Annotated in this window: 121 protein-coding genes (2 of these 121 running past the window's edge); 22 read left to right on the forward strand and 99 right to left on the reverse strand. The window is 69.0% G+C overall.

Translation table 11 applies throughout. The features are described from left to right. From secF to EPN29_03305, 15 genes are all read right to left on the reverse strand, one after another. On the reverse strand, positions 1–207 hold the 5' portion of the coding sequence (gene secF, locus EPN29_03235; protein ID TAN34391.1) for a protein translocase subunit SecF. 798 nt of this gene lie to the left of the window's left edge; the window shows 207 of its 1,005 coding nt (coding positions 1–207); it begins with the start codon at positions 205–207; its stop codon lies off the left edge, out of view. Next, positions 191–1,696, reverse strand: a complete 1,506-nt coding sequence (gene secD, locus EPN29_03240; protein TAN34392.1) for a protein translocase subunit SecD — start codon at positions 1,694–1,696, stop codon at positions 191–193. The genes secF and secD overlap by 17 nt, the downstream gene beginning before the upstream one ends. Positions 1,697–1,806: 110 nt before the next feature. Further along, positions 1,807–1,995 (reverse strand): DUF2905 domain-containing protein, encoded by a 189-nt coding sequence (locus tag EPN29_03245; GenBank protein TAN34523.1) that lies wholly within the window; start codon positions 1,993–1,995, stop codon positions 1,807–1,809. A 25-nt stretch (positions 1,996–2,020) separates the two neighbouring features. Beyond that, positions 2,021–3,049, reverse strand: coding sequence for a Holliday junction branch migration DNA helicase RuvB (ruvB, locus tag EPN29_03250; GenBank protein ID TAN34524.1), 1,029 nt, complete (start codon positions 3,047–3,049; stop codon positions 2,021–2,023). Positions 3,050–3,063: 14 nt separating this feature from the next. Beyond that, positions 3,064–3,735, reverse strand: coding sequence for a Holliday junction branch migration protein RuvA (gene ruvA / locus EPN29_03255; GenBank protein TAN34393.1), 672 nt, complete (start codon positions 3,733–3,735; stop codon positions 3,064–3,066). Continuing rightward, the gene (locus EPN29_03260) at positions 3,663–4,310 is read right to left on the reverse strand and encodes a crossover junction endodeoxyribonuclease RuvC (protein ID TAN34394.1); all 648 of its coding nucleotides are present in this window, start codon (positions 4,308–4,310) and stop codon (positions 3,663–3,665) included. Before EPN29_03260 ends, ruvA begins: the two co-directional genes overlap by 73 nt. Further along, on the reverse strand, positions 4,311–5,066 hold the full coding sequence (locus EPN29_03265; GenBank protein ID TAN34395.1) for a YebC/PmpR family DNA-binding transcriptional regulator: 756 nt from the start codon (positions 5,064–5,066) through the stop codon (positions 4,311–4,313). A 34-nt stretch (positions 5,067–5,100) separates the two neighbouring features. Beyond that, a complete protein-coding gene (locus tag EPN29_03270; protein TAN34396.1) occupies positions 5,101–6,261 on the reverse strand; it encodes a tyrosine--tRNA ligase in 1,161 nt (386 codons plus the stop codon). Positions 6,262–6,265: 4 nt separating this feature from the next. Continuing rightward, entirely contained in the window at positions 6,266–6,820 is a 555-nt protein-coding gene (locus EPN29_03275; protein ID TAN34397.1) for a CvpA family protein, read from the reverse strand. Continuing rightward, positions 6,817–9,315 (reverse strand): phenylalanine--tRNA ligase subunit beta, encoded by a 2,499-nt coding sequence (locus tag EPN29_03280; GenBank protein TAN34398.1) that lies wholly within the window; start codon positions 9,313–9,315, stop codon positions 6,817–6,819. Before EPN29_03280 ends, EPN29_03275 begins: the two co-directional genes overlap by 4 nt. Then, positions 9,201–10,223: a phenylalanine--tRNA ligase subunit alpha gene (locus EPN29_03285; protein TAN34399.1), complete on the reverse strand. Its 1,023-nt coding sequence runs from the start codon at positions 10,221–10,223 to the stop codon at positions 9,201–9,203. The genes EPN29_03280 and EPN29_03285 overlap by 115 nt, the downstream gene beginning before the upstream one ends. Next, positions 10,220–11,143, reverse strand: coding sequence for a hypothetical protein (locus EPN29_03290; protein TAN34400.1), 924 nt, complete (start codon positions 11,141–11,143; stop codon positions 10,220–10,222). Before EPN29_03290 ends, EPN29_03285 begins: the two co-directional genes overlap by 4 nt. Next, positions 10,953–11,306 (reverse strand): 50S ribosomal protein L20, encoded by a 354-nt coding sequence (locus EPN29_03295; protein TAN34401.1) that lies wholly within the window; start codon positions 11,304–11,306, stop codon positions 10,953–10,955. The genes EPN29_03290 and EPN29_03295 overlap by 191 nt, the downstream gene beginning before the upstream one ends. 2 nt (positions 11,307–11,308) lie before the next feature. Next, positions 11,309–11,503 (reverse strand): 50S ribosomal protein L35, encoded by a 195-nt coding sequence (locus EPN29_03300; protein TAN34402.1) that lies wholly within the window; start codon positions 11,501–11,503, stop codon positions 11,309–11,311. Next, a complete protein-coding gene (locus tag EPN29_03305; GenBank protein ID TAN34403.1) occupies positions 11,496–12,041 on the reverse strand; it encodes a translation initiation factor IF-3 in 546 nt (181 codons plus the stop codon). Before EPN29_03305 ends, EPN29_03300 begins: the two co-directional genes overlap by 8 nt. A 422-nt stretch (positions 12,042–12,463) precedes the next feature. Between EPN29_03305 and EPN29_03310 the strand changes: the two genes are divergently transcribed. Further along, the gene (locus EPN29_03310; GenBank protein ID TAN34404.1) at positions 12,464–13,405 is read left to right on the forward strand and encodes a hypothetical protein; all 942 of its coding nucleotides are present in this window, start codon (positions 12,464–12,466) and stop codon (positions 13,403–13,405) included. 31 nt (positions 13,406–13,436) lie between these two features. On the opposite strand, the gene thrS is transcribed toward EPN29_03310, so the two are convergent. Next, on the reverse strand, positions 13,437–15,200 hold the full coding sequence (gene thrS, locus EPN29_03315) for a threonine--tRNA ligase (GenBank protein TAN34405.1): 1,764 nt from the start codon (positions 15,198–15,200) through the stop codon (positions 13,437–13,439). A 53-nt stretch (positions 15,201–15,253) separates the two neighbouring features. Here thrS and EPN29_03320 point away from each other — a divergent pair, with 53 nt between their 5' ends. After that, positions 15,254–15,883, forward strand: coding sequence for a DedA family protein (locus tag EPN29_03320; protein TAN34406.1), 630 nt, complete (start codon positions 15,254–15,256; stop codon positions 15,881–15,883). On the opposite strand, the gene EPN29_03325 is transcribed toward EPN29_03320, so the two are convergent. Genes EPN29_03325 through EPN29_03350 form a run of 6 tightly spaced genes read right to left on the reverse strand, consistent with a single transcriptional unit; the run spans position 15,834 to position 23,933 of the window. Then, positions 15,834–17,162, reverse strand: a complete 1,329-nt coding sequence (locus EPN29_03325; GenBank protein ID TAN34407.1) for an MFS transporter — start codon at positions 17,160–17,162, stop codon at positions 15,834–15,836. The two genes, EPN29_03320 and EPN29_03325, sit on opposite strands and share 50 nt — an antisense overlap. Before the next feature lie 6 nt (positions 17,163–17,168). Continuing rightward, positions 17,169–18,002 carry a ribosomal RNA small subunit methyltransferase A gene (rsmA, locus tag EPN29_03330; GenBank protein TAN34408.1) on the reverse strand — a complete coding sequence of 278 codons (834 nt, stop codon included), beginning with the start codon at positions 18,000–18,002 and terminating at the stop codon, positions 17,169–17,171. Between the two features lie 22 nt (positions 18,003–18,024). Beyond that, a complete protein-coding gene (locus tag EPN29_03335) occupies positions 18,025–19,134 on the reverse strand; it encodes a TatD family deoxyribonuclease (protein ID TAN34409.1) in 1,110 nt (369 codons plus the stop codon). Next, a complete protein-coding gene (gene metG, locus EPN29_03340) occupies positions 18,780–20,528 on the reverse strand; it encodes a methionine--tRNA ligase (GenBank protein ID TAN34410.1) in 1,749 nt (582 codons plus the stop codon). Before metG ends, EPN29_03335 begins: the two co-directional genes overlap by 355 nt. After that, a complete protein-coding gene (gene rsmI / locus EPN29_03345) occupies positions 20,521–21,375 on the reverse strand; it encodes a 16S rRNA (cytidine(1402)-2'-O)-methyltransferase (protein ID TAN34411.1) in 855 nt (284 codons plus the stop codon). Before rsmI ends, metG begins: the two co-directional genes overlap by 8 nt. After that, complete coding sequence (locus EPN29_03350) at positions 21,198–23,933, reverse strand: hypothetical protein (protein TAN34412.1); 2,736 nt, start codon at positions 23,931–23,933, stop codon at positions 21,198–21,200. The genes rsmI and EPN29_03350 overlap by 178 nt, the downstream gene beginning before the upstream one ends. Positions 23,934–24,009: 76 nt before the next feature. Here EPN29_03350 and EPN29_03355 point away from each other — a divergent pair, with 76 nt between their 5' ends. Next, positions 24,010–25,320, forward strand: a complete 1,311-nt coding sequence (locus EPN29_03355; protein ID TAN34413.1) for an ATP-binding protein — start codon at positions 24,010–24,012, stop codon at positions 25,318–25,320. A 33-nt stretch (positions 25,321–25,353) separates the two neighbouring features. On the opposite strand, the gene EPN29_03360 is transcribed toward EPN29_03355, so the two are convergent. From EPN29_03360 to EPN29_03525, 34 genes are all read right to left on the reverse strand, one after another. Further along, positions 25,354–26,064: a 1-acyl-sn-glycerol-3-phosphate acyltransferase gene (locus EPN29_03360; protein ID TAN34414.1), complete on the reverse strand. Its 711-nt coding sequence runs from the start codon at positions 26,062–26,064 to the stop codon at positions 25,354–25,356. Then, a complete protein-coding gene (cmk, locus tag EPN29_03365; protein TAN34415.1) occupies positions 26,061–26,720 on the reverse strand; it encodes a (d)CMP kinase in 660 nt (219 codons plus the stop codon). The genes EPN29_03360 and cmk overlap by 4 nt, the downstream gene beginning before the upstream one ends. Then, positions 26,711–27,493 carry an rRNA pseudouridine synthase gene (locus EPN29_03370; protein TAN34416.1) on the reverse strand — a complete coding sequence of 261 codons (783 nt, stop codon included), beginning with the start codon at positions 27,491–27,493 and terminating at the stop codon, positions 26,711–26,713. Before EPN29_03370 ends, cmk begins: the two co-directional genes overlap by 10 nt. Beyond that, positions 27,494–28,000 (reverse strand): SMC-Scp complex subunit ScpB, encoded by a 507-nt coding sequence (gene scpB / locus EPN29_03375; GenBank protein TAN34417.1) that lies wholly within the window; start codon positions 27,998–28,000, stop codon positions 27,494–27,496. Then, the gene (locus EPN29_03380) at positions 27,993–28,721 is read right to left on the reverse strand and encodes a hypothetical protein (GenBank protein TAN34418.1); all 729 of its coding nucleotides are present in this window, start codon (positions 28,719–28,721) and stop codon (positions 27,993–27,995) included. Before EPN29_03380 ends, scpB begins: the two co-directional genes overlap by 8 nt. Before the next feature lie 42 nt (positions 28,722–28,763). Then, positions 28,764–29,447 carry a PIG-L family deacetylase gene (locus EPN29_03385; protein TAN34419.1) on the reverse strand — a complete coding sequence of 228 codons (684 nt, stop codon included), beginning with the start codon at positions 29,445–29,447 and terminating at the stop codon, positions 28,764–28,766. Further along, positions 29,444–31,231, reverse strand: coding sequence for a DNA repair protein RecN (locus EPN29_03390; protein ID TAN34420.1), 1,788 nt, complete (start codon positions 31,229–31,231; stop codon positions 29,444–29,446). The genes EPN29_03385 and EPN29_03390 overlap by 4 nt, the downstream gene beginning before the upstream one ends. Then, a complete protein-coding gene (locus EPN29_03395) occupies positions 31,087–31,968 on the reverse strand; it encodes an NAD(+)/NADH kinase (GenBank protein ID TAN34421.1) in 882 nt (293 codons plus the stop codon). Before EPN29_03395 ends, EPN29_03390 begins: the two co-directional genes overlap by 145 nt. After that, positions 31,965–32,684: a TlyA family RNA methyltransferase gene (locus EPN29_03400; GenBank protein ID TAN34422.1), complete on the reverse strand. Its 720-nt coding sequence runs from the start codon at positions 32,682–32,684 to the stop codon at positions 31,965–31,967. Before EPN29_03400 ends, EPN29_03395 begins: the two co-directional genes overlap by 4 nt. Positions 32,685–32,694: 10 nt before the next feature. Next, a complete protein-coding gene (locus tag EPN29_03405; GenBank protein TAN34423.1) occupies positions 32,695–33,108 on the reverse strand; it encodes a divergent PAP2 family protein in 414 nt (137 codons plus the stop codon). Next, on the reverse strand, positions 33,105–33,365 hold the full coding sequence (xseB, locus tag EPN29_03410; protein ID TAN34424.1) for an exodeoxyribonuclease VII small subunit: 261 nt from the start codon (positions 33,363–33,365) through the stop codon (positions 33,105–33,107). Before xseB ends, EPN29_03405 begins: the two co-directional genes overlap by 4 nt. Next, on the reverse strand, positions 33,311–33,715 hold the full coding sequence (gene nusB, locus EPN29_03415) for a transcription antitermination factor NusB (GenBank protein TAN34425.1): 405 nt from the start codon (positions 33,713–33,715) through the stop codon (positions 33,311–33,313). Before nusB ends, xseB begins: the two co-directional genes overlap by 55 nt. 13 nt (positions 33,716–33,728) lie before the next feature. Further along, positions 33,729–34,079, reverse strand: a complete 351-nt coding sequence (locus EPN29_03420; protein TAN34426.1) for an Asp23/Gls24 family envelope stress response protein — start codon at positions 34,077–34,079, stop codon at positions 33,729–33,731. Between the two features lie 27 nt (positions 34,080–34,106). Further along, positions 34,107–34,664, reverse strand: coding sequence for an elongation factor P (gene efp / locus EPN29_03425; protein TAN34427.1), 558 nt, complete (start codon positions 34,662–34,664; stop codon positions 34,107–34,109). After that, the gene (aroQ, locus tag EPN29_03430) at positions 34,648–35,172 is read right to left on the reverse strand and encodes a type II 3-dehydroquinate dehydratase (GenBank protein ID TAN34428.1); all 525 of its coding nucleotides are present in this window, start codon (positions 35,170–35,172) and stop codon (positions 34,648–34,650) included. Before aroQ ends, efp begins: the two co-directional genes overlap by 17 nt. Further along, complete coding sequence (gene aroB, locus EPN29_03435) at positions 35,079–36,155, reverse strand: 3-dehydroquinate synthase (protein TAN34429.1); 1,077 nt, start codon at positions 36,153–36,155, stop codon at positions 35,079–35,081. Before aroB ends, aroQ begins: the two co-directional genes overlap by 94 nt. Further along, positions 36,143–36,676, reverse strand: coding sequence for a hypothetical protein (locus EPN29_03440; GenBank protein TAN34430.1), 534 nt, complete (start codon positions 36,674–36,676; stop codon positions 36,143–36,145). Before EPN29_03440 ends, aroB begins: the two co-directional genes overlap by 13 nt. Positions 36,677–36,691: 15 nt before the next feature. Further along, positions 36,692–37,210, reverse strand: a complete 519-nt coding sequence (locus tag EPN29_03445; protein TAN34431.1) for a PH domain-containing protein — start codon at positions 37,208–37,210, stop codon at positions 36,692–36,694. A 6-nt stretch (positions 37,211–37,216) separates the two neighbouring features. Then, positions 37,217–37,861, reverse strand: coding sequence for a prepilin peptidase (locus tag EPN29_03450; protein ID TAN34432.1), 645 nt, complete (start codon positions 37,859–37,861; stop codon positions 37,217–37,219). A 10-nt stretch (positions 37,862–37,871) separates the two neighbouring features. Further along, positions 37,872–38,594: a shikimate dehydrogenase gene (locus tag EPN29_03455; GenBank protein TAN34433.1), complete on the reverse strand. Its 723-nt coding sequence runs from the start codon at positions 38,592–38,594 to the stop codon at positions 37,872–37,874. Positions 38,595–38,641: 47 nt separating this feature from the next. Continuing rightward, positions 38,642–39,700: an endolytic transglycosylase MltG gene (gene mltG, locus EPN29_03460; GenBank protein ID TAN34434.1), complete on the reverse strand. Its 1,059-nt coding sequence runs from the start codon at positions 39,698–39,700 to the stop codon at positions 38,642–38,644. Continuing rightward, on the reverse strand, positions 39,697–39,933 hold the full coding sequence (locus EPN29_03465) for a DUF1292 domain-containing protein (GenBank protein ID TAN34435.1): 237 nt from the start codon (positions 39,931–39,933) through the stop codon (positions 39,697–39,699). The genes mltG and EPN29_03465 overlap by 4 nt, the downstream gene beginning before the upstream one ends. Beyond that, positions 39,923–40,561 carry a Holliday junction resolvase RuvX gene (gene ruvX / locus EPN29_03470; protein TAN34436.1) on the reverse strand — a complete coding sequence of 213 codons (639 nt, stop codon included), beginning with the start codon at positions 40,559–40,561 and terminating at the stop codon, positions 39,923–39,925. Before ruvX ends, EPN29_03465 begins: the two co-directional genes overlap by 11 nt. Continuing rightward, complete coding sequence (locus tag EPN29_03475; protein ID TAN34437.1) at positions 40,339–41,937, reverse strand: hypothetical protein; 1,599 nt, start codon at positions 41,935–41,937, stop codon at positions 40,339–40,341. Before EPN29_03475 ends, ruvX begins: the two co-directional genes overlap by 223 nt. A gap of 28 nt (positions 41,938–41,965) precedes the next feature. Further along, positions 41,966–43,225 (reverse strand): hypothetical protein, encoded by a 1,260-nt coding sequence (locus EPN29_03480; protein TAN34438.1) that lies wholly within the window; start codon positions 43,223–43,225, stop codon positions 41,966–41,968. Beyond that, a complete protein-coding gene (gene alaS / locus EPN29_03485) occupies positions 43,222–45,801 on the reverse strand; it encodes an alanine--tRNA ligase (protein TAN34439.1) in 2,580 nt (859 codons plus the stop codon). The genes EPN29_03480 and alaS overlap by 4 nt, the downstream gene beginning before the upstream one ends. A gap of 14 nt (positions 45,802–45,815) precedes the next feature. Then, positions 45,816–46,412, reverse strand: a complete 597-nt coding sequence (pdxH, locus tag EPN29_03490; GenBank protein ID TAN34440.1) for a pyridoxamine 5'-phosphate oxidase — start codon at positions 46,410–46,412, stop codon at positions 45,816–45,818. Between the two features lie 7 nt (positions 46,413–46,419). Further along, positions 46,420–47,199 (reverse strand): SigB/SigF/SigG family RNA polymerase sigma factor, encoded by a 780-nt coding sequence (locus EPN29_03495; protein ID TAN34441.1) that lies wholly within the window; start codon positions 47,197–47,199, stop codon positions 46,420–46,422. Between the two features lie 139 nt (positions 47,200–47,338). After that, the gene (locus EPN29_03500; GenBank protein TAN34442.1) at positions 47,339–47,761 is read right to left on the reverse strand and encodes a hypothetical protein; all 423 of its coding nucleotides are present in this window, start codon (positions 47,759–47,761) and stop codon (positions 47,339–47,341) included. A 16-nt stretch (positions 47,762–47,777) separates the two neighbouring features. After that, positions 47,778–48,113, reverse strand: a complete 336-nt coding sequence (locus tag EPN29_03505; GenBank protein ID TAN34443.1) for a hypothetical protein — start codon at positions 48,111–48,113, stop codon at positions 47,778–47,780. A gap of 2 nt (positions 48,114–48,115) precedes the next feature. Beyond that, positions 48,116–48,439 carry a DUF948 domain-containing protein gene (locus tag EPN29_03510; protein TAN34444.1) on the reverse strand — a complete coding sequence of 108 codons (324 nt, stop codon included), beginning with the start codon at positions 48,437–48,439 and terminating at the stop codon, positions 48,116–48,118. Between the two features lie 120 nt (positions 48,440–48,559). After that, positions 48,560–48,874 carry a hypothetical protein gene (locus EPN29_03515; GenBank protein TAN34445.1) on the reverse strand — a complete coding sequence of 105 codons (315 nt, stop codon included), beginning with the start codon at positions 48,872–48,874 and terminating at the stop codon, positions 48,560–48,562. 180 nt (positions 48,875–49,054) lie between these two features. Next, on the reverse strand, positions 49,055–50,815 hold the full coding sequence (aspS, locus tag EPN29_03520; protein TAN34446.1) for an aspartate--tRNA ligase: 1,761 nt from the start codon (positions 50,813–50,815) through the stop codon (positions 49,055–49,057). Next, the gene (locus EPN29_03525) at positions 50,812–52,068 is read right to left on the reverse strand and encodes a histidine--tRNA ligase (GenBank protein TAN34447.1); all 1,257 of its coding nucleotides are present in this window, start codon (positions 52,066–52,068) and stop codon (positions 50,812–50,814) included. Before EPN29_03525 ends, aspS begins: the two co-directional genes overlap by 4 nt. A gap of 73 nt (positions 52,069–52,141) precedes the next feature. On the opposite strand from EPN29_03525, the gene EPN29_03530 reads away from it, so the two are divergent. Next, positions 52,142–52,477 (forward strand): hypothetical protein, encoded by a 336-nt coding sequence (locus tag EPN29_03530; protein TAN34448.1) that lies wholly within the window; start codon positions 52,142–52,144, stop codon positions 52,475–52,477. Here EPN29_03530 and EPN29_03535 read toward each other — a convergent pair. The 3 genes from EPN29_03535 to EPN29_03545 all read right to left on the reverse strand — a co-directional run bounded on the left by EPN29_03535 (position 52,467) and on the right by EPN29_03545 (position 56,475). Beyond that, a complete protein-coding gene (locus tag EPN29_03535) occupies positions 52,467–54,089 on the reverse strand; it encodes a response regulator (protein TAN34449.1) in 1,623 nt (540 codons plus the stop codon). The two genes, EPN29_03530 and EPN29_03535, sit on opposite strands and share 11 nt — an antisense overlap. A gap of 2 nt (positions 54,090–54,091) precedes the next feature. Next, a complete protein-coding gene (locus EPN29_03540; GenBank protein TAN34525.1) occupies positions 54,092–55,279 on the reverse strand; it encodes a CpaF family protein in 1,188 nt (395 codons plus the stop codon). A 302-nt stretch (positions 55,280–55,581) separates the two neighbouring features. Next, positions 55,582–56,475, reverse strand: a complete 894-nt coding sequence (locus tag EPN29_03545; protein ID TAN34450.1) for a hypothetical protein — start codon at positions 56,473–56,475, stop codon at positions 55,582–55,584. Positions 56,476–56,542: 67 nt separating this feature from the next. On the opposite strand from EPN29_03545, the gene EPN29_03550 reads away from it, so the two are divergent. Genes EPN29_03550 through EPN29_03580 form a run of 7 tightly spaced genes read left to right on the forward strand, consistent with a single transcriptional unit; the run spans position 56,543 to position 63,339 of the window. Beyond that, a complete protein-coding gene (locus tag EPN29_03550) occupies positions 56,543–57,781 on the forward strand; it encodes a hypothetical protein (protein ID TAN34451.1) in 1,239 nt (412 codons plus the stop codon). Continuing rightward, positions 57,669–58,292, forward strand: a complete 624-nt coding sequence (locus EPN29_03555; protein ID TAN34452.1) for a pilus assembly protein — start codon at positions 57,669–57,671, stop codon at positions 58,290–58,292. The genes EPN29_03550 and EPN29_03555 overlap by 113 nt, the downstream gene beginning before the upstream one ends. Beyond that, the gene (locus EPN29_03560; protein ID TAN34453.1) at positions 58,004–58,912 is read left to right on the forward strand and encodes a pilus assembly protein; all 909 of its coding nucleotides are present in this window, start codon (positions 58,004–58,006) and stop codon (positions 58,910–58,912) included. The genes EPN29_03555 and EPN29_03560 overlap by 289 nt, the downstream gene beginning before the upstream one ends. Positions 58,913–58,918: 6 nt before the next feature. Further along, complete coding sequence (locus tag EPN29_03565; GenBank protein ID TAN34454.1) at positions 58,919–60,622, forward strand: hypothetical protein; 1,704 nt, start codon at positions 58,919–58,921, stop codon at positions 60,620–60,622. Between the two features lie 45 nt (positions 60,623–60,667). Next, positions 60,668–61,462: a hypothetical protein gene (locus tag EPN29_03570; protein TAN34455.1), complete on the forward strand. Its 795-nt coding sequence runs from the start codon at positions 60,668–60,670 to the stop codon at positions 61,460–61,462. Between the two features lie 3 nt (positions 61,463–61,465). Next, positions 61,466–62,416 (forward strand): hypothetical protein, encoded by a 951-nt coding sequence (locus EPN29_03575; protein ID TAN34456.1) that lies wholly within the window; start codon positions 61,466–61,468, stop codon positions 62,414–62,416. After that, complete coding sequence (locus tag EPN29_03580; protein TAN34457.1) at positions 62,413–63,339, forward strand: type II secretion system F family protein; 927 nt, start codon at positions 62,413–62,415, stop codon at positions 63,337–63,339. Before EPN29_03575 ends, EPN29_03580 begins: the two co-directional genes overlap by 4 nt. Before the next feature lie 230 nt (positions 63,340–63,569). Here EPN29_03580 and EPN29_03585 read toward each other — a convergent pair whose 3' ends face one another. Next, entirely contained in the window at positions 63,570–64,187 is a 618-nt protein-coding gene (locus EPN29_03585; GenBank protein ID TAN34526.1) for an MBL fold metallo-hydrolase, read from the reverse strand. A 2-nt stretch (positions 64,188–64,189) separates the two neighbouring features. After that, on the reverse strand, positions 64,190–66,316 hold the full coding sequence (locus EPN29_03590; protein TAN34458.1) for a bifunctional (p)ppGpp synthetase/guanosine-3',5'-bis(diphosphate) 3'-pyrophosphohydrolase: 2,127 nt from the start codon (positions 66,314–66,316) through the stop codon (positions 64,190–64,192). A 76-nt stretch (positions 66,317–66,392) separates the two neighbouring features. On the opposite strand from EPN29_03590, the gene EPN29_03595 reads away from it, so the two are divergent. Continuing rightward, the gene (locus tag EPN29_03595) at positions 66,393–69,374 is read left to right on the forward strand and encodes a GAF domain-containing protein (GenBank protein TAN34459.1); all 2,982 of its coding nucleotides are present in this window, start codon (positions 66,393–66,395) and stop codon (positions 69,372–69,374) included. 19 nt (positions 69,375–69,393) lie between these two features. Here EPN29_03595 and EPN29_03600 read toward each other — a convergent pair whose 3' ends face one another. The 15 genes from EPN29_03600 to EPN29_03670 form a co-directional block, all read right to left on the reverse strand. Further along, a complete protein-coding gene (locus EPN29_03600; GenBank protein TAN34460.1) occupies positions 69,394–70,860 on the reverse strand; it encodes a proline--tRNA ligase in 1,467 nt (488 codons plus the stop codon). A 72-nt stretch (positions 70,861–70,932) separates the two neighbouring features. Next, complete coding sequence (locus tag EPN29_03605; protein TAN34461.1) at positions 70,933–72,069, reverse strand: flavodoxin-dependent (E)-4-hydroxy-3-methylbut-2-enyl-diphosphate synthase; 1,137 nt, start codon at positions 72,067–72,069, stop codon at positions 70,933–70,935. Beyond that, positions 72,070–73,140 carry an RIP metalloprotease gene (locus EPN29_03610; protein ID TAN34462.1) on the reverse strand — a complete coding sequence of 357 codons (1,071 nt, stop codon included), beginning with the start codon at positions 73,138–73,140 and terminating at the stop codon, positions 72,070–72,072. Beyond that, positions 73,137–74,231: a 1-deoxy-D-xylulose-5-phosphate reductoisomerase gene (locus tag EPN29_03615; GenBank protein TAN34463.1), complete on the reverse strand. Its 1,095-nt coding sequence runs from the start codon at positions 74,229–74,231 to the stop codon at positions 73,137–73,139. The genes EPN29_03610 and EPN29_03615 overlap by 4 nt, the downstream gene beginning before the upstream one ends. After that, a complete protein-coding gene (locus tag EPN29_03620; GenBank protein TAN34464.1) occupies positions 74,228–75,109 on the reverse strand; it encodes a hypothetical protein in 882 nt (293 codons plus the stop codon). Before EPN29_03620 ends, EPN29_03615 begins: the two co-directional genes overlap by 4 nt. Further along, entirely contained in the window at positions 75,070–75,822 is a 753-nt protein-coding gene (gene uppS / locus EPN29_03625) for a di-trans,poly-cis-decaprenylcistransferase (protein TAN34527.1), read from the reverse strand. The genes EPN29_03620 and uppS overlap by 40 nt, the downstream gene beginning before the upstream one ends. Before the next feature lie 153 nt (positions 75,823–75,975). Beyond that, on the reverse strand, positions 75,976–76,530 hold the full coding sequence (locus tag EPN29_03630) for a ribosome recycling factor (protein TAN34528.1): 555 nt from the start codon (positions 76,528–76,530) through the stop codon (positions 75,976–75,978). Continuing rightward, complete coding sequence (locus EPN29_03635; protein TAN34465.1) at positions 76,530–77,273, reverse strand: UMP kinase; 744 nt, start codon at positions 77,271–77,273, stop codon at positions 76,530–76,532. The genes EPN29_03630 and EPN29_03635 overlap by 1 nt, the downstream gene beginning before the upstream one ends. A gap of 91 nt (positions 77,274–77,364) precedes the next feature. Further along, positions 77,365–77,964: a translation elongation factor Ts gene (gene tsf / locus EPN29_03640; protein ID TAN34529.1), complete on the reverse strand. Its 600-nt coding sequence runs from the start codon at positions 77,962–77,964 to the stop codon at positions 77,365–77,367. 14 nt (positions 77,965–77,978) lie between these two features. Continuing rightward, entirely contained in the window at positions 77,979–78,827 is an 849-nt protein-coding gene (rpsB, locus tag EPN29_03645) for a 30S ribosomal protein S2 (GenBank protein ID TAN34466.1), read from the reverse strand. Positions 78,828–78,949: 122 nt separating this feature from the next. Next, positions 78,950–80,035, reverse strand: a complete 1,086-nt coding sequence (locus EPN29_03650) for a hypothetical protein (GenBank protein ID TAN34467.1) — start codon at positions 80,033–80,035, stop codon at positions 78,950–78,952. Between the two features lie 49 nt (positions 80,036–80,084). Continuing rightward, positions 80,085–82,355 carry a type I DNA topoisomerase gene (gene topA / locus EPN29_03655; protein TAN34468.1) on the reverse strand — a complete coding sequence of 757 codons (2,271 nt, stop codon included), beginning with the start codon at positions 82,353–82,355 and terminating at the stop codon, positions 80,085–80,087. 117 nt (positions 82,356–82,472) lie between these two features. Continuing rightward, positions 82,473–83,318, reverse strand: a complete 846-nt coding sequence (gene dprA, locus EPN29_03660; GenBank protein ID TAN34469.1) for a DNA-protecting protein DprA — start codon at positions 83,316–83,318, stop codon at positions 82,473–82,475. After that, on the reverse strand, positions 83,308–84,819 hold the full coding sequence (locus tag EPN29_03665; protein ID TAN34470.1) for an ATP-binding protein: 1,512 nt from the start codon (positions 84,817–84,819) through the stop codon (positions 83,308–83,310). Before EPN29_03665 ends, dprA begins: the two co-directional genes overlap by 11 nt. Before the next feature lie 60 nt (positions 84,820–84,879). Continuing rightward, positions 84,880–85,725 carry an MBL fold metallo-hydrolase gene (locus EPN29_03670; GenBank protein TAN34471.1) on the reverse strand — a complete coding sequence of 282 codons (846 nt, stop codon included), beginning with the start codon at positions 85,723–85,725 and terminating at the stop codon, positions 84,880–84,882. Positions 85,726–85,735: 10 nt separating this feature from the next. On the opposite strand from EPN29_03670, the gene EPN29_03675 reads away from it, so the two are divergent. From EPN29_03675 to EPN29_03705, 7 genes are all read left to right on the forward strand, one after another. After that, a complete protein-coding gene (locus EPN29_03675) occupies positions 85,736–86,665 on the forward strand; it encodes an ABC transporter ATP-binding protein (protein TAN34472.1) in 930 nt (309 codons plus the stop codon). Further along, positions 86,662–88,284 carry a hypothetical protein gene (locus EPN29_03680; protein TAN34473.1) on the forward strand — a complete coding sequence of 541 codons (1,623 nt, stop codon included), beginning with the start codon at positions 86,662–86,664 and terminating at the stop codon, positions 88,282–88,284. Before EPN29_03675 ends, EPN29_03680 begins: the two co-directional genes overlap by 4 nt. Positions 88,285–88,333: 49 nt before the next feature. After that, positions 88,334–89,173 (forward strand): Ku protein, encoded by an 840-nt coding sequence (locus tag EPN29_03685; GenBank protein ID TAN34474.1) that lies wholly within the window; start codon positions 88,334–88,336, stop codon positions 89,171–89,173. Positions 89,174–89,256: 83 nt separating this feature from the next. After that, positions 89,257–90,288: a hypothetical protein gene (locus EPN29_03690; GenBank protein ID TAN34475.1), complete on the forward strand. Its 1,032-nt coding sequence runs from the start codon at positions 89,257–89,259 to the stop codon at positions 90,286–90,288. Beyond that, positions 90,288–91,202, forward strand: coding sequence for an NAD-dependent epimerase/dehydratase family protein (locus tag EPN29_03695; GenBank protein TAN34476.1), 915 nt, complete (start codon positions 90,288–90,290; stop codon positions 91,200–91,202). The genes EPN29_03690 and EPN29_03695 overlap by 1 nt, the downstream gene beginning before the upstream one ends. A gap of 24 nt (positions 91,203–91,226) precedes the next feature. Continuing rightward, positions 91,227–92,027 carry an ABC transporter ATP-binding protein gene (locus tag EPN29_03700; protein TAN34477.1) on the forward strand — a complete coding sequence of 267 codons (801 nt, stop codon included), beginning with the start codon at positions 91,227–91,229 and terminating at the stop codon, positions 92,025–92,027. 62 nt (positions 92,028–92,089) lie between these two features. Continuing rightward, positions 92,090–93,685: a hypothetical protein gene (locus tag EPN29_03705; GenBank protein ID TAN34478.1), complete on the forward strand. Its 1,596-nt coding sequence runs from the start codon at positions 92,090–92,092 to the stop codon at positions 93,683–93,685. Between the two features lie 3 nt (positions 93,686–93,688). Here EPN29_03705 and EPN29_03710 read toward each other — a convergent pair whose 3' ends face one another. The 9 genes from EPN29_03710 to EPN29_03750 are packed head-to-tail and all read right to left on the reverse strand — an operon-like array spanning position 93,689 to position 98,660. Further along, entirely contained in the window at positions 93,689–94,123 is a 435-nt protein-coding gene (locus EPN29_03710; protein TAN34479.1) for a hypothetical protein, read from the reverse strand. Beyond that, a complete protein-coding gene (locus tag EPN29_03715) occupies positions 94,087–94,707 on the reverse strand; it encodes a ribonuclease HII (GenBank protein TAN34480.1) in 621 nt (206 codons plus the stop codon). Before EPN29_03715 ends, EPN29_03710 begins: the two co-directional genes overlap by 37 nt. Positions 94,708–94,767: 60 nt before the next feature. After that, a complete protein-coding gene (locus EPN29_03720; GenBank protein ID TAN34481.1) occupies positions 94,768–95,175 on the reverse strand; it encodes a 50S ribosomal protein L19 in 408 nt (135 codons plus the stop codon). Then, a complete protein-coding gene (trmD, locus tag EPN29_03725) occupies positions 95,172–95,846 on the reverse strand; it encodes a tRNA (guanosine(37)-N1)-methyltransferase TrmD (protein ID TAN34482.1) in 675 nt (224 codons plus the stop codon). The genes EPN29_03720 and trmD overlap by 4 nt, the downstream gene beginning before the upstream one ends. Beyond that, complete coding sequence (rimM, locus tag EPN29_03730; GenBank protein TAN34483.1) at positions 95,843–96,334, reverse strand: 16S rRNA processing protein RimM; 492 nt, start codon at positions 96,332–96,334, stop codon at positions 95,843–95,845. The genes trmD and rimM overlap by 4 nt, the downstream gene beginning before the upstream one ends. Continuing rightward, positions 96,331–96,735, reverse strand: coding sequence for a KH domain-containing protein (locus EPN29_03735; GenBank protein ID TAN34484.1), 405 nt, complete (start codon positions 96,733–96,735; stop codon positions 96,331–96,333). Before EPN29_03735 ends, rimM begins: the two co-directional genes overlap by 4 nt. Continuing rightward, positions 96,698–96,970 carry a 30S ribosomal protein S16 gene (locus EPN29_03740; protein TAN34485.1) on the reverse strand — a complete coding sequence of 91 codons (273 nt, stop codon included), beginning with the start codon at positions 96,968–96,970 and terminating at the stop codon, positions 96,698–96,700. The genes EPN29_03735 and EPN29_03740 overlap by 38 nt, the downstream gene beginning before the upstream one ends. Next, a complete protein-coding gene (locus EPN29_03745) occupies positions 96,964–98,337 on the reverse strand; it encodes a signal recognition particle protein (GenBank protein ID TAN34486.1) in 1,374 nt (457 codons plus the stop codon). The genes EPN29_03740 and EPN29_03745 overlap by 7 nt, the downstream gene beginning before the upstream one ends. Further along, positions 98,337–98,660, reverse strand: coding sequence for a hypothetical protein (locus tag EPN29_03750; protein ID TAN34487.1), 324 nt, complete (start codon positions 98,658–98,660; stop codon positions 98,337–98,339). Before EPN29_03750 ends, EPN29_03745 begins: the two co-directional genes overlap by 1 nt. Before the next feature lie 41 nt (positions 98,661–98,701). On the opposite strand from EPN29_03750, the gene EPN29_03755 reads away from it, so the two are divergent. Both EPN29_03755 and EPN29_03760 read left to right on the forward strand, forming a co-directional pair. Beyond that, positions 98,702–98,992, forward strand: coding sequence for an Lrp/AsnC family transcriptional regulator (locus EPN29_03755; GenBank protein TAN34488.1), 291 nt, complete (start codon positions 98,702–98,704; stop codon positions 98,990–98,992). After that, positions 98,989–99,759, forward strand: coding sequence for an inositol monophosphatase (locus tag EPN29_03760; protein TAN34489.1), 771 nt, complete (start codon positions 98,989–98,991; stop codon positions 99,757–99,759). Before EPN29_03755 ends, EPN29_03760 begins: the two co-directional genes overlap by 4 nt. A gap of 27 nt (positions 99,760–99,786) precedes the next feature. Here EPN29_03760 and EPN29_03765 read toward each other — a convergent pair whose 3' ends face one another. The 14 genes from EPN29_03765 to EPN29_03830 all read right to left on the reverse strand — a co-directional run bounded on the left by EPN29_03765 (position 99,787) and on the right by EPN29_03830 (position 113,780). Then, on the reverse strand, positions 99,787–100,491 hold the full coding sequence (locus tag EPN29_03765; protein TAN34490.1) for a PHP domain-containing protein: 705 nt from the start codon (positions 100,489–100,491) through the stop codon (positions 99,787–99,789). 5 nt (positions 100,492–100,496) lie between these two features. Then, positions 100,497–101,510, reverse strand: a complete 1,014-nt coding sequence (gene ftsY / locus EPN29_03770; protein TAN34491.1) for a signal recognition particle-docking protein FtsY — start codon at positions 101,508–101,510, stop codon at positions 100,497–100,499. Further along, positions 101,389–104,811 (reverse strand): hypothetical protein, encoded by a 3,423-nt coding sequence (locus EPN29_03775; GenBank protein TAN34492.1) that lies wholly within the window; start codon positions 104,809–104,811, stop codon positions 101,389–101,391. Before EPN29_03775 ends, ftsY begins: the two co-directional genes overlap by 122 nt. Next, positions 104,663–105,658, reverse strand: coding sequence for a ribonuclease III (rnc, locus tag EPN29_03780; GenBank protein ID TAN34493.1), 996 nt, complete (start codon positions 105,656–105,658; stop codon positions 104,663–104,665). Before rnc ends, EPN29_03775 begins: the two co-directional genes overlap by 149 nt. Then, positions 105,625–105,873, reverse strand: a complete 249-nt coding sequence (locus tag EPN29_03785; GenBank protein ID TAN34494.1) for an acyl carrier protein — start codon at positions 105,871–105,873, stop codon at positions 105,625–105,627. Before EPN29_03785 ends, rnc begins: the two co-directional genes overlap by 34 nt. 71 nt (positions 105,874–105,944) lie before the next feature. Further along, positions 105,945–106,682 carry a DUF4440 domain-containing protein gene (locus EPN29_03790; protein TAN34495.1) on the reverse strand — a complete coding sequence of 246 codons (738 nt, stop codon included), beginning with the start codon at positions 106,680–106,682 and terminating at the stop codon, positions 105,945–105,947. Positions 106,683–106,903: 221 nt separating this feature from the next. Further along, positions 106,904–107,770: an ACP S-malonyltransferase gene (locus EPN29_03795; GenBank protein TAN34496.1), complete on the reverse strand. Its 867-nt coding sequence runs from the start codon at positions 107,768–107,770 to the stop codon at positions 106,904–106,906. A gap of 50 nt (positions 107,771–107,820) precedes the next feature. After that, positions 107,821–107,997: a 50S ribosomal protein L32 gene (locus EPN29_03800; GenBank protein TAN34497.1), complete on the reverse strand. Its 177-nt coding sequence runs from the start codon at positions 107,995–107,997 to the stop codon at positions 107,821–107,823. A gap of 23 nt (positions 107,998–108,020) precedes the next feature. Next, on the reverse strand, positions 108,021–108,428 hold the full coding sequence (locus tag EPN29_03805; protein TAN34498.1) for an ATPase: 408 nt from the start codon (positions 108,426–108,428) through the stop codon (positions 108,021–108,023). Between the two features lie 74 nt (positions 108,429–108,502). After that, on the reverse strand, positions 108,503–109,060 hold the full coding sequence (locus EPN29_03810) for a pantetheine-phosphate adenylyltransferase (protein TAN34499.1): 558 nt from the start codon (positions 109,058–109,060) through the stop codon (positions 108,503–108,505). Beyond that, a complete protein-coding gene (rsmD, locus tag EPN29_03815) occupies positions 109,005–109,556 on the reverse strand; it encodes a 16S rRNA (guanine(966)-N(2))-methyltransferase RsmD (GenBank protein ID TAN34530.1) in 552 nt (183 codons plus the stop codon). Before rsmD ends, EPN29_03810 begins: the two co-directional genes overlap by 56 nt. A 17-nt stretch (positions 109,557–109,573) precedes the next feature. Further along, positions 109,574–110,557: a selenide, water dikinase SelD gene (gene selD, locus EPN29_03820; GenBank protein ID TAN34500.1), complete on the reverse strand. Its 984-nt coding sequence runs from the start codon at positions 110,555–110,557 to the stop codon at positions 109,574–109,576. Positions 110,558–110,716: 159 nt separating this feature from the next. Next, entirely contained in the window at positions 110,717–113,008 is a 2,292-nt protein-coding gene (recG, locus tag EPN29_03825) for an ATP-dependent DNA helicase RecG (protein TAN34501.1), read from the reverse strand. A 49-nt stretch (positions 113,009–113,057) separates the two neighbouring features. After that, positions 113,058–113,780, reverse strand: coding sequence for a hypothetical protein (locus EPN29_03830; GenBank protein ID TAN34502.1), 723 nt, complete (start codon positions 113,778–113,780; stop codon positions 113,058–113,060). A gap of 11 nt (positions 113,781–113,791) precedes the next feature. On the opposite strand from EPN29_03830, the gene EPN29_03835 reads away from it, so the two are divergent. Further along, a protein-coding gene (locus EPN29_03835) for a DUF2236 domain-containing protein (protein TAN34503.1) crosses the window boundary here: on the forward strand, positions 113,792–113,850 show its start. Its footprint extends 748 nt past the window's final position; 59 of the gene's 807 nt are visible here — the first part of the coding sequence; the start codon lies at positions 113,792–113,794; the stop codon falls past the right edge of the window.

Below are 113,850 nucleotides of genomic sequence, written 5' to 3' on the forward strand. Positions count from 1 at the left end.
TCCGAGGCGGAAGTGCAGCGTCGCCATGGAGAGGATGCCGGGGACGATGAGGAGCAGCGAGAAGGCGAAGAACCAGTTCCGGCGGCCGATGATGTTGAGCTTGCGCACGCGAGCCTCGCGTTTCGGCTCTTCCGTGATCTCCCCGGCGTCGACCTCTTCGGCAGCCGCCGCTCGTGGCGGCGCCAGGTCCTCAGACAGCTCGGACACGGTCCACCCCCAGCAAGGCGGGCTTGCGCAGTCCGCTCGAGGTGAGCACGATCGCGAGCAGGTTGTGGGTGACGACGATCGAGGAGATCAGGCTGGCGACGACGCCGATGCCGAGCGTGATCGCAAAGCCCTTGACCTGAGGCGGCCCGACGAAGCCAAGGATGAGGCAGGTGATGAACGTCGACGTGTTGGAGTCGCGGATCGCCGGCCACGCGCGGCGAACCGCGGCGTCGACGGCGGCCGGGATGGTGCGGCCGGCCCGGACCTCCTCTTTGAATCGCTCGAAGATCAGGACGTTGGCGTCCACCGCCATGCCCACCGAGAGGATGAACCCGGTGATGCCGGCCAGCGTCAAGGTCACCGGCACCACCTTGAACACCGCGAGGACGGCGGCCGCGTAGAAGAGCAGCGCGAGGCTCGCCAAGAGGCCCGGCACACGGTAGTAGACGATCATGAAGATGACGACGATCGAAAGGCCGAGAAGGCCCGCCGCCAGGCTGAGCTTCACCGACTCGGCGCCCAGGGTCGAGCCGACCTGGGTGACGTCGAGCACCTTGAGGTCGACGGGCAGCGAGCCCGAGTTGATGCCGGTGGCCAGGTCGGTCGCGCTCTGCTGGGTGAAGTTGCCGCTGATGGTGGCGTTGCCGCCGTCGATCTCCTGGATCGTGACCGGGTCGGTCAGGAACTTCCCGCAGACCGTGGTCGGCGTCGCGGTCGCAAGACACCCGGTGTCATAGGGCTGCGAGGCCTTGGCGACGTAGGCGGGGTCCTCCCAGTTGTCGATGTCCTTCTGAGTGAGATCGAGCCAGATCGCCAGGTGCCGTTGCGCACAGTTGGCGGCGGCGCTCGTGCTCACATCGCCCGGGCACGCGGCAACGTTGTTGCGGGTGAGGGTCGCGAAGGTATCCGCACCCCGTGAGGTGAAGCTGACGTTGACGACCCAGCTGACGCCGTTCTGGTCGATGGCGGCCGTGGCGCTCGTGATGTCGTCACCGGTCAGGCCGGAGAATTCCGGCCTGAAACCGGGTGCGGGTCCGCCCGTGACCTTGGGATCCGGCACCCACTTGGTGTAGACCAGCTTGGAGACTGCACCGATCGTTTTCTGCGCCTGGTCCGCGGTGACTCCGGCGAGATCGACCGTGATGCGGTCGTTGTTCGAACCGGCGCCTCGGATCTCGGGCTCGCTCACGTTGAGGGCGTTGACACGCTTGTTGATGACCTGGATGGTCCGCTGCTGGACGGCGGCGCGAGACTGCCCCGGCGGAAAGTTCGACAGCTGGTAGTCGATGTGAGTCCCGCCGGCCAGGTCCAGGCCGCGGTGGATGTAGAGCTGCCAGCCGCCGAAGTTGGGCGGCAGCCCCGCCACGTCGCCGGTCATCGGGTAGTGGTTGGCGATGCGGTAGATGTAGCCCGCGCCGTCGACGAAGATCGAAAACGCCAGGACAGCCACGATGAACAGGCGAACTGGCCAGCTGAGGACTAACTGCACGGCCGATCAGTCTACGGTGTGAAGGATGGCGCACGCCTTGCCGGCCCATGGCGCGTCACGGAGTACATGCGCAAGCCGGGAAAGCAAGCGGCCGCCTGGCAGTCGGCCGGCTAGCGGTGCCGGAAGAGGACGTTCAGCACCAGAGTCAGGAGCACTGAGAGGATGAGGCTGGTCGCGATCGGGATGTAGACGGTCGCGCCACCCCGGCGGATGACGATGTCGCCGGGCAGATGCAGGCGCCCAAAGAGCATGAGCGCGCCGCCCACAAGGATGAGGAGCACGCCGAACAGCAGGACGATCCGGCCGGCGTCTTGCACCTTCCTCTCAGAGTAGTCGCGTCTGCTGCGGTCCCGGATCGGGCGGGGTGATGCCGAGATGGCGGTAGGCGAGCTCGGTCGCGACGCGGCCGCGCGCCGTCCGGGCCAGGAACCCGACCTGGATGAGGTACGGCTCGTGCACGTCTTCGATCGTCTCCGGCTCCTCGGAGAGCGAGGTGGCGATGGTGTCGAGGCCCACCGGCCCGCCCTTGAACTTGGTGATCACCGTTTCGAGCAGTTGGCGATCGAGCGGCTCCAGCCCGATCTCGTCGATGTCGAGCATCGTCAGCGCCTGCCTGGTCGCGTCAGCGGTCGCCCGTCCGTCGCCCCGGACCTGCGCGAAATCGCGCACGCGGCGCAGCAGCCGGTTGGCGATGCGCGGTGTGCCCCGCGCGCGGCGCGCGATCTCGGCCACGGCGGCTTCGTGGATCTCGATGTCGAGGATTCGGGCGGACCGGCGCACGATGCTCTCCAGCTCGGCCTGGGTGTAAAAGTCCAGCCGGTACACGGCGCCAAACCGATCGCGGAGGGGGCCGCTCAGCAACCCCTGGCGGGTCGTCGCGCCGACGCACGTGAAATGCGGGAGCGGGAGGGTGGCCGCGCTGGCCCCCACGCCCTTGCCGAGCACGGCGTCAAAACGAAAATCCTCAAGCGCCGGATACAGGGATTCCTCGACCACGTTGTTGAGGCGGTGGATCTCGTCGATGAAGAAGACGTCGCGGGTGGAGAGGTTCAGGAGGATGGAGCCGAGCGCGCCCTGATGGTCGATGGCGGGACCGGAGCTCACCTTGATGGCGACTCCCAGCTCGTTGGCGATGATGTGGGCGAGCGTCGTCTTGCCGAGGCCCGGCGGTCCGCACAGCAGGACGTGCTCCACCGGCTCGCCTCGCCGCCGGGCCGCTTCCAGGAGGATGCTGAGGTTTTCGCGCACCTGCTGCTGGCCCACGTACTCGGACAGCAATCGGGGGCGGAGGGTGAGGTCGAACTGATCGTCGTCGGCGCGAGCGTCGAGTACGGGCTCGTCCTTGGGCGGCACGCCGGCTTTTCCCGTCACTTGCGTCCCAGCGCCTTGAGCGCGACCGCGAGCGCCTCTTGCGTGGATGGTGCCGTCTTCCAGTCCACCGACTCGAGGCCGGCCCGCGACTCCTGGGCTGAGAAGCCCAGGTTCCGGAGCGCGGACTCGACCGCCTTCGGCACCGCGCCATCGCCTGCCGCCGCGGCCGCTCGCGGCACGGCGTCCATCTCCGCCACGGCGTCGAGCCGCGGCTTGAGCTCGATGATCACCTTCGCCGCGGTGCGAGGCCCGACGCCGCTGGCGCGCCGGATCGGGGTGGGATCCTCGCTGACGATCGCACGCTTCAGGACCTCCAGGCTCGCCGCGCTCAGGATGTTGAGCCCGACGCGCGGGCCGACCCCGTCGACCTGGATGAGCAGCTCGAAGAGATCCAGCTCCTCGACCGTCGCGAAGCCGTAGAGGGCGAGCTGGTCCTCCCGGACCTGGGTGTGGATGTGGAGCCCGACCTCGCCGCCTGGCGGGGGCAGCGACTGGCGTGTCCCGGCCGCAACGCTCACCAGGTAGCCGACGCCGCCGACGTCCAGGACGACCAAGTCCGCGCCGACCCGGAGCACCGCTCCCCGGAGGTGCGCGATCACGAGGCGCCGGCCCGGCGCGCGTCCGGCGCGACGCTGGCCCCTGAGAAACGGCGGCTGCGCGCGTGACAGAGCGCGATCGCGATGGCGTCCCGCGCGTGGTCGTCGATCCGTCCCTCCGGCACGTTGACCTGGGCGCTGAGCATGCGCTTGATCTGAGCCTTGTCCGCATTGCCGTAACCGGTGAGGATCACCTTCACCTGGCTCGGCTTGTACTCGAAGACCGGGACGCCGCGCTCCTCGAGCACGGCGAGGATCGCGCCGCGCGCCTGTGCGACCCCGATCGCGCTCGTGGTATTGCGGCCCATGAACAGCTCCTCGAGCGAGGCTGCCGCGGGCGGGTGCTCGTCGAGCAGGCCGCGGAGGTGGCGGGTGATCGTCAGCAGGCGCGCGCCGTCGCGGCCGGGGCGGGTGACCACCGTGCTGCAGGCGAGCACCAGGTTGGGTTCGGATAGCAGCGCGAAGCCGGTGCCGGCGAGCCCGGGGTCGATTCCCAGGATCAAACGCCTGGAGGCGAACCGCGTTCCTGCTCCGCGGGCCCCTGCCTGGGGCTTCTCATCGCCGCGACCGGGAGTCGCCGGGAACCGCTCGCTGGGGGGACGGCCGGAGTCGATCCGGTCTGGTTGCGGCCCTTCACCTGATTTCATTCATACCTGAGCGGAAACCCGTTCCAGGACGTCGACTGAGATGTCGAAGTTGGCGTAAACCTGCTGGACGTCGTCGTCTTCTTCCAGTGACTCCATCAGCCTGAGCACCGCGACGGCCCTGTCCTCACCGACGGGCACCGTCTGCTTGGCCTGCATGGTGATCTCCGCGTTGTCGATCGAGACTCCGAGCGCCTCGATCGCCGCTTTGACCTTTTCGAAGGCCGCGGGCGGCGTGGTGACCTCGATCGACCCGCCGTCGACCTGCACGTCGTCAGCGCCAGCTTCGATGGCGGCCAGGCCGACCTCTTCCGCGTCGTTCTTGCCGGCGCCCGCCGTGATCACTCCCTTGCGCTCGAACATCCAGCCCACCGAGTTCGTCTCTCCGAGGTTGCCGCCGTGCTTGGCGAACCGGTGCCGGATGGAAGCGGACGTGCGGTTGCGGTTGTCCGTGAAGGCGTCGACCATGATGGCCACGCCGGCCGGGCCGTAGCCCTCATAGCGGACCTCCTCCAGCCTCTCGCCCGCGAGCTCCCCCGTCCCCCGCTTGATCGCGTTCTGAATGCGGTCGGCCGGCATGTTGATCTCGCGCGCCTTCTGGATGGCGAGGCGCAACCGGAAGTTGCCGTCAGGGTTGCCGCCCCCCTCCTTGGCCGCGATCGTGACCTCGCGGCTCGCGCGGGTGAACGCCTGGCCTCGCTTGGCGTCGACGATGGCCTTCTTGTGCTTGATGCCGGCCCATTTCGAATGCCCTGACATCGATCAGTTCCCTCCGAACATGCTTTCGATGATTTTATCGCAGCCGAATTCGAACGAAATTTCTCTTTCCGGCCTGGAGCGCATCGCCGTCCCGCAGCCCCGCGCCGGCAGCGGCCTTCTCGCCGTTGATCCGCACGCCTCCCTGATCGATCAGGCGCCGCGCGTCGCCGCGGCTCTTCGCGAAGCCGACCTCGACCAGCGTCGAGACCAGGTCGTCGGGCGCGTTCACGACCCGCTCGTCCATCTCCTCCGGCGCCTCGCGCTTGCGGAACCTGACCTCGAAGTCATCCTCGGCGCGCGCCGCGGCCTCCTCTCCATACAGCCGGCTCACGAGGCGCCGCGCCAGCGCCGCCTTGGCGTCCCGCGGCTTCATCGCCAGCACGTCAGCCTGCTGGCGGGTCGCCCAGCCGGAGACGAGCCGGACGTACTTCTCGGTCAGCCGGTCGGGGATCGACATCGTCTTGCCGTAGATCTGCTCCGGAAGCTCCGTCAGGCCGATGTAGTTGCCGAGCGACTTTCCCATCTTGAGCGCGCCATCGAGCCCTTCGAGCAGGGGGAAGACGGCGACGTCCTGCGGTTCCTGGCCGTAGGCCTTCTGGATCTCACGCCCGAAGAGCAGATTGAACAGCTGGTCGGTGCCACCGATCTCGATGTCGGCGCGCACCGCGACCGAGTCGTATGCCTGGTTGAAGGGGTACAGGATCTCGTGGGCGCCGATGGCCACGCCGGCCTTGAGCCGATCGGCGAAGTCCTCCCGCTGCAGCACCTGCTGCAGGGTCGCCTTGCCGAGCAGGCGCAGCACGTCGGCGGCGGCCATCTCCCCCAGCCATTCGGCGTTGCCATGCACCTCGGTGGTCTCGCGATCCAGGACCAGGAAGATCTGGTCGAAGTAGGTGCGCGCGTTGGCGTCGACCTGCTCGCGAGTCAGCATCGGGCGGGTTTCAGAGCGTCCGCTCGGGTCCCCGATCATCGCCGTGTAGTCGCCGACGATCAGGACGACGGTGTGCCCGTCGTCCTGGAACGCGCGCAGCGTGTCGAGGACGACGAGGTGGCCGACGTGAAGGTCGGGCGCGGTCGGGTCGAGGCCGAGCTTGACGCGCAACTTCTCGCCACGGGCGAGCCGCTGGCTCAGGTGCTCCTCGATATGGATCTCCACCGCCCGCTCACGCAGGCGCTGGAAGAGCTCAGTCGTCAAGCGGTTACGGGTTGACCGGGCCGGGCCCGAAGTAGATCTGCGGGTCTCCCGGCAGGACCGGCTGGAAGAGGCTGATCACCGGCTTGTCGATCTTGTTGACGGCGGTCACGGCGAAGCGTGACTCGTTGACCGTGTCGCGGATCCGCTGCTGTGTCTGATCGAGCTGCGCGCCGCCGAACGGATTGGCGGCCGCCTCGAGCTCGTACACGGCCAGGACGGAAAGGAAAACCGCGGTGAGCACACCGATGATGACTCCAAGCGTGCGGTTCAGGACGAGGGCTGGAATCTGAATCTGGCTGTGGGCGAGCTGGGTCGCGCCCTCGACGATGACCAGGACCGCGACCACAATGCCGAAGAAGCCGAAGATCCGGGCGTCGGGAGTCTCGAGGTTCGACGACTGCTGCAGGATCCCACCCGCCTGCAGGCCCATGTTGGTCGCCCCAAGAAACGCCAGGTACAGGACGACGAGCCCGATGGCCCGCCGAACCACGCCGGAAAAGAAGCCACCGACCCCGTAGCCGACGATGAGGACGATGGGCAGCAGGTCGAGCCAGTTCACTCTCTGAACCTTGCCCGGTGCCGTTTCTCCAGTCCGAACCTGATCTCCGCCATCACCTTGTCCACTTCGGCGTCCGTCAGGGTGCGCTCGGGGCTGCGGAAAGTCAAGGTGAAGGCGATGCTCTTGTGCCCCTCCGGAACCTGCGCGCCGTGATACTCGTCGAACGCGCGGGCCGCCTCCAGGAGGTCGCCCCCGGCTGCCTCGACGGCCGCCAGAAGAGCGCCCGCGTGGACGTGCCCCTCAACCACGACAGCCAGGTCGCGCTCCACCCCCGGGAAGCGGGGCAGCGGCCGCGCCCGCGGGATGCGCGACGCCGTGAGGACCGGTTCGACGTCGATCTCGAAGGCCACGAACCGGCCTTCGACCTTGGCGCCGGCGCCCACGGTCGGATGCAATTCCCCGAGGTAGCCGAGCAGGCGACCGTCGATGACGATGGCGGCGCACCGGCCGGGATGAAAGAGCTCCGCCGCGGCGCGATCGTAGGTGCAGGCGGGGGCGCCAAGCGAGCTGAGGCACGCATCGAGCACCGACTTCAAGGCGTAGAAGGCATCGCGTCCGGAATCAGACGTCGCGCCCGCGCTCGCCACCGCCGCGAGCCGGAGCGGCTCTTCGGGTTGGGTGTTCTTCTCGCCGACCCGCGCGAGGAAGGCGGTCGCCATCTCATACACGCGGACGCCGGCGCGGCCGCGGTCGCGATTCAGCGCCACCGCATTCACCAGCGATGGGAGGAGCGTCGTACGCAGCGTGTCCATGTCATCGCTGAGCGCGTTGGAGATGCGCAGGGCGTAGGCGGCAACGCGCAGGCGCTCCAGCTCGCGGCCCGAGACGAGCGCGGGATTCCAGGTCTCGGTGAACCCGGCGCCCGCCAGGACCTCTCGTGCCGGGTCGAGACGCCGGTCGACGCTCGGCACGGATGGAGTCCAGCTCTCGTGCCTGCGGCCGGGCAGCGTCGGCGGCACCCGGTCGTAACCGTAAACGCGGCCCACCTCCTCCACCAGGTCCTCAGGGATGCTCACGTCGAGCCGGAAGACCGGCGGCAGGACGTCCCATCGGCCGTCGCCGAGCACGCGCACGTGAAAGTGGAGGCGGTTGAGGATGGCCTCGGCTTCCTCGAGCGGCACGTGCACGCCCAGGACCTCATCGATGAGGGCGGGCCGCAGATTGATGCGCACCGGCTCCTGCGGTCTTGGATAGACGTCGGCCCATTCGCGATGCACGCTGCCACCCGCGAGCTCCGCGACGAGAGAGGCGGCGCGCCGGGCGCCGGCCAGCGCGAGCTCGGGCGGCAGGCCCTTCTCGAAGCGGGCCGAGGCCTCGGTGCGAAGCCCGACCGTCCGCGCGGTCTGCCGGACGCTGGGCCCGCTGAAAGTGGCCGACTCGACCAGCACGTCCGTCGTCGCCAGCGTCACCGCGGTCTCCTGGCCGCCGATGACGCCGGCGATGGCGACCGGCCTCTCGGCGTCGGCGATGACCAGCATGTCGGCGGTCAGGTCCCGGACGACGCCGTCGAGGCACAGGAGCTTTTCCCCGGGCTGGGCGTGGCGCACGTGAATCTCGGGCCCCGCCAGCTTCGCCAGGTCGAAAGCGTGCAGCGGCTGCCCGTACTCGAGCAGCACGTAGTTGGTGATGTCGACGATGTTGTTGATCGGTCGCACGCCACAGGCCCGCAAACGGCGCTGCAGCCAGTCCGGGCTCGGCCCCACCCTGACTCCCGTGACGACGCCGCCGATGTAGCGGCTGCACCGGTCAGGGTCGTCGATGCCGACCTTGACCAGGTCGCGGCCCGGCGGCTGGGCGGTGCCCGTGAACGCCGGCATGAAGTCACGCTTCAGCCGCCGGTCGAGGCCGGCGGCGAGCTCCCGCGCCACCCCGAGGTGACCCATGCAGTCGGGACGGTTGGAGGTGACCTCCGCTTCCAGGATCGCCTGGTTGGGGATCACCGACGTGAGCGAATCGCCGGGCGTGCCGCGCTCGAGGATGAGGATGCCGGAGTGATCGTCGCCGAGGAGCAGCTCGGCGGCCGAGCAGAGCATGCCGCTCGCTCTGTAGCCCGCGATGCTCATGTCCTTGACGAGCGTCCCGTTCGGCACCGTGGTCCCAGGCAGCGCCACCGGCACCAGCGAGCCCGCGACCGCGTTGGGCGCGCCGGCGATGATCTGCTCGACGCGGCCGCCCAGGTCGACCTGGTGCACCCACAGCGGATGACGCGACTTCGGGTGCGGGATCTGCTCCAGGATCCTCCCCACCACGATCTGGGACAGGTCGGTGACCGTGAGCGACTCGACCTCGACGCCCAGGCGCGTGAGCACCTCGGCCGCCTCCTTGGGCGTGATGCCTTCGAGGTCGACGAAGTCGCTCAGCCATTCGTAGCTGATCCTCACTAGAACTGCTCCAGGAAGCGGAGGTCGGATTCGTAGAAGAGGCGGATGTCGTCGACGTCGTGCTTGAGCATCGCCATACGCTCGATGCCGAAGCCCCACGCGTAGCCGTTCCAATGCTCGGGGTCGACGCCGCCGTTGCGCAGCACCTGCGGGTGCACCATGCCGCAGCCGCCGACCTCGAGCCAGCCCTTGTGGCGGCAGCTCCTGCAGCCCATGCCGCCGCAGATGCCGCACGACACGTCGAACTCGAAGCTCGGCTCGGTGAAGGGGAAGTAACTCGGCCGCACGCGCACCTTGCGCTCCTGGCCGTACAGCGACTGGATCATGAACAGCAGCGTGCCCTTCATGTCGCCGACCGTCAGGCCCCTGTCGACCGCGAGGCCTTCGACCTGGCTGAAGTACGGCAGCCGCGTCGCCTCGGGCGCGTCGCGGCGGTAGCACCTGCCCGGCGTGATGATGTAGATCGGCGGCTCCTTGATGCGCTGCATCGCCCGGATCTGCACCGGCGACGTGTGGGCGCGCAGGAGCAGTTCAGGGCTGAAATAAAACGAATCCCAGTTCTCACGCGCCGGGTGGCCGGCGGAGATGTTGAGGGCTTCGAAGTTGAACCACTCGGTCTCCACCTCGGGACCCTGCTCGACCTGGTAGCCAAGGCTCTCGAGGACGGTCTCGATCTGCCGCCGCACCTGGGTGAGGACGTGGATGTGGCCGCGGCCAAGAGGCGGCCCTGGGAATGTGACATCGACCGCCTCGGTCTCGGCGAGGTCCGCCAGGCGGCCGGCTTCCAGCTCCGCCCGCCTCGCCGCCAGCCCGGCTTCGATCGCACGTTTGGCCTCGTTGGCCGCCTGGCCGAGAGCGGCGCGCTCGGCCGGCGCCAGCTTGCCGATGCCGGACAGCAAGCCGCTGAGCCGCCCGCCCTTGCGCCCCAGATACTCGACCGCGATGGCCTCCAGCTCGGCATCAGTCTCCGCTTTCGCGATCGCCGTGAGCGCTGCGCCGCCGAGCGCTGCCGGATCGTTCATGCGACGCGCCGCCGCCGCACTTCGAAGAGGATGAGGGCCGCCGCCGCCGCCACGTTGAGCGACTCGACGCCTTCGCTCAGGTGCACCGTGACCAGCTTGAGATCGGACCGCGACAGCCCATGCGTCTCGCTGCCGAGCACGATCATGCCCGCATTCTCGATCGGCGTCTCGGCCAGCGGTGCTCCTCCGGAGGCGGCGGCCCCGTAGCCGTCCAGGCCCGCCAGGTCGCTCCAGGACGCATGCGCCACCGCCAGCCGGAACACGTTGCCCGCCGAGGCGCGGACCGCCTTGGCGCCGTAGGGGTCGGCCGAGCCCTCGAGCACCGCCAGCGCCGGCGCGCCCGCGGCGGCCGCCGTGCGGCAGATGGCGCCGACATTGCCCGGGTCCTGCACCCGGTCGAGGACCACCAGCGGCCAGCGCCGCTCACGGGCCGCGGCGATGGCCTCGCTCGGCTTCGACTCACGCACCCTCGCGATCGCAATCACGCCCTGCGGCGTGACCGTCTGGCTGAGGTCGCGAAAGAGCCCGCGGCTCAGCGTCACCCGCTTCGCGGCGGCGGCACGGCATTCATCGCCCTCCCGCACCACGAGCAGCTCCAGCGTCAGTCCGGCCGCTTCGGCCTCCGCGACCACGCGCGGACCTTCCAGGAGGGCGATGCCTGGCTCGCGCCGGCGGGCGAGCCGCCGCAACCTGCGCACGATCTCGTTCTCCGGGCTGAAGATCAGCTGCTCAGAGGGAGTTTTTCGCAACCTCCACCAGCCGAGCAAAGGAACCGCTGTCGCGCACGGCCAGGTCAGCCAGCACCTTGCGGTCGATCTCCACTCCGGCCTGGCGAAGGCCGTGCATGAGCTTGTTGTAAGGCAGCCCCGACTGTCGCGAGGCGGCGTTGATGCGCGCGATCCAGAGCTGCCGCATCTCACGCTTGCGGCGCCTCCGGTCCCGATACGCGTAGGCGAGGGCGTGCAGGACCGCCTCGTTGGCCGGGCGGAACAGCAGCTTCTTCGAGAGGCGGAAGCCCTTGGCGCGATCGAGGATCGCCTTGTGGCGTCTGTGGGCCGGGACTCCGCGCTTGATTCGTGCCATGTCTAAACTCCGAGCGCGCGGCGGACGGTCTTGCGGTCCGCCTTGGCCACCGGTTGATCGTTCTCGTAATTGCGCTTGCGCTTGGCCGACTTGTGCTGGAGGAGGTGGCTCTTCCACGCGCTGGCGCGCACGAGCTTGCCGTTCCGAGTCACCCGGATCCGCTTGGCGAGGCCCTTCTGGGTCTTGATCTTAGGCACTGGCGACCGGCTCCTTGGCGACGCCCTGCCGGCTTGGCGCCAGGATCATGAACAGGTTCTTGCCCTCGAGCAAAGGCTGGCGCTCGACGACCGCGAATGCGCGCGCGTCGTCGGCCACCCGGTCGAGAATCCTCCTCCCGATGTCCTGATGGACCATCTCGCGACCTCTGAACATGATCGTCACCTTCACCTTCTCACCGGCTTCGAGGAACTGCTTCAAACCCTTGAACTTGGTCTGGAAATCGTGCTCCGCCACCTTGGGGCGCAGCTTCATCTCCTTCAGCTTGATGACGTTCTGCTTGCGGCGCTGGTCCTTCTCTCGCTTGATGGTCTCGAACTTGTAGCGTCCGTAGTCCATCAGACGGCAGACGGGCGGGCTCGCTTGCGGCGCCACCTCGACGAGGTCGAGTCCTTTCTCGCTTGCGATGCGCAGAGCGGCGTCGAGGGAGAGCACTCCCAGCTGGTTATTCTGGTCATCGATCAGCCGCACTTCGGAGCTGCGGATCTGATCGTTGACCCTTAGCTCCTTAAACGAGATGAGACGTTACCTCGGCCAAACTCAGGGTCGTGCTATTCCTCCAAACCGCTAAATAAAACCAGGCGCTCAGGGCGCCCCTCAAACAAAAAACGGACAGCAGATGCGGTCCGTCTCTCACGTGCGCGATGCGCGTACCCCTTCGGCTGCCCTGGGGGTGAGGGTCGGCGCCCTGCTTCAGATGGAGGATGGTACCGGAAACGTAACCTGCTGCGCAAAGTGCCGTTGCAAATGTCGTGATCTCGTCTCACCGGACCTCTCCCCGGGGGGAGAGGGCATGGCTCGCCGGGCTGGCGCTCGCATCCATTTGCCTCGGCGCCTGCGGCGGCCGCCCGGGCGGGGCGGGGGATGCGGCGGCCGTGACCTCAGCCTCCCCGCAGGGCTCGCCGTCTCCCGCCCAATCAGGCTCCGGCTCGCCCGCGCCCGTGACCGCGGCGTTCGGTGTGCTCGTGAGCCCGGCCGACGGGCAGGACCTCTACACGGTCAGCCTGGTCGGCGTCGACGGCAAGGTCGTGGCCAGCGCCCAGGCGAGCAGCCCCGCCACCGTCAGCTGCGGCGACGCGGCCGCCGCGGTCCTGCCTTTGCCGGTCAGCACCAGCAACTCCCGCGCGTACTTCCTGGACGCCCAGGGTGCCGTGCGCTTCCTCGCCCCCGGCGGCGACACCGGCCGCGCCACCACGGTGCCCGCGGGCGCCGCCCGTCGAAGCATGTTCGCCGTCAGCCCGAATGACTCGCGCATCGCGGTGGTGGTGAACGACTACACGTCGAGCGGCGCGTCGACCAGGCTCTACGTCGAAGACCTGAGGGGTGGCGGCCATCACGTCGACATCTTCAGCGAGTCCGGTGTGTACACCCTGTGGCCGGCTGGCTGGCACGGCACCAACAACCTCGTGGTCGCCAAGGTCCCGGCCTGCACCCAGGGCGGCGGCCCGTTCTGCTGTGGGCCGCAGGAGCTGCACGTGATCGATCCCGCGACCGCCGTGCGCCGCTTCACCCTGGGCAGCCCGACCTGCAAGATCGCCGGACCGCCGTCGGCGGCCGGCGCCGTCTGCGAGACCGACGCCCAGGCCGACGTCGTCAACTGGACCGCGACCACCACACGCGCCTTCGCGATTCCAGGGCCGGCCTTCGCGTACATCTCCCCGAACGGCGACCAGGTGGCGCTGGTCGGTGGCGCAGACACGACCATCCAGGAGTCGAATCGGACCCTGGCCGGGCTCCAGGCCTGCGGCTGGATCGACGACACGCACGTCTTCTCGGGCGGCGACGCACAGCACCAGCCTCGTGTGGGCAACGTCACCACCGGCGGGGTGGTGCCCGTGGCCGCGCAGGGCCAGTGCGGCGGCCGCCTCCCGGGCGGACTCTAGCTCTCCGACCGACGCGCCCTTCGCTCGCCCGCTAGCGCCTGCGCTCGGCCACCTCGGTGGCGACCATGCCGGCAAAGGAGTCCAGTGACGAGTCGACCTGGTGGCCAGAGCGGTCGCGGATGTTGACGTGCCGGGTCTCCGCCTCTCGGGCGCCGACGATCGCCATGTAAGGCACCTTGCGCGCCTGCGCGTCGCGGATCTTGCGCTGCATGCGCTCCGATCGATCGTCGACCTCGACGCGGAGCCGCAGCGATCGCAGGCGAGCCGCCACGTCCTCCGCGTAATCACGCTGTGCGTCAGTGATGGGGATGATGATCACCTGGACCGGGTGCAGCCAGGTCGGGAAGGCCCCGGCGTACTGCTCGATCAGGTACGCGGTCATGCGCTCGAACGCGCCGAACGCACCGCGGTGGATCATCACCGGCCGCTGGCGCGAGCCGTCCTCGGCGACGTACTCCAGGCCGAACTTCTTGGGCAGCTGGTAGTCCACCTGCACGGTGTTGTTGGTGAATTCCCGGCGCATCGCGTCCTGGACCTGGAAGTCGATCTTCGGTCCGTAGAACGCCGCCTCGCCGACCCCAACCTTGTAGGGGAGGTTCAGGCTCTCGAGCGCCTCCCTCAACATCGCCTCCGCGCTCTCCCACTCGACGTCGCTGCCCGCCCACTTCGTCTTGACGTTGTCACGCAGCGAGAGCCGGTACCAGTAGTTCTCGACGCCGAGCACGCCCATGAAGTGGTTGGCGAGCTGGATGGCCCCGCGCACCTCCTCGACGACCTGGTCGGGAGTGCAGAAGATGTGCGCGTCGTTGAGGTTGAAGGAGCGCACCCGTACCATGCCCATCAGCTCGCCCGACTTCTCCAGCCGGTAGTTCTGTCCCAGCTCGGCGATGCGGAGCGGCAGGTCGCGATAGCTGTGGAGGTCGTGGCCGTACACCAGGATGTGATGCGGGCAGTTCATGGGCCGGAGCTCGAGCTCCTCTCCGTCCTCGAACCGCATCGGCGGAAACATGGTGTCGTGGAACAGTTCCCAGTGCCCGCTGGTGCGGTAAAGATCCAGCTTGGCGACGTGGGGTGTGATCACGTGCCGGTAGCCCCGCCTCAGCTCCTCGTCGACGATCCAGCGCTCAAGCTCCCGCCGGATGGTGGCGCCGTCGGGCAGCCAGATCACCTGGCCGGCGCCCACCCGCTCGTCGAGGGCGAAGAGCTTCAACTCCCGGCCCAGCTTCTTGTGGTCCCGCTTCTCCGCCTCCTCGAGGAACTTGAGGTAGTCGTCGAGCTCCTTCTGGGTCGGCCAGGCGGTGCCGTAGATGCGGGTCAGTTGCGGCTTCTTCTCGTCGCCGCGCCAGTAGGCGCCGGCGACCCGCAGCAGCTTGAACGCCTTCAGATCTCGGGTCGAGCTGACGTGCGGACCGCGGCAGAGGTCGACAAAGTCGCCCGTGCGATACACGCTGACGGCGTCCCCCGCGACCTTGTCCTCGATCAGCTCGAGCTTGTAGCCCTGGCCTCGCTTGCGGAACACCTCCATCGCCTGCTCACGCGACCACGTCTCCTGGACGAACGGCTGGTCCGCCTGGGCGATGCGCCGCATGCGCGATTCGATTGCCTTCAGCTCTGACTCGGAGATCGGCGTGCCGAAATCGAAGTCGTAGTAGAAACCATCCTGCACCGGTGGTCCGATGCCGTACTTGACATCCGGGTGCAGCTCCACCACCGCGGCGGCGAGCAGGTGCGCGGCCGAGTGCCGCAGCACGTGCAGCGGATCTTCGCTCGACTCGTGGTCGCCATACTCGGCCATAGGGTCGTCCAGTATATGGACGACTGTGAGCCAACCTAGATCCCCCCAACCCAGTGCCCCGCCCTACCCTCGCCTGCCGGCCGGTCGGTGAGGCCATGAATCCCACCGCCATCGTGGACGCGATCGGCTATCCCGCCGCCGGGCTCGGCATCCTCATCGAGAGCGCCGGCGTACCGTTCCCGGGCGAGGCGCTCCTGCTGGCAGCCGCCGCCTGGGCCGCCGCACGCCACCACTCGCTCGTCCTCGTCATCCTCTTCGCCTTTGCCGGCGCGACCGCCGGCGCCGATCTCGGTTACTACCTCGGCTATCGGGGCGGCAGGCCGTTCGTGGAACGTTTCGGCCGCATCTTTCGCATCCGCCCGGAGCACATCGCGCAGTCCGAGCAGTTCTTTGCGCGGCATGGCGACAGGGCGATCATCGCGGCCCGATTCGTGCTCGGGCTGCGGACCTGGGGGTCGATGCTCGCCGGCATGGCGCGCATGCCGTTCTGGCGATTTCAGCTCTTCAGCGCGTTGGGCGGGCTGGGCTGGGCCACCGTCATCGGCATCGCCGGTTACGCGCTCGGCAGCAACCTCGGCCTGCTCGAGGCGATCGTCCGCGACCTCGGCATCGGCGGCCTGGTCCTGGCCGTCCTCATTGCGGCGATCGTGCTTGTGGCTCGACGCCGCGCCGCCAGGCAATGACGATCGCCAGCCCCCCCGCGACCAGCAGCCCTCCCATGCCGCCGATGACGTGCGCGGTGCCGATGGTGTCCGAGAGCGCGGCGGCGACCAGCACCGGCAGCGCGGTCACGCCGTTGATGACCATGTAGAGGAGCGCGAAGACGCGGCCTCGGATCTCATCGCTGGTGGATTCCATCAGGTAGGTGACCGCGGGGATCATGATCGCGCCGAACTCGACGCCGAGGAGGAAGCTGAAGGCGGCGCCGGTGATCCGGCGGTGCACCTGCAGGTCGGGGAACTGGGTCATCGCCTGGGGTACCGCGGCCAGCGCGAGCATCGTCAACCCGTTGGCGACCAGCGACCCGGCCAGCAGCCGCGATCGGTCGAAGTGCCGGACGAACTGGCCGAGCAGCACCGCGCTGAGGATCGCCCCCGCCGTGGCCGGGCCGAGGATCACGTACGTGTCCTGGGCCGCGATGCCGATGACCCTGCTGACGTAGGCCGGCGCCAGCGTGAACAGCATGAAGAGCACCAGGACCGCGATGCTCACCTGGCCGAACGCCAGGAGCAGGCCGCGGGACGCGCGCAGGGCATCGACGCCCTCTTTGAGGTCGATGAGCATGTGGTGGAAGCGGCTTCGACTCGCCGACACCGGGGGCTCGGTGGTCCGCTGCAGCGGCGGGATGTCGGACGCGAAGATCAGCGTCCCGGCGATGACCAGGAGAACGACCGCGAACCAGTAGGGCGCATAGAGATCGATCCTGGACAGGATCGGCGCCAGCGCACCGCCGACGACCAGCGTCAGCACCATGGTCAGCAGCGCCATCGAGTTGGCGGTGATGAGCGCCGAGCGCGGCAGGATGGTCGGGATCACCGCCGCCTCGGCGGGACCGAACAGCTGGCCGACCGCGGAGAAGACAAGCGTGATCAGCAGCAGATGCAGGAAGTCGCCCCGCAGGCCCGGCACGAGCGCGGCCAGCGGGATCAGGGCCACCGCCGCGGCGCGGCCGAGGTTGCACCACAGCATGATCTGCTTGCGGTTCAACCGGTCGGCGATGACGCCCGCGGGCGGCGCGAACAGGACGGCCGGCACCGTGTAGGCGAGGAGCGTCACGGCCACGGGCGTGCTGCCGCCGGAGATGTGGTACGCAAGGATGATCAGCGAGAAGAGCAGGAACTTGTCGGCGAGCTGCGCGGCCAGCTGCGCGAACCAGATGTTTCGAAACGCGGTGTGACGCAACACCGCCCGAAAGCCGCCTGGACCTTCGACATCGAACCGGAACGGGACTTCCACGGACACTGAAGATTAGCCGCCGAACACGCGGTTGATCCCTTCCCACTCGCCCAGGCTGAGCGTCTGCGGCCGGCGTTGGGGATCGATGCCCAGCTCGTGAAGACGCCTGCCGGCTTCGGTGCTGCCGAGACCGCTCGTTCTTCCGAGCGCCCCTCCGAGCTGCTTCCGCCGGAACTGGAAGACGGCTTCGACGAGACGGAAGAAGGCGTCAAGGTCGGGCACGTCGACAGCGGGCCGGTCGCGCACTTCGAGAACGGCCAGGGCTGAATCGACGCGCGGCGGTGGATCGAAGGCCGACGCCGGGATCGTGAAGGCGATCCGCGGCTCCGCGAAGACCTGGACGGCGACGGTGGCGAGGCTGGCGCCGCCAGCCGCGGTCCACCGCTCCGCCACCTCCTTCTGGACGACCAGCGAGAGCCGGCGCGGTCGCGGCGCGCGGTCGAGCAGCTTGCGGATCAAAGCGCCGGTGATGTTGTACGGAATGTTTCCGGCGACGACCTCTCCCCCGTCCGGGAAGCTCGCGCGCGCATCGAACTTGAGGATGTCGGCCTGCGCGACCTCGACGTTGGCGTGCGTCGCGACGACCTCGCGCAGCGCCGGCAACAGCCGCCGGTCGAGCTCGACCGCCAGCAGGCGGCGGCATCGCGGTGCGAGCGCCAGGGTCAGCGTCCCGACCCCCGCACCGACTTCGAGCACGTCATCCTCCGATGTGATGCGCGCCGCCTCCGCGACCGCGTCACGCACCGCGGCATCGACCAGGAAGTTCTGACCGAAGCTGTGCTTGCGATCGATTCGATGACGCTGGAGCAGCCGCGTCAGCTGGCCGGGGTCCGCCGGGTCGATCACCGGCTAGCCCGCGGCGGCGGGCTCACCGCATCCTGCGGAACAGCGCGAGCGCGTTCGCGCTCTCCTGGTCCGCGAGCTGCGCCAGGGTGACCCCGCGCAGCTCGGCCACGAGCTCGGCGGTGTCGATCAGATACGCCGGCCGGTTGGGCACCCCCATGCGCTTTTGCGCGTTGCCGAAAGGCGAGTCGGTCTCGAGGAGGAGACGGTCGGCCGGACACCGCTTGGCTACGTCGCGCAGGGCGTGACGGCTGGGCCGGGTCACGAGGCCGGCGAATGAGAGAGCAAAGCCGAGGGCCAGGAAGCGCTCGGCCCACTCCCATCCGAGCGCGAAGTAGTGCATGGCACCGCGAAGGCCTGGGTGAGCGGTCATCGCCTGCAGGAGCTCGGTGTTGGCGCCGCGGTTGTGGATCGAAACCGGAAGGTCGAGCTCCACCGCCAGCGCGAACAGCTGATGCAGGCGAGCCACCTGGACTTCGTGCGGAGGGCCGTCCGCCGCTTCGAAATCCAGGCCCACCTCCCCGATGACCACGACGCGCTCGTCCGACGCCAGCTCGCGCAGGGCGTCCAGGTCCGGGTCGCAGGCTTCCGTCGGATAGTGCCCGACCCCGGCCCAAACCTCCGGATGCCGGCGCGCCAGCGCGACCGCCGCGCGGCTTCGGTCGAGGTCCACGCCCATGGCGATCAGCCGCGTCACGCCGGCGGCGCCGGCCTGCTCCACCACCTCCCGCGACTCTCCAAGCTCCTCGAGGTGGAGGTGCGTATCGACGAAGTGAAGGGCTACGTGGAAGCTCCTTCCATCCGCGCCAGCTCTTCGTCGACGACCTTCTCGTCCAGCTTCTTGTAGAGCGCCTGCGGGGTGCGGAGCTTCTGGCCGGCCGCCAAGCCGGTCGGCTTCCAGGCCGCTTCGTGCGCATACTCGCCCGCGAGCACCGAGTGTGATCGACCGTCCTCCACGTACTCGCGGACCTCGGGTTGCGGCGCGATGACCCCGTCGTGGCCGAGCATCTCGTGCAGGCGCTGCGAGGTGAACGGCAGCACCGGTGTGAAGAGCACCTTCAGATTGTCGACGCAGCGCAGCGCGACGTGAAGCACCGTCCCGGCACGCTCCCGGTCCGTCTTGATCGTGTGCCACGGCTGCTCCTCGCCGAGGTACTGGTTGACCAGGGCCGCCAGGCGCATAGCCTCGGTCACGCCGGCTTTGAAGCGCGCCCCATCGAAGAGCTCGCCGACGGAGTCGAATCCCGACTCGACCGCCGCCAGCACCTCGCGGTCCCGCGGCGTGAGGTCGCCGGCCGGTGGCACCTCGCCGAAGTTCCGATGGGCGTTGACCAGCGTCCGGTGGACGAGGTTGCCCCACGTGCCGACCAGCTCGTCGTTGTTGCGGCGCACGAACTCCGACCAGGTGAAGTCGGTGTCCTGCGTCTCCGGTCCCGCGATCGCGAGGTAGTAGCGAAGCGGGTCCGGGTCGTAGCGCGAAAGAAAGTCGCCGACCCAGATCCCGACCCGCCGGCTGCGGCTGAACTTGTTGCCCTCCATGTTGAGGTTCTCGGTCGCGACGATGTCGTAGGGCAGGTTGAGGTCGCCCGCGCCCAGCAGCATCGCCGGCCAGATGATGGTGTGGAAGATGATGTTGTCCTTGCCCATGAAGTAGTAGTGGCGAGCGCCGGCGTCCTTCCACCACCGCTTCCAGGCGTCGGGATCGTCGTGGACCGACGCCCACTCGACGCTGGCGGACAGATAACCCACCACCGCGTCGAACCACACGTACAGGCGCTTCATGTCGAGGTCCTTCCAGCGCGGCAGCGGGATCGGCACGCCCCAGTCGATGTCGCGGGTGATGGCTCGCGGCTTGAGCTCCGAGACGAAGTTGGCGGCGAACGCCCGCACGTTGGGCCGCCATTGGTCCTGCTTGGCGATCCAATCCCGCAGCTCGTCGGCGAACGCCGGCAGCTCGAGGTACAGGTGCTCGGTCTCGCGGAACTCGGGCACCTCGCCGTTGACCTTCGAGCGGGGATCGATGAGATCCACGGCATCCAGCTGGTTGCCGCAGTTCTCGCACTGGTCGCCACGTGCGTCCTTGAAGCCGCAGATGGGACAGGTGCCCTCGAGATAGCGGTCGGGCAGGGTGCGCCCGGTGCTCGGTGAGATGGCGCCGATGCTCATCCGCGCGACGATGTAGCCCTTTTCGTAGAGCGTCGAGAACAGGCCCTGGACGACGCGGTGGTGGTTGGCGGTGGACGTCTGCGTGAAGAGGTCGTGGGTCACGCCGAGGTTTTTCAGGTCGCCGACGATGACGTCGTGGTAGCGCCTGACCACCTCCGCCGGGGAGATGCCTTCGCGGTCCGCCTCGGTCGTGATCGGCGTGCCGTGGTCATCGGTGCCGCTGACCATCAGCACCTCGTTGCCGCGCAGGCGGTGATAGCGCGCAAAGATGTCCGGCGGCACGCCGATGCTGGACACATGTCCGAGGTGTCGCGGGCCGCTCGCGTACGGCCAGGCGACGGCGATGAGGATTTTTTCAGGCACGCGGGGTTCGGGCTTTGCCACTGATGACCAGGGTAATTTCACCACGCACGTTGTCGCCGAGCGCGGCGCCCACCTCGGCGGCCGTGCCGCGCAGCAGCTGTTCGTGCAGTTTGGTGAGCTCTCGCGCGAGGGTGAGCTGACGGTCGGGCAGGACCTCGGCGAGCAGCGCCAGCGACTTACGCGCGCGGTACGGGGATTCGAACGCGACCGCGGGTCGCGGATCGTCGATCAACGTGGCGAGCAGGCGGCGCATCTCCCCCGGCTTGCGTGGCAGGTAGCCGAGGAAGCTGAACCCGGGTCCGCCATAACCGGCAATCGAAAGCGCCGCGGTGACGGAGCTCGGTCCCGGGATCGGCACGACGGTGTGACCCGCCTCCCAGGCGGCGGTGACCAGCACTTGGCCCGGGTCCGACACGCTCGGCGTGCCGGCGTCGCTGACCAGCGCGACGTCGTGCTCGTCGAGGGCGGCCAGCACGCGGGGCAGTCCGCGCCGTTCGACCGGGGCGCGATAGCTGATCAGTGGCTTGCGGATGCCGTGGCGGCCGAGCAGCCGTGCCGTGACGCGCGTGTCCTCGGCCGCGATGGCGCCCACCTCGGCCAGGACTCGCAGCGCGCGAGCCGAGACGTCTTCGAGGTTGCCGATTGGAGTGGCCACGACGAACAGGCGGCTCACGCGCGGTCGAGCCAGCGGCCGACCCGGTCCGCGATCTCGCCGGCGGGCCCGACGAAGCGCGACGCCGGCGGCAGGACGTCGAGGAAGGCCTTGCCGTAGTCGCGGCCGAGGATCCGGTGGTCGAGGATGACCACCGCTCCACGATCCGTGGAACGGCGGATCAGGCGGCCGAATCCCTGCTTGAGCTTCAACGCGGCCTGGGGCAGAGCCAGCTGGGTGAACGGCTCGCGCACCTGCTCCGCGCGTGCGGCGTAGACCGGCTCGGTCGGGACCGGAAACGGCAGCCGCACCATGATCACGCAGCTCAGCCGCTCACCCGGCACGTCTATGCCTTCCCAGAAGGTCGCCGTGCCGAGCAGCAGCGGTCGCTCGGCCTCCTCGAAAGTCTTGAGCAGCTGGCGCCGCTGGCCGTCGATTCCCTGGCCGAGGATGAGGACCTCGTCGAGGTCGACCCGATGCTTGAGGGCCGCGTGCACGTCGCGAAGCTGACGATGCGAGGTGAAGAGCACGAGCGTGCGGCCGCCGACCCGTCGTGCCACCGCGGCGACGACCTCTTCGACCCGGCGGTCGAAGCCTTCGTGCTCGGGAAACGGGAAGTCGGTGGGCAGGCAGACGAGCGCCTGGTGGAGGAAGTCGAACGGGGACGGCAGGATCAGCTCCTCGATCTCGGTGTCGAGGCCGACCCGCGAACGGAAGTAGCTGAAGCTGCCGCCGACGGCAAGGGTGGCCGACGTGAACACGGTCGATCGCCGCTCCGCGTAAACCCGCTCACGAAGCAAGGAGCCGACGTTGACGGGGGCCGCGCGCAGCACCAGGTTCTCGGTGCGCGCGATCAGGGTGAACCAGTGGACGCGATTGGGGTCCGGTGTCAGCAGCGCCTCGTCGAGCAGCGCCGTCGCTCCCTGCAGGCGGCCCCTGATGATCTCCAGCTCGCGCACGCCCTGGTCCGGTTCGGCGCCCCCCAGCCACTCACGCGAGGCGCCGACGGCACGCCGCAGAGCGCCGTCCAGGGCGGCCAGGGCGGTCACCGCGTTCTCGCCGGCGAGCCGGATCGGCAGCCAGCCTTCGTCCTCGCGTAGCACGGGCGTGAGGCGCAGCGAGTCGTCCCTGCGCTCGGAGTCGCCGAGCCGCGCCCCGATCCAGCCCGCCGCCGAGGCGAACAGCTCACGGACGCGCGCGCCCGCCGACAGGCTGAGCGGTACCGCCTGGCCGAGGGCGTCCTCCGACGCGCCGAGGTGCGGCTGCCGCCGCAGCTCCTCGAGCAGGCCGCCGCCACGCTCGGCCGCGCCGGCGCCCGCCAGCCGGTCGATGAGCGCGAGCAGCCCGGGGCCGTCCACCTCCTGGCGCAGGCCGCGCGTCGCCGCCTCTTCGAGATGGTGGGCCTCGTCGACGACCAGGTGGTCGAACTCCGGCAGCAGCCCGCCCCCCACCTCGGCGTCGGCCAGCAGCAGGGCGTGGTTGACCACCACCAGGTCCGCCGCCTCCGCCTCGGCGCGGGCGCGGTGCACGTAGCAGTCCTCCTTCGTGCAGTGGATGCCGACGCAGTCGAGCGGATCGGAGGCGATGCGGGCCCACAGGACCTCCTCGCGACCGTGGAGCCGCAGCTCGGAACGATCGCCGCTTTCGGTCGTGTGCAGCCAGATCAGGATCTTGAGCTTGAACCGCAGCTCCTCGGGGTCCGGGCACGGTTCGGCGAGATAGCGGCGCCAGCGGCGCAGCGAGACATAGTTGGACCTGCCTTTGAGAAGGCACGCCTTGAAGTCCCACGGCAGCCATTCGCGCAGCCCCGGCAGGTCCTTGCCCATGAGCTGCTCCTGGAGCGTGTGCGTGTTGGTGGAGACGACCGCCCGCTCGCCGTGACGCACGGCGCGCGCGATCGAGGGCAGCAGGTAGGCGAGGCTCTTGCCGGTGCCCGTGCCGGCCTCGACGACAAGAGTGCCGCCGCGCGCCTGGATCTGGGCGACCGCCAAGAGCATCTGCAGTTGGGATTCGCGGTGCTCGTAATCGGGAAGGACGCCCGCCAGCGGGCCCTCGGGTCCGAGCAACGCGGCCACCAGCTCCGGGTCGTCGGGGGGTAGATCGGCGGGTTCTCGACGGCCGGCGGAATCCGCGCGTTCGGCCGGCGCGGGCACGGGATCCGGGTTCGGCGCCGTGAGCGCGTCGGCGAAGAAGCGCGCGATCGACCAGCCGTATGGGGCGACGAGCGCGAGCATCGATTCCTTGAGCGCCTCATCGAGCGCCGCCGCCTCTTCACGCAACCGCAGCAGCAGCTGGCGGGTGGCGTCGGCGTCGTCCAGCGCACGGTGCGGCCTCGGCTGCGTGAAACCCATCTCGGTCGCCAGCAGAGGCAGGCTGTGGCTGGCGGCCGACGGCAGCAGGATGCGCGCCACATCGAGCGTGTCGAGGATGTCCTGCGCCGGGTCCCAGAGGCCGGCCGCGGTGAGGAAGTCGACGTCGAGGCGGGCGCCGTGCCCGACCGGCTGGCGGCCGCGCAGGAACTCGGCCAGCTCGCCCAGGGCGGATTGGGCGCTGGCCGCGCCGCGCAGCTCCTCCTGCTTGATGCCGGTCAGGCGCAGCACGGTCTCCGGCACCGCCCGCCCCGGATCGACCAGCCGCTCGAGGGTGGTGCTGACGCGATCGGGAGTGAAGGCCACCGCGCCGACCTCGATCACTCTGTCTCGGGCCGGATCGAGACCGGTGGTCTCGAGGTCGAGAGCTGCGTATTCCGGCACCGGTGTCCCGGATTCTACGTGGGGCGGTGGGTAGCGGGGATCGGAACCGGAGCGCCGGTTGTTATATTTGCGCCCGATGGTAACCGGGGCGATCGAGGCGCCGAAGCGACTCGAAGACCTTCACGTCAGGCGGGACCTCGTCGCCAGCCTGCTGCTGCGGACGATCGCGTTCGCCGATCAGCTGAGCGGGGCTGCGATCGAGACCAGGCTCGGCCTGCCATTCGAAACGCTCCAGCCGATCATCGAAGAGTTCCAGAAGTCGCAGCTCATGGACACCATGGGGTTCTCGAACGACGCCGGCGTCGAGGGCCGCCCCATCCCGGTGCGCATGAACTACACGGTCTCGAGCGCCGGGCGGCAGCGCGCCGCCGAGATGTCCGCCGTGCAGACCCGCTACCTCGGCCCATGCCCCATCAACTTCGAGGACTACCTCGGGCTCGTCCGCTCGCAGGTCACCGGCAAGGCCAACGTCACGGATGGAGCGCTCAAGAAGGCGCTCGGCACGCTGGAGCTCGAGCAGCACGTCATCGACCAGATCGGTGGCGCCATGGTCTCTCGCGCCTCGCTCTTCATCTTCGGGGCTCCGGGCAACGGGAAGAGCACGATCACCGAACGCATGGCGCTCCTGATGGGCGCTCCGATCGAGATCCCGCACGCGGTGGCGGTGGGTGACGAGATCATCCGCGTGATCGACCCCGTCTATCACAAGATCGCCGAAGGTGAGCAGCCGATCGACAGACGCCTGGTCAAGGTGGAGCGGCCGGTGGTGGTTGCGGGCGGAGAGCTCAAGCTGCAGCAGCTGGACCTGACCTACGACGCCTCCAACCGCTACTACGAGGCGCCGCTGCAGTGGAAGGCCAATGCCGGGGTCTTCGTCATCGACGACTTCGGGCGCCAGGAGGTGCCACCGATGCGCCTCCTCAACCGGTTCATCGTGCCGATGGAGAAGAAGGTCGACTACCTCGACCTCTCCGCCTCAGGCCGGAAGATCGAGCTCCCGTTCCTGGCCCAGGTGGTGTTCTCGACCAACCTCTCACCCACCGAGCTGGTCGACGAGGCATTCCTCCGCCGCATGGCTTACAAGATCGGCGTCGGCAATCCCTCGCCCGAGGCGTTCGGCCGCATCCTCCGTTACGAGTGCGACCGCCAGGGCGTGGCGTTCGACGAGAAGGCGATCGGCTACCTGCTCAACAACCTCTACGGCAAAAAGCCGCTTCGGGGCTCGCACCCGCGCGCCTTGATCGCGCGCCTGGTCGACCTTGCCAACTACCGGCAGGAGCCGCCGCGCCTCACGCCTCAGACGCTGAAGGAGGCGTTCGACGCCTGCTTCAACCCCGCGCTGGGCAGCCTGACCGAAGACGACTGGGCGCGTCCGGCGATCGGATAGACGTTTTTCGACCGGCGGGATGGCGGCTCACCCTCACGCCAGCCCACCCCCATCTGCAGGGGACAGCGCGGTGCTCACTCCCGACAGGCGCCGCCGGAGCGGGTCGAGGTCGCTGAACGCGCCTCGCTGGTGAGCGGGCAGCAGCTCCGCGATCGCGACCATGATCGCCTCGGAGGCTTCCTCGTGCGACACCCGCGTGCCGTCGGGTCGCTTCTGCGCGATCAGGATCGGCTTGCCGAACGTGATGTTCACTCGGGTTCGACGCGGCCAGCGCGCTCCCTTCGGGAAGCACTCGCGGGTCCCCGTCAGGCCCACCGGCAACACCGGGCAGGCTGCCTTCTGGGCGATGAACCCCGCTCCCGGCTCAGGCGCGGCCAGGACTCCTGATTCGACCCGTGTGCCTTCTGGATAGATGATCAGGACCTGACCCGCCTTGAGCAGGTCGAACGACGTTCGAAGAGCGGCGCGGTCGGCGGTGTGCCGGACCACAGGGAATGCTTGGTACCGGCGGAAGATCCAGTTGTTGAACCCTTTTGTGAAGTACTCCGATTTGGCCATGCTCCACGTGTCGGCGCGCGGCACGAACGCGGGGACCATCGGTGGGTCGAGCGTCGCCGAGTGATTCGCGCAGATGATCAGCGGTCCGTGACGGGGCACGTTCTCTTTCCCCGTGACGTTGAACAGGCCCACCAGGTAGGTCTGCGTCATGGTGCGCATGACCCAGCGCAGAAACGCGTAGATCATTCGCTCTTCGGTCGGCCGGCGACGTGCCGCAGGATGAGCTCGACCACCTGGTCGACGTCCAGCCGATCGGTGTCGATGACGATCGCATCCTCCGCGGGGCGCAGCGGCGCGACCGGGCGCTCCGCGTCCATCCGGTCGCGCGCCTCCACCTCTTTGCGCATCGCCGCTTCGTCTGCGCGCTCGCCCCGTCGCTCGTACTGAGCCGCTCGCCTGCGGACTTTTTCGTCCAGGCTCGCCACGAGGAAGAACTTGTGATCGGCGTGCGGAAACACCACCGTGCCGATGTCCCGGCCGGCCATGACGAGGCCCGACGGATGCATGCGGCGCTGCTGCTCGACCAACGCCTGGCGCACATCGGGGATGGCTGAGATCAACGGCAGCGCGTCGGCATAGTCGGCGTCGTAGATGCCGTCCGTCAGCTCGACCCCATTCGCCCACACGCGTTCTCCATCCACGCTCACCTCGGTCGATTGGGTGAGCTCGGCCACCGCGGCCGGGTCATGAGGGTCGATGCCCCGATGGACGGCGAGCTTCGTGATGGCACGATACATGAGACCGCTGTCGACGAAAGGCACGCCCAGCGCTCCCGCCACTCTGCGACCGACGGCCGACTTGCCCGAGGCGACGCCGCCGTCGATGGCGATGATCACCTGGATCCGCCTTCGACGGCTCGGCGGAGAGCGGCCACCTCCGAGTCACCCAGCACACGCCAATCGCCGGTCTTCAAGCGGCCCAGCTTCAAAGGACCAAAGGCGACGCGCCGCAGCGATCGCACCTTGTGCCCAACCACGTGGAGCATGCGGCGCACCTGGTGGTGACGTCCCTCGCGGATCACGACTCGCACCTCGGCGAGGCCCGCGTCGCGACTTCCGGGGGTGAACCGCAGGACGTCGACCTCCGCCGGAGAGGTCATGCCGTCGTCGAGCTGGACGCCGGACCGCAGCGTCTGGAGGTCGGCTGCGCTCGGGTTCCCAACCACCAGCGCGATGTACTCCTTGGCCACCTTGTGGCGCGGATGGGTGAGTCGAAACGCGAGGTCGCCGTCATCGGTGAGGAGCAGCAGCCCGGTGGTGTCCGCATCCAGGCGTCCGACCGGAAAGAGGCGGTGGCCCGCCTTCCCCTCATCGCCGACCACTTCCAAAACCGTCGTTCGCGCCGACTCGTCTTTGGCCGTCGTGATCACCCCGAGGGGCTTGTTCAAAACGAGGTAACGATGCTTGGTGACCGGTTTGACGACGCGGCCGTCGACGGTGACGCGATCCCGGTCCGGGTCGATGAGCAGGCCCGCGGCGGGCGGCCGCTCGTGGTTCACGCGCACCACGCCGGAGGAGATCAGCTGGTCCGCGGCTCGCCGGCTGGCCACGCCGGCACGCGCGAGGAAGCGGTTCAGCCGTTCCTGGGGCGGTTTTGAGTCGCCGGCCGGATTCACCTAGTCGCGTTCGAGCCGCGGCGTCGGCAGGTGATCGAGCGACTCGAGCCCCATCACCTGGAGGAACCTCATGGTGGTGCCGTAAAGCTTCGGCTGGCCGGGCCCGCTGCCGCGCCCGACCTCAGTGATCAGGTCGCGCAGCTCCAGGTTGGTGAGCACGCTGTCGCAGCTGACGCCGCGCACCTCCTCGATGCGAGCGCGCGCGACAGGCTGCTGATAGGCCACGATGGCCAGCGTCTCATAAGCGGCCGGCGAGAGCTTGCCCGACACTTCCGGCCGGAGAGCACGGCGAACAGCGGCGGCATGCTCAGGCCGAGTCGCCAGGTGAAACTCGTCGTGATGCTTCATCAACATCACCCCCCGGCCCTCCAGCGCCTGGCGGAGCTCCTCCAGGGCATGCTCCACCGCCGTGCGATCGCTGTCCGTGGCCTGCTGCAGCTCGCGCAGCTTGAGGGGCCGGTTGGAGCTGAAGAGGATCGCTTCCAGGGCAGCCGAGATGTCACTCATCGGCGGGCGTCCTCGACTCGACGTGAATCGGACCGAAGCGTTCCTTCTGACGCACGGTGATCAGCGACCGCCGCAACAGCTCGAGAACGGCGACGAAGGTGATCACAGCCTCGAGGCGGTCCTGCGACTCGAGGATTAGCTCGACGAGCTCGATCGGGCCCTGCCGCAGGCGGCCCTTGATCAGCTCCAGCTTCTCCTCGAGCGACCAGGTCCGGCCGGTGACGACCAGCGGCCGCGGAGGGACGCGGGCGAGGACGCTGTTGAAGGCGACGAGCAGCAGCTCGACCTCGAGCGGCTCCTCCTGCCCTGACGCCTCGATGGGGCGCGCCGGCGGCGGAAACGAGAAGGAGTCCTGCTGCGCGCGCTCCATGAGCTCGCCGGCCATCTGCTTGTAGGCGCGGTACTCCTCGAGGCGTTGCCTCACCTCCTCCTCCCAGCCGAGCAGGTCGGTTTCCTCCTCGGTCGGGGTCTCGCCGGGCAGCAGGCGGATGGATTTGAGCAGCAGGAGGCGCGCCGCCATCCAGAGGAACTCGGCCATCTCGTGGGCATCGGCGATCTCCCGGGCGGCGAGCTCGGCGAGATAGGCGTCCGTCACCGCGGCCAGCGAGACCTGGAGGATGTCCAGCTCCTCGCGCTCGACCAGGGCTAAAAGAAGCTCCAGCGGGCCTTCGAACACCGGCGTCTTGACGCCGAGTCGCGGCCCCACGAGGGAAGGTTCCACGACGGCTAAGGATAGGCCCCGCCTTCCGGCGCCGGCCGGCGGCTATCGGAGGTCCACCTGGTGGAACCTCTCGACGCGCGCGATGGCGCTCCACCGGCGCCTGAGCGCGGCCGGGCTCGGCGTCTGGCTGGCGTGCGCGAGGCGGGCCTGGATCTTCTCCGCCAAGACGTCGCTCACGTCGGACTCCAGCGTCGGCTGCCTGCCCGCAAAGCACCAGGCCTCCGCCGTCTCGTGAGGCGGGCCGGCGCTGGGATGCGTCAGCGGGTCGCGCGCGCTCGGCCAGGCGGCGTCGAGAGCGACACGGCCCACGACCCTGTGGTCGGGGTGGTACCTGTAGCCGCCGTCGGGATCGAATGTGATCAGGACATCGGGCTTCGACGCCCGGATCTCGCGCACGAACTCCTCGCGGAGCTCCAGGCTCTCGACCAGCTCGGCGTCCGGGTGGCGGAGGAACGCGACCCGGTTCGCGCCCAGCACCGCCGCGGCGATCGCCTGCTCGCGCTCGCGAATGCGCGCGACCTGGGCGCTCGATTTCGTCGCGTCGCGGGAACCCTTGTCGCCCGAGGTGGCCAGCACGAAATCGACCGCGACCCCGCGACGCGTCATCATCAGCACGGTGCCGGCGCAGTAGAACTCGATGTCGTCCGGGTGCGCCACGATGCACAGGGCGCGCTTGATGCGGCGGTCCTCCGCGCCGGTGAACAGTCGGGAGCGCGCCACGATCAGGAGCGAGCCGTGCGCCCGGCGCGCGCAGCCGGCCGCCTCGCCTCCTCCAGCAGCTCGTGCGCTCGGGCCACCGCCTTGGGCGTGACCCCGCCGCTCATCATCCGTGCCAGCTCCTGAGCGCGCTCCTCATCAGAGCCCAGCTCACGCACGGTGACCACGTTGCGGCCGTCGGATCCAGGCAACTTCTCGACGAGCAGGTGATGGTCCGCGAAAGAGGCGATCTGCGCCAGGTGGGTGACCACCAGCACCTGGTGGCGCGACCCCAGCGCTTTGAGGCGCAGGCCCACCTGGATCGCGGCCTCCCCGCCGATGCCGGCGTCGACCTCGTCGAAGACGAGCGTCGGCATGCGGTCGGCGTCGGCGCCGACCGTCTTGACGGCCAGCATGACGCGCGCCAGCTCGCCGCCGGACGCGACCCGAGCCAGCGGCGCCAGCGGTTCGCCGGGATTGGCCGAGAACATCATCTCGGCGGCCTCGGCGCCGGCGGCCCCGATCTCGCTCTGCGGGTTGAGGCGGACCTCGAAGCGCGCGCCCTCGAGGCGGAGTCCCTCGAGCTCGGCGGCCACCGCCTTCTGCATGCGGCGCGCCGCCGTGGCCCGGGCCTTGCTCAGCCGATCGGCGGCGGCCTCGAGGTCCGCCCGGCAGCGGTCCCGCTCATGCCCGGCCGCGGCCAGCGCCGCCCCGAGATCCTCGGTCGCGCCGAGCTGCAGCTCGAGCCGGCGGCACTCTTCGATGGCCGACTCCAGGCTGCCCCCGTACTTCCGCTTCACCCCGTCGAGCACGGCGAGGCGTGACTCGATCTCCTCGAGCCTGGCGGGATCGGAATCGAGGAGCTCGCCATAGCGCCGGACCTCGGCCGCCACGTCGGAGAGGTCCTCCTCGAGGGAACCGAGCCGCCTCGCCTGCTCCGTCAAGCGCGGGTCCAGATCGGCGGCGGCGCGAAGGGCCGCCGCGGCGCGGGCGACGCCATCCTCCCGAAGCGCGTCCCCTGCTTCATGTCCGAGCTCGGCCAGCCGAGCCGCATGCCTCACGGCCGCCCGCTCCGCCGCCAGCTCCGCGTCCTCGGCCGGGCGTAGGCCGGCGGCGCGCAGCTCCTCCAGCTGCCAGCGCAGATACTCCTGCTCGCGCTGTCCACGCGAGCGCAGCTGCTCGAGATCGCGGATCGCGTTCACGGCCGCGAGCCAGGCGCCGTGGGATGCGGCCACCGCCGATCGCAGCTCCAACGCGCCGGCGTACGCGTCCAGCAGGTCTGTCTGGGTGTCGGGATCGAGCAGGGCATGGTGCTCGTGCTGGCCGTGCAGCGCGACCAGGTTGCGCCCGAGCTCGCGCAGCTGGCCTGGATTGGCGGGGCGCCCATCGATTCGAGCCGCACCGCGCCGGCCCAGCTCTCGCTGCAGCACAAGGGACGTCCCGCCGGACTCGAACTCCCCTTCCACCGTCGCGCGGTCCGCGCCATGGCGTATCTGGTCGGCCGCGCCCCGAGCGCCGAGCGTGAGGCCGAGGGCGTCGACGATCAGCGACTTGCCGCTGCCGGTCTCGCCGGTCAGCAGGTTGAGCCCCGGACCGAAGCGCACCCGCGACTCCGCGACCAGGGCGAGGTCGTGCACCCTGAGCTCTCGAAGCATCAGTGGCTGGCCACCTACTTCATGGGGACGAGCGGGCGCCCCCAGCCAAGCCTCTCGCCCAGCCGGCGGTAGAAACCCTCCGGCGGGCTGAAGCGAACGACCTTGAGGCGCCGGGGATGCGAGCCGCAGCGAAGCATGTCGCCCGCCTCCACCGCCCATCCGCTCCGCCCGTCGATTCGCATCTCGGCGGGGCCGCGCACGACGGACAGTGTGATGTCCTGTCTCGGCGGAAAGACGATCGGGCGCACGGTGAGCGCGAATGGGTTCATGGGCACGAGCACGAGGTCGCGCAGCGTCGGCTCGAGGATGGGCCCCCCGCTGGCGAGCGCGTAGGCCGTCGACCCGGTGGCGGTGGCGACCATCACGCCGTCCGCGTCGATGACGCCGACCTCCTGCCCGCCGACCTCGATCTCGACCCGCAGCATGCGGGCCTCGCCCGCGCGGTCGACGACGACCTCGTTGAGGCCGATGCTCTTCACCACGCTGCGGCCCTGGCGGCTCAACCCCACCTGCAGGATGGTGCGTTCCTCGATGCGATACGCGCCCTCGAGGAATCGGGACAGTCCGTCCTCGAGCTGGTCGGATTCGAGCTCCGTGAGGAAGCCGAGGCGTCCCAGGTTGACGCCCAGGATGGCCAGGCGCCGCGGCGCCGCCAGCCGGGCGCCGGCGAGGAACGTCCCGTCTCCACCCAGCGTCAGCACGAGCGTCGTGTCCTTCAGCTGGCCGGCGAGGGCGCTCACCGGCCCGTCGCGATGCGCCTCCCACGCCTCGACCTGACGCTCCCTGAGCGCCGTGAAGGCACGGTCGATCACCGACTGCTCAGCGCGCGGGCCGTGGAGGATGCAGACCTTCATGGGCGGTCGAGCCGGGGATCCGGCCGGCATCTCGGATCTCATCGGCTGGGCGCGAGCCTGAGGAAGATCTCACGGTTGCCCTCGGCGCCCGGCAGCTCCGAAGGCGCCTCGGCCGCCACGACGTAGCCGTTGCCGGCGCACCAAACGCGGAACCTGCTGAGGGCCGCCTCGATGGCGGCCGGGTCGCGAACGATCCCGCCCTTCCCCACCTCCGACCGCCCGACCTCGAACTGCGGCTTGAAGAGGGCGACCACGTCCGCGTCAGGCGCCGCGCGCCGCAGCGCCGGCATGACCTTCTCGAGGCTGATGAACGAGACGTCGATGACGATCAGACTGACCGGCTCGGGAAAGGCGTCGAGGTCACGCGCGTTGACCCGCTCGATCACGACCACGCGGGGGTCCTGGCGCAGGCGCCAGTGGAGCAGCCCGCGACCGACGTCGATGGCGTACACCCTGGCCGCCCCGCGCCGTAGAAGGACGTCGGTGAACCCGCCGGTGGACGCGCCGATGTCCGCGCACACCCGGCCCGCGGGGTCGACGGCGAAACGCTCCAGCGCGGGGGCCAGCTTCAGCGCGCCGCGGCTGGCGTAGTTCGGCGAGGACTCCACCGAGATGGGCGCGTCGTCGCGAACCGAGCGGTCGGGACGCCGGACGGTCTCGCCGGCGACGCGCACCTTGCCGGCCAGGATCAGGGCCTGGGCACGTTCACGCGATTCGGCGAAACCGCCCTTGGTCACCAGCACGTCGAGCCGCGGCATCACGCGCCCGTCAGAGGAGGAGCCCGACGGCGATGCCGATCGCGGCCCCGACGAGCACCTCCACCGGCGTATGGCCCAGGAGCTCCCGCAGCCTCTGCTCCTGCACCCCCCGCATGTTGACGAGGTCCTCGACCAACCGGTTTAGAACGGCGGCCTGGCGTCCAGCGGCGCGCCGGAGCCCGGCCGCGTCGTACATGACCACGAACGAGAAGATAAGGGCGATCGCAAACGGGGCGGAAGAGAGTCCTGAATATTTACCGACCGATGCGGTCATGCCCATGACGATGGCGCTATGGCTGCTGGGCATGCCACCAGTCTCAGCCAGCACGCGGAGGTTCAGCCGGCGCTGGCGCATGGAGGTCAGGATCACCTTGGCGGCCTGGCAGATGGTCCAGGCGACGATCGGCGCGAGGAGGAATCTCACCCGCGCAACGACGTGGTCAAGAGCTCTGCTCTGGCTTTGAGCGCCTCGAGACGGGCCTCGGCTTCGGCCAGCAGGCTGACGGCACGCTGGTGCGCGGCGACGAGCTGATCGACGGGCGCGCTGCCATCGGCCAGCTGCCCGATCGTCCTCTCCAGGGCGGCCAGCAGGTCTTCGAAACCGGCGATGGGGGCTGCAAGCCCGCTCAAGGCGCGGTCGCCGCCACGCGGCCCAGGATGCCGTTGACGAAGCGGCCGGATTCCTCTCCGGAGAACGTCTTGGCCAGCTCGATCGACTCGTTGATGGCGGCCTTGGTCGGCACGTGCCGGTCGATGGCGATCTCGTAAACGGCGATGCGGAGGATGACGCGATCCACCTTCGCCATCTGGCCGAGCTTCCAGTGCTCCGACGCCTCGCTGAGGATGGCATCGAGCCTTTCGCGATTGGCGATCACGCCCCGCGCCAGCTGGCCGGCGAAATTCGCCACGTCAGCCGTTGCCGCCCCCTCGGCGGCGTGGTAGCTCAGGACCTCCTGCAGGTCGTCGTCGGAGCCTTCCATCTGGAACAGCACTTTGAGCGCCAGCTCCCTGGCCTGATGCCGCTTCCCCACTAGGCGAGCCGGCCTAGCTGGCGAAGGCGACGCTGGAGACGAAGACGTTGACCTCTCCCACTTCCAGCCCGAGCATGCGCTCCGTCGCCTCGACGACGTTGCCCTGGACCGCAGCCGCGACGTCGGCGAGCCTGGCCTGGGAGTCGACGGTGATGAACACCTCGAGGTGGATCGAGCGGTCGGCCTCGATGTGCACGCGCACCCCGCGGTGAGCGCCCTGGCGTCGCACCCAGTCACCGAAATGGCGGGCCGCGGCCTCATCCATCCCCTCGACGCCTTCGACTTCGCACGCGGCCAGCGCCGCGATGCTCGCGATCACCTCGTTGGCGACGCGGACCGCCCCCAACGCGCCGTTCTCACCCATGACAGGGGGATGCTACGCCCTGAGCCCCTAGACGCGCTCCATGTAGGTCTGAGTTCGGGTGTCGACCCGGATGAGGTCGCCGGTCTGGATGAAGAGCGGGACCTGGATCGTGGCCCCGGTCTCGAGCGCGGCCGGCTTGGTGCCCCCGGAAACGGTGTCGCCCTTGAACCCGGGATCCGTCGAGACGACCTTCAGCTCGACGTTGATGGGCAGCTCGACGCCGATCAGGCGCTCCTGGTAGCGCTGGAGGAAGACCGTGCTGCCCTCCTTCAGCAGCGGAAGCACCGACTCCAGCAGCTCCTCGTCGACGGCCACCTGATCGTAGGTCTGGGTGTCCATGAAGTGGTGGTGGCTGCCGTCCGCATACAGGTAGGTCGCTTCTTTGTTGTCGATGCGGACCGCTTTGTACTTGTCCCCGCTACGGAAGCTCTGCTCGAAGATCGAGCCGGTGAGCAGGTTGCGGAGCTTGGCCTTGATGACCGCGCCGGCGCGCGCCAGCTTGATGTGCTCCACACTGACGATGGCCAGCAGCTGGCCGTCCATCTCGAACATCGTGCCGTTGCGAAAGTCATTGGTCGAGATCAATCAAGAACTCCATGGCTAACTCGTAACCCTTAAAGCCGAGGCCGGTGATCACGCCTCTGGCGGCCCGCGCGGTGACGCTCTTCGACCGGAATGCCTCTCGGGCGTGGATGTTGGAGAGGTGGACTTCGACGGTCGGAACGGCGAGCGCCTGCAGACAATCGTAAAGCGCCAGCGAGTAGTGAGACAGCGCGCCGGGGTTGATCACGATCCCGAGCGAGTCCGGCGCCTCCTTCTGCAGGAAGTCGACGATCTCGCCCTCGTGGTTGCTCTGAAGCAGGCTCACCTCCACGCCCAGGGCGCGCGCCTTCGCGCGCACCGCCTCGGTGAGGTCGGCCATCGAGCGGGTGCCATAGATGTGAGGCTCGCGCTTGCCCAGCAGGTTCAGGTTCGGCCCGTTGACGACGACGATGCGCTTCACGCCAACGCCTTCGTGACGATTCGCCGGACGAGCGCCGGCGGCACCGCGTGCCCCGGTTCGGCGTGACCCAGGCGCCGCGGCATCACCCATGCCACCTTGCCGCGCCGCGCCTTCTTGTCGCGCGGGATGGCGGCCAGCACTTGCGCGGCATCGATGTGGGGCGTCTTGTCGGGCAGCCCATAGGCCGTCAGCAGCTCGTCCTGCGATTCGACGAACCGCTCACCGCACAGGTCCATGGAGAGCGCGATCCGGGCGGCGACGCGCATCCCGAACGCGACCGCCCGACCGTGCGAGACGCGAAAGCCGCTGGCCGCCTCCAGCGCGTGGCCCGCGGTGTGGCCGTAGTTGAGGATCGCCCGCGGCCCTTTCTCGCGCTCGTCCTTGGCGACGACGAGCCCCTTGGCCGTGACGCAACGGAACACCACCCGCTCGAGCATCGCATCGTCGGCGGCGAGCAGGCGCGGGCGTTCCTTTTGCAGGAGGTCGGCAAGGCCCCGGTCCATGGCCACGGCGTACTTTACAACCTCGGCGAACGCATCCATGTAGTTGGCCCGCGGGAGCGTGTCGAGGCACGCGAGGTCCGACACCACCGCCACGGGCTGCCAGAAGGCCCCGATCGCGTTCTTGGAGTGCGTCCCGTTGATCCCGGTCTTGCCGCCGATGCTCGAATCCACCATCGCGAGCAGCGTCGTGGGCACGGCGACCAGGCGCACGCCACGCTGCCAGATCGCCGCCGCCAAACCGGCCAGGTCTCCGATCGTCCCGCCGCCGACGGCGATGACGCAACCCGATCGGTCGATGCGCTGGCGCTCCAGGAACGCGAGCAGGTCGCGCAGCTGGGAGAGGGATTTCGAGCGCTCGCCGGCCGGCACCACATGGACGGCCGTCTTGAGGCCGGCTCGCTTGATCGCCTTGCCGACCTTCTCCGCCCAGGGCCTGACATTGGTATCGGTGACGATGGCGACCGCGCTCGGATCCAGCCGGGTGATCACGCCGCGAAGCTCCCGATGGGCGTCGCTGCCGATGAGCACCGGATAGCTGCCCATCGAAGAATCGAGGATCAGCCGCACCAAAGCCGCATCACCTCCGCGGCGACGACCTCGGCCGGGCGATCGCCGTCGACACGGCAGGACGACTCCTCATAACGCGGGCGGCGCCGCTCGAACAGGGCCTCGATCTCGTCGCGGGAACGGCCCGCGATGAGCGGCCTGCCGCTCTGGGCGTGGACTCGCCCCCACATGGCCTGGAATGGGACCTCGAGGTAGACGGTCATCGATTGAGTGGCGACCAGGCGCCAGTTGGCGTCGTCGATCAAGGTGCCCCCGCCCAGCGCTACGACTGAACCTGGCGTGAGCGCCTTCGGCAGCAGCTCTTTCTCCAGCGCGCGGAAAGCGGCCTCGGTCCTGGTGGCGAAGATGTCGGCGATGGTCATTCCGGCTTCCTGCTCGATCATCAGGTCCAGGTCGTGGAACCGGGCCCCGGCGCGCGCCGCCACCAGCGCGCCGACCACGGTCTTACCCGAGCCCATGAAGCCGAGCAGCGCGAGCGGTTTACGCGCCAGCGCCGATGTCCCGCCCCGTGGGTTCGACGGCATGCCAGGGACCGTGCACTAGACGCCGCTGGGGTTGGCCGGGGCTGCGGGCGCGCCGCCCCGACGCCGTTCCGACTGCACGAACACCTGGTCCCGAAACGTCCCCGGGCTCGGGAGGTGGTCGAGGACCTCGGCCCCCTGGGCGCCGGCGGCGTCGACCTCGACCCGCCCGTAGCCGAGCATGCGGCCGAACAGCGACTGCTTGGTGCTGCAGTCCTGCACCCTGTCGATGGGGATCATCTTCGACTGGCGGCCGAAAACGCCGGACTCGATCTTGATCCGCTGGTCCGTGAGCGTGTAGGAGGTCGACCGCCAGCGGATCCACAGCACGATGAGCCGGATTCCCGCCAGGGCGACGACCCCCAGGGTGAGGATGAGCCGGAGATGTGGGATGTGGCTGGTGTACAGGACCGTGAAGTCGGCGATCGCGACCACGACCAAGAGGAGCACCGGGATCACGAGGCTCTTGACGAGGACGATCCAGTGCTGGTGGTCCTTGAGGATGAGGGTCTCGCCGGGTAGGAGCTGTTCAGTCATCGGCGCCTATTGTCCTGGAAGCCGGTGCAGTTGGAAAAGGACGATCAGCGCGCCCGCGGCCAGATAGGGCCCGTAGGCGATCGTCCCTCTCATCGAGCGGTGCCAGATGATGATCCCCACCGAGACCACCCCGGCGAGGACGACGCCGTAGAAAAGTGCCGTGATGGTCGGCAGCGGACCGAGCAGCAGGCCCATGAACAGGGCGAGCTTGACGTCACCGAACCCCAGCGCCTCCGCCTTGAAGATGGCCGCGCCCGCCAGCGCCAGGACCAGGAAGAGCAGGCCGGCGGCGAACCCTGTCGCGATACCCGCCCACCAGGGGTGGCCGAAGAGGCTGACCACCAGGGCCAGGCCCATCGACGGGAACAGCACGCGGTCGAGGATCAGCCGGTGCTCGTAGTCGAAGAAGATCACCTGGACCAGGACCAGGACGAAGATGCTGCGCAGCAGGAGCATCGGGAACGAGCTGAGCTCGAACGCGAACAAAGCGAACAGGAGCGCCGCAAGGATGGGCGGCCCGTAAACCTGCCAGCGCCTGGCGCCCGCCTCCAGCCCTTCCAGCCGCGCCAGTCGAACGGAGCCCCAGCGCACGAACCATCCGGCCCCGGCGCCGACGACGGCCCAGCCGATGACGATCGGGAGCGAGCTCACCGTCGGCGTATCACGGCTGCAGAGTTTCGCGCATCGCGCTCACAGGCGCGGGGCGGCCGGTCCAGATCTCGAACGACCGCGCACCCTGTTCGAGGAGGATCTGCCAGCCGTCGACCGTGCGCAGGCCCAGCGAGCGCGCCTTGCGCACCAGCGGCGTGCCGCCCTTGACGTAGACGAGGTCGATGACCGCGCCATTGCGCGGCAAGGCGGCCGGCCGGATCGGCATCTCGTCCCGGCGCCCCAACGGCGTGGCATTGAGCAGGAGGTCGGCTGAGCTCACGAGCTTCGGCAACGACGGCTCCTCCCAGGGGATCACCCTCCCCGGGAGATCGACCACCTCCGGGTGCCTGGACACGAAGGCCAGGTGCGCGCCTTCCAGCGCCACCGCCGCGGCGCGCGCCGAGCCGCCGGCGCCCAGGATCACGACCGTCGCCCCCCTGGGCTCGAGGCCCAAGTCGTCGACCGCGGAGCGGATCGCCGCCACGTCGGTGTTGGAGCCGACCAGGCGGCCGCCCTCGCGGGCGATGGTGTTGACGGCTCGCGCTCGCAGGGCTCCGGGGTCGAGGCTGTCGACCTGCTCCATCACCGCCCGCTTGTGCGGGATGGTGATGTTGGCGCCCGCCGCATCCGGCTCGCGAAGACGCCGCATCGCCGCCGGCAGCTGTTCGGGCGCGACGTCCAGCAGCTCGTACGTCCAGTCAAGCCCGACCGCGCGAAAGGCCGCGTTGTGCATGTCGGGGCTGCGCGAGTAGGAGATCCCGTGGCCGAGAAGGAAGACTCTCAGCTTCCGCTCACGCCGTACTTTTGAATGTCGCGTTCGAAATCCTGCTCGTTGGTCTCGAAGTGCGTCACCCTCTGCGTGTCGGCGAAGTAGTAGAGGTAAGCGGTCTGCGGCGGGTTGACGCAGGCGAGCAGCGCCGCCTTGCCCGGGTTGCCGATCGGTCCGGGGGGAAGGCCCGTGTGGATGCGCGTGTTGTAGGGCGAGTTCATCTGCAGCTCGGCCGCGGTGGGTTCGGGCGTGAGCCTCCCCAGAGCGTAGAGAAGTGTCGCATCGACACCCAGCGGCATGTTGAGCCTGAGCCGGTTGTAGTAGACGCTGCACACGTTGCCTCGGTCGGTGGGGGTGTTCGCCTCGCGATCGACCATCGAGGCGAGGATGACGATGGACTGGATCGTTTCCGCGGGCCGGGCCGGTGTCGCCTGCGCGATCTGCGCCCGGAGGTCGGCCGAGAAGACCACGCCGAACTGATCCAGCTGCTCCTTGACCAGGCCGCGCACGCCGGCGGCGGGATCGATGAGGTACGTGTCGGGAAAGAGATAGCCCTCGAAGGGCACGCCTGGATTGCCCGGCCGCGCCGGTAGAAAGCTGTACGAGGACGCCCACGATGGATCCGCCGCGGCCACCAGGTAGTCGGCGGCGGTCGCGTAGTTCGGCGACGTCCCGACCTTCGCCCTGGCCACGACCTTGGCCTGCTCTCGGAGTGGAAAGCCCTCGGGAAACGTGATGACCTCCTGGTCCGAGTTGCCGTGCTGGAGCGCGGCCACGATCTGCGCCATCGTCATGTTGAAGTTGAGGACGAATGCGCCGGCCTGGAACTTCGGCCCGGCGTCGGTCATCCGAGCGTAGATGTCGAAGGCCAGCGCGCTGCGGATGAGGCGCAGGTTGAGCAGCTCGTCACCGATCTGCGCCGAGGTCTCGCCCTGGTCGATGTGGAACGGCACCGTATGGCTGGTGCTCGAGATCGGGGTGTTGACGTTGAAGTTCCACCAGTCGATGGCCCGGGACGTGCCGAATCCCAGCAGGGCGATCACGAGCAGGACGGCGACGAGCCTCTTCACTCGACGTCATCCTCCTCCAGGGCGGCGATGACCCGTTTGAACTCCTCCCCATCCACCGTTTCCAGCACGCCCGCCGTCTCCCGCAGCAAGAGCACCTGGGTCGGGTCCTCAACGTCCTCGACCAGGTAGTAGATGGAGTCATCGAGGTCGAACGCGTCGTGGAGCCGAAACCGGCGCTCGTGCCCGGTCTCATCGATCAGCGTGATCGGCTGAGTCGGTTCGTCAGCCGTCACGTCGCCGGTCCAGGTGGGCCTGGAGCATCAGGGCGGCGGCCACCCGGTCGACGCTGAGCCGCCGCTGGGCGCGCCGCACGCCGCCCGCGATCAGCGAGCGCTCCGCGGCCACCGTCGTCAGGCGCTCGTCGACGAGCTCGACCGGAAGCTTCGAGGCCCTTCGAATCGCATCGGCGAGCTTTTTCGCCGCCGCCGCCTCCGGCCCAAGCGTTCCATCCATGCGCCGCGGCAGGCCGACCACGATCCGCCTTGCCTCGTGTGCCTTGCCGATCTCCGCCAGGCGCGCCGCAAGCGTCGCCGACGGCTCCGCCGGGACGGTCATGAGCGCCTGCGCGATGGTCGCCGTGGGATCGCTGAGCGCGAGCCCGACCCGCTTCGACCCCGGATCGACCGCGAGTATGCGCACTAGGGTGAGGGTGCGGGCGACGCGGCTGGTGAAGACGCACCGGACGCGGCCGCGGAACTCGATGGCGTGCCCTGCTGCACCACGTAGTGGAGTGAGATGCGTCCGACCAGCAGAGGCATGAGCGGCAGGGCCATCGGCTGCTCTTTGATGGCGACCGACTTGATCGGCAGCCGCTCGAGGTAGAACTTCGCCTGGGCCAGCGGCCGGCCGACGATCTGCGATCGGATCTTGGCTTCGTCGAGCTTGGGGGCGACGTAGGCGGAGGCGCTGCCGACGAACGTGAGGTTGCCGCCGCTCGTCGCGTTGAGGATGCGGTAATCCACCAGGATCGGGCTCTCGGTGAGCAGCTGCTGGTCGTTCGGCACCCGCTGCGCGAGGTAGTTCCGGAAAGCCTTCTGCACGTCGGCATCGACGTAGAAGTCGCCCTCGCCGGTGAGCGTCAGCGTGCCGCTGAACGTCGGCACCTTGTCGTTCGGCTGGTGGTCGGTGGTGAAGTTCGGCGGACCGTAGACGATCGTCTCGCTGAGCTTCTCCCCGGCCTGTCCCGCGCCGACGAGCTGTTGGGCGATGCTCTGGCGCAGCTCCTGCTCCAGCTGCGCCCGCGCCGAGTCGAAGTCGGCCTCGGTCATCTGGGGCGTGGACGACGCGTCCGTCCCTCCGCCGGTGGCCTGCGGGTTGGTGGCATGGACCTTGCTTGAGTCAAAGGGACCGCAACAATCGAGGATTTGCGTGATCGTGTCGTGGCCGACATTGCCGGCCGATCCGGGAGTGACTGCCTGCACGTTGACCGTGGCCTGTCCGCCGTTCCATGGGACGGTGGTGTCCGGGGATGTTTGCGCGAATGTGATGCTGTCGGTGTTCATCAGCCGCTGGCCACGCTTGAAGACCAGACCAGGGGAATTCGTGAAGGCCGAACTCTTCAGGTCGTTCGTGTACACGACCTGGCCGGTGGCCGGCGCCAGCTGCACCTGGATCACGCCCGTGGTCTTGAAGCCCTGCGAGCTGGAGCGCGAGATGACGTCCGTGCGCACGTGGATCGGCGCCTTGCCGGGCTGAGCCTGGATCTCGACATCTTTCTCCGTGAACGGCTGGGCCTGGGCCACCAGCGTCACCGAGGCGGAAGGGACGTAGACCGCCATGGCGAACAGCCCGACCACCAGCAGGGTCGCCGCCGTGACGTACAGGAGGAAGCGCCCCGGCTTGAGCTCGGTCGCGTTCTTGGTGATGAGCTTGGTCGGCGCGGCGACGCCGACGTGAGCGACGGGCGCGGCGCGGGCCCGCCGCCACCACCTCCGAACGGGAGGCGGGGCCTCGGGCTCCGACGGGATGCCCTCGCCCTGCGGCCCGACGGCGCCGAACACCGGGAAGCCGCTCTCGGCGGCCATCTTCTGGACCGCTGGGTCGTCGCACACGACGGTGACCCGCTTGCCCATGCGCGCCGAGTAGTTGCGCAGGAGCTGGAAGTTGAAGCGGCTCTGCCCGATGCGCGAGCGCATCGGCAGCACGAGCATCGCGTCCTCACCGCCGGAGCGGCGAAGCCGCTCGACGACCTCGGGGATCTCGTCCTCGCTTTCGACGTATATGGGGTTCGTTGCCATGGCGTTTACAAGTCTCCTGGGAGCCTAGCTAGACCTTTATAGCGCCCAGGACCCGCCGCATGACGGTGTTGACGGTGTCGCGCTCCTCGGCTTCGGTCCGCAGAGCGTGGTTCGCCAGACCCATCGGAGCGACGTCCTGGGGACTCGAGAGCTGGCCGGTGGAATCGGTCAGGTTGCGCACGTCCGGCGGCACCAGGTGCCGTATCCGAGGCTCTCGCGGGAACGGAAGGCCCGCCGCCCAGCTGTTCTTGACCATCTCGAGCGTGAGCTCGGGGAGGAGGCTGCCGCCGCCGCACAGATAGATGCTGGTCGGCAGCCGCTCGCCTCGCGACAGCTCCCTCACGCTGAGCGCCAGGCCCTGCAGCAGGACCTCCGCGTCAGCGCTCAGCAGCTCGGACACCTGGCGGTGCTGGTCGGCCGAAAGCAGACCCTCCGAGTGGCGGAGCTTGCGCGCCTCGGCCTCCTCGTAGCTGAGGCCGAACGCGAGCGCGAGGCGGCGGGTGAAGGCGCGACCGCCGAGGTTGAACATTCGGGTGCCCTCGACGCCCCCATCGCGTACCAGCGCCACGTCGGTGGTGCCGCCGCCGACGTCGACGAAGATCCCGCCCTCCGCCCACGTCTCCTCGCTGGCGCAGGCCCGCGCCAGCGCATAGGGCTGAGCGACGGCGGCCGCCAGCTCGAGGTCGAGCTCTCGCACGACGGTCTCGATGGCGTCGATGTGGGTCATCGGCGCAAACGTGTTGAAGACCGTGACCTCGAGGTTCTTGCCGGTGAAGCCCACCGGGTTGGTGACCGGGTAGCCGTCCACGCGCACGTTGGTGATCGCCGAGTGGACCAGCCGCGCCTCGAGCTGACCGTAGCTGCGCTCCATCTCCAGCAGGTGCTGGGCCTCGCGGAGCGCGCGGCGCTGCACCATCTGGAGCATGGTCGAGATCTCGCTGGAGCGAACGCGCGCCTTCGGGTTCTCTCGCGGGTAGGCGATCGTCGACGAGAAACCCTTGATCAGCTCGCCCGCGATGCCCACCACGACCTGGCCCGGGACCGTCTTGGCCATGTCCTCGGCCGCCTCGAGCGCGCGGTTGCAGGACTGGATCACCGATTCCAGGTCGGCGATGGCGCCGCCGGACATCGCCGCCGGCGCCTGCGGCTCGCGCCCGACGCCGAGCACCTCGCCGTCTGGACCGTCGCGCCGGACCACCAGCACCTTGATGAGATCGGTGCCGATGTCCAGGACGGTGAAGTGGCGGTAGTACTCGCTGCGCTTGCGCAGGAACTTGAACTTCGTCAATCCGGCTTGGCTCCTAGGGCGGCTTCGAGACGCCGAAACGCCTCCGCTGCGGGAACGGTCAGTTTGCCACGCACGAGGTGCGCGGAACCGCCACCGGTGCCGAAATGGGCCTTGAGGCGGTTGGCATCGTACTGCGAGGCGAGGTCCCTGGACACCTTGATCACAAACATGTCGCCGGCGACAACGGTTACGACGCCCGACTTCACGACCTCGAGGTAGCGGTCCGCATAACCGGCGAGCTCGGCGAGATTCGCGGCTTGAACGGACTCGGTCACGAATGCCACGCTGCCCTGTTTGACGGCCACCCCGTCGCCCGCTCCGACGCGTGCGCTCCGGACCTGGTCACGCAGCTTCTCGATTTCACGCTCGGCGTCCTTGACCTGGCTGCGCAGGGCGCGCACGCGCTCGGTCAGACGGTCCGGGCCGGCGTTGAACGCCCGCGCCAGCTCCGACAGCAGCTCACGGTCGCGCCGGACGAGCTCGTCCGCGGCCTCGCCGACGACCATGTCGATCCGGCGCAGTCCAGAACCGATGCTCGACTCGGAGACGATGACCGCGGTGCCGACGTCGGCGCTGTTCGTCACGTGGGTGCCCCCGCACAGCTCACAAGTCCAGTCGCCGAAGCACACCACGCGCACCACGTCGCCGTATTTCTCCTCGAACAGGTGCATGGCGCCCTGCGCCACCGCCTCCTTGTACGGTCTGTGGCTCTCGTGAAACGGGAGGCCAGCACGCACCTTCTCCATGATCCGGCGGTTGATCCCCGCGAGCTCGTCCTTGGTGATCGCGCGGCTCAGCGGGATGTCGAACGTCGTGTGGTCGGGCCCGACCCAGGAGCCCTTCTGCACCACCTGATCGCCGAGCGTCTCGCGAAGGGCCCTGTGCAACAGGTGCGTGGCCGAGTGATGACGCGCGATCTGGCGGCGGCGTATGGCGTCCACCGCCGCGCTCGCCTCCTCCCCCACGCGCACCTCGCCCGTGATCACGGTCCCCAGGTGCGCGATGGCGCCCTCGGCCGGCTTCTGAGCGTCCTCGACCCGCACCCGGCCGCCTGGCGTCGTGATCGTGCCGGTGTCGCCGATCTGCCCGCCCGACTCCGCGTAGAACGGCGAGCGCGCGAGGAACACCTCCACCTGGTCGCCCTCGGTCGCGACCTCGGTGGCACCGCCATCCTTGCGGAGGGCGAGGACGGTGGTTTCCGTCGTCAGCTCCATATACCCGGTGAACTCCGACTTCGGGATGTCCTTGGCGGCGGACCACTGCTGTGGCGCCGTCCGCCGAGATCGCTCGCGCTGACCCGCCATCGCCACGCGGAAGCCTTCCTCGTCGACCTTCATGCCGCGCTCATCCGCGAGCTCGCGCGTCAGCTCGAGCGGAAACCCGAAGGTGTCGTGCAGGCGGAAGGCGTCGGCGCCGGGAACCGACTTCGGGTGACGCACGGCGACCTTCTCGAACTGCTCCATCCCCTGCTCGAGCGTTCGCTGGAAGCGCTCCGTCTCGGTCTCCACGACCTCGGTGATGAATGGCTCGCGAGCCTGGAGCTCGGGATATGGCGCTTTGAACATCTCGACCGCCACGGCGACGCCGCCGGTCAGTTTGGCCCGAAGTCCGATTCGCCGGCCGTGCAGGGCCGCCCTGCGGATGAGCCGGCGCAGTACGTAACCACGGCCTTCGTTGGAGGGAATCACGCCGTCCGCGATGCAGAAGGTCATCGCGCGGACGTGGTCGGCGATGATCCGCTCGGACAGGGAGGTCGGCTTCGCGCTCGACTGGCGGACGAAATCGATCAGCGGCGCGACCACGTCCGACTCGAAAACGTTGGTCTTGCCCTGGAGGATGTAGGCGATGCGCTCGAGGCCCATCCCGGTGTCGATCGCGGGGCGCTGGAGCGGAACCAGCGTGCCGTCAGAGAGGCCGCGCGTGATCGCCTCGGCGGTCGAGGGGTCGCCCGCCAGCGCCCCGCGCTGGTCGTACTGCGGGAAGACGAGGTTCCAGAACTCCGTGAATCGATCACAGTGGTCGGGCACGCAGTCGGGCCGGCCGCAGCCCACCTCCGGCCCGCGATCCCACCAGATCTCGGAGTCCGGCCCGCAGGGCCCGCGGCCGAGCCCCCACCAGTTGCTCCCGAGGCGTGTGATGTGGGCGTGGGAGATCCCGGTGCGCTGGGTCCAAAGCATGTACGCGTCGTCATCGGAGGGATGGATGGTGACGCGCAGCCGCTCGGCCGGCATCTTGAAGCCCTCGGTGACCAGCTCCCACGCCAGCGGGATCGCGCTCTCTTTGAAGTACGCGCCGGTCGGGGTGAAGTTGCCGAGCATCTCGAAGAACGTGTTGTGACGGTCGGTCTTCCCCACCTCTTCGATGTCCCCGGTGCGAAGGCACTTCTGACAGCTGGCGAGCCTGGGCGCGGGCGGCTGGCTAAAGCCCAGGTAGTAGGGCTGAAGCGGCTGCATTCCGGCCGAGATGAAGAGCGTGCTCGGGTCTCCATGCGGCACCAATGGCGCGCTGGGGAGGACCAGATGCTCCCGGCTCGCGAAATGCTCTAGAAAACGTCTGCGGATTTCGTTCCCGGTCACGGGGCTGGTCTAGCTTACGGTGAGAGGCGTTCGATCCGCCATGCCCCGCCCGGCCGCCTGACGTAGCGGAGCCGGTCGTGGAGGCGGTCGGCGCGGTTCTCCCAGAACTCGATCCAGCGCGGTCGCAGCCCGTAGCCGCCCCAATCGTCCGGCAGGGGCACCAGGTCCGGGTGACGCCGGTCGAGATCTTCGACCGCACGCTTGAGGTCGGCGCGCGAGGCGACGACTCTGCTCTGTCGGGAGGCCAGTGCCGAGAGCTGCGCGCCCCGGGGCCGGCTCCTGAAGTAGGCCAGTGAAGCCGCCCGGCTCAGCCGCCGGACCGTCCCCGAGACCCTCACCTGGTGGCGCGTCGCCGACCAGTGGAAAACGAGCGCGGCGCGGTGGCTTGCGGCCAACTCACGGCCCTTGCGGCTCTGGTAGTTCGAGTAGAAGAGGAATGCGCCGTCCTCGATGCCTTTCAAGAGCACCATGCGGGCCGACGGTCCGCCGGGTCCGGCGGTGGCCAGGGCCATGGCGTCGGGCTGCGGTGCGCCGGCCCGCTCGGCTTCGCGATACCAGCGGCGAAACAACGTCAGCGGGTCCGACGGCGCGCGCGACTCGAGCAGCGGCACCCCGGAGCTATCCGCTCTCTTGCGGCACGTGCTTCCGCAACTGCTCCAGCGCGGCGCGTTGCAGGCGCGACACGTGCATCTGGCTGATGCCCAGCCGCCGCGCGATCTCCGACTGGGACATCTGCTCGTAGAACCTCATGGCCATGATGGCGCGCTCGCGCGGCGTCAGGTGTTCCATCGCCCGATTGAGAACGTCGCGCATCTCGACGCGGTCGAGCTCAGGATCCGCGCTGCCGATGCGCTCGGCCACCACGCGGCTGTCCTGGCCGTCGGCGGAAGCCACCGGTTGATCCAGCGACAGGGGCATGTACGCCGGTCCGATTTCCATCGCCTCGGTGACGTCCTCGGGAGACACGCCCAGGTGTTCGGCGAGCTCGCCGACGCTCGGTTCGCGGCCGAGCTCGTTTTTCATCTGCTCGTTGACGCGAACCACCGATTGGTGCAGCTCCTGCAGGCGGCGCGGAAAACGGATCGCGGTTCCCTTGTCCCTGAAATGACGCTTGATCTCGCCGGCGACGGTCAGCGTGGCGAAGGTGGTGAACTCGTAACCGAGGTCCGGGTCGAAACGCTCGATGGCCTTGATCAGGCCGAGGTAGCCGACCTGCACGATGTCGTCCAGCGGCTCGCCGCGGTTCTGGAATTTGCGCGCGAGGAAGAAGACGAAGTCGTGGTAGGCGCTGACGAGCCGCTCGCGGATGCGATCGCGCTCGGCCGGGTCCTGGCTGTCCCGGTAGCGGCGATGGAGCGCCCGCAGCTCCTCGCGGGACGGGCGCGGCATTGAAGCCATCGAACTGAATGGCTAACGCGCGGCCGCTAGGCCGGATTCACTCCGGCCGCCGTGCGTTCGTTCCCAAGCATCACCCAATCGTTGCATGGAGCTCCCAGGAGAAGGTCCGCGGGAGAGGACCGCAGTCCCCGCCGCACTTTCAGCCCGCCAGGTATTTGACCATCCGGAAGCGAAGGTGGCCGGTGCGGGGTTCCACCAGCGGCCGGAAATCGTCGACGAAGCAGCGGATCATCTCGTAGGCGAGCCGCTGCAGCTCGGGATCGACCTCGGCCCCGTGCTTGGGGGCGGGCAGCGGTTCGGCCTCCGACGGCATCAGGTCCACGTCGACGACCAGCGCTCGATTGGTGGCGAAGTATGTCAGCTTGAGGTCGGCCGGACCCGCGAGGTCGGCCGCCGCCGCGATCGCGCTGTCGCACGCCTGGGTGAGCGCGATCGTCAGCTCGTCCAGGTCGACCAGGCTCAGGCCGAGCTGACTGCCCAGCGTCGTGGCCACCCGCTTGGCGACCGGTATGAACGCCGGCGACGCCGGGATCTTGAGCTCGGCAAGATCGCGCTTCGCCATTCCTTGCCTTTGGCTCCTACTTCTCTAGGCCGTCGCCGTCGGTCGCCTGATGGAGCTTGCGCGCGGCAGCGGCTTCCAGCTCTTCGCGCTTGCGCTTGGCGGCGGCAACGCCGTCCTGGATCGCCTTCCCCACCGGATGCTCGGGGTCGGAGACGATCTCGCGCGCTCGCTGCGCGGCTTCCTTGGCCTTCTGCACCGGCTCGCTCCCGCCGAGCTCGATCGTCTTGCTCTTCAGGCTGTCGACCTGGCCGCGGGCTGGACCGGAGGCGATGTACGCGCCCGCGGCAAGCCCGATGAGGCCGCCCAGGATGAACCAGCCAAAGCCGCCGCCACCGCCTCTCTCGTCAGCCATCGCTAACCTCCTAACACCGAGCGAACAAGGCTCTCACCCGCGACCTTCACGCCATGCGCCGCCGCGCTGATGCCACGCCCGACCGCCGCCGCCCCGCGCCCCCCGGTGCGCAGGCCGACGTTGACTCCCGCGGTGATGTCGTTGACGTTGCCGATCGTCTGTCGCACCTCGGGCAGTGTCTCCTTCATCTCCTCATTGGTCGTGTCCAGCAGCTCCTCCACCGCCCCCAGCGTGCCGCGCAGCCGGATCAGCACCGCGGCCAGCGCCACCGCCACCAAAAGCGCGGCGACTCCGAACGCGAGCCACATGAAGCTCTGACTGGTCATCGACTGAATACCCGTGGAGCCGAGCCCGCAAACACAACCGCAATCTTAAGTGCGCGGCACGAGAGCGACGGCGGTCGGCCGGCGCGCAGCGACGCGAGGTGAGCCCCGGAGTGAATCCGGCTAGCCGCCACGCGGTGTCCGTGTCGGCTTGGGTGCCCTGGGTTCGCGACCGGGGCGGGGCACGAAACGCGCCAGCGGCTGCAGGAGCAGCGCGAACAAGACCGCGGGCAGCAGGTCGGCCTGGCCCATGCGCAGCGAGGGCAGACCGAGGAAATCCCACAGCTGACCGAGGGCGAAGCCCATGCCGGTCATCAGCAGGATCGGCAGGTAGGCGCGGCGGCGGTACGGCAGGAGGGCAAAGAACACCTGCGACAGGATCAGCGCCGCCAGGACCGCCACGACGAGGCCGGGCGGCACCAGCCTCAGCAGCGCCAATACGCTCCCTCCGGGACGCGGGGGTGGGTTGTCCTGAGCGAGCTCAGGTGGGTCCCCTGCCTTGGCTCTCCAAGTCCCGTCGAGCGGGCATTTGGTCGGCTTCCGGACTCCGGGGTCCCGATTTCTCGAATGTTGGGCAAGCCGCACACGGCCCGCGCCCCTTTGGAAGCGGCGTCAATACTACGTGCCGGGCTTCCTGGGCGGCGCGACCTGGACGTGAAGCTCTTCGAGCTGCGGCGCGTCGACCTCAGACGGCGCTCCCAACATCAGGTCGGACATCGATTGGGTCTTCGGGAAGGCGATCACGTCCCTGATGTTGTCCGTGCCGCCCAGCATCATCACGACCCGGTCGATGCCAGGTGCGATACCTCCGTGTGGAGGCACCCCGTAGGTGAAGGCCTGGAGCAGGGTGCCGAATCGGGCCCGAATCGTCTCCAGCGGCATGCCCAGCAGCTGGAACACCCTCTCCTGCGTCGCCGGGTCGTAGATCCGGAGGCTTCCTCCCCCGAGCTCGTAGCCGTTGCAAACGATGTCGTACGCATGCGCCCGAACGTCGTAGGGCCTGGCGTCGACGAACGGCATGTCCTCCTCGAAGGGCCGCGTGAAGGGGTGGTGGGCATAGGTCAGCTTGCCCTGGTCGTCCTCGTCAAAAAGGTATGTGGGGTTGATCCAGAGGAATTTCCATTCGTCCTCCCGCACGAGCTTCCGGCGCCTGGCGACCTCCTGGCGGATCAAACCCATCACCGTCTCGGCCTTCCGCCGGCGGTCGGCGGCGATCAGGACGAGGTCGTCCGGCCCCGCGCCGGTCAGGCGTTGGACCTCGGCGATCTCGTCCTGGGTGAGGAACTTGTCGAGCGGACCGCCGGGCAGCCATGCCAGGCCCTGCCCGCCGGCGCCCCTGGCGACGGTGACGAGCTCGTCGAGCTCGCGGCGCGCCAGGTCCCGGCCGCCAGGCACGCTCAGGCCGCGCACCACCCCGCCCGCGGCGAGGACGTTGCGGAACACCTGGACCTTCGTTTTGGCCAGGGCCGGTCCGAGATCGGCGATCTCCAGCTCGTAGCGAAGATCGGGCTTGTCGGTCCCGAACCGCAGCAGCGACTCCTTGATGTCCAGGCGCTGAAACGGCACCTTCAGCGTGACCCCGAGGACCTCCTGCCACAGCTGGGAGAAGAGGCCTTCGACAAGGGCAAAGACATCCTCCTCGTCGCAGAACGACATCTCGATGTCCAGCTGAGTGAATTCCGGCTGGCGGTCGGCGCGCAGGTTCTCGTCCCGAAAGCAGCGGGCGATCTGGTAGTAGCGCTGAACACCCGACACCATCAGCAGCTGCTTCAACATCTGCGGCGCCTGCGGCAGCGCGTAAAAGCTTCCCGGGTGCAGGCGGGACGGGACGAGGAAGTCGCGAGCGCCAGAGGGCGAGCTGCGCGTGAGGATCGGCGTCTCGACCTCGATGAACTCATTGCCGTCCATGAAGTCCCGGATGATCTTGTTGACGCGACTTCGGAGTTCCAGCATCTGCGTCATGCGTGGACGGCGAAGGTCGAGATATCGATACTCCAGGCGCGTCTTCTCATCTGGCTCTTCCGGGTCCTCGATCGGAAACGGCGTCGTCTCCGAGGCATTGACCACCTCGAGCTCTGACGCCGTGACTTCGACCTCGCCGGTGGGCATGCGTGGATTCTCCGAACCCGCCGGGCGGCGCCCGACCATGCCCTTGACCCGGACGACGAACTCGGCGCGCAGCTCCGCCGCGCCGGCGTGGGCCTCCGGCGCCCGCGTCGGGTTGAACACCACCTGCACCGCACCCCACCGGTCGCGCAGGTCGATGAAGATCAACCCTCCGTGGTCGCGACGGCGCGCCACCCAGCCGTAGAGCTCGAGCTCACGGCCGGCGTCGGAGGCGCGCAACGAGCCGCAGTGCGGCGCGGTATAGCCGCTCATGCCAGGCGCCCGGCGAGGTCCGTCCACGCGACCTCGACCTGCTCCCCGCTCGCCATCTCTCTGAGCTGGGCGGTGCGATTCGCCGCCTCATCAGCGCCCAGCAGCACGACCCAGCGCGCCCCCAGCTTGTTGGCGGAGCGCATCTTCGCGCGCAGGCTCTTGGGTTCGTAATCGACGGCGACCGAGCGCACGGCGCGACACAGGCGCGCCACCTCGGCTGCCGCCACGTCGAGGCTGCCGTCGGCAAGCACCACGACGTCGGCGGCCGGGCTCGCGACCACCTCCTCCCGACCTGACGCCATCAGCTCCGTGACGCGATCCAGCCCGCCGGCGAAGCCGACCCCTGGCGTCGCGGGCCACCCCTCGGCCTCGGCCAGCCCGTCGAACCGACCGCCCGATGCCAGCGCATCCTGCTGACCGGAGGCCCCGGCGGGATAGAACTCGAAGACGGTGCGCGTGTAGTAGTCGAGACCGCGCACGAGGTGAGGGCTGAGCTGGTACTCGATGCCCGCGGCGTCGAGCAGACGGCGCACCGCGACCCACGCCGCCGAGCATTCCTCGCAGAGGTGATCGGTGATGCGCGGCGCCTTGGCCTTGAAAGGTTGGCACTGCTCGACCTTGCAGTCGAGCAGACGCAGCGGGTTGGTCTCCAACCGGCGCCGGCAATCACCGTGGAGCCCGTCTTTGAACGGCCGGTAATAGGCTCGCAGTCGATCCAGGTAGGCGGGCCGGCATTGCTGGTCGCCGATGGAGTTCAGCTGCAGCGTCAGCTCGCCCAGCCCGACCTCGCGCAGCCACCTGCTCGCCAGCTCGATGATCTCCGCGTCCAGCGCGGGGCTCGCGCTGCCGATCGCCTCCACGTCCAGCTGGAAGAACTGGCGATAGCGACCCTTCTGCGGGCGGTCGTACCGGAACATCGGCCCCAGCAAATAGAGTCGCGCGGGCTGCGGCCCCTGATTCAGTCCGCCTTCGAAGTAGGCACGAACCACGCCCGCGGTCGCCTCCGGCCGCAGCGCCAGCTGGCGCCCGCCGCGATCCTCGAAGCGATAGAGCTCCTTCGCCACGGCGTCGGTGTCCTCGCCGACGCGCTCGATCAGCTCCGTGTGCTCGATGACCGGGGTCACCATCTCCTCGTAACCAAAGCTACGGGCCACCTCCCCCGCGGCCTTTTCGGCCGTGCGCCAAAGCGCTCGATCGCGTGGCAGGACGTCACGGACGCCGCGGACGGCTTTGATCGGCTGGGAGCGAGGCATTGGAGTGACGATTGTAAGAAGCGGCGGTTAGTATCTGGCGCGTGTCGATCGCCAGCGACCCGCCCGCGGACCTGTGACCACCGGCATCGTCCAGCTCATCTCCCTGTCCCTTGCCGCGCTGGCGCTGGTCATGGGCGCCTACCTCCTCATCATCGGCAAGCGACCCTGGCGCGACGGCGAGAACGAGCGGGTGGCGCCGCGAGTCAGGCTCCTCGGCCTTAGCTACATCCTCGTCTTCGGCTCGGCGATGATCCAGATCATCACGCAGCCGCATGGTGATGAGGCGGTTGCGCTCGGCGGCCTCATGGTCCTGGGCGGCCTCATCGTGATCGTGGTCGTGTTCCTGGAGACGCGAGCGGCCCGACGCTCGGCGCAAGAGGGCCGAATCGACAGCCGCCTCAGGGGCTAGCGGGCCGCGTTCGGTACCCCGCCGCGGCCTTCAAGGCCTCCTGCAGGTCCTCCAGGTGCACGGGCTTGCTCATGTAGTCGTCGAAGCCCGCCTTCAGGCAGCGGTCCTGGTCACCGGGGCCGGCCATGGCGGTGAGCGCGATCAGACGCGGCCGGTTGCCGCGCGGCCAGCGACGGCAGATCGCCTCCGCCGCTGTCAGCCCGTCCATCTCCGGCATCAGGACGTCCATCAAGAGGGCGTCGTATGGCTGCTGCGCCACCGCCGCCACGGCCTCGCGGCCGTTGGCGACCACATCCACGTTGTGCCCGAGCTTGGCGACCAGGCGCCGGAGCAGGTTTTGATTCAGCGCGCTGTCATCCGCGATGAGGACCCGCAACGCGTCAGGGACCAGCTCTGACTCCGGCGCCGGCCGGGGCGCCTCGTGCGCGCCGAGCCGGACGATCACGTCGTGAAGCGTCCTCGGCGCGACCGGCTTGGTGAGCGTCGCCTGGAGCACGTCGCTGTCGGCGGCGGCCGCCTCTTCGGCCCCCGGAGTCGCGACCGCGATCAGCACGATCGGCAGCTGATCCGTCCGCCGGAGCGCTCGCAGCGAAGCCGAGACCGCCAATCCGTCGATCGCCGGCCGCCTGTGCTCGACCAGCGCGATGTCGAAGGGATAGCCGGCCTTGACCACATCGAGCGCCTCTTCAGATGTCGAAGAGGTCGCCGACGCCCCCCACTGCTCGGCCTGGAGGGCGAGCACGCGCCGCTCGGTCGGGTCGGCCACGACCACCAGCACCCGCATCCCCTCGAGCGTCAGCTGGCCCGTGCCGACGGAAGCTGGCAAAACCTCGGCCAGGATCGTGAACTCGAATGCCGTCCCGGCGTCGGGGCCGGCTTCGACACCGCCCTGCTCGACCCGCAGGTCGCCGTCCATCATCTCGACGAGCTGCTTGCAGGTGGCCAGGCTCAATACCGCCAGCCGATCTCCAGGCTCGAGGCGGTCGCGCGGAGCGCTCGACCCGTCCAGCCCGCCGCGCAGGATCCGTGCGGGCACGCCGCGGCCCGTGTCGCGAATCTTGAAACGCAGCGCGACGAGACCGCCTCTGTCCTCGGAGCTGAGCTCGATCCCCACGCCGCCGCGGTATGTGCGTTCGACGGCGCCATGCAGCAGGGCGAGGACGATCTGCTCGAGGCGGCGAGAATCGCCGACGACCACGCTGGGCACGTCGGGCTCGGCGCGGAACGACAGGTCGAGACCCTTGGCGCCGGCGGCATCACCGATCAGCCCGAGGCAGGTCTCCACACTGGCTCTGACGTCGAATGGATGCAGGGCGAGCTCGAACGCTCCGCTCTGAAGCGTGGCGGCGTCGAGCACGTCATCCACCAGCCTCGCCACCTGCTCCGCGCCGGTCTGGACGATCGACGCCAGCTCGCGCTCCTCGCCTGAGGTGGCGCCGGTCGCCAGCAGACCGGCGGCGCCGACCACGGCGTTGAGCTGGTTGCGCACCTGGTGGCCGAAATCGGCCAGCACCTCGGCGTCGACAATGGCCGGCCGGGTGGCTCCCCTGGCAGGGGCGGCGACGGCCGGCGGGCCGGTCTTCTTCTTCCCCACGTCCTCGAGTTCGCCCATGCTCAGTACAGATTCTCAGGCGTCGCCTGCGCGGTGGGAGCAAACATCTCTTCCGGCAGTTCCAGGCCGTTCGAGCGGAAGTGCTGAAGAAACGTCGATCGCGTACCCGTCGCCGTGTGAAAACCGACCGCCCGTCCCTCCGGCGTGACGCCGACCTGGCGGAAGGCGTAGAGCTCCTGCAGCGCGATCTCCCCATCGATGAAGCCCAGGAGCTCGGCGACGCTGACCACCTTTCGCCCGCCGCCCCGCAGTCTTTCCGTCTGCACGATCACGTTGACCGCGGATGCGATCTGGCCGCGAATGGCGCGTGACGGCAACTCCGTCCCGGCAAGCAGGACCAGGGTCTCGAGGCGGTTCACCGCATCGCGCGGGTTGTTGGCGTGGAGCGTGCTCATGGACCCGTCGTGCCCGGTGTTCATGGCCTGCAGCATGTCGAGCGCTTCCGCCCCACGGCACTCCCCGACCACGATCCGGTCCGGCCGCATGCGAAGGCAGTTGCGCACGAGGTCGCGGATGGAGATGGCGCCCCGGCCCTCGACGTTCTGCGGCTTCGACTCCAGGCTGATGACATGCACCTGCCGGAGGCGCAGCTCCGCCGCGTCCTCGCAGGTGACGATGCGCTCATTCGCCGGGATGAACCCCGACAGGACGTTGAGCAGGGTCGTCTTGCCGGAACCCGTACCGCCCGAGACGATAATGTTCAGGCGCGTCTTCACGGCCGCGTCGAGGTATTGCATCATCGACGCCGTCGCCCCGCCGGAGCTGATGATCTGCTCGGGGCTGAGGACCTCCCGGCCGAACTTCCGGATCGTCAAGCACGGTCCGTAGATGGCGACGGGCGGAATGACGACGTTGACGCGCGATCCGTCCTTGAGCCGCGCATCGCACATCGGCTGTGATTCGTCGACCCTGCGCCCGATGGTCGAAACGATGCGGTCGATCACGCGGCGAAGGCTGTCCTCGTCCTCGAAGGCCAGGTTGGTCAGCTCGATCCGGCCCTGTCTCTCGACGAAGATCTGCTCGGGGCGGTTGACCATCACCTCGGAGATCTCGGGGTCGCGCAGAAGCGACTCGAGCGGTCCCAGCCCGATCACCTCGTCGAACAGGATCTCGACCAGGCGTTCGCGATCGGCGGCGGTGACGAGCGCGGCGGGTGGCCTGGCGCGGAAGTGGTCCTCGGTGAGCTGCATCAGCAGGCGCCTGATGCCGGCCCGGTTGTTGATGTCGATCGCGGCCGCGTGGCGGGCCAGCAGCTCCGCGTGGATCTCGCCCTTGGCCGCGGCCAGAGCAGGGCTCAGCAGCGCGGACGGCTCGGCGCCGCCGGCCGGTTGGCTGCGTGCGGGAGCCGAGCCCTCCCGCTGCACGATCCGGCGCTCGACCGGCGCGATGGTCGCCGCGCCGTCCGTGGACGGCCGGATGGCCGGCGCGTCAGGCGCCGGCGGCGGGACCAGCGGCGCCTGCTGGTAACGGCGGTCGAAGCGCTCCGACAGCTTCATGACCGCTGTCTGCGCGCCACACGCTGGAGACGGCGCTGCGCCCTGGCCGCCGCCGCCTTGACCGCAACATCGGGCTCGCCGGTCGCCAGCTTGCCGAGCCCATCCGCGACGCTGCCATCGCCGATCATCCCCAACGCGAGGCACGCGGCGAGGCGCACCCGCTTCGGCCACCGGCGATCGTGTGCGATGCCCAGCAGCGGGGGCACCCGCAGAGAGTCGCGGCGAAGCCCGCATGCCAGCACGGTCGCCACCGCCGCTCGCTCGCTTTTCGGCTGGCGTATCAAAGTCTCGATTTCGATGTCGGACGCGGCCTGTGACAGGGAGATGGCCAACCGGTACATGGGCACCCGATCGACCGCAGCCATCATCGTGTCCACCGCACGCCGGCCGCCGAGCCGGCCGAGGGCGCGGATCGCCGCTTCTCGCACTTGGATGTTGGGATCCCCGAGCAGGTCGCCGATCCACAGGACCGCCTCGCTCAACCGGATGGCCCCGCAAAGCTGCGCCGCCGACGCCCTGGCCGCCGGGTCGGGGCTGACCAGCGAGTCGACCAGCTCACGGCCCAGCCCTGAGCGTCTGAAGACCTCGGTCACGCGCCACTGCGCGGTGAGCCCTGCGCCTGCGCGATCGAGCGTCGCCGTGACCGCGGCCGCCACCGCCCCCGGATCCTGGAAGAGCTCGTCCGCACTGACGCTCACCATGACCTCGGGCTCCCGTGCGAGGGCTGCGTCCAGCACCCGGTCGATGCGTGCCGCCAGGTCCGAGCGTGGAGCGCCCGCCCGGGCCGCCCCCAACCTCCTGGTTGGGCGCCCTGCATCTGTCTCGGCTGCGGCCCTTGTGTTCAAACCATTACTGCGATGCGGAGTCGATCTGGGGAGACGTTGGTACATTATCGGGGTTTGTGCGCCTGTGAGGTCCCCGAAAACCGATCGGGCGCGGGAGGAAGAACCACGGCCAATGGCTGCTAGCGGCGGCCCCGGCGTTGACCAGTCTCCCGCCGCGCTGCAGCTGCGGATGCGGATCCTGGAGATGTCGTCTGTCTTCGCCGACCTGACGGACGGAGCCCTGCGAGCCGTCGCCCGCCGGATGCGTCCGGTCGGCCTCAAGGGCCGGGACACGCTCCGGCTCGGCGCTCAGGGGAGTGACGCCGTGGTGTTCCTGGCGTCCGGGCAGGTCGAGCAGTCCATGGCCGACGGCTCCGGAAAGGTCCTGCTGACCCGGCGCCCGGCCCCGGGCGAACTCGTCGTCCTCCCCGCCCGCCGCACCCGCGACCGCTACGTGACCAGCCTCTACGGCATGACCGACGCCGTCCTGCTGACGCTCGACCGAGACGGCCTTCTCGAAGGCCTGGGACCCGACGTCGAGAGGGTCGCCCTGGCCCTCGACAAGCTCTGGGAGCAGGAGCTCTCGGCGGCGGCGGCGGCCGAGGCGCAGCCGGCATCGGTGGCAGGAGCCCCGATCGTGGCCTTCTTCTCCGCCAAAGGCGGCTCGGGCGTGACCACGCTGGCCATCAACACGGCGGCGGCGCTGGCCCGCAAGTTCCCGCGCCAGGTCCTGCTCATCGATCTATCGGCGCCCTTCGGGCACGCCGCCCTGTTCGCCGACCTGATCGCCACCGGCTCGATCGCGAGCGCGTCCAAGGCCGCCCACGGCGATTTCGATCGCGTGCTGCGCGGTGACATCCTGAATCACAAATCCGGGATGGGCGTCCTGCCAGGAACCCTGCGCCCCGAGGAGGTGGACCTGTTGACCGGCGAGCTGACGGGCCGCGTGCTCGATGCCGTCGTCAGCCGGCAGCGGATCATCGTCGTCGACCTCGGGACGTCGCTGGCTGAAGCGGCCCTGGCCGTGCTCGAACGCGCCGAGTGCCTGGTCGTGGTGGTGCCGCCCGAGATCGCCGCGATGACCGACGCCCGTCGCGCCCTCGCCGTGTTCCGCGACATCATGAACGTGCCCGACCAGCGGATCGAGCTGGTGCTCAACCAGAGGGTGCCTCACGCGCCTCTCGACCGGGCGGCGATCGAGTCGATCCTGGGCCGCAAGATGTCCGTGACCGTCGGGTTCGACAATTCGAGGCCCGAGGATGCAACCATCGCCGGCGACCTGGTGGTGCAGCGAGACCCGTCGTCGTTCGTCTCACGCGGCGCGACGGACTTGTCCCGCGTCATCATGGCGAGCCTCAAGCTCGATGCCTAGACGGCCCGGCGGCGGCCCTCGGGCGCGCGCCGGGCGCAGGCGCGGTCAAGCACTCGTCGAGCTGGCGATCTCGCTGCCGATCCTGGTCCTCCTGGTCGCGGGCGTGCTCGAGCTCGGACGTGGATATGCCTTCGCGGTCGCGACCTCCGACGCCGCCCGCGACGGTGCCCGGTACGTGGCCGGCAAGACCGTCAGCACCAACGGCCCGGGCCTGGCCGCCATGTGCGGCGTGGTCCAGGCCGACCTCGCCGGAGTCACCTCGTCGCTCAGCTGTCCGACGCAGGTCAGCCACGCTCCGCCCTTTGTGAGCGGTACCGACTACGCCAAGCCGGCCGCCGGCCAGGCGGTCGTCGCCGTGTTCTGCGGCGCGAGCGTGGACTGCGCCGGCTCTCAGAGCCCGCTATATCAGTCCGAGGTCGACGTCTACGTCTACTACGGGTTCGACGACCTCAACCTGCTCGGCGGCGCGATCACCATCTCGGGCTCGAGCCGGGCGACAACCTCGTGGTGAGGCGCCCGGGGCGTTCGACAGCCCAGGCACTGGTCGAGTTCGCGCTGGTGGCCCCCGCCGTCCTCCTGATCATCGGGGCCACCGTCGACATGGGCCGCGGCCTCCTGCTCTACGCGCTTCTCGCCGGCGCCTCGCGGGACACCGCCCGCCAGGCCGCCCTCGTGGACTACAGCGGATCGAACACGCTGCCGCCTGCCTGCACGACGCTGGCCGCCCCGTGCGCGATGAGCTCGGTCGTGACCGGAGCTCATCTGCTGGACCCATTGGGAGTCTCGGTCGTCTACCAGGACTCGACGGCGATCTCCTCCCCACCCGGCTACGGGACCTACGCCGCCAACGCCGACCCGACCCAGCCGGGCACCATCACCCTGACCGGCGCCACGAATCCAAACACGGTTTACGTGTTCGTCTACGAGCTGGATGCCACCGGCGGCAACCCCAGCCCGCGATGGAGCTGTCCCTCGTGTGCCGCCGGTAGCGGCGCCGCCGTCCGCACGTCAGGACATCAGCGGGTCGTCGTCGACCTGAAGCTGAGCTGGCAACCGGTCCTGGCTCGGTTCCTGGGCATCCCGGCCGCCATCACCTTCGACTCGCAAACCGTGGATCGAATCGAGTTCTAGCCCCTGATGCCCGCCCGAACCAGATCGCAGACCGGCCAGGTGATGGTGCTCGTGGCGGTGGCGCTGCTCGCGCTGATCGGGTCGGCGGCGCTGGTCCTGCTCGCGGGGTCGGCCGAGTGGCAGAAGAACCAGCTGCAGCAGCTGGCCGACCAGTCGGCGCTCGACTCGGCGTTGAAGATCGGCACCGGCTGCGACGCCGCCAGGGCGAACGCCGTCATCACCGAAGCCGACAGCTTCCTGGCCGCGCAGCGCACGAGGACTGGCAGCCTGGCCATCACAGCCGGCACCTGCGCCGTGCCATACCAGGGGACGGATTCGTTCGCCGGCGGCCTGAGCGCCACCATCAACTATCCCTACCGGGCGCACCAGCAGCAGGTCGAGGTCATCCTGACTCTGAAGCTCCCCATCTCCTTCGGCGGTGAGGTGGGTGCGACCAGCACGTCGGTGGTCCGGAGGGCGGTCGCCCAGCAGCTGGCGGGCTCGGTGCCGGCGGTGACCGCCACCAGCCTCGCTTGTACAGGCGGCCAGGTGAACATCAGCGGCAGCGTGGCGACCCGAAACGCCATCGCCCGCGGCGGGGCCTGCGCCCTGTACGCGCATGCCCGCTTCGACGCGCCGTCCGGGACCTACTCGGATCTCGGCAACGTCCGGGTGTTCGCCGACGGGCAGACGTGGGTCGGCGGCGGCGGCGGCTGCACCGCCGGAGCCAATGCCGGCTCGAGCAGCGCCATCTGCGCGGACGGCTTCGAGCTGTCCGGCCATGTCGCTCCCGCCTGCGGCACCGGCGGCACGAGCGAATACCTGTCCGCCGCGGACGCGCTCATCAATCCCAACCCGTGCGCGGCCGGCGTGGCGCCTCAGCCGGTGGCCCCGCCCTCATCCACACTCCCGCCGGAGCCCAACACCGACGCGAGTGCGGTCGCCACGCTCAAGGGCACCGGGGGCGCCGCGTGCTCGCCCGGCGCCGTGTACCCGAAGGTCAAGATCAAAGGCAAGAACGTCTACTCCGGCCTCGCACCGCCACCCACCCAGGACGGCAACAGTGTCTGGCACTTCGTGCCCAGCTGCTACGGCTACATCGACGTCGGCCTGGTGAAGCCCGATGGGGCAGTCCTCGACCCCGGCTTCTACTACTTCAACGGCTCGAATTCCGGAGGCGGTGGAGGAATCTGCGTCAACGGGGGGGCCCTGTATGCCCGTGACGTGACGCTCGAGTTCGTCAACCAGGCGGGCTTCTCCTCGGGGGACTGCACCGTCGGCGGCGGCGGCGGCTGCGCCGCCCCGTGCCAGGTCGGCTCCGCGCCCTGCTCCCTACGCCCATGCCCGCCCAACACGCCCGCCGACGCGCCCAACAACCTCACGTGGTTCGCCGCCCCCTGCGCTGGAGCGCCGAGCGCGCTGGATGCAGCCAGCTGCCCGGTGTCGGCCTGGTGCCCTGTGGGCGACCGCTCCTGCTGGAACCTGCTGGTGTGGGCTCCGGCCGGCACCACCGGGCAGTTCACGCTCAAGGGCGCCGCCGTCAACGCGTGGCTGCTCGGGTCGGTCTACTGGCCCGGCACGTGCACCGACGATGTGAACGGCACGAGCACGATCGCCGGCGCGATTTCCTGCACCAGTCTTTCGATCTCCGCCGGGGCGGGCGCCGCCACCGCCATCGGCGGCGACTACGGGATCAACACGGCTTCAGCCGAGGCAATCTTGATCGAGTGAAGTTGCGTCATTCGGCGCATCATGCGAGGCTTGGTGGCCAACTAGATGTCCATAGGCAACTCTGAGGTCAGCCGGCCGCGGCGCGGACGGCTCTACATCGTCGTTGGCTCGATCCTCGCCGTGCTCGCCTTCGCGACCGCCGCCGGGCTCGCCAGCCTGCCGCTCCTGGCCCCGACCACAGGCGGCGCCAAGGTGGTGGTGGCCAAGAACACCATCACCGCCCGAACCAAGATCCAGGCCTCCGACCTGGAGCTCAGCACCGTCAACCCGGTCCCGCCCCAGGCGTTTTTCGACCTCAGCGCCGTGGCCGCCAAGGGAGCCCGCGTCGACATACCGGCCGGCTCCCCCGTCACCGCCAACCTCATCGCCGCCGCGGGCGACCTGCTGAGCAGCAGCGACGTGACGTACCTCCCGATCCCGTCGGGCTACGTCGCCGTCACCGTGCCGACCGGCGAGCAGGTCGGCGTCGGCGGATATGTGCAGGCCGGCGATCGGATCACGATGCTGGCCACCATCAACACCTCCGTGTTCGGAGTGAGCCCAGGCGTTCCGGTGGTGCGGACCGTGTTCCGCAACCTCGACGTGCTGCGCGTCGGCCCGGCGACGGGATCCTCCGGAACGGCGCAGGTCACCAGCAGCTTGACTCTGCTCACGACCGGCTGCGACTCCGAGTACCTCTTCTGGCTCTTGAACAACGCGACGCTGAAATACGAGCTGGAATCGTTCTCCGACTACGCCGCGACACCGAGCCAGCCTGATCCGGCCTGCCCGAAGCTGTCGTCGGCGGACGGGGTCGGGCCACATGACGTGGACACTCGCTGGCATTTCACCGGCCGCTGATCCATGCCGGTCATCGTCCTGCTGGTCGCCGCCGCCGCCGCTTTCGGGGTCGGCCTTGTGGTGTACGGCATCGTCACCCGCAATCGCGTGGTGGCGGCATCGGCCGGCGGGCCCACGGCCAGGGTCACGAATCGGAGCCTGGCTGACGTAAGGGAGCAGCTGCGGCGGCGTTTCGAGCCAGGCGCCGCACCGGCCTGGATGGCCGCCATGCAGAACCCCAGCGCCCTCGCAGCCGACCTGGCCAGCGCGGACCTTCAACTCCGTCCCTACGAGTTCCGCTTCGTGCAGGCCGGCTCGGCGGTCGCCCTGGCGCTGATCGCGCTGCTGCGATTCGGCGTCAGCATCCCCATCCTCGTCTTCGCCGCGATCGGGTATGTGCTTCCGGCTTTTTACCTGCGCAACCGGCGCGGCCATCGCCTGCGCCAGTTCGACGCGGGCCTGCCGCGTGCCATGGATTTGATGGCGAACTCGATGAAGGCCGGCCAGTCGGTCGTGCAATCGCTGCGTGCCGTGACCGAAAATGCCGGCCCGCCCCTGGCCGACGAATTCGGGCTCGCTCGTCGGGAGATCGAGCTCGGAGCCTCAATCGAAAGCGCGCTCAGCAACATGGTGCGGCGCATCGGCAGCGCGGACCTGCGGCTGGTGGTCATGGTGATCACCATCCAGCACACGGTGGGGGGCGACCTACCCGCCATCCTCGCCACCCTGGCCGACACGATGCGGCAGCGTGCCGAAATGCGGGCGGAGGTCCTCGCGGCGACCGCGCAGTCGCGCGCGTCGAGCCTGATCATCACGCTGCTCCCGGTGGTCGCCGGCGCATTCCTGTACCTGGTCGTGCCCGGCTACTTCCGGCCCATGTTCCTCAACCCGCTCGGCTGGGCGATGCTGCTCCTTGCGGCGGGGTTGCTGGTCGTCGGCAACCTGATCATCCGCCGTATCACCGCGATCGCATGAACACCCTGCCGATCATCGTCGGCGTCGTCGCCGCGGCCGGGGCCTGGCTGCTGGCCGCCGGCATCATGGCCGCACGCACCGGCGACGCGGCCACCCTCGCCCGCCAGCGGCTGGCGCGCCAGGAGATCGCCCTCGGCCAGAACGCGATCGCCCTCGAGCTCGAGAAACCGCTGGGCGAGCGCCTCACGGCGCCGTTCCGCCGCTGGCTGGCGCGCCAGATGAACCGCCTCACCCCCGCCACGCAGGCGGCCAACTTCCAGAGGCAGCTCGACTTCGTCGGCGCGCCGCTGGGCCTCGACCCGGCGGGCGTCCAGACGCTGCGGATCGCCGCGGCGGCCGCGTTGGGGGCGCTCGGGACGGCGATCGGTGTGCTCATCGGCCAGCCGTTTGCCATCGGCCTGGCCCTCCTGATCGGGGTGGCGGTCGGTTTCTACCTGCCCGTCATCTGGTTGGACCAGCTGGTGCGCGACCGGCGCACCGAACTGGAGGTGGCGCTGCCCAACGCCCTGGACGTGGTCGCGATCAGCATGAGCGCCGGCCTCGGCCTGGACCGCGCGCTGGAGCAGCTGGTCCGGCACCAGGAAGGACCGCTCACCCTGCTCGTGGCACGCGCCCTGCGCGAGATGGAGCTCGGCCGGCCGCGCGCCGAGGCGTTGTCGGACATGGCGGAGGCCACCGGGGTCGACGACTTCGCCTCGCTCGTGCGCGGGATCCTGCACGCCGAGCGGACGGGCGTCCCCATCGCCCATACGATCGCCGCGCACTCGGCTCAGATGCGAGTCAAGCGGCGCCTCAAGATCCGCACCGAAGCCGCCCGCGCCTCGCTGAAGATCCTCGTCCCGACCGTCGGGTGCGTCTTCCCGACGCTCTGGCTGATCCTGCTGGGCCCGGCGCTGATCGTCGTCTTCAGCATCGGCCATTAGCCTTTCCCATCCCCAGAGCAGGCGAGGCACTCAGCCTGGTGGCACGGCACCGCGCCCGGCCGGCCGGTGAGTCGCCACAGACGACACTGTGAAGCGGGCGGAAAGCTGGGAAGAGGGCGTGCGTGTGGCGCTCGGAGGCCGCCAAGCGATGTCGGTGGGGGAAGAACCGCCCCCTCTCCCCTCGGGGGAGAGGGTCAGGGTGAGGGGTGCGCGCTCGGCGACTGGACAAACTAGCTCAGAAACGGGTTCGTTCGCCTTTCCCGCCCGATGGTCGTCGGCGCTCCGTGGCCGCTGTGAACGACCAGGTCGTCGGGCTGTGACAGCAACTTGGCGTGGATACCCTCGAGCAGCGCCTCGCCGTTCGAGTTGGCGAAGTCCGAGCGCCCGATCGAGCCCGCAAACAGGGCGTCGCCCGTGAAGAGGTGGTTGCCGATCCTCAGCGTCACGCCGCCGGGGCTGTGGCCCGGCGTGTGCAGCACCTCGAACTCGAGCGCGCCGGCTCGGTAGGGCTCGCCTTCGACCAGGCTGGTCACGTTCTCGATGCGGTCCATCGCCGCGGACCCCCCGCGCAGGGGCCTGCCCTCGGCCACGACCTCCCGTTCCGCATCGTGGACGGCGACGGGGATCGGCCCCCACTCCTCGAGCAGCACCGGCAGGCCGGCGATGTGGTCGACGTCGGTGTGGGTCAGCAGGATGGCCCGGACGTTGGCCCCGCGGCTTCGGACCAGGCCGGTCATCAGGTCCGGCTCGAGGTTGGCATCGATGACCACCGCGTCGTGGGTGTCCTCGTCCTCGACGAGATAGGAATTGGTGCCGAACCGCCGGTCGGTGGTGGCCTCGACGCGGATGCTCACGAGGCTTCGCGAGCGACCGTGTGGACGTCCTTGACGCTTTCCAGCCTTTCCATCAGGCGTGACAGCTGCGCCAGGGAGTCGATCTCCACGGTCGCCGAAACGACCGCCGTCTTGTCGTCATAGACGTGGACCTCGAGCGCGGACATGTTGACGCGGTTCTCCGCCACCACCGTGGCGATGTCGCGCAGGAGGCCCTGGCGGTCCCAGGCCTCGAGCTTGATCGCGACGGGGTAGAGATGCGACGCCTCGGAGTCCCAGTCCACCGGCACCACGCGCGCGCGGTCCTGGGCGTTGACGGCGTTGATGCAGTCGGCACGATGCACGGTCACCCCCTTGCCGCGAGTCGTGTAGCCGACGATGGCATCACCGGGAACCGGCTGGCAGCACGGGGCCACCTTGGTGAAGATCCCCTTCTCGCCGCGAACCAGCACCCGCGGCGTCGGTTGCACGTTGGGGATCAGCGGGATCGCATGCAGGTCGCCGGCGCCGTCCGTGCGGAGCGCCATCCGCATGACGACGGCGTGCGGAGACAGGTCGCCGTAACCGACCGCGGCCAGGAAGTCGTCGATCGCCGCGAACTTGTGCATGTTCGCCATCTCCAGGAGCTTGCCCTCCTCGAGGTCGGCGAGGTTCATCCGGTGCATGCGGTGGAGTTCCTTGTCGAGCAGATCGCGGCCCTTGGTCACGTTCTCGTCGCGGCGCTGGCTCTTGAACCACTTGCGGATACGTTCTTTGGCTGAAGCGCTCTTGACGAAGTTCAGCCAGTCACGGCTGGGTCCATGGGGACCCTTGGACGTCAGGATCTCGACGATCTCGCCGTTCTTCAGCTCGTAGTCGAGCGGCACCATGCGGCCGTTGACCTTGGCGCCGATGCACCGGTGACCGACCTCGGTGTGAATGCGATAGGCGAAGTCGACTGGGGTCGAGTCGGCCGGCAGGTTGAGGACATCGCCCTTGGGCGTGAAGACGTACACCTCGTCCTGAAACAGGTCGACCTTGACCGTGTCCAGGAACGATTCCGCGTCGCCGACTTCGTTCTGCCACTCCAGAAGGCTCCGCAGCCACGACAGTTTCTGATCGAAGCTCGCGTCCTTGCCGCCCTCCTTATAGGTCCAGTGCGCGGCGACGCCGAACTCCGCGACGCGATGCATCTCGTGCGTGCGGATCTGGATTTCGATGGGCTCGCCGGTGTGCGTGATGACCGTGGTGTGAAGGGATTGGTAGCCATTGGATTTCGGCATCGCGACGTAGTCCTTGAACCGGCCGGGCACAGGCTTCCACAGCGAGTGCACCACGCCGAGCACGCCGTAACAGTCGCGCACGGATTCGACCTGGACCCGGATCGCCGACAGGTCGTAGATCTCCGAGAAATCCTTGTTCTCGCGGGTCATCTTCTGCCAGACGGAGTAGATGTGCTTCGGCCGGCCGGTGATGTCCGCACGGATGCCGACCCCCTCGAGCTCGCGAGCGAGGATCTCGCGCAGGTCTGAAACCAGCGCCTCTCGCTCGGTGCGCTTTCTCGCTATCCGCTTGGCGACGTCGTCGTACGCCTCGGGCTCCAGGTTCTTGAAGGCCAGGTCTTCCAGCTCCCACTTGATCTGTCCGATGCCGAGCCGGTGCGCCAGCGGAGCGTAGATGTCCAGCGTCTCCCGCGAGATCTTCCGGCGCTTCACCTCCGGCAGCGGGTCGAGGGTGCGCATGTTGTGAAGGCGGTCGGCGAGCTTGATCAGGACCACTCTCAGGTCCTCCGCCATCGCCACCATCATCTTGCGGATGTTCTCCGCCTGCTGCTGCTGGTCGGAGCGCAGGGCGATCCGCCCCAGCTTCGTCACCCCGTCGACCAGCCGGCCCACCTCGGGGCCGAACTCGCGCACCACCTCCTCCGCGGTGAGAGCGGTGTCTTCGACGGTGTCGTGGAGGAGCGCGGCGGCGATCGTCTCGGCGTCGAGCTCGAGGTCGGCCAGGATGGCGGCCACCTCCAGCGGGTGGTTGACGTACTCCTCGCCGGACAGCCGGCGCTGACCCGTGTGCGCGCTGGCGGCGCGTTCGTACGCCTTCCGAACCACCTGCTGGCCCTCGAGATCGAGGTGGTCGGCGATCCTGAGCAGCTCTGAAACCGTCATTTCCTGACGATTGAGAAGTTTAGGCGGGCATCAGGTCCCCCCTCGGCGGACGCGCCCATAGACTTACCCAGGCGAAGTGGGTTCCGAGAGAGCGACTTTCGCGCTGCGCATCGCGTTCTCCGCGGCCACCGCGGTTCTCATCCTGGCCGGCGCGTCCCTGAACGCGAGCGGGCGGGCGGGCCCCGCTGCCCTGCTGGCGGCCGCGGCGGGGCTCCTGGCCCTGGCGGCGGGCGTGGTCAACCCCCTCTGGAAGGTTGCGGCCCCGCTCGCCGTGGCCGCCCTGGTGGTGAACCTGCTCCCATCCCAGTTCAATCTCCAGGACGCCAACCTTGGGCTGCAGGCGGCGGGCCTGCTGCTCCTGGGGCTCGGCGGCTACGTCGGCAGCATCGCCTACCGCAGCTTCACCGAGGCGATGAGACGGCAGCTCCGCGACCTCCGGAGCCTGAACGCGCAGCTCGAGGAGAAGCATCGGGCCTTCCTCGCCGCGACGTCGGAGGCGGAGGCGTCCAGCCGGCCCGGCGACATCGGCGCGCTCACAGCCAACATCGCGCGCCAGGTCGGCGCGGATTTCGCGTGCTGCTACCTGGCGTCCGCCGACGGCCGGCTGTTCGTACCGCAACCGCCGGGAATCGGCCTGGACCGCCTTCATCCGCAGCCCGTGAGTCGCGGCACTGAAAAGCCCGGCCCGCTAATCACGGCGATCGAGTCGGCAAAGGCGTTCGCCGGCACCGGCACGACCCTGCTGAGCGAACTCGTCAACTATCTGCCCGACGACCTGCAGGTCCACAGCCTCATGGCGGTGCCGATGCCGATCGGAGAGCACGTCGGCGGGTTCATCCTGCTCGGCAACCGGGCCGGCGCCTTCACCGACGACCACCGCAGGCTGGCCACCACGCTGACCCTGCGTGCCGGCTCGCAGCTGGCGAGCGCCAACGCGGTCGACCTGTCGCGCCGGCAGTCGGAGCGCTACACGCTCATGAACGAGCTCGTCAAGGAGGCCTCGGGCAAGACCATGGACGACGTGCTCGAGCTCGTCCTCGAGAAGGGCAAGCAGGTCATCCGCTATGACGCCGGCCGCGCCGCGCTGTTCGGGCCGGACGACTCGTTCGTCATCCTCGGCTCGGCTGACCCGGCGCCCCTGACGGCGCCGATGGCAAGAGTCCGCGAGGGTGAGACCGTGCTGCGCAACCTCATCACCGAGGACGAGCACATCTACAGCGGCGTTGGGCCCGACCACGCGGGCGGGACCGCCAACGAAGCGCTCACCCCCATCCGTGGCAAGGAGGGCGTGATCGGCGCGCTGTGCCTTGGCAGGAGCGGACCGACCGGATTCAGCCAGCGGGACGTCGCGGCCCTCGATGAGCTGGGGTCGATGGCCGGGATCGCGGTGGAGAACTCACGGCTCCTCCAGGCGGCGGCGGGTCAGGCTTCCAAGCTGGACACCGCTCTCGACGCGCTCGGCGAGGTTTCGCAGGCGCTGACGACCGTCACCCAGGGTTCGAAGGTGCTGGAGCGAAAGACGCTCGAGACCGCGGTGCGGGTCACGATGGGCACGGCCGGGCTGCTCACCCGCACCACCTCGGACGGCAATCAGGCCGCCATCATGTCGCTGGGCTTCCCCGCCTCCGTCGACGAGATGGAATTCCAGAACGGGCAGGGAATCGTCGGGGCGGTGATGCTGAGCGGGCGCGCGACCGCGGTGCCCGACATCAGCGCCAGCTTCGACCTGCACTCCCCTCCGGACCTGCTCGAGTACGGCCTGCGGGCCGCCATCTGCATGCCGATGCTCGAGGACGGACGGCTGTGGGGCACCCTATCGGTCTTCGACGTCAAGAAGCGCGAGTGGACGGAGGACGACCAGCGCGTGCTGGCAACGCTCGGCAACCAGGGTGTGGTGGCGGTCAGGAACGCGGAGCTCTACGACAACAACCAGCGCAGCATCTGGGAGCTCCGGAACCTGCAGGAGGCGCTGCAGGCCGCCACCTCCACCCTGGACCTGAACCAGGTCCTGCAGCAGGTGCTCGCCGGCGCCGCCAAGGCGTCAAGCGCTCAGATCGGATGCCTGGCCCTCGAGGAGTCGGGCAGGCTCATCCTCAAGGGCGGCTTCGGCACGGACTCCACGACGGCGGAGAAGCTCGCCCTGGGTCTGGGCGGCGACATCTGTCGCGACGTCATGGCCTCCGGAGCTCCGTTCATGGAGGCCCTGAAGCCTGAGACTCTGACCGAAAGCCCGCTGAACCCGCGCGCCGTCCTCTGCGTCCCCATCACCCTGCGCGGCAAGCCCACCGGCGTCCTCTTCCTCGCCCACTACCAGGTCGGTCATGCGTTCACTCCGGATCACCGCAACCTGGTCACGGAGCTCGCCGCGCAGGCGGCGGTCGCCATCGACAACGCCCGGCTCTTCAAGGACCGCGAAGAGGTCATCCTCGCCTCGCTCGAGGCGCTGGCCAACGCGGTCGACGCGCGTGATCCGTACACGGCGGGCCACTCCCAGCGCGTCACCCAGTACGCGCTGGTGATCGCGCGCCAGATGAAGTACTCACCCAAGGACCAGGGCGCGTGGGTGCGGCTGGAGCGTGGCGGCCGACTCCACGACATCGGCAAGATCGGGGTCCCGGACGCCGTCCTTCAGAAGACCGGCAAGCTCACCGACGCGGAGTTCGCGAAGATGAAGGAGCATCCCGTCGTGGGCTTCAACATCCTCAGCGGGCTGCGGATGCTCACCGACGAGCTGGTCATCGTCCGATCACACCACGAGCGGTATGACGGCAGGGGATACCCCGATCGCAAGAAGGCCGACGAGCTGCCGCTCTACGCCTGGATCGTCAGCGCCGCCGACGCCATCGACGCGATGACTTCGGACCGTCCCTATCGCCGCGGGATGCCGCTGTCGGTCGCGATCGACCAGGTGCGCGCCGGCGCGGGCACGCATTTCCACCCGGACGTCGCCGAAGCCGTGCTCGACGCCGCCGCCCACGGCACGTTGAAGCTGGTCGAGCAGGAGTCCATGTACCGCGACGCGCCGGCGATCGGAGCGTTCGAAAACCCGACTTCCTGAGCCGCGGCCTTCCCCGCCCTTAGTAGGCCTTCGCCAGAGCCACCCGGTGCTTGGCCGGCCGGCCGCAGACCAGGCACTTGCCTGAAGGTTTCTCGTCTGGGTCCAGAGCCCGGATGGTGACGCCGCCCGCCTCCTCTTTGATCCGGGCTTCACACTCGGCATCGCCGGACCAGGGCGCCCAGACGAACCCGCCACGCTCCTTGAAGTGCGCGACCACCTCGGCCAGCGTCGAAAGCTCGTGGGTGTTGGCGCGCCGGAAGTCCAGCGCTCGGTCGTACAGCTTCTTTTGGAACGCGTCCAGCTCGTCACTCAGGCGCGCGGCGATCCCGGCCACGGGGACGCTGACCCTCTGGCGCGACAGCCGGTCCACCATCTCCACCTGCCCGGCGTCCGCATCCCGAGGCCCGACGTTCAGGCGCAGAGGCACGCCCTTCAGCTCCCAGTGGGCGTACTTGTCGCCCGGCCTCTCCTCACGCCAGTCGACACGGTGCCGGATGCCGGCGGCTTTGAGCTCCGCGCTCCAGCTCTTGATGAACGCCTCGACCTTGGCGCGGCCGTCAGCGTCCCGGTAGATCGGGACGACCACCACCTGGGTGGGCGCCACCCTCGGAGGCACGATCAGGCCTGAGTCGTCGCCGTGTGCCATCACCAGAGCCCCGACGAGGCGCGTGCTGATGCCCCACGAGGTCGAGTAGCACAGCTCACGCTCGTTGTCCTTGTTGGAGAAGGAGATGTCATAGGCGCGCGCGAAGTTCTGCCCGAAGTAGTGGGACGTCCCCATCTGGAGCGCGAGCCCGTCGCGCATCAGGCCTTCGAGGGTGAGGGTGTACACGGCACCCGCGAACGTCTCGGCGGCTGATTTCTTGCCGGCGATCACCGGCACCGCGAGCCAATCCTCCGCGATCGAACGGTAGTAGCCGAGGATCAGGTCGACCTCATCCATGGCCTCCTGGCCGCTGGCGTGGAAGGTGTGGCCTTCCTGCCAGAAGAATTCTCGGGTGCGCAGGAAGAGGCGCGAGCGCATCTCCCATCGCACCACGCTGTTCCACTGGTTGGTCAGCTTGGGCAGGTCGCGATGACTCTGGATGTACCTCTTGATCAGTGACCCGACGATCGTCTCCGACGTCGGACGCACGGCCAGGGGTTCCTCGAGGTCCTCCTGCGCAGCGCCGGCTCGGGTCACCCACGCGACCTCGGGCGCGAAGCCCTCGATGTGCTCAGCCTCTTTGATCAAGAATTCGCGTGGGATCAGCAGCGGGAAGGCCCAGTTCTCGTGCCCGCTCTCCTTGATCATGTCGTCGAAGGCCCGCGTGATGGCCTCCCACATCGCCCAGCCATAAGGGCGCACCACCATCATGCCGCGGACGCCGGACCAATCCGCAAGCTCCGCCTTGCGGATGACGTCGGTGTACCAACGGTCGAAGTCGTCCGACATCTTGGTGATGTCTTTGACGAAGTCCAGCTGCTCCTCAGTGTCCTGTGTCATGCGAATGGCTCCCGAGTCTTGATGGTTGAATGCGAAACTCGATGAACGCCCGCATCGACGGCGTGACGCGGGCTAGCGCGGGAGCGGGGCCGGGGCGGGTGTCTGCCCCGCCGCGATCGCGTCGATCTCGGCCAGCAGCACGGGCAGCAGCTCCTCCTGGGGCACGGTCTTGTAAAGCTTACCGTGCTTGAAAATCACGCCCTTGCCACGGCCGCCCGTGACGCCGATGTCGGCGTGGCGGGCCTCCGCCGGGCCGTTGACCACGCAGCCCATGACCGCGACCGTGATCGGGACCTTGAGCCGGGCGATGTGAGCCTCGACCGCCTTGACGGTCGGCACCATGTCGTATTCGAGACGTCCGCAGGTCGGGCAGGCGACCAGCGTCGCGCTCTCGTTGCGGAACGCCAGTGTCTTGAGCACCTCGTGGGCGACGCGCACCTCCTCGCGCGGATCCGAGGTGGCGAGCGAGACGCGGATCGTGTCGCCGATGCCTTCGCTGAGGAGGATGCCGAGCCCGACCGCGCTCCGGATGCTGCCGGCCTCGACCGGGCCGGACTCCGTGACGCCCAGGTGGATGGGGTACGGGCGCGCGGCGGCGAACTTGCGGTTCGCCATCACGTTGGTCCAGACGTCGGTCGCCTTGAGCGAGACCTTGATGAAACCCGGCCCGTAGTCCAGGTCCTCGAGGATCTGGCAGTGGCCCAACGCCACCTCGACCATGCGGTCGGCGGTCCGCTCCCGGTCGTCGCGGTCGATCTGGTGCTGCTCTCGCATGCTCTTGTGCACCTCTTCCGGCAGCGACCCGGCGTTGACCCCGATGCGGAACGGGATCTGGCGTTCCTTGGCCGCGGCGACGACCTTGACGACCTTGTCGCGGTCGGGGATGTTGCCCGGGTTCAGGCGGAGGCAGTGCACCCCGGCTTCGATCGCCATCAGCGCCAGCGTGTGGTCGTAATGGATGTCGGCGATGACCGGCAGCGGCGATCCCTTGACGATCGCCCTCAGCGCCTCCGCGGCCTCGTGGTCGGGCACCGCGGGCCGGACGATCTCGCAGCCGGCCTCCTTCAGCTCGTGGATCTGGCGCAGTGTCGCCTTGACGTCGCGCGTGTCGGTCTTGGTCATGGTCTGGACCGCGATCGGCGCGGCCCCACCGATGACCACGCCACCCACGTTGACCGGGATGGACTTGCGGCGGGTGACCTGCGTCACTCAGCGGACCCCCGGAAATTGACCCGTGGCGATGCGCTGGATGTCGAGGAAGCTGATCACGGCCGCCATGCCGAGCAGCGCCACCAGTCCCCACCGCTGGAAGTTCAGCTCGCTGGTGCGGTCGAACGGCCGGCGGCGCAGCCACTCGATGACGACGACCACGATCCGCCCGCCGTCGAGCGCGAGCAGCGGCAAGAGGTTGGTGAAGCCGAGCGCCACCGACAGGAGCGCGACCAGGAAGATGTAGGTCGGAGGGCCCTGGCTCACCGCCTGAGCCGCGGTGTCGGCGATGCCGATCGGGCCCGTGAGCCCCTGCGGCCCCAGCAGGCCTCCCGGCACCTGGCCGGTGATCAGCGACCACAGGCCCTGGACGATGCCTCCAGTCGCCACGAACGGGAAGGTGATCCCGTCGGTGATCGCGGTTTGCACCGTGGCCAAGCGCCGGGCGATACCGACGCCGACCTGGCAGTGGCCCTGGAGATCGCATCGCGGGACGACGACGTAGGTGAACGGCTGCCCGCCGGCGTGCACCCCGCCGACGAGGAGAGCGGCTCCCGGCGCGGCGGCCTCCTCCTGGAGGATCAGGCCGGGCGCGCCGAGAGGCTTGCCGTTGACCGACCGGATGCTGTCGCCGGGCTGGAATCCGGCCCCGGCCGCGGGCGAGCCGGGTACCACGCTGAAGACCTTGCCGGGATCGCTGTTCAACTGCGTCAGCCCGAACCCGGCGATGAGCACCATCGCCACCAGGAAATTGGCCGCGGGGCCGCCCGCCAGGATGACGATCCTCTGGACGGGGGATTTGGAATGGAAGCCGCCGGGATCGGCGAAGTCTCCGGCCTCCATGCCGCCCATCCGGACGTAGCCGAGGATGGGCAGCGCCCGCAGGGCGTACAGCGTCCCGCCTCTCGTGAACGACCACAGCCTCATGCCGGCGCCGATCGAGAACTCGATCACCCGGACCTTGAAGAGCTTGGCGAACAGGAAATGGCCGGCTTCGTGAGGCGCGATCAGGAGCAGGAACATGCCTCCGACTCCGATCACATACAGGAGCGGGGTGAGCCAATCGCTCATGGCTCCAGCCTACCGGACTTGACCTTCACGTACTCCCTCGCCCAACGATCCGCCTCGAGGATGTCTTGCATCGTGTCCCCGCCGCCGGGAAACCCGGCCAGCGCCCGCTCGACCGTGCCCACGATGCGGCTGAAAGGGATGTCGCGGGCCAGGAACGCGTTCACGGCCTCCTCGTTGGCGGCGTTCAAGACCGCCGGGTGTCCCCCACCCGCCGCCGCGGCCTGGCGGGCCAGCCGCACGCTTGGGAACCGGGTCTCGTCGAAGGCGTGGAACTCGAGCCCGCTCAGCTCTTCGAGGCCGATGGGCGGCACGGCGTCCGGGAGGCGCTCCGGGTAGCCGAGGGCGACGGCGATCGGCAGGCGCATGTCCGGGCGCCCGAGCTGCGCCTTCACCGACCCGTCCACGAACTCCACCATGGAGTGGACGACGCTCTGCGGATGGATGCAGACCGTGACCTGATCGAGCGAGATACCGAACAGGTGATGCGCTTCGATCACCTCGAGCCCTTTGTTCATCAGCGTGGCCGAGTCGACCGTGACCTTCGGGCCCATCGACCAGCGGGGGTGGTTGAGCGCCTGCTCGACCGTGACCTGGTCGAGATCGAGGTCCGGGTGAGCCCAGAACGGGCCGCCGCTGGCGGTGACGATGAGGCGCTTCACGCTCTCGCGACGCTCGCCCCAAAGGCACTGCCAGATCGCGCTGTGCTCGGAATCGACCGGGCGGATGCCCCGCTCGCCGGCCGCCTTCATGACCAGGGCCCCGGCCATCACCAGGACCTCCTTGGTCGCCAGCGCCACCTCCTTGCCGGCTTGCAGCGCGGCCATGGTCGGCGCCAGGGCGCGCGCGCCGGGGATGGCGACCACGACCAGGTCGCACCGTGGATCGGTCACCATCGCCTCCACCTGGGCGTCAAAGTCCTTCTCCCCGGCCATTCCCTGCACCACGTGCTCCGCGCTGCGCCTGGTCGAGCGCCTGCCTTCCGTGAGGCCGAAGAGCCGTAGGCGAGCGGGATTCCGGTCGATGACGTCCAGGGTTTGCCGGCCGATCGAGCCCGTGGCGCCGAGAACGGCGACGTTGATCGGTCGGGTCATCCCAGGAGGTGGAACATCGTCACGTAGAAGTAGACGAGGATCGGGGGAAACAGGATCGAATCCAGCCGGTCCAGGACACCGCCGTGGCCCGGGATGAGGTGCGAGGAGTCCTTGACCTCGGCGATGCGCTTCATCTGAGACTCGACGAGGTCGCCGACCTCGGCGCTGCCTCCGATCAGCACTCCGAGCAAGACCGCGTGGAAAGGCGAGAGGCCGAGGACGCCTGAGACGCCCGTGAGCATCACCACCACCGCACCGAGCACTCCCGCCACCGCGCCCTCAACCGTCTTGTGCGGGCTGATCGTCGAGAAGAACGGAGTCCGCCCGATACGGCTGCCGACGAGAAGGGCGGCGGCGTCGCTGACGACGACGGCGAAGATGGTGAAGAGAGCCCAGACCAGGCCGTTCGGCTTTGACGTGTAGAGCAGCAGGTAGTAGTTGAACGGCATTCCGATGTACAGGGCGCCGGCCATCCCCATCGCCCACCGCCCGAGGCCCTGGCGGCGGCCGGGCACCACCAGGAACGCCGCCAGCCCGCCCACCAGCGCAAGCGCGAGGACCAAGGTGACGTCGATCTGCTTCAGCGCCGTGCCGCTGAAGGCAAAGAAGGCACCCAGCGGGAAGAGCAGCCAGCTTGGTGCGCGCGAGCCCATCGCCTCCGACAGGCCGCGAAATTCCCACAGCGCGAGCCCGGCCAGCAGCACCACCAGCGCGTAGGCACCGTACGTTCCCGCCAGCGCCAGGCCGATGACGATCGCCAGGATCACGAACGCGCTCAGGATGCGGACCATCAACGGGCTGGGCTTCCAGCCCCCCGTCAGCGAGCGGGATTGGGCCGTCACCGCCGCCCGGGGTCGGCGGCGGCTCCGCCCCCCCATCCCGGCCCTCCCTCCTGCGGGGCAAGGGCCATGGGCTCAGGCGTACCGCCCAAGTCGGGCCGGCCGCCGAAGCGCCGCACGCGCCCGGCGTAGTCCGCGATCGCCGCCTTCAGGTCGTCGAGATCGAAGTCGGGCCACAAGGTTTCGGTCACCAGCATCTCCGCATAGGCCCCCTGCCAGAGGAGGAAGTTGCTCACGCGTCTCTCACCGGCCGTGCGGATGATGAGGTCGGGGTCGGGGAGGTCGGGGTTGTACAGGCGCGAGGCGATGGCCGCTTCGTCGATATCGCCCGCCGCCATTCCGTCGGCCACCAGCTGCCGCACCGCGTCGACGAGCTCGGCGCGGCCGCCGTAGTTGAGGCAGACGTTGAGCACGCCGTTGGTGTTGCGAGCGGTCCGTGCCATCGCCTCGTCGATGCGCTCACGCATGCGGGGGGAAAGCTCGTCGCGGCGGCCGCTGACCACGATACGGACCCCACGCCGATGCATCTCGTCGATCTCTCGCTGCATCGTTTCGTGGAACAGCCGCATCAGCGCCCGAACCTCAGCGCGAGGCCTCGTCCAGTTCTCGGTTGAGAATGCGTAGACGGACAGCACCTCCACGCCGAGCTGCTCGCATCCCTCGAGCACTCGCTTGATCGCGCGCACGCCGGCCCGATGGCCGAAGCTGGTGGGCCGGCTGCGGCGGCGGGCCCAGCGCCCGTTCCCGTCCATGATGATCCCGATGTGCCGGGGAACCTGAGAGTCCAAGTCCCTCAAAGCGTACCCAGAGTGGCGCCCCGGGCCGGCGGTCGGCCGCGCCCAGCCAAGGTTCGCCGGGCGAGACGTCACACCGGGGGCTCGGAGGATGCTGGTCCCCTCGCGCCTCTAGACCTCCATGACCTCGGACTCCTTGCGCGCCCCCAGGGCATCGATCCTCTCGATCTGGACTTCGGTGATCTTCTGCAGCCGGGCATGCGCGCGCTTGGAGTCGTCCTCGGCCACTTCGCCCGATTTCTGCATCTGGTCGACGCGGTGGATCTCGTCGCGCCGGACGTTGCGGATGGCGACGCGTGCCTCCTCCGCCTTCTGGCGGACGAGCTTCACGTACTCCCTGCGCCGCTCCTCCGTGAGCGGCGGGATGGGCACGCGGATGACCTGGCCGTCGCTCGCCGGGTTGAGACCCTGCTCGCTGGTGCGCAGCGCCTTTTCCACGGCGCCGATCTGGCTCCTGTCGTAAACCTGCACGACGAGCAGTCTCGGCTCCGGAGCACTGATCTGCGCCAGCTGGTTGAGTGGCGTGGAGGTGCCGTAGTAGGGGACCATCACCTTGTCGATCAACGCGGGATTGGCCCGGCCGGTGCGAATGGTGGCGAGCTCCGCCGCGAAGTGGTCCACCGATTTGGCCATCTTCGCCTCGGCCTCCCGCAGGATGGGGTCGATCATCCCGCCGCCGCCCCGACCAGGGTCCCGATCTCTTCGCCCAGGACGACCCGCTCGATGTTGCCCGGCACCAGCAGATTGAACACCACGATCGGCACATCATTGTCCATGCACAGGGTCAGCGCCGTGTTGTCCATGACCTCGATGCCACGGTTGAGCACCTCGAGATAGCCGAGGCGCTCGAGCTTGACCGCGGTCGGGTCGCGCTTGGGGTCGGCGGTGTAGACGCCGTCCACCTTGGTCGCCTTGAGGATCACGTCGGCCTCGATCTCCACCGCCCGCAGCGCAGCGGTGGTGTCGGTGGTGAAGTACGGGTTGCCGGTGCCGGCGGCGAGGATGACCACCCGGCCCTTCTCGAGATGGCGCACCGCGCGCCGGCGGATGTACGGCTCGGCCACCTGGGGCATCTGGATGGCGGTCATGGTGCGCGCCGGGATGCCCGTGCGCTCCAGCGCGTCCTGCAGCGCCAGGGCGTTGATGACCGTGGCCAGCATTCCCATGTAGTCGCCCGTCGCGCGATCGAAGCCGCGCTCGCTGGCGGCCAGGCCGCGAAAGATGTTGCCCCCACCCACGACGAGCGCGGTCTGCACGCCCATCTCGTGCACGCGTTTGACCTGGATCGCGATCGTCTGCACGACTTCGAGGTCGATGCCGTAGTCGCGCGCGCCGCCGAGGGCTTCACCGCTCAACTTGAGCAGAACGCGGTTGTACTTCGGCGAGCGATCCCCCACTTCTTGCGTCATGTGATAGTGCGCCCTGCGCGCGCCGTTGTGATAGTGCGCCCTGCGCGGGCCTGGCGGTCGCACGCCTTGCGCGAGCCGGCCGTCGGGCGGATCAGGATTCCCTGATGTTAAATCGCGCGAAGCGTCGCACCGTGATGTTCTCCTGGAGCTTGGAGATGTGCTCCGCGACCAGGTCGTGCACGGTGTGCTTGGGATCGCGCCAGTAGGGCTGCTCGAGCAGACAGGTCTCCTTGACGAAGTTCTCGACCTGGCCTTCGACGATCTTGGGGATCACCTGACTTGGTTTGCCTTCCTGCTCGGCCTTCGCCTCGTAGAGGTTTCTTTCCGCGACGAGCACCTCGTCCGGCACCTCTTCGCGCGAGACCCACCGGGGACTAGTGGCCGCAACCTGGAGGGCAAGCTCCTTCGCCAGCTTGCGAAAGTCGTCGCCCTTGGCGACGAAATCGGTCTCGCAGTTGACCTCGATGAGCACGCCGACCTGGGGCGGGAAGTCGTCGCCGAGCTTGTGGAGATAAGCCTCGACCACGCCCTGGCCGGTCGACCGGCCGGCGCGCTTGGCGGCTTTGGCGACGCCCTTCTCCCGCAGGATCGTGTAGGCCTTGTCGACATCACCCTCGGCCTCTTCCAGCGCGTGTTTGCAGTCCATCATCCCCGCGCCGGACAGCTCGCGCAGCTTCTTGACGAGATCCATGGATACCTGCGCCACTAGCGCACCTCCTCCTCGTCGGCGGCGGTGCCAATGAACTCCTCTTCCGAAACCGTCGGCAGGTAGTCCTCCTCATCTTCCAGGTACTCCTCGATCTCCTCGTATCGAGGCGTCTCGAGGAACTCGCGCTCCTCCACCTCAGGCAGGATCTCGCCGCGTGCCTGCGCTTCCTGGCGACCATCCTGGCACGCGTCGGCGATCTTTCCGGTCAGCAGCTTGACGGCGCGGATCGCGTCGTCGTTGCCCGGGATGACGTAGGAGATCAGATCCGGGTCACAGTTGGAGTCGGTGATCGCAACGACCGGGATCTTGAGCCGGTTCGCCTCGGTGACCGCGATGTGCTCCTTGCGGGGATCGACGACGTACAGAGCCCCCGGGAGCCGCTTCATGTCGGCGATACCGTCGAAATGGAACATCAGCCGGTCGAGCTCGTCCTGGAGGCGCTTCGCCTCCTTCTTCGTCATCTGCTCGAACTGGCCTTCCTGCTGCATCTTGCGGAGCCCCTGCAGGCGCTCGATGCGCTTCTTCACCGTGCTGAAGTTGGTCAGCATGCCGCCCATCCAGCGCCGGTTGACGAAGTACATGCCGCAGCGCGCGGCCTCGGTCTGGATGGTCTCCTGCGCCTGCTTCTTGGTGCCGACGAACAGCACCGGGCGCCCGCTGGCGGCAACGCCACGGACGAAGTCCCACGCCTCGTCGAGCAGCCGGACCGTCTTCTGCAGGTCGATGATGTGAATGCCGTTGCGGGCCGTGAAGATGTAGGCCCGCATCTTCGGGTTCCAGCGGCTGGTCTGGTGGCCGAAATGGACACCTGCCTCCAGCAGCTGCTTCAGCGTTACTTGAGCCACGTTGGATTGCCTCCCTGTTGAACTTCCGCCCGGTTCCGGCCTTCTTGCGAAGGACAGGGGCTTTGCCCCGGACGTGCTAACTCAACCGCGCCGAGCGCGACTGGCCAAGGGAGTATACCCACTCACAGGCCCCCGGGAAACCGGCCGGCGCAGACGCCGCTGGCGTCCAGCGGGGTCGCGGCGCCGGAGGGCAACGTGATCACCGCGTCGGGGGCGAGCAGATGGTCCTCGTCGATCCACAGGCAGGCCATGTGTCCGGGGGTCGTCACCGAGGAGCTGCCGTCGACGCTGAAGGCGGTCGTGGCCGGCGACGGGTCGCCCATTCCCCCGCTGCCGGCAGCTGCCAGCCGTTGACCTGAGGGCGAGAGCTCCGCCTGCCCGACCTGCGTCGCGACCATCGCTTTGAGCTTTCCCGTCCAGTCGTAGATGCGCGCCTGCGTGGAGTCCACGCAGGCGACCCCGGCGGCCGAGGGCCAGATGCTGGGGACGCAGCCGACGTTGCCGATCGTCGCCTGCCGCGCCCCGGTCGCCGCGTCGACGACATGCCATTCCTGGGGATACGGGACCTGCTCGAAGGTGCACGCCGCCCATACCGCCATGACCAGCCGGCCCTGACGCCACCCCATCGGCCACAGCGTGGTCGCGCCCTTGCCTTCGGGCACGCTCGCCCTGTAGATGTCCACGTGGTGGCCGCGGCCATGCAGGTCTTCGACGTACAGCCTCAGCCCGATGGCGCTCGCCGCCGACATGTCCTCGACCACGACGGCGATCCGTTGGTCGTCCGGGCTGACCGAGAAGAAGCTGATGGTCGTCGCGCCGCCCGGGACCGTGGTCGCGTCGCCCGTGCGGCCGTCGGGGCTCAGGTAGCGGATGTGCGTGTCACCGTCACGAAAGAACACCTCGTCTGAGGTGGCGCTCACCGGCGGCTGCAGCACCGCGCCCACGCCCTGACCGCAAGACTGGAAGGACGGTGCGGCGACCGTCGCGCTCGCCGCGACGCCACCATCGGGGCGGATCACCTCGAGGGTTCCCGCCGAAAGCAGGAGCCCGTAATGCGGCGCCTGCGGAGACGGGCCTGCACCCGGGGAAGCGCCGGCCACCCGGCTCGACGACGCGCTCGGGTACGGGCTGTGCACCGTCGAAATCGCCACCTGGCCGCAGGAGAGCGTCAGCAGCGTTGCGCCCGCCAGAAGCGCCCGTGCTCTCATGGCCTCAGCAACCACCGTATTCCCGAACGTTACGCGAACGCCTTGCGGTCTAGGCCTCGGCCTTCTTGGCCCCCTTCGGACCCGGGCACTTGGGGTAGTCGGAGCAGGACTTGAACGTCCCGTACCGGCCGCGCCGCTCCACCATCGGCTTGCCGCACACCGGGCACGGCTCGTCCAGCATTTTGGGGCCCTCGCGCGTCTTGCCGTCCTTGCCGATGTTGGCGCGGTACTTGCACTCGGGATAGCGGGAGCAGGCGACGAACGGCCCGTACCGCCCGGTGCGCTCGACGAGTTGCCCCTCCCCGCACTGCGGGCACTTTTCGCCGGTCGGTTTGGCCTCGGTCTGCGAGGCGTCGCGCTTGATGTACTTGCAATCCGGGTACCCGGAGCAGCCGACGAACTCGCCGTATCGGCCGGAGCGCAGCTGCAGCGGCTTGCCGCACAGCGGGCATGCCTCTTCGAGCAGTTTCGGTGGCGGCGGTTCGCCGTCCGGTGTGAGCGCCCGGCGGAACTTGCACTTTGGGTATCGCGAGCAGCCCATGAACGGGCCGAACCGGCTGGCCTTGAGCACCAGGTGGCCCTCGTGACACAGAGGACACACCTCATCGGTGTCGGCGGGCATGGCCTCTTCCGCGGCGCTGAGCATGCGCTGCAGCGGGCCGTAGAAATCGCTGACCACCGGCACCCATTCCTGGTTCCCGTGTTCGACCTCGTCGAGCCGCTTCTCCAGCGTCGCCGTGTAGTCGTCGTCGGAGATGACCTTGAAGTGGTCGACCATGATCGTGTTGACGGCCTCGCCGATCCGCGTCGGATGCAGCCTGCGCTCCTTCAGCTCGACGTAGCCGTGGTCCTTGATGGTTTCGACGATCGGGGCGTAGGTGGAGGGCCGGCCGATGCCTCGCTGCTCGAGCTCCCTGATGAGCGTCGCCTCCGAGTAGCGCGGCGGCGGCTGGCTGAAGTGCTGCTCAGGCTTGAGCCCGTGATCGTCGAGCGCCTCGTCTGCCGCCAGCTCGGGCAGGTCAGGCTCCTCCTTCTCATCGCGCGGCCACACCTTGTAAAAGCCATCAAACGCCAGCACCGAGCCGTTGGCGCGAAAGATGTACTCGCCGCCCTCGATCTCGGCCTGCGTCTGGTCGTAGACGGCAGGCGCCATCCGGCTCGCCACGAACCGCCGCCAGATGAGCTCGTACAGCTTGAGCTGGTCCGGGTTCAGGTGCTGCCTGATCGACTCCGGCGTGCGATTGACATCGGTGGGCCGGATCGCCTCGTGCGCATCCTGCGCCCCGGGGCTCGACTTGACGGCCCTCGCGGTCCCGATGTACTTGTCGCCGTGCTTCTCCTTGATCCAATCCTTGACCTTGCTCTCGGCATCGGCGGAGATCCGGGTCGAGTCGGTGCGCATATAGGTGATCAGTCCGGTTGATCCCTCGTCGCCAAGCTCAATGCCCTCGTAAAGCTGCTGAGCGGTGCGCATGGTGCGCCGCGGCGCGAAACGCAAGCGGCTCGAGGCGTCTTGCTGCAGAGTCGAGGTGATATAGGGCGCGTTCGAGCTCTTCGTCCGGCGCTTTTTCTCCACGCCCATGACTCGGTAGCTCGCGCCCTCGAGCCGGCGCACGATGGCCTGCGCCTCGGCTTCGGTGCGGACCTCGAACTTGACGTCGCCACCGCCTTCCGGCGGCGCCGTGCGGGGGCGGTTGAGCCGGGCGAGGAAATGCTGGCCGCTCGCCTGCTTGGCGAGCTCGACGTCGATCGTCCACGACTCGACCGGGACGAACTTTCGGATCTCATCCTCTCGGTCGCAGACCAGCCGGAGGGCGACCGACGACACACGGCCGGCGCCGATGCCCTTCTGCACCTTGCTCCACAGGAACGGGCTCAGCCGGTAGCCGACGAGCCGGTCGACGACCCGGCGCGCCTGCTGGGCGTTGACCAGTCGCATGTCGATCTCGCGGGGAGACTCCAACGCCCTGCGGACCGCCTCCGAGGTGATCTCGTGGAACTCGATCCGCTTCGGTGAGCGAAGATTCAGGACCTCGGAGAGATGCCAGGCGATCGCCTCCCCCTCACGGTCCGGGTCGGACGCGAGGATGACTTCGGTGTCCGCTTTGGCCGCCGACCGAAGCTCCGTGATCGTCTTCCGCCGGCTCTCGACCACCTCGTAGCGAGGCTTGAAGCCGGCTTCCACGTCCACGGCGATCTCCTTCTCGGGCAGGTCGCGGACGTGGCCCATCGAGGCGCGGACGTCATAGCGGTCACCGAGAAACCGCTTCAGAGTCCTCGCCTTGGCGGGGGATTCGACGATGATCAGACCCTCGGGCACAGCACCTCCAACATGGCCCTCGGCCCCTCCGGGTGAGACCCGGCGAGGAGAGGGCGCCTCCTGGTTATTTCCGACCGGCCGGCTTGCTGCCGGGGCTCCGGTCTGAGGCGCGCAATCCTACGCCCGTTGTTTGCCGCGACGCAATGCCCGAATGTAGCCGTCCTGGTGACGGCGCACTGCGCCGTCGAGCTCGAGCGCGGTCAGCCGCCCGAGCACCTCGGCGACGGGCAGCTGCAGCTTTCGGGCGATCTCCGCTGCGCTCAGGGCCAGGACGTCCGAGAGATGCGCAAGGATGCCGTCACGCTCGGCCGGCAGGCCAAAACCGAGACGGCTCGGGGCCGCCAGGGGGTCGTCCAGGACCTCCCGCACGAGGCCCAGCAGCGCCAGCACGTCACGCGCGTTTTGCACGAGCCCGGCGCCGTCGCGAATCAGGGCGTGGGTGCCCACCGACAGCGCGGAGAAAACGCTGCCCGGCACCGCCATTACCTCTTTATGCAGGTCGAGCGCGGCTTCGGCCGTGATGAGCGCGCCTGAGCCCTCCGCCGCCTCGACGACGACGACAACGTCCGCCAGCGCCGCCATCGTGAAGTTGCGTGCGGGAAAGTTGTGACGCCGCGGCGCGGTCCCGTCCGGAAACTGGCTGACCAGCGCTCCGCCGGCGGCGATGATCTCCTCGGCCAGCCGGCTGTGCGCGGCTGGATAGACGACGTCGACGCCCGTGCCCATGACGGCGACGGTGATGCCGCCGCCGTTGAGGGCGCCGCGATGGGCGGCGGCGTCGACGCCGAGGGCCAGGCCGCTGATCACGACCACCCCGGCGCGGGCCAGGTCCGCACCGAGCTGCTCGGCGACGGCCTCACCGTAAGGTGACGGGCGGCGCGAACCGACGATCGCGACCCGCGGCCCCTCGGGGGGCGGCCACCGGCCGCGAGCACGCAACGCCGGTGGTGCTTCAGGCGGCAAGGTCGTGCAGCCGGTAGCCGAGCGCCTCGAGAATGTGACGCTCGCCGATGTTCGCCGCCCCCTCGAGGTCGGCCGACGTGCGGGCGACCCTCCAGGCGCGGTGGAACCCTCGAGCCGTCAGACCCCGCTGCTCCGACCACCGCTCCAGCGTCCGGCGCGAGGCCGGCTCGAGGCCGGCCAGCTGTCGCAGGCGCATGGGTTTCAGCTGCGCGTTCAGGCAGCCTTGCCGCGCGAGCTGGCGGCGCCTGGCCGCCAGGACCCGCTCGCGGACCTGCGACGACGATTCCCCCTGCGGCTCGGAGGCCAGGGTCTCGAGCCTCACGCGCCTGACGCCGACCTTCAGATCGATGCGATCGAGCAGGGGACCGGACAGCTTGCGCTGGTACGTGTCGATCAGGGCCGGGGTGCACCGGCACGCCCTCAGCCCGTCGCCGGCCCACCCGCAGGGGCACGGATTGGTCGCCGCCACGAGCACGAACCGCGCGGGATAGACGACCGAGCCGCCCGACCGCGTGATGCCGACCCGGCCGGACTCGAGCGGTTGGCGCAGCGCCTGGAGCACCGGGGCCTGGAACTCCGCCAGCTCATCCAGGAAGAGAACTCCGTGATGCGCGCGGCTGATCTCGCCGGGCAGCGCCAGCCCTGCCCCGCCGCCGATCAGGCCGGCCATCGAGACGCCGTGGTGCGGCGCCCGAAACGGCCGGTGCCAGTCCAGCGGGCGATTGGCGGGAAGCTCGCCAAGCAGGCTCCGCACCTGCGCCACCTCGAGCGCTTCCTCCAGCTCCAGCGGCGGGAGGATCCCCGGCAGGCAGCGGGCCAGCATGGTCTTCCCCGCGCCCGGCGGGCCGCTCAGCAGAAGGTGGTGCCCGCCGGCGGCAGCGACCTCCAGCGCCCGCCTCGCCTCCTCCTGGCCGTGGACCTCGGCGAGGTCGTGCTCGGCGCCACCGCCGCCCGGATCCAGCGCCGGCTCCGAGCGGGGTTGAGGTTCGATCCGCTCCTCCCCGAGGAGGTGGGCGACGACACCGGCAAGATGGGCGCACGGCACCACCTCGATCCCGTCCACCAGCGCGGCCTCGGCCGCATCGGCGGCCGGGACGAAGATGCGCTCGAAACCCAGCTGCCGCAGGCCTCGGGCCGCCACCAGCACTCCGTCGACGTGGCGCACCGCGCCATCGAGCGCGAGCTCGCCCAGGAACGCGGTCCGTGGCGGCGGTGGCTTGGCGGCCCTGGCGAGGGCGATGGCGACGGCGATGGGCAGGTCCAACGCGGTGCCCTCTTTGCGCAGCTCCGCCGGCGCGAGGTTGACGGTCAGGCGGCGCACCGGAAACTCCAGGCCGCTGTTGCGGATGGCGGAGCGGACCCGTTCGCGGGCCTCTTTGACCGAGGTCGCCGCCAGTCCGACGAGGAAGAACCTGACCTCGCCGCCGGCGATGTCCGCCTGGACCTCGACCCGCCGGACATCGAGACCGACGAGCAGGCAGGAGTCGACCGCGGCAAGCACGGGACGACCGTAGCGGTCGGGCCGCCCGATGGCAGCCCAGGCTGTTAAGGGCCTAAACCCTCAGGAGCCGGCGAGCCGAGGCTCGGGGCGCCAGCGCCCTCCAGCCTCCAGATACCCCGCCGGCTGGTCCGGTTCATGGCTCAGGACCAGTAGCCACCGGTGCTTCTCCGCCTCATCCAGCAGGCGCGCCTTCTGCTCGAGGAGCCGGAGGGGTTCGATGTCGGCGGACATCGTCCATGGCACCCGTAGGTTGGGTGTCTGGCAAACCAGGTCGCCGGTCACCGCGCAGGCCAGCTCGCCGGAGCGCAGCACCAGGACCTGGCTGCCGGGAGTGTGACCTCCGACGTGGCGGACGTGGACCCCGGGCAGCACCTCGGCGTCCCCATCGAGGAATTCGACGAGCCTGTTGCCTTCGTCGAGGGGAGTGAAATCGTCTGTGAGGTACCCTGCCTGGCTGCGCACGTCCGGATGCAGCGCGAAGTCCCACTCGCTGCGCTGGATGAAATGCCGGGCCCGCTTGAACGTCAGCTCGAGACCGCCCCGCGCGTCGCGTCGCGTCAGGCCGCCGGCATGATCCCAGTGCAGGTGCGTGGTGATGACGGCGTCGACTTCGTCCGGACGGATCCCCAGGCGCTGCAGCGACTGCAGCAGGCCTTCGGGCTCGCGCAGCGCAACCTGCTGCGCGCGCTTTTCGCTGAGCTTGGTGCCGATGCCGGTCTCGCAGACGATGACGCGGCCGTTCACCCGGGCGATCAGGCCGATGCAGGCACAGTCGATCATGTTGTTCCCGTCCGCCGGCTTCTGCTTTTCCCAAAGCACCTTCGGGACGACCCCGAACATCAGGCCGCCATCCGCCTTCCAGCGGCTCGACACCAGTAGGTGAAGCTCCAGGTCGCCCAACCGCACGGCGCCTAATATGCCCGAAGTGGGGATCGCGGCGATACGAACCTCCAAATTGTCCAAGGACTATGGGCTCGGCCGGGGCCTGTTCGACCTCGACCTGACCGTGTCGCCGCAGGAGGTCTTCGGCTACCTCGGCCCCAATGGTTCCGGCAAGACCACGACCATCCGCTGCCTCATGGGCATGATTCAACCCACCGGCGGCTTCGCCCGCATCTTCGGACTCGACTGCCGCCGCGATAGCGTCGCCGTCAAACGCAAGGTCGGCTACCTGCCGGGCGACGTGCCGCAGTTCGGGAGCCTGCGAGGCCGGGAGGTGGTCGCCTACCTCGGCGGCATGCGAGGTGGCGCCGATCCGAAGGTTGTGCGCAGCCTGGCCGAGCGATTCGACCTCGACCTCAGCCGTCGATTCCGAGAGTACTCGAGCGGCAATAAGCAGAAGGTGGGCATCCTGCTGGCCTTCATGCACACGCCCGACCTGCTCATCCTCGACGAGCCGACCAGCGGTCTCGACCCGCTGAACCAGCAGGAGTTCTACGCTCTCCTGCGCGAAGCTCGCGATGGCGGAGCCACCGTTTTTCTCTCCTCGCACATTCTTTCCGAGGTCGAGCACGTGTGCGACAGGGTCGGGATCATCCGCTCCGGCCGGCTCGTCAAGGTCGCGCAGCTGGAGGAGCTGCGGCACATTCGCCTCCACCGGGTCGAGCTGGAGTTCGCCGCGGGCACCGATGTGCCCGCAGCCCAGATCCGCTCGGCCGCCGGAGTCGAGGACGCCCACGTCATGGATCACCGGGTCACCTGCACGGTTCGAGGCAGCTTCCAGCCCCTGCTCCAAGCCATCGACCATGCCGCGGTGACCGACCTGGTCAGCACCGAGCCCAGCCTCGAGGAGATCTTCCTCAGCTACTACAGCGATACCGCCGGCCCCCGAGCCGCCACCCCATGACCGGGGTGGGTTTCGCCTTCCGGCTCGGTCGCTGGGGCATCGCCGGTTTCGCGGCGCTGGCTTTGGTCTCGAGCTTCATCCAGGCGTTGGCCTTCTATCAGCTCGCGGGCCGCACCGGCGCGGACAGAGCCGCGTTCGGGCGGTCCATGTCGGTGCTGGCCTCTCAGTTGACGGTCATCCTCCCGCCGCCGATCCGGCCGGACACGGTCGGAGGGTTCGTCCAGTTCCGCGCCTTCGGAGGGCTCGCGATCCTGTTTGCCGTTTGGGCGCTGGCCTCGGCCGGCGGCGCCGCGCGAGGAGACGAGGAACGCGGCCTGGTCGAGGCCGTGCTGGCGACCGGCTCGGCTCGCGTCGCGATGGTCGCGTCGCGCATCGCCGCCTTCAGCGCCGGCAGCTTCGCCGCCGCCCTCGCGGCCGGCTTGGCCCTGATCCTCGCCGCCATCCACGGCGGCGAGTCGGTGAGCTTGCGGTCCGTGGTGGAAGCCGCGATCGTCCTTGCCGCCCTCGCCGTCAGCTGCTACGCGTTGACCATGCTGATCGCGCAGCTCACGGGAGCGCGGATGTCGACCCCGGCGGCCGGCGTCGTGCTGCTGGCTCTTTTCCTCGACAACAGCCTGAGCCGCACGTTCGCGTCCTTGTCATCAGTCCGCTGGCTGTCGCCGTTCCGCTACTACGAGCTGAGCTATCCGCTCGCTCCAGGCGGCACGTTCGACGTCCGGGCGACGCTGACGCTGCTCGCGATCGCGCTCGTGGCTGGAATCGCCGCCGCTGTAGCCTTCGCGTTGCGCGACCTCGGGTCGCCGCTGCTCCGCCTGCCCGCCTGGTCGCACGCCCCGAGCTACGACCCATCGAGTGGGCGGTGGTGGCGGATCGCCGTGGTTCGCGGCCTGTTCGACGGGCGGGCCGGCCTGGCGGCCTGGGCGCTGGGCTTGGCTGCGCTCGGGGCGGTCTTCGTCGCGCTGACCAAATCGATCGTCGAACCGCTGCTTTCGATCCCCGAGCTGGCGCCCTATTTCGCGGCCTTCGTGCACGGGGACGTGTATCTCTCCTTCCTGGGCTTCATCTGGCTCGGCTTCGCCCAGCTGCTGTTCGCGGCCTTTGCCATCACCCAGGTGGCGCGATGGTCGGCCGAGGACGCCGACGGCCGGCTCGAGCTGATCCTCAGCCAGCCACGATCGCGAGCTGCGATCGTGCTCGAGAGGGCCTTGGTGTTTGCGGTCGGGGCCTCGTTCATGGCCGCGATCAGCGGGCTCAGCGTCGGCTATGCCTCGCATGCCCAGGCGATCGACGTCAATGGCGCGCGCCTCGCGGGCGCCTCATTCCTGCTCGTCCCCTTCGCGCTCGTTTTCGCCGCCGCCGGCTCGCTGCTGGCCGCCTGGAACCCGCACGCCACCGTCGGCCTGCTGGGAGCCTTCGCCTTCGGCAGCTACCTCGTCACCCAGGTGGGCCCGCTCTTCGAGTGGCCGGCCTGGGTCGAAGACCTCTCCGCTTTCAAGCTCTACGGCAATCCGCTCGCGGCCGGAATCGACGGCACCGGCTTGGCGACCATGCTGGTGATAATCGTCGTGGGGTTTGCAATGTCGATGCTGGCGATGCAAAGCCGAGACATTGCAGCCTGAACCTACGCAAAGTAGCCAACCCAGGGTCTAGGAGGTAAACTGCGTCGCCATGCCGCGATCCATGTGGAAGGGCGTCGTCTCGTTCGGAATGGTCTCGATCCCAGTCCGCCTCTACAACGCCACCGAATCGACCGCCAAGGTGTCCTTCCGGCAGCTCTGTCCGGAGCACCACTCGCCCATCTCCTACAAGCGCTGGTGCGCCGATGGTGAGCACGAGGTCAGCTACGGCGACATCCTCAAGGGCTACGAGGTCGGCAAGGATCGCTACGTCATCATCGATGAGAAGGACCTGGACAACCTGCCGCTGACCACAGCCCACTCCATCGACATCGAAGAGTTCGTACCCGCGGATGACATCGAGCCCGGCCTGTACTTCAAGAGCGCGTACTACATCGAGCCGGAAGATCTGGGCAAGAAGCCATATCAGCTGTTGCGCAAGGCGCTGGAGGCGACCGGGCGCATGGCGATCGCGAAGATCGCGCTGCGCGATCGCGAGCACCTGTGCGCGCTCCATCCGGCCGGGCCCGGCCTGGTGATGAACACCCTCAACTGGCCGGATGAGATCCGCTCGACCGAGGGCTTGAAGGGGCTGGACGGCGACGTCAAGATCAACCCGAAAGAGCTCGAGATGGCCAAGGCGCTGATCGAGAGCCTGGCCGACACCTTCGACCCGAGCCGCTACAAGGACGAGTATCGCGAAGCCGTGATGCGCGTCGTCCAGGCCAAGATCGACGGTGAGGTGATCGAGGCGCCGGCCGCGCCCCAGGCAGCGAAGGTCATGGACCTGATGGAAGCGCTGCGGGCCTCGGTCGAAGCCGCCAAGAAATCTCGCGCCACGCGCGAGAAGGCCGCCACCGAAACCAAGAAGGCGCGCCGAAAAGCTTCCTGAGCGGCACGGTGCGGGGCCTCGAAAGCTCGCCCGCGACGGCTGGCGCGGGCGGGCCCAAACGGTGAGGGCCTAATCTGAGCCGGATGGAGGACGCGGGCCAGCTCCAGATCGAGCTCGAAAGCTTCCCCTCGGCGGTGCGGCCGATGCAGGCGGCGTCGGCCGAGGCGCCCTTCAGCTCACCGGAATACGTGTTCGAGGTGAAGTGGGATGGGCTGCGCTGTTTGATCTTTCGAGATCCACAGGGCCAGGTCCACCTGCAGGACCGCGGCCTGAACGACCTCACGGCGGATCTGCCCGAGGTCACGGCGGCGGCGGCACGCATCCCGCCCGGCAGCGTCATCGACGGTGAGCTCGTGGCGACCGACAGCGACGGCCGGCCGGATTATCCGCGCCTTCGCCAACGCCTCGCGGGCGGCGCCGCGCTGCGCGACCGGATCCCCACGGCCTACCTGGCCTTTGACGCCCTGTATCTGGAGGGCAAACCCCTGCTCCGGCAACCCGTGATCCGCCGTCGAGCGCGCTTGAGCAAAGCGGTCGAGGCCGGAGGCCACATCTTCGTCCCCGGCCACATCGACGAGGACGGCGTCGAGCTCTTCGAAGCGTGCCTCGAGCGCGGCCTCGAAGGAGTCGTCGCCAAGCACAAGCAGAGCCCCTACGTGCCGGGCCAGCGCAGCCCGTTCTGGCTCAAAGTCAAGGCCGTCAAGTCCGATGACTTCGTCGTCATCGGCTGGATGGGCGACAGGCCGTTCGACGCGTTGGTGGTGGGTTACCACGAGGACGGCCGGCTCCTGCCCTGCGGCACCGTCGGGGGCGGCTACGACGAGTCCACGATGCACGCGATACGGCTGTCCATGGCCGACCTCAGGACCGAGGATTCACCGCTCGAGCCGCCGCCGATCATGACGAGGCCGGTGCATTGGGTGCGGCCGGAGCTCGTCGTCAGCGTGCGCTACTCGGAATGGTCGCCGGACGGGACGCTGCGATTTCCGATCTTCAACGGCCTGCGGCCGGAGGTGCATCCCGCGGAAGCCGTCCGGCACCGCCCGCGTGTCGTGATCTCCGGTCATGTCAGGCCCGGCTCCCTCGCCTATGACCTGACCCGGTTTCCCTTCTGATGGCAGCCGGGTTCGACGTCGTCACCGGCGCCTTCAGCTTCACCGGCCGGTTCATCGCGCGCCGCCTGCTCAGCCGGGAACGCCGAGTGCGCACTCTGACCAACCATCCGCACCGGCCCGGAGCAGAGGAGCTCCCGGTCGACGTCGCGCCGCTCCGGTTCGACGACCGGGCCGGGCTGGTCGACAGCCTTCGCGGAGCGGACGTCCTGTACAACACCTACTGGGTGCGCTTCCGCCATGGGCGCATGGGCTTCGGCGATGCGGTGGCCAACACCCGCGTCCTGATGGGAGCCGCGGCCGAGGCGGGGGTCCGAAAGGTGGTCCACATCTCGGTCAGCAACCCATCGCCGGACTCGCGCCTCGACTACTTCGCCGGCAAGGCGCGAGCCGAGTCCGTGGTGCGGGAATCCGGGCTCAAGTGGGCGATCGTGCGCCCGACGCTCGTCTTCGGCCCCGGCGACATCCTGATCAACAACATCGCCTGGCTCCTGAGACGGGTGCCCATCTTCATCGTCCCGGGCCTGGGCGATCACCAGCTCCAGCCGGTGGCGGCTGAAGACGTGGCGGAGATCGCCACGTGGGCGGCGGACCAGACCGACAACGTGACGGTCGACGCCGCCGGTCCGGACCTCCTCACCTACACCGAGCTCGTCGAGCGCGTCGCCATCGCCGTCCGGCGCCGGCCGCGCTTCGTCTACGCACCGCCGGCGCTGACGCTCCTGGCCGGCGACATCATGGGCCGCTTCGTGCACGACGTCGTCCTGACGCGCCAGGAGCTCGAGGGGTTGATGGACGGCCTTCTGGTATCCAAGGAAAAGGCGCGCGGCACGCGGCCGCTCGACAACTGGCTGCTGACGAGCTCGGACACCCTGGGCAGGAGCTACGCCTCGGAGCTGGAACGCCACTTCCGCTGACCGGGCGTTGGTACCCTGCTGAGGATGCCGTCGCCCGCGCCGAAGGCGCCCGTCGCGGTCGAAGCCCGCGACCTCTTCAAACGCTACGGCGTTCTCAAAGCCGTTGACGGCGTCAGCTTCCAGGTCCGGCGCGGCGAGATCGTCGGCTTTCTCGGCGCCAACGGCGCCGGCAAGACCACCACCCTGCGCATGCTGTGCGGGCTGCTCACTCCGACTTCGGGAACCGCGCTCATCGAGGGCATCGACATCTTCGCGCAGCCCCTGCCGGCGAAGGCCAGGCTGGGTTACCTGGACGAAGAGCCATTCGTTCACCCGCACCTCACGGGACCTGAGTTCCTGAACTACGTCGCCGACCTCTACAGGATGCCGCGAGGCGTGGAGCGCCGGCAGCGGATGGAGCGCCTGCTCGGACTCTTCGAGCTCGCCGGCCGCGACGGCGAGCTGATCGGCGCCTACAGCCACGGCATGCGGCAGAAGATCGGGCTCGCGTCGCTCCTGATCCGGGAGCCATCCGTCCTGCTGCTCGACGAGCCGACCAACGGGCTCGACCCGCGCTCGGCGCGGCTGGTCAAGGACCTGCTCGAAGAGCTCGCGACTCGCGGCACGACGGTGCTGCTTTCAACGCACATCCTCGAGGTGGCTCAAGCGCTCTGCAGCCGCGTCGCCATCATCGATCGAGGACGCATCGTCGCCACCGGGACGATGGAGGAGCTGCGCGCCCAGGCGGGCGCCGAACAGGCGAGCCTCGAGGACCTGTTCTTGAAGCTCACCGCCGGACCGGAGTCGAAGGAGATGATCGAGCGCCTGCTCGCACCCGGATCCTGAACCCGTTCGCGGCGACGCGGATCATCCTGGGGGCGGAGCTCCTCGCCCTCCGCCACCGCCTGTTGAAGCGCAGCCCCGTCCGCCTGGCGCTGCTCGCGGCGTTCGGCCTCGTGGCGGCCGTCTTCATCGGCGGCGGCGCCTTCACCCTCGGCGCCACCGCCGGCATGTTCCTGGCCGCGGCGCGAGACCCTCTGCTCGCCGGCGGCTTCACCGCGCTGTCGGTGCTGATGTTCGTCGTCGGATTTCCGACTGTCATCGCCGCCTTCTTTGTCGGACGCGATCTGCTGCAGCTGGTGGTGGCGCCGATTCGTGCCGGAGAGATCTTTGCCGCCCGGCTGATCGTGGCCATGAGCGCCAACCTGCTGATCAGCGCCATCCTCCTCGCCGGCGTGCTCGGGATCGGCGCCGGTTCAGGTGCGCCTCCCGCGTATTTCGTCCTGGCGGTGCTACTGATCTTCATCCAGGTCCTGGTCGTCACCGCATTTCAGGCGAGCCTCATGTCGGTCGTCCTGCGCTGGGTGCCCGCCCGCCTGGCGCGCGACGTCGCCGCCGCGGTTGCCGGCCTCGCCGGCGCCGGCTTCTACCTGGCCTGGAACCTGAGCCTGCGGCAGTCCTTCTCGAGCCGCCGGCGGCCCGACCTGGCCAGCCTCACTTCGGTCGCCCACCGCGTCGACGGGCTGCCTTCGGCCTGGCCGGGTCACGCGCTGAGCGCCGGCGTCGCGGGCAACTGGCCGGCGGCTGCCGCGTGGACCCTGCTCACCCTGGCTCTCGGCGGGCTGATCGTCGGGGCGGCCGCGCTCCTTTACGAGCGCACGCTGCTCGCCGGCCTTGGAGCCTTTGGGGGCGGACAGGCGCTCTGGCGGACGGCCCGGCGCTCGGGCAGCACCGCCGGCGGAGGCGCTGGCTCGCCGGCACGGGCGATCGCGCGCAAGGACTGGCTCGCGTTCAGACGCGATATCCGCCGCCTGAGCCGGCTCCTGCCCGCCGTGCTCTTCCCGATCGGCTACGGCCTCGCTCTCAGCCAGCCTTCCCGAAACCTCGGCGGCTTCTGGACCGACGTGTTCCTGGCCGGATTCATGTCGATGTTCCTGTCGACGACGCTGGCGACACCGTCGATCCCCGGCGAGCGGCGGGGCTTCCAGCTGCTGCGGATGGCGCCACTGACCATGTGGCAGGTGATCCGGGCCAAGGTGATCCTCACCCTGCCTCCGGTGCTCGCGCTCACCGTTGCCTTCATTACCGTCGTCGCCCTCGTCAGCGGCAGGGGCGCCGCCGAGATCCTGCAGCTGGGGGCCCTGGTGATCTGGCTCGGCGCCGGCTTTGTGGCCATCGGAGTTTCGGCCGGGGGGATCGACCCGCGCTTCGAGGCCACCGACGAGCGCCGCGCGGTCGGCCTGGTCGGCACGCTGGCGGGGCTTGGCGGCGGGCTTGGGTTTGGCATGCTGAGCATCGGCGCCTTTGCGCTGTTCGTGTTCGGAGCCGAAGCGGTCGGCGGCACGGCCCACCTCGGACCGATGCCGTCATCTCCGGTTCTCGGCGGCCTGATGTGGGCCGCCGGGGTTGTGCTGGCGGCGGGTGGGGCTGCGATCGTCGGCCTGCTGCTGTGGATCGCGAACGTGCGCCTGCGTGGCTACGACGAGGCCATCGCGTCCACCTGAGGGTCAGCTGAAAGGATCCTCGATGAGCTCCGCCTCGAATTCAAGCGCGCCCTTCACCCGATTCGCGGGGACCCCGGTTGGAGACGCGCGCCCGGCGCCTGGGCCCGGCTTGACCGTCAGGCCGACCACCGCGTACCGGATCGGCCCTCGCCAGTCCGCCAGCGCACGGTATTCGGCCGCCGCCGCCATGAGCGCTCTCCGCTTCCGCGCCCCGACCGCTTCCATCGGCGCCCCAAACGCGCCGTCGGTGCGCGTCTTCACCTCCACCACCACCAGCTCCCGGCCGCGCCGGCAGACCAGGTCGAGCTCGCCCCGCCTGGCCGTGAAGCCCGCGCCGACGACCTCATAGCCGCGCCGGCGAAGCAGGTCGGCCGCCGCCTTCTCGCCGGCGCGACCGAGCTCTACCCGAGCAGGACCGGCTCGCGAAACGGCGCCCATGACGTCCGATGGATCGGGCTCGGACCGAGGCGGCGGATGGCGGCGCGGTGCGCCGCGGTGGCGTAGCCCTTGTGGTCCGCGAACCCATAGCCGGGATACAGGCGGTCGTACTCGATCATCGCGTGGTCGCGGGCGACCTTCGCCACGATGCTCGCCGCCATGATCGAGGCACAGGTGCGGTCACCCCTGACGACCGCCATCTGCGGCAGGGGCGCCTCGGGCACATCCCAAGCGTCGACCAGAAGATATTCGGCCGCCAAGCCCAGCCCGGCGACGGCGCCGGCCGTGGCCAGATGCCGGGCGCGGAGGAGTCCCAGGCGGTCCACCTGCGCGTGGTCGACCGCGCACACCGAGACGGCTTGCGCACGCCGGCGGATCAGCCCATCCAGGCGCTCACGTTGTGCCGGCGTGAGCAGCTTCGAGTCGTCCAGGCCGGAGATCCTGACGCCGATCGGGAGGACGACGGCGCCGCCGACCACCGGGCCGGCGAGGGGGCCCATGCCCACCTCGTCCACCCCGGCCACGACCCGGTAGCCCATGGCGCTGGCCATGCGCTCGTAACGCCACAGCATCGGCCGGCTCATCGACCCGTCACGGTTTCGACATTAGCGAGCCATGACCGCCGGCGCCAGGGTCTTAACCGCCTATTCGTCAGACTCCGTGCTCGCCGGTTCGGGCTTGGCCTCGGCGGCGGGCGTTTCGCGAACCAGGCGCCTGCGCTCGCGGATGCGCGCTTCCTTGCCCACCTTGCCACGCAGGTAGTACAGGCGGCCCTGCCGCACGTCTCCGTGGCGCAGCACGTCGACCTTGTCGATGCGGGGCGAGTGGATCAAGAACGTCCGCTCGACGCCCACTCCGTGAGTCACGCGCCTGACGGTGAAGTTCTGCCGCAGGCCGCCGCCGGTCACCCGGATCACGGTGCCCTCGAACACCTGGATGCGCTCGCGCGTGCCTTCGACGACCTTGGCGTGCACCTTGACCGTGTCGCCCGCACGAAGGGCGGGGACCTTCTCCTTCTGCTGCTCCTTCTCGAGCTGCTGGATCACGTTCATGTCTTCTTCAACTCCTTGGTGTGTGACACATGTCTTTGGGCTGCTTGTTGACGGCGCCACTGGCGGATGCGCGCGTGGTCGCCGGACAGGAGCACGTCGGGAACCGTCATGCCCCGATACTCGGCCGGTCGCGTGAACTGCGGCCACCCCGACGGCTCGCTGGAAAAACTGTCCTGCGTGAGCGATTCGGGATCGCCGACGACACCCGGTATCAGTCGCGCGACCACGTCGATCAGGACCATGGCCGGGATCTCCCCCCCGCTGAGCACGTAGTCGCCGATCGAGATCTCGCGCGCCGACAGCGCGGTGCGGACGCGGTCGTCGATGCCCTCGTAGCGCCCGCAGACGATGATCAGGCCGGGCTCGGCGGCCAGCTCGCTTGCGATCCGCTGGTCGAGGGTCTCACCCCAGGGCTCCATGAGCACCACCGGGCCAGCGTTCTGCGGGCGCATCGACTCGACCGCCTCGATTGCCGGCTCGGGCTTGATGACCATGCCGGGCCCGCCGCCAAACGGCATGTCGTCGACCTGGCGGTGGCGGTCGTGGGTGTAGTCGCGCAGGTCGTGAGCGTGCAGCTGGACGAGCCCCTTCTCGATCGCGCGCCCGACCACGCCCTGCTGGAACACAGGCGCGAACATCCCGGGGAAGATCGTGACGACGTCGAATCTCATGCGTCCTCGAAGTCCACCAGCCAATCCGCAACGACCACGTGACCGGCGGCAACGTCCACCTCGACGACCGCGTCCCTGGTGGCCGGAATCAGATGCTCGACGGCTCCATCGCGGCTGACCCACACGTCATTGGCCGGGCGCTCGAGCACCTCGGCCACCGTGCCCAGCCGCCGGCCCGAGCTCGTCAGCACGGTCAGCCCGACGACCTGGTGGTGGTAGAAACGGCCCTCGGCCAGGGGCCGCGCCGCCTGGTCGGGAATCTCGAGGTAGCGGCCGCGGAACAGCTCGGCCATCGTCCGGTTGTCGACGCCGCGCAGCTTGACCACCAGACCCGGATGTCCGGGCCGGCTCCACTCGACGTGGCGCTCAGAGCCTTCAATCACCACGCCGGCGCCCACGTCGAAGCGATCCTCGAAATCTGTCAAGGGAATTACCTTGACAGCGCCGTCGAGACCGTACGGACCGGCGACCTGCCCGACCCGGATCATGACTCCGGCATCCCTCCGCCGGATGTGCGCGTCCGCGGCGCAGGATGGGCGAGAGACGGGTTGGCGAGGTCGACGAAGACCCGCTTGCGGTCACGCAGCGAAGCGACTCGCACCAGCGTGCGGATGGCCTCGATGTTGCGCCCGGCCTTGCCGATGAAGCGACCGACGTCGGCGTCGGCGAGCTTGACCTTGATCGCCACCGTGCCGCCACCGCGCTCGAACGCCTCGACTTCGACCTCTTCCGGTTTCTCCGCCAAAGACTTCGCCACGTATTCGACCAGGGCGCGGTAGTCGACGCCGGGACCAGCCGGTCCGAGAGGACGTTCACTCCGGAAACCGCGCCCGGGGCCACCGCGTCGAAAGTCACGCCGAGCCGGTCGACTTCTCTGAGCGTCGCTCAAGAATTCCCTCCCGCTTCAACAGGCTGCGCGCGGCTTCGCTCGGCTGAGCGCCCTGCTGGAGCCAGCGCACGACTTTGTCGGCGTCGATCTTGACCACCACCGGGTCGGTCATCGGATCGTAGTACCCGAGATGCTCGATGAAGCGGCCGTCGCGCGGCGAGCGCGCGTCCGCCACCACGAGGCGGTAGAACGGGTGCTTTTTCGCCCCCATCCGCCTCAACCTGATCTTTACCAACCTATGCCTCCTTGTCCAAACAGCCGGGGCACGCCCCCGGCCTTGCCTCTGCGGTTCACGGCGCCGAACTGTTTCGCGACCTGCTGCATCGTCTCCCGCGCCTTCAGCACCCGATTGACGTCGGCGGGCTGAACGCCGCTTCCCCGCGCGATTCTGCGTTTTCGCGCCCCGTCGATGAGCTCCGGGTGGGCGCGCTCCCTGGCGGTCATCGACAGGATGATCGCCTCCATCCGGCGGACCTCGCGCTCCATGTCCGGTGGCGTTCCCTGCGTGCCCCCGGCGCCGGCGACCTGCTTGCGCAGCGCCCCACCACCCGGGATCATATCGAGGACGCCCTCCAGCGAGCCCATGCCGCGGAGCTGCCGGATCTGGGTCAGGAAGTCGTCGAAGCTCAGGCGCCCGGACCGCAGGTGGCGCTCGACCTCGACCGCCTTCTCCTTGTCGAGGGTGCGCTCCGCTCGCTCGATCAGCGTGAGCATGTCGCCCATACCCAGGACCCGTGACGCCATCCGTTCGGCGTGAAAGACCTCCAGGTCGTGCGGCTTCTCCCCGGTGCCGGCGAAACGGATGCGCTGGCCCGTCGCGACCCGCAGCGACAGCGCCGCTCCGCCGCGCGCGTCACCGTCGAGCTTGGTCAGGATCACCCCGTCCACGCCGACCTCGCCGCCGAATGCCTCCCCCACCCTCACGGCTTCCTGGCCGGTCATCGAATCGGCGACCAAGAGGGTTTCCGTCACGGGCACGGCAGCCTTCAGCCGCTTGAGCTCCTCCATCAGGTCGGGGTCCAGGTGAAGCCGGCCGGCGGTGTCCAGGATGACCACGTCGCAGACCAGCCGCTGCGCTTCCCGGATCGCGGCGGTCGCGATCTGTTCGACGGCGCCGGCACCCGAGTGAAAGGGGACGTCCTCCTGCTCGGCCAGGGTGCGCAGCTGCTCGACCGCGGCCGGGCGCCGCAGGTCCAGCGCCACGAGCAGGGGCTTGTGGCCCTCGCGCCGTGCCAGCAGGGCCAGCTTGATCGCGGTGGTGGTCTTGCCCGAGCCCTGGAGGCCCGCGAGCATGATCACGGTCGGGGGCGCCGACGCGTATCGGATCCCCTCGGAGTTGCCGCCGAGCAGCTCGACCAGCTCGACGTTGACCGCCTTGACCACCTGCTGCGGCGCGGTCAGCCCCGGCGCCACATCGGCGCCCTGCAATCGCGCGCGCACCCGTTCCACGAACTCCTTGACCACCTTGAAGTTCACGTCCGCCTCCAGCAGGGCGAGGCGCACCTCACGAAGCCCGGCATCGACGTCCTCAGGGCGCAGCACCCCGCGGCCCGAGATCTTCTTGAGGGCGGCGGCCAGCCGCTCGCCAAGGGCTTCGAACATCAGAGCGCCGCCTCCAGCCTGGCCAGGCGACGCTTCAAGCCGCCGAGCTCGCGTTCCAGGCCCTCCAGCGCCCGGTGGCGCCGGGCGGACTCGGCGAGGAGGCCCAGCCTGCGTTCGTACTCCTGCAGCGCCTGGGTGGAGCGCCGGACGATGTCGTGGGCCGCCGCTCGCGAGGTGCCCTGGTGGGCGGAGATCTCGGCGAGCGACCAATCGCTTCGCAGGTAGAGGTCGAGGATCTCACGTTGGTGCTCGGTCAGCAGCGCCCCGTAGCGCTCGAACAGGGCCAGCGTCCGGCCGCGAGCCTGGAGGGTGTCAAGTGCCATGCCTTGACAGCTTACCAGGACTAGAATCTGGGCCAGACCTGATGCTCACCGCGTTCATACTCGTCAAATCCACTCGCGCCGGGCTGGCTCATCTGGGCTCTGAGCTCGCCGACGTCGAAGGCGTCGCCGAGGTTTACACGGTGACCGGCGAATGGGACTTCGTCGCCATCGTCAGGGTGCGCGAGCATGAAGACTTGGCCAATGTGGTGGCGCACCGGCTGACCGCCCTGGAGGGGATTGACCGCACCCAGACCATGGTGGCCTTCCAGCAGTTCTCGGCCCACGACTTGGAAGCGATGTTCGGGCTCGGCCTCGAGGACAAGAAGGCCTGAGCGAGCTTCTCCCGGTGGCTCTGCGCGCCGCCCGCGCGGGCGCCCGTGTGCTCTCGGAAGGCGGGCTGCCCCGGCCCGGCGGACCGGCGGACCTGAAGGGGGCCGGGGATTACGTGACCGCGTCGGACCGCCAATCCGAGGCCGCGATTCTCGAGGTCCTGGCGCGCGAGACACCGGGCATCGCCGTCCTGGCGGAAGAGCGCGGAGGCAAGCGCGCCGGGACGATGTGGGCCGTCGACCCGCTGGATGGCACGACCAACTTCACTCGCGGATTTCCCGTGGTCGGCGTTTCGGTCGGGCTGCTGGATGCCGGCCTGCCGGTCCTCGGGGTGGTGATCGCACCGTTCCTCAAAGCCGAGTTCACGGCCGCGCAGGGGCGACGGACAACCCTGAACGGCGAGCAGCTGCCGCGCCTGCCGGCGGGCGACCCGGCGCGCGCGGTCGTGGCCACCGGCTTCCCTTTCAGAAACAAGAAGCTGCTGCCGCGCTACCGGCCGGTGATGGAGGGAGCGCTGCGGCGATTCGAGGATCTGCGCCGCGCCGGAGCCGCCGCTCTGGACCTCGCCTGGACGGCGGCGGGCACGTTTGACGGCTTTTTCGAGCTCAACCTGAACACGTGGGATGTTGCCGCCGGCGCCGCGCTGGTGATCGGGGTGGGCGGCCGGGTCACGGATTGGTCGGGCGGCGACAGCTGGGTCGAGACCGGGAACATCCTGGCGGCGAGCCCGAGGGTGCACGAAGCTCTGCTCGAGCTGGCCGGGGCATAGCGCCCCGCCCCGACGGTTCGGTGGCGTTCAGAGCCGGCCGCTCAACCGCCTGATCGGCAGCTCCACCAGCGCGCGCCACTGCTGGCGGATCACCAACCCGATTGGAATGTGGTCCGACGCGCGACCCAGCCGCGGCGCCGTCGCGCGCAGCCGCACCGCGGTCCGAAAATCGCCGTCGTACGCGGTGAGCACGCGTCCCATGTCATGCGCCCCGAAGTGACAATCGCTGCCGCCGATCGGAGCCCCCAGGCGCTCGCGGTTGTGCGCGTAAAACTCGTCGAGCCGGCGTCTCCGCCGTGCCCCGATGGGGACGGTGAACATCATCTCGATGCCATCCACGTGGTGACGCTCGAGCAGGCGGCGCAGCATGCCGGGCTGGATCGAGCCGAAATAAACCGGCATGAAGGGGTGCGGAACGATCGCCAGCCCGCCCTGGTCGTGGATGGCCGCAACCGTGTCCTCGAGCGTCATTCCACGCCGCACGGGCTGCTCCAGAAACCAGCCGATGATGTGAGTCTGCGCCGGCCCCTTCGTGGTGATCTCCTGCCCGGCGACCACCGTCAAGCCGGCGTCTTCGCCGCGCTGCTGGACCTCGGCCACCGAGACCATCGTGTCGTGGTCGGTCACGGCGATGAGATCGAGCTTCGCCTTGACCGCCGCATCGACGAGCTCCGCCGGCGTCACCATGCCGTCTGAGGCGATGGTGTGGCAGTGGGGGTCGGCTAGAGGCATCGAGGCTAACTCTCGAACAAGGACCGCAGGTAGGCGTCGGGGTCGAAGAGCGCCAGGTCGTCGATGCCCTCCCCCACGCCCGCCAGCTTCACCGGCACGCCGAGTTCCGACTCGATGGCGATGAGGGCGCCGCCCTTGGCACTGCTGTCGAGTTTCGCCAGCACCAGGCCGGTGATCGGGACGGCTTTGTTGAACGCCCGCGCCTGGACCAGGTTGGTCAGGCCCAGCACCGCGTCCAGGACCAGCAGCGACTCGTAGGCCGCGCCGTCGAGCGCCCTGCTCGCCACCCGGCCGATCTTGGCCAGCTCCTCCAGGAGATTGCGCTGCGTCTGCAGCCGGCCCGCGGTGTCCACGAGCACGACGTCACTGCCCCGGCCGCGGGCCCCCTGCAGGCCGTCGAACACCACCGCCGCCGGGTCCGCGCCTCGCGTGCCCTCGAAATGCGAGACGCCGGCGCGCTCGGCCCAAGCCACCATCTGCTCGATTCCGGCCGCGCGATACGTGTCCGCCGCCACCACCAGCGGCTGGTGGCCCATGGCCCGCAACCGGTGCGCGAGCTTGCCGATCGTCGTCGTCTTGCCGGCGCCATTGATGCCATAGAGCAGAATGCAGGCCGGGCGGCCGCTCAGCTCGAGCGTTCGGGGGCGGGTCGACATCAGCGAGAGGGCGACCGCCACCAACGCGTCCACGGCTTCGTCCCGCGTGCGCGGCGTGCGAGCCCGCACCCCGGCGGCGAGTCGAGCGGCCATCGCCGGGCCCAGGTCGGCCGAGAGCAGGAGCTCTTCCAGCTCCTGGTAGTAGCCCGCCGCCAGCGGCGGGCTCAGGGAGCGAAGCCCGGCGGAGAGCACGCTGCGCGTGCGACCGGTGACCCGGCTCCAGACGCTCGCGGACGTTGCCTCAGCCCGCCTGGGCCGCGGTCGCGGTCTGGGCGGCGGGCTTGCGAATGTCCTCCAGGCGGACGGACACCAGGTGCGATGAACCGCTCTCGTCGAGGTGGATGCCGTAAAGGGTCGCCGCATGAGACATCGTCACGTGGTTGTGCGTGATGACCAGGAACTGGCGCTGCGCCCCAAGCCGTGCCAGCATTTCGCCGAACCTATCGACGTTGGCGTCGTCGAGCGCGGCGTCGACCTCGTCGAGAACGGTGAAGGGGCTCGGGTTGACCTCGTCCAGCGCAAGCACCAGCGCCAGCGCGGCCAGCGATCGCTCTCCAGAGGACAGCAGGGTGACATTCTGCAGCCGCTTGCGCGCCGGTTGGACGAGGATCTCGACGCCGGACCGGGGCCCTTCGTCACCGTCCGCGTGCTTCAGCGTTGCGCGCCCACCCGGCGTGAGCTGAGAGAAGTACTCGTGGAAGTTGGCGGCGACCGCGCCGAAGACCGCCTCGTAACGCAACTCCTCCTCTTCCCGCAGCTTGCCGATGAGCTGCTCGAGGTCGGCGCGCGCGGCGGCGATGTCCTCGAGCTGCGCATGCAGCGTCTTGAACCGCTCTTCCAGCTCGCGGCATTCGGTTTCCGCCAGCGCGTTGGTCGGACCGATCTCCTCGAGGCGGCGCTCCAGCGCGCGCATCTCGCGCTCACGCGCCTTGCCGCCCGGGACCTCCTCCGGGGCCACGCCGTCGGGCATCCTCGAACGTATCTCCTCCATCCGCGCCTGCAGGAGCTCGGCTTCACGGACGATGAGCCCGAGGTTGCCCTCCAGCGTGCCCGCCTTGAGCCGGGCATCGACGCGCGCCTCGTCCAGGGCGACCAGCCGCCGGGCGCCCTCGGCCATCTCGGCCTCGTCCTCCGGCGATTCGGTCTCGGTGGCGACCAGCGCCGTCCTCGCCGCCTCCGCGGCCGCGCTCAGCGCGGGCAGCGCCTCGGCGGCCGTGGCGGCCGCCGACTCGGCCTCGGCGGCGCGCGTGCGCCGTTCCTCAGCCGAGCGCGCCAGCCGGCTCTGGTCCTCCCCCACCGAGGCCAGCCGCCGTTGCAGGTCGTCGACACGGTCGCGCCATCGCGCTCGCTCGAGCTCGGACTGGCGCGTCGACGCCCGATGTTCGCCCAGCGCCGCGAGGTGGGCCTCCAACTCCCTCGCCGCCGCTGCGGCGTGATCCTCGGCGGCGGCGGCGGCTGTTTCCAGCTCCGGTAGCTTGGACTCCTCGCCTCGTTCCGCGGCGCGCGCCGCCTCGAGCAGCCGGGTGGTCTCCTCCAAGCGCGCCGCGCCCGCCGCGCGCGAGCGCAGGTCGGCGAGCGTCGTATCGCACCGCTTCAGCCGGCGGACCGCCTCGTCCACCTGGGACACCTCCGGCTCGAGGGCCTGGATCCGTTCGCGCAGCCGCCTGCGTCTCGCATCGATGGCAACGCGTGAATCCGAGCCGGCCCGAATCAGTCCGGCCTCGTGGTAGACGCCTTCGAGCGTGACGTGCTCTCCCACCACCACCCCACCCAGCAGGCGCCTGGCGACGAGCTCGTAGCCCGCGCCGCAGGTGACATGGTCGAGAAGCGACCCGGCCGGCACTGATGCCGCCGCCGCCACCGGGAAGAGCACCGTGCGCTGATGGTCACTGTGCTCCGCGGCGGCCACCCCTCCAGCCTCGTCGCGGGCGACTAGAGCATCCACGAGCGGGCCCAGGACCGCGGACAGCGCCGCCTCGTAGCCCGGTTCCGGCGTCAGCACGTCGCTGAGCCTCACCAGTCCGGGCCCCGATTCGGGACGCAGAGCGTCCAGCCCTTCGAGCTCGGAGCGAAGCCTGGCGACCATCACCGCCGCCGCCTCTGCCGAGGCCGCCGCCGCCTTCGCGCGCGCGAGTTCCGCCTCGGCGGCCGGGATCTGTTCTGCCGCCGCGGCCAGCGCGTTCATCCGGGCGGCCTGCTCCTCGAGGAATTCCCGTCGCGTGCGCAGCCCGGACAGGGCCGAGGCTGCCGCGGCCACCGCACGGCGAGCCTGCTCGGCGGCGCGCCGCGCTTGCTGCGTCCGGTCGGGGTCAAAAGCCACGGGGAGGGGCGGCGCCTCCGGCACCGCCTCCAGGGCCTGCCTCGCCTGCCCGGCCTCGAGCGTGAGTTGAGCTCGAAGCGCTTCGGCCGCGACGGCCAACGTCCGGTTCTCGACCTCTTCGCGGCGGGCGGCCTGCGCCAGCGCTCGCTGGTTCTGCGCCCTTGCGTCCGCCAGCTGCCGCGCGTGGTCCGCCTCCGCCACCTCCAGGCGCAGCCGGCCCAGGGTTCGCTGCCGGGCCAGGCGCCGGTCCTGCGCCGCCTGGACGTCCGCTCGCCATGACTGGAACTCCGCCTCGGCGGACTGGGCGAGGTCGCGAGCCTCGGCCAGGCGCCGATCGAGCGACTGGGCCTGCGACGCCGCGCGCCGGTGCGCGTCGCGCGCCTCGCGCCACTCCTCCCAGATGATGCTGCCCCGCAGCAGCTCGAGCCGGGACGACGCCTCCGACGCCTCCCGGGCGGCCTCGGCTTGGGCCTTCAAGATCTCGAGGCGGGGCTCGATCTCCGATTTCAGGTCTTCGAGCCTGAGCAGGTTGGCGGCGAGCTCCGTCAGGCGCTGCGTGGCCTCATGGCGGCGGGTCTTGACCCCGCGAACCTGCGCGGCCTCTTCGAGGAGCTGCCGCCGTTCGGCCGGCGAGCAGGTCACGATCGACTCGATGTCGTGCTGGCCGATGATCGCGTACGAGTCCACGGTCAGGCCCGTCGACGAGAGCAGGTGGATGAGGTCGCGACGGCGCACGCGGCTGCCGTTCAGGAAGTAGTCACTCACGCCATCCCGCTCCACGCGCCGCTTGATGGCGACCTCGTGGTAGTCGACGGGCAGCCGGCCGGCCGTGTTGTCGAACACGAGCGTGACCTCGGCGAACGCAGCGCGAGCTCGCCGCTCGCCGCCGGCGTAGATGACCTCTTCCATCTTCTTCCCGCGGAGGTCTTTGGCCTGGCCTGAACCCAGGACCCACTTCAGGGCGTCGACGATGTTGGTCTTGCCCGATCCGTTGGGCCCGACGATCGCGGTCACGCCGCCCTCAAATCGGATCTCGGTCGGCCGGGCAAAGGTCTTGAAGCCCAGCAGGCTCAGCGAGCGAAGGAACAAGTTCGCCCTAACGTAGCAGATATGGGGGTCGACCGCCCCTCGGGCACAACATGTGGAAATCAGAATGTGCGGCCGGGGATCCGGCGAACATCTCCGGGCGCACCCCCTACTCCAGCGGCTCTCCGAACTGCCGGCTGCGCGGCGCGGGCGGAGCGGGCGGCGCGGCCTCGACCGCGGGCTCAGGCTGGGGCTCCGGTGGGGGCTCGGGGTGGGGCTCCGAATGGGCCTCGGGATGGGGCTCTGAATCGATCGCAACCACCTCGAGCACGGGTGCGGCGGGTTCCGCGGCCGCCGCGGCCCGGCTTCGCGGGGCGCGACGCGCGCGCGGCTTGGGGGTCTTGGCGGGCTTGGCGCCGGCGATCTCGGTCACCGATCCGAGCAGGCTCTTGAGCGCCGCCCGGGCGGCGTCCTGCTCCGCCTCCTGCTTGCTCGCCCCGTGCCCGGTGCCCAGCGGGTCGGCGCCGGCGAACACGACCGACGTGTACTCGCGATGGTCGCCGACTCGCGCTCCCTCGCTGTCGTAGAACGGGGTTGCGCCGAAGCGCTCCTGCGCCACCTGCTGCAGGCGGCCCTTGAAGTTCTCGTCGCGGGCGGGTGCCGGCAGCGATCGGTATCGGTTCAGGTAGTAGTGGTAGGCCGCGCCGTAGCCGGCATCGAGGAACACCGCACCGAGCACCGCCTCGAACGCGTTGGCGAGCAGCGACTTCAGGCTTCGCCCGCCGCCTTTGGCGATGCCCTTGCCGAGGTACAGGTAGCTGCCCAGGTCGAGCTCCTCGGCGAGATGGGCCAGCGTGTTGGTGTTGACCATGGCCGACCGCGTCTGGGTGAGCTCGCCCTCGCTCGCCCCGGGATGATGCTTGTAGAGGTACTCGGCCGTGATCAGCTGCAGGACCGCATCGCCCAGGTACTCCAGGCGTTCGTTGTCCCGGGGCGAGAGGTGCGGGCTCTCGTTGGCGAACGAGCTGTGCGTCACCGCCTCGAGCAACAGGCCGGGGTCGCGGAAGTGAATCCCGATCTTCTGCTGGAGCAGCTCTAGGGATTGGGCCAGGGGTGCGGCCTGCGGCTGTGCTATGAGCCGGCCTTCTCCTGGATGTACTCCCACGCCTGCCCGACGGTCGTGATCTTCTCCGCGTCCTCGTCGGGAATCTCCAGTCCAGTGTTCTCTTCGAACGCGTAGATCAGCTCGACGAGGTCGAGCGAGTCGGCATTCAGGTCCTCCTGGAAGGAGGCGTCCATCGTCACCTGCTCGGGCTCGCAGCCCAGGCGCTCGACGACGATGTTTTTGAAATCCTCGAAGCTCAGTTTTTGGGTTTCCATGTCCGGAATACTCTACACCGCCGCCGGGGACCCGGGCTCCGACGGCCCGGGTCCCCACCCCGTCTGAGCTGCTACGAGGTTGTCTTGTACACCTGCGGGGGTGGTGCGGGAGCCAGGCCGAGCTGGGTCATCAGCTGAGCCTGGTCGTAGATCAGGTGCAGTCTCTTGACCAAGCCGCGATCGACCTCCAGGACCTGGATGTACTCGCCCTGGACCTTCCGGCCCGTGGCCGGCACGTCGCCCATCGGCGTCGTCAGCGTGCCGTGGTGCGTGCCGGTGAAGACGCCCTCCACGATCACCGTGTTGCCCTGGGTGAAGATGTGCTTGGCCTCCACCCTCGCGTCAGGAAACGCCTTGACGAAGTTCTGGTTGAACTCCTTGACCGCCTGCGGCCCCTTGAGCTTGACGTCCCCGGGCGCGATGCCCTCGATGTCGGGGGCCGCGTCCCTCGCCAGAGCTTCCAGGTCGTGCGCGTTGAAGGCCTTCAGGCCGCGCTCCACCACCGCCTTCGCCTCGAGCTGGGTGGACGCCGCCATCTCGAACAGTTCGCGCTTTGGATCCGGGCCGCTCTGGTACTTCTTCAGCGAATCGAGGAGCTTCTCGGCCTTCGGACCGAACGACTTCGCCGCCGCCTCGTCCTCGTAGATCCCGATCGAGATGAAATCGCCGGTTTCGCGGTTGACCAGCAGCGTCGCGGAGCGTCCGCCCTTGTGAGTGGCGATCGCCGGCAGAGCCGAGTCTTTGTACTCCTTGATGGCTTTGTCCAGGTCCGTTTTCTTGAACTTCGCCTTGATCACGCCTGCGTTCATATCCCACCTCCGTGAGAAGAAATCCGACGCGGCATGCGCTCGCGTCGGGCAGGCGGTCCTCTGACGAGACCGGATCGCTTCGGCATGTCCACCCCTGGCTCTCGGGACGCCGGCTACCGGATGCGCGCCGGGCGCACCCTCAACCCTGATTCTGCGCTTGGCTTTGAGCGGCCAGTCAAGGCACGTTAGTCGAGTAGGCAACAAATCGTCGCCGCCGGCGCTCAAGCCGTCAGGTTGAGCTCCTGGCAGGCGGCCGGGGTCCCCACGGCGGTCGCGGCCGCGCCTGGGGCCAGGTCGCGCATCATGCCCGTCAGCGCCCGTTTGGGACCGACCTCGACGAACGCGTCGCAGCCCATCTCGACCAGGCCGCGCACGCAGGCGGCCCAGCGCACCGGCGAGCGGAGCTGCATCTCCATGACCTGGGGGATTCGATCCCCCCCGAGGTGAGGCTGCCCGGTCAGGTTGGCCATGACCGGGATGCGTGGAGCCTGCCATTCGATCTGGTCGAGCGCGGCCCGCAGCCGTTCGGCGGCCGGGGCCATCAGCGGCGTGTGAAAGGCCGCGCTCACGTTGAGGGGAATGACCCGCTTGGCTCCTGCCGCCAGCAGCCGCTTGGTCGCCGCCTCCAGGCCCGTCATCGTGCCGGCGATGACCGTCTGCGCCGGCGTGTTGTAGTTGGCCGCCCAGGCGTCATTCATCCCGGCCAGCGCCACCTCAACCGCCTGCGAGTCGATGCCGAGCACCGCCGCCATCGAGGTGGTGCCGGCAGGCGCGGCCTCGGCCATCGCCTTCCCGCGCTCGACCACCGCCCTGATCACCTTGGGGGCGTCGACGGCGCCCGATGCCGCCAGAGCCGCGTACTCACCGACCGAGTGACCCGCGGCGGCCGCCGGCTCGATGCCGCGCCGGCGCAGGAGAAGGGTCAGCCCGATGCCGACGAAGCACAGCGCGGGCTGGGCGTTCTGGGTCAACCGCAGCTCGTCGTCATCGGCGGTGATGAGCAGGTGACGCAGGTCCACGCCTGCCGCCGACCCGCACTGGTCGCAAAGCTCGGCGACCTCCGGATCGTTGAGGAGCTCGGCTCCCATCCCGGCCTGCTGTGAACCCTGGCCGGGAAAGACGAACGCGACCTTGGCGCCTATTCGGTCTTGACGACTTCGCGGCCGGCGTAGTGGCCGCAGTTGGGGCAGACGGTGTGCGGTCGCTTCGGCTTCTTGCAGTTGGGGCACGGCTGGATCTGGACCAGCGCGAGCGCCAGGTGCGAGCGCCGGCGACCTTTCTTCGATTTGGATAGCTTGACCTTCGGTAGAGCCATGGCCTGGCGAATTCTACGTGAAGCTAGGCCCCGGCCGCCTGGTCACCACCCTCGTCCGCCGCCGGCTGGCTGGACTGCAGCGCCTCGACGCCGCGGCGGACGGTGGCGAGCGTCCGCCCGAGATGCGCCTCGAGTTGCTTCAGCTGCTCGAGCGCGTAGCCCTCCGCCTCGTGAATGATCTGGTCCGATTTCGCCTGCGCGTCCTTGATCACCTGGGCCGCGTGACGCTCCGCGCGCCGGAGGACCTCGTGCTCTGAAGCCGTCTCCTCCGCCCGCTCATTGGCACGGGACATGATGCGAGCGGCTTCGGCATGCGCTTCGGTGATGATGCGCTGCTGCTCGGAGACGGTCCAGTTCGCCTGCTTGATCTCGTCCGGCAGGTTGAAGCGCACCTGGTCGACGAGCTCCATCATCTCGTCTTCATTGACCATGACCTGCGTCGACAGCGGTACATGGCGCGCGTTCTGGATCAGGTACTCGAAACGGTCAAGCAGCTCGTCGACCTTTATCTGTACTTCTCCTTCAACGCTCTCGCGACCGCCGGTGGAACGAGGTCCGACACGTTCCCGCCGTAACTGGCGATGTCCTTCAAGATACTTGACGAGACGTAGATGTGGGCGAAGCTCGACATCAGGAAGACGGTGTGGATGTCGGGCGCGAGCTTCCGATTCATCAATGCCTGCTGCAGCTCGGCGTCGAAGTCGGAGTAAGCGCGCAGGCCTTTGACCAGAGTCGTGGCGCCCCGTGACCGAGCGAACTCGACGGTCAGGCCCGTGAAGCTTGCCACCTCGACCCGCTCACGCCCCTTGAGCGCCGCGCCGACCAGCTCCATGCGCTCTTCGACGCTGAAGAGCGGCTGCCGTTTGTCGGGATTCGCCGCCACCGCGACGATGAGCTTGTCGAAGATGCCGATAGCGCGATCGACCACATCGAGGTGGCCGTTGGTGAACGGGTCGAAGCTGCCGGGATAAACCGCGGTCTTTGATTTCGGGCGGGAGACCGACAAGTTAATTCGCCATGCGCGCGCCCGGCGCCAGGAGCACGGTGACCATCGTGTCCCCATATCGACGCTGCCGGTCGACCTCGAGATGCGTAAGCTCCGGCAGCTCCTGCCGGCGAGAGTGCTCGGCGACAACCATGGCGTCCTTAAGCTCGCGGTCGAGCACCTTGAGGGCGCGGTCCAGGACCAGGTCGTCGTAAGGCGGATCGAGGAACACCAAACCGGCGCGCTGAACCTCATCGGGAAAACCCTCCAACCAGCGCACCACGTCACCGCGAACAACATGCGCACGCTCTTTGAGGCCGAGGTCGTCCAAGTTCTGGCGCAGGATAGCAAGACCACGTGGCTCCCGGTCCACGAAGGTCACACCTGCGGCTCCACGCGACAGGGCTTCGATGCCAAGAGCGCCGGAACCCGCGAAGAGGTCGAGGACGTGCGCTCCGGCGATGCCCGGTCCGACGAGGTTGAAGATGGCCTGCTTGACCATGCCCTGCGTGGGCCGGATGCCTTTCGGCGCCTTCAGCCGCCGGCCTCGGGCATCGCCCCCGCTGACGCGCAGCCTGGACAACGTGCGAGTCAGGCTCGCACTCGGATGGATCCGCGGTCGTTGATGACGCCGATCCGCACCGCCGGAGACGGTTCCGAAACCAGTGCGGTCTCGAACCGCACAGCGCTCTCTGGCGGTACCGCCACCAGCAATCCGCCGCTCGTCTGCGCGTCGCACAGCATCATCTGGTCGAGCTCGGGGATGCCGCCCCAGTCAACCTCCTCGCCATAGGCGTCGTGATTGCGGCGGCTCCCGCTCGGGAAGAGGCCCCTTTCGGCCAGATCACGCACTCCGTTCATGAACGGGACCGCCGCGAGTTCGATGTCCGCGCCGGCTCCGGGGGCCCGCCCCGTGTGCGCCCCGCAGAGGTTCGCGAGGTGGCCGATCAACCCGTAACCGGTGACGTCCGTGGCGGCGGTGGCGCCAGCCGCGACCATCGCCTCCGAGGCGCGCCGGTTGAGGTGCGCCATCACGGCGACGGCTTGACGTTCCAGCTCGCGAGGGCAGAGCCCCCTTTTGATGGCGGTGGCGACCAACCCGGACCCCAGCGGCTTGGTCAGGTACAGGAAGTCACCAGGCCGTGCTCCTTCGTGAGTGATCACACGCTCCGGGTGCACCTCGCCGATGACCGCGTAGCCGAACTTCGGCTCCGAATCATCCACCGAGTGGCCTCCGACCACCGCGACGCCGGCCTCGGCCAACTTCCCAGCGCCGCCGCCCACGATTTTCTCCAGCAGGCCGGTGTCGAGCTTGTCGCGCGGGAAGGCCGTGATGCCGAGCGCGAAGAGGGGCCGAGCGCCCATCGCATACACGTCGCTGACCGCGTTGGCCGCCGCGATCGCGCCGAACTCGGCCGGGTCGTCGACGATGGGGGTGAAGAAATCGACCGTGGCCACCAGGGCGCGGTCGGGCGCGATCCGATAGACCGCCGCGTCATCGCGGGCGGCCGCACCGACCAGCACGTTGGGGTCGACGATCGGGGGCAGAGCCCCCAGTACCTGCCCTAGCTCCACCGGGCTGAGCTTGCAGGCTCAACCGGCCCCGTGGCTGTACTCCGTCAGGCGAAGCGGCGAAAGCTGCTCCATCAGCACTAAGTATCGGTGGTGGCGGCTCCGCGGCCCGGTGGCCACCGGATGGGGCACCAGCGCCCACGTCCACGGCTTGAGGCGGAACTAGCTGATCGATATCTGGTCCTGCCGGTGCTGGGCGGCCGCCTTGAGCACGGGATGACGATCGAAGCCCGGATCGGTCAGCATCAGCTGCTCCACCTCTTCACGCACCTCACTCAGCAGTTCAGGCCTTTGCAGCGCTTCCATCGCCGCATCGGACATGCCGTGCTGCCGCGGCCCCATGAGCTGCCCCACCCCACGCCGATTCATGTCTTCCCGGGCCAGGGCGAATCCATCCTGGATGCCGGCCACGAGATGGAGCCGGTCCAAATTGCCTGCCGAAGGGTCGTCGGTCAGCAAAAGGCAGTGGCTCTGATTCGCGCCGCGACCGACCCGGCCGCGGAACTGGTGCAGCTGCGCGAGGCCGAACCGTTCCGCACCCTCGATCATCATCACGGTCGCGTTGGGCACATCGACCCCGACCTCGACGACGGCGGTCGCCACCAGCACCTGCGTCTCGCCTGAGACGAATCCTTGCATCGCCTCGTCCTTGTCCCGCATCCGCCCGTGCACCAGGCCCAGGCGCAGGTCTGGGAACACGTCCCTCTTCAATCGCTCGAACTCGGCGGTGGCGGAGCGGGCGGAGAGCAGCTCCGACTCTTCGATGAGAGGACAGATCACGAACGCCTGCCGGCCCGATCGCACCTCCGCCCGGACCAGGTCGTAGGCCCGCTGGCGGTGCTCCGGGGCGACCACCTCCGTCTCGACCGGCGTGCGCCCCGGAGGCTGCTCGTCGATCACCGAAACCACCATCTCGCCGTAGAGGGCGAGCGCCAGCGTGCGCGGAATCGGGGTCGCGGTCATGGCCAGGAAGTGGGGCCGCCCCCGGCCCTTGGACCTGAGCAGCTCGCGCTGCCGCGTGCCGAAGCGGTGCTGCTCGTCCACGACCGCAAGACCCAGGGCGGCGAACTCGACCTCGTCTTCGATCAGGGCATGGGTGCCGACCACCAGCGCGCAGTGACCTGACGCTGCCGCCGACCGTACGCGCCGCCGCTCGGCCGCGCCTTGGCTGCTGACCAGGAGCTCCACCGTCAGGCTCGGAAAGGTCTCCTCCAGGTAGGCGCGGAAGCGGTGGAGATGCTGCCGGGCGAGGATCTCGGTCGGCGCCATCACCACGGCTTGCAGCCCGGCCGCATGCGCCATGGCGGCGCAGGCGGCGGCGACCGCGGTCTTGCCCGAGCCCACGTCTCCGTTGAGGAGCCGGTTCATGGGTGCGGTCCTCTCCATGTCCTGGAACGCCTCCCAGGTCGATCGCCGCTGCGCCCTGGTCAGCTCGAAACCCAGCCCGGCCTTGAACGCGTCGATCACGTCCTGGCGGTAGGGGATCGAAGTCGCCGGCTCGGCTTCGATGCTCGCTCGCATCAGGGCGAAGGCGGCTTGCAGCTCGAACAGCTCGGCAAATGCCATGCGCCGCCGGGCATCGCGCCACTGCTCTTCGGTGTCCGGGCGGTGCCCCCACCGCACGGCCGCGGCGACCGGAAGGAGATGGTGGTGCTCTCGCACGGTCGCGGGGAGCACATCCTCGAGCTGGTCCGCCAGCGGCAGAGCGGCCTCGACCCAGCCCGCCACCTTCCGGGAGCTCAGCCCGGCGACGAGGTGATACTTGGGCATGAGGCCGCCGATCCGCGGAGACGGCGCGACGTCCGCGCCCTCCAGCCGCTCGTGATGCGGGTTCTGCATCTCGAGCATCGCCCCGTAGCGCGCCTGGCGGACGGTGCCGGCCACCGCGACGCGGTCCCCCTTCTGCAGCTGCCGGGCCAGGTAGGGCTGGTTGAACCACACGATCTTCAGACCGTCGCCTGAGTCGTCGCGCAGCGTGGCCTCGGTGAGCCGGAGCCCGCGACGCGGGGTGCGCTTGGCGCCGATCGCGGCGATGGTGCCGATCACGGTCGCCTGCTGACCCGAGGTGAGATTCGCCACCGCGGCCGGCTCACCGTATGCCTCCCAGCCGAACGGAAGGGCGAGCAGCAGGTCGCGGATCGTGACGAGGCCGAGCCGGGTCAACCGCTTGGCGTCCGCGGGCTTGACCTTGGGCAGGGCCGAAACCGCCGCGTCGAGGGACTGCGGCAGGATCAGAGTTGACAACCGCAGCCCCTCGGCAACCGGCTCATGCTCGGATCCGGCCGTCGCGCCGCCTAACGGGTTTGCCTGAGGCGCCGTGCCTCCGCACGCGCAAACCACACGAGCTGCCCGGCCAGCGCCAGCACCAGCAGCACCAGCGCTGGCGCACGCAGCCGCGACACCGCGAACCAGCCGCCGGCCAGGATGAGGACGATGACCCCGGTCTGCAGCCAATCGGCGACGAACAAGCCGATCACCTCGGCGGCCCCCGCTCTCAGGAACCTCATGCCGGCAGCGGCCGCCGGATGAGCGCCACCGCCCACCGTGAGGTGACGAAGTACACCGCCACCAGGCCGAAGATCGAGACGAAGTCGAACGGCCACGCGGCCCCCATTCCCTCGGCCGCCCAGAAGGTGCCGATGCTCGTGAGGAGGATGCCGACCGCGTACTTCAGAGTGTTCTCAGGCACCCGCGCCAGCGGCTTGCGCACGACCAGCCCCACCGCCGCCACGACCCCCATGGCGAGCAGCCCGCCGCCGGCCGCCAGCGGAAGGCCATGACTCGTGCCCCCCACCGCGATGACGATGAACACCACCTCCAGCCCCTCCAGGAAGACGCCCTTCAGAGCGATGACGAAACCCACCCAGTCATGCCTTGCGGATGCGCTCCCCAGCTCATTCACCGTCTGCTCATAAGCACGCTCCTCGTCGTGCATCGCCACGGCTCCCGCTGATCGGAGCACCGCCTTGTGCAACCACCGCAGACCGAACAGGAGGAGGAGGGTGCCGATGATGATCTTGAGAGAGGATTCGGGGACTCGGTTCACGATCACCTGGCCGAAGAAGACGACCAGGACCGCCAGCGATGCCAGGGCGGCTGCGGTGCCGTACAGCGGCGCCCTCCAGCCTCGCGTCAGGCCGACCGCGAGCACGATCGTGAGCGCCTCGACCGACTCCACCGCCGAACCGAGAAAAGCCGCGCCGAACGTGAACAGCTGCGCGTACACGGTCCTGGAAGATTAATGCGTCTTGCTTTAATGGGCACGTGGCGGCCGGCCTCTACGACGACGGCTCGAT

Source organism: bacterium, assembly GCA_004299235.1.
Classification (GTDB): domain Bacteria; phylum Chloroflexota; class Dormibacteria; order Dormibacterales; family Dormibacteraceae; genus SCQL01.

Bases quoted from the DNA above. Each gene is read 5' to 3' on its own strand.
- EPN29_03260 (TAN34394.1), bottom strand. From the start codon at position 4,310: ATGAAATCAGGTGAAGGGCCGCAACCAGACCGGATCGACTCCGGCCGT.
- EPN29_03265 (TAN34395.1), bottom strand. From the start codon at position 5,066: ATGTCAGGGCATTCGAAATGGGCCGGCATCAAGCACAAGAAGGCCATC.
- EPN29_03285 (TAN34399.1), bottom strand. From the start codon at position 10,223: ATGAACGATCCGGCAGCGCTCGGCGGCGCAGCGCTCACGGCGATCGCG.
- EPN29_03295 (TAN34401.1), bottom strand. From the start codon at position 11,306: ATGGCACGAATCAAGCGCGGAGTCCCGGCCCACAGACGCCACAAGGCG.
- thrS (TAN34405.1), bottom strand. From the start codon at position 15,200: ATGGCCGAGTATGGCGACCACGAGTCGAGCGAAGATCCGCTGCACGTG.
- EPN29_03355 (TAN34413.1), top strand. From the start codon at position 24,010: ATGGTAACCGGGGCGATCGAGGCGCCGAAGCGACTCGAAGACCTTCAC.
- EPN29_03360 (TAN34414.1), bottom strand. From the start codon at position 26,064: ATGATCTACGCGTTTCTGCGCTGGGTCATGCGCACCATGACGCAGACC.
- scpB (TAN34417.1), bottom strand. From the start codon at position 28,000: ATGAGTGACATCTCGGCTGCCCTGGAAGCGATCCTCTTCAGCTCCAAC.
- EPN29_03390 (TAN34420.1), bottom strand. From the start codon at position 31,231: ATGGGCGGTGGAGGCGGGCGACATGCTTCGCTGCGGCTCGCATCCCCG.
- EPN29_03395 (TAN34421.1), bottom strand. From the start codon at position 31,968: ATGAGATCCGAGATGCCGGCCGGATCCCCGGCTCGACCGCCCATGAAG.
- EPN29_03400 (TAN34422.1), bottom strand. From the start codon at position 32,684: ATGCCGCGGCTCGACGTGCTGGTGACCAAGGGCGGTTTCGCCGAATCG.
- EPN29_03420 (TAN34426.1), bottom strand. From the start codon at position 34,079: ATGGGTGAGAACGGCGCGTTGGGGGCGGTCCGCGTCGCCAACGAGGTG.
- aroQ (TAN34428.1), bottom strand. From the start codon at position 35,172: ATGGGTGATGCCGCGGCGCCTGGGTCACGCCGAACCGGGGCACGCGGT.
- EPN29_03440 (TAN34430.1), bottom strand. From the start codon at position 36,676: ATGCCGTCGAACCCACGGGGCGGGACATCGGCGCTGGCGCGTAAACCG.
- EPN29_03445 (TAN34431.1), bottom strand. From the start codon at position 37,210: ATGACTGAACAGCTCCTACCCGGCGAGACCCTCATCCTCAAGGACCAC.
- EPN29_03455 (TAN34433.1), bottom strand. From the start codon at position 38,594: ATGCACAACGCGGCCTTTCGCGCGGTCGGGCTTGACTGGACGTACGAG.
- EPN29_03475 (TAN34437.1), bottom strand. From the start codon at position 41,937: ATGGCAACGAACCCCATATACGTCGAAAGCGAGGACGAGATCCCCGAG.
- EPN29_03495 (TAN34441.1), bottom strand. From the start codon at position 47,199: ATGGCTTCAATGCCGCGCCCGTCCCGCGAGGAGCTGCGGGCGCTCCAT.
- EPN29_03500 (TAN34442.1), bottom strand. From the start codon at position 47,761: ATGGCGAAGCGCGATCTTGCCGAGCTCAAGATCCCGGCGTCGCCGGCG.
- EPN29_03505 (TAN34443.1), bottom strand. From the start codon at position 48,113: ATGGCTGACGAGAGAGGCGGTGGCGGCGGCTTTGGCTGGTTCATCCTG.
- EPN29_03510 (TAN34444.1), bottom strand. From the start codon at position 48,439: ATGACCAGTCAGAGCTTCATGTGGCTCGCGTTCGGAGTCGCCGCGCTT.
- aspS (TAN34446.1), bottom strand. From the start codon at position 50,815: ATGAGCGGCTATACCGCGCCGCACTGCGGCTCGTTGCGCGCCTCCGAC.
- EPN29_03525 (TAN34447.1), bottom strand. From the start codon at position 52,068: ATGCCTCGCTCCCAGCCGATCAAAGCCGTCCGCGGCGTCCGTGACGTC.
- EPN29_03535 (TAN34449.1), bottom strand. From the start codon at position 54,089: ATGGGCGAACTCGAGGACGTGGGGAAGAAGAAGACCGGCCCGCCGGCC.
- EPN29_03540 (TAN34525.1), bottom strand. From the start codon at position 55,279: ATGCAGCTCACCGAGGACCACTTCCGCGCCAGGCCACCCGCCGCGCTC.
- EPN29_03545 (TAN34450.1), bottom strand. From the start codon at position 56,475: ATGTACCAACGTCTCCCCAGATCGACTCCGCATCGCAGTAATGGTTTG.
- EPN29_03550 (TAN34451.1), top strand. From the start codon at position 56,543: ATGGCTGCTAGCGGCGGCCCCGGCGTTGACCAGTCTCCCGCCGCGCTG.
- EPN29_03555 (TAN34452.1), top strand. From the start codon at position 57,669: ATGCAACCATCGCCGGCGACCTGGTGGTGCAGCGAGACCCGTCGTCGT.
- EPN29_03565 (TAN34454.1), top strand. From the start codon at position 58,919: ATGCCCGCCCGAACCAGATCGCAGACCGGCCAGGTGATGGTGCTCGTG.
- EPN29_03570 (TAN34455.1), top strand. From the start codon at position 60,668: ATGTCCATAGGCAACTCTGAGGTCAGCCGGCCGCGGCGCGGACGGCTC.
- EPN29_03575 (TAN34456.1), top strand. From the start codon at position 61,466: ATGCCGGTCATCGTCCTGCTGGTCGCCGCCGCCGCCGCTTTCGGGGTC.
- EPN29_03580 (TAN34457.1), top strand. From the start codon at position 62,413: ATGAACACCCTGCCGATCATCGTCGGCGTCGTCGCCGCGGCCGGGGCC.
- EPN29_03590 (TAN34458.1), bottom strand. From the start codon at position 66,316: ATGACGGTTTCAGAGCTGCTCAGGATCGCCGACCACCTCGATCTCGAG.
- EPN29_03600 (TAN34460.1), bottom strand. From the start codon at position 70,860: ATGACACAGGACACTGAGGAGCAGCTGGACTTCGTCAAAGACATCACC.
- EPN29_03610 (TAN34462.1), bottom strand. From the start codon at position 73,140: ATGAGCGATTGGCTCACCCCGCTCCTGTATGTGATCGGAGTCGGAGGC.
- EPN29_03615 (TAN34463.1), bottom strand. From the start codon at position 74,231: ATGACCCGACCGATCAACGTCGCCGTTCTCGGCGCCACGGGCTCGATC.
- EPN29_03620 (TAN34464.1), bottom strand. From the start codon at position 75,109: ATGGGGGGGCGGAGCCGCCGCCGACCCCGGGCGGCGGTGACGGCCCAA.
- uppS (TAN34527.1), bottom strand. From the start codon at position 75,822: ATGGACGGGAACGGGCGCTGGGCCCGCCGCCGCAGCCGGCCCACCAGC.
- EPN29_03635 (TAN34465.1), bottom strand. From the start codon at position 77,273: ATGACGCAAGAAGTGGGGGATCGCTCGCCGAAGTACAACCGCGTTCTG.
- tsf (TAN34529.1), bottom strand. From the start codon at position 77,964: ATGGATCTCGTCAAGAAGCTGCGCGAGCTGTCCGGCGCGGGGATGATG.
- EPN29_03650 (TAN34467.1), bottom strand. From the start codon at position 80,035: ATGAGAGCACGGGCGCTTCTGGCGGGCGCAACGCTGCTGACGCTCTCC.
- EPN29_03675 (TAN34472.1), top strand. From the start codon at position 85,736: ATGCCCGAAGTGGGGATCGCGGCGATACGAACCTCCAAATTGTCCAAG.
- EPN29_03680 (TAN34473.1), top strand. From the start codon at position 86,662: ATGACCGGGGTGGGTTTCGCCTTCCGGCTCGGTCGCTGGGGCATCGCC.
- EPN29_03685 (TAN34474.1), top strand. From the start codon at position 88,334: ATGCCGCGATCCATGTGGAAGGGCGTCGTCTCGTTCGGAATGGTCTCG.
- EPN29_03690 (TAN34475.1), top strand. From the start codon at position 89,257: ATGGAGGACGCGGGCCAGCTCCAGATCGAGCTCGAAAGCTTCCCCTCG.
- EPN29_03695 (TAN34476.1), top strand. From the start codon at position 90,288: ATGGCAGCCGGGTTCGACGTCGTCACCGGCGCCTTCAGCTTCACCGGC.
- EPN29_03700 (TAN34477.1), top strand. From the start codon at position 91,227: ATGCCGTCGCCCGCGCCGAAGGCGCCCGTCGCGGTCGAAGCCCGCGAC.
- EPN29_03710 (TAN34479.1), bottom strand. From the start codon at position 94,123: ATGGGCGCCGTTTCGCGAGCCGGTCCTGCTCGGGTAGAGCTCGGTCGC.
- EPN29_03715 (TAN34480.1), bottom strand. From the start codon at position 94,707: ATGAGCCGGCCGATGCTGTGGCGTTACGAGCGCATGGCCAGCGCCATG.
- EPN29_03720 (TAN34481.1), bottom strand. From the start codon at position 95,175: ATGAACGTGATCCAGCAGCTCGAGAAGGAGCAGCAGAAGGAGAAGGTC.
- trmD (TAN34482.1), bottom strand. From the start codon at position 95,846: ATGAGATTCGACGTCGTCACGATCTTCCCCGGGATGTTCGCGCCTGTG.
- rimM (TAN34483.1), bottom strand. From the start codon at position 96,334: ATGATCCGGGTCGGGCAGGTCGCCGGTCCGTACGGTCTCGACGGCGCT.
- EPN29_03745 (TAN34486.1), bottom strand. From the start codon at position 98,337: ATGTTCGAAGCCCTTGGCGAGCGGCTGGCCGCCGCCCTCAAGAAGATC.
- EPN29_03750 (TAN34487.1), bottom strand. From the start codon at position 98,660: ATGGCACTTGACACCCTCCAGGCTCGCGGCCGGACGCTGGCCCTGTTC.
- EPN29_03755 (TAN34488.1), top strand. From the start codon at position 98,702: ATGCTCACCGCGTTCATACTCGTCAAATCCACTCGCGCCGGGCTGGCT.
- EPN29_03765 (TAN34490.1), bottom strand. From the start codon at position 100,491: ATGCCTCTAGCCGACCCCCACTGCCACACCATCGCCTCAGACGGCATG.
- ftsY (TAN34491.1), bottom strand. From the start codon at position 101,510: ATGCGGCGACCCTTTACGGCATCCACCTCGACGAGAGCGGTTCATCGC.
- EPN29_03785 (TAN34494.1), bottom strand. From the start codon at position 105,873: ATGGAAACCCAAAAACTGAGCTTCGAGGATTTCAAAAACATCGTCGTC.
- EPN29_03790 (TAN34495.1), bottom strand. From the start codon at position 106,682: ATGAACGCAGGCGTGATCAAGGCGAAGTTCAAGAAAACGGACCTGGAC.
- EPN29_03795 (TAN34496.1), bottom strand. From the start codon at position 107,770: ATGGGAGCCGAGCTCCTCAACGATCCGGAGGTCGCCGAGCTTTGCGAC.
- EPN29_03800 (TAN34497.1), bottom strand. From the start codon at position 107,997: ATGGCTCTACCGAAGGTCAAGCTATCCAAATCGAAGAAAGGTCGCCGG.
- EPN29_03805 (TAN34498.1), bottom strand. From the start codon at position 108,428: ATGGTCAATGAAGACGAGATGATGGAGCTCGTCGACCAGGTGCGCTTC.
- EPN29_03810 (TAN34499.1), bottom strand. From the start codon at position 109,060: ATGGGGACACGATGGTCACCGTGCTCCTGGCGCCGGGCGCGCGCATGG.